Annotated in this window: 107 protein-coding genes, 1 pseudogene, 1 riboswitch and 2 other annotated features (1 of these 111 running past the window's edge); of the genes and pseudogenes, 80 read left to right on the top strand and 28 right to left on the bottom strand. The window is 41.7% G+C overall.

What is annotated here, in order from left to right; translation table 11 throughout:
* The 4 genes from BLW54_RS14915 to BLW54_RS14900 form a co-directional block, all read left to right on the top strand.
* Positions 1-338: the 3' portion of a DinB family protein gene (locus BLW54_RS14915; protein ID WP_035510525.1), read on the top strand. 121 nt of this gene lie to the left of the window's left edge; the window shows 338 of its 459 coding nt (coding positions 122-459); its start codon lies off the left edge, out of view; the stop codon is at positions 336-338.
* Positions 339-732: 394 nt separating this feature from the next.
* The gene (locus BLW54_RS14910; RefSeq protein ID WP_035510526.1) at positions 733-1,185 is read left to right on the top strand and encodes a MarR family winged helix-turn-helix transcriptional regulator; all 453 of its coding nucleotides are present in this window, start codon (positions 733-735) and stop codon (positions 1,183-1,185) included.
* A 31-nt stretch (positions 1,186-1,216) separates the two neighbouring features.
* Entirely contained in the window at positions 1,217-1,735 is a 519-nt protein-coding gene (gene paiA / locus BLW54_RS14905; RefSeq protein ID WP_074735520.1) for a spermidine/spermine N(1)-acetyltransferase, read from the top strand.
* 21 nt (positions 1,736-1,756) lie between these two features.
* A complete protein-coding gene (locus BLW54_RS14900; protein ID WP_035510875.1) occupies positions 1,757-2,395 on the top strand; it encodes an FMN-binding negative transcriptional regulator in 639 nt (212 codons plus the stop codon).
* Positions 2,396-2,471: 76 nt separating this feature from the next.
* On the opposite strand, the gene BLW54_RS14895 is transcribed toward BLW54_RS14900, so the two are convergent.
* Positions 2,472-3,296, bottom strand: a complete 825-nt coding sequence (locus BLW54_RS14895; protein WP_035510530.1) for a carbonic anhydrase — start codon at positions 3,294-3,296, stop codon at positions 2,472-2,474.
* A gap of 1,047 nt (positions 3,297-4,343) precedes the next feature.
* Between BLW54_RS14895 and BLW54_RS14890 the strand changes: the two genes are divergently transcribed.
* Positions 4,344-4,616, top strand: coding sequence for a hypothetical protein (locus BLW54_RS14890; protein WP_035510532.1), 273 nt, complete (start codon positions 4,344-4,346; stop codon positions 4,614-4,616).
* Between the two features lie 590 nt (positions 4,617-5,206).
* Here the strand turns inward: BLW54_RS14890 and ulaA are convergent.
* Genes ulaA through BLW54_RS14875 form a run of 3 tightly spaced genes read right to left on the bottom strand, consistent with a single transcriptional unit; the run spans position 5,207 to position 9,004 of the window.
* Positions 5,207-6,574 (bottom strand): PTS ascorbate transporter subunit IIC, encoded by a 1,368-nt coding sequence (gene ulaA, locus BLW54_RS14885; RefSeq protein ID WP_035510535.1) that lies wholly within the window; start codon positions 6,572-6,574, stop codon positions 5,207-5,209.
* A gap of 29 nt (positions 6,575-6,603) precedes the next feature.
* Positions 6,604-6,870, bottom strand: coding sequence for a PTS sugar transporter subunit IIB (locus tag BLW54_RS14880; protein ID WP_035510537.1), 267 nt, complete (start codon positions 6,868-6,870; stop codon positions 6,604-6,606).
* A gap of 19 nt (positions 6,871-6,889) precedes the next feature.
* Positions 6,890-9,004, bottom strand: coding sequence for a BglG family transcription antiterminator (locus BLW54_RS14875; protein WP_074735517.1), 2,115 nt, complete (start codon positions 9,002-9,004; stop codon positions 6,890-6,892).
* Between the two features lie 422 nt (positions 9,005-9,426).
* On the opposite strand from BLW54_RS14875, the gene BLW54_RS14870 reads away from it, so the two are divergent.
* Positions 9,427-9,765 carry an avidin-fold protein gene (locus tag BLW54_RS14870; protein ID WP_208598925.1) on the top strand — a complete coding sequence of 113 codons (339 nt, stop codon included), beginning with the start codon at positions 9,427-9,429 and terminating at the stop codon, positions 9,763-9,765.
* A 307-nt stretch (positions 9,766-10,072) separates the two neighbouring features.
* Here BLW54_RS14870 and BLW54_RS14865 read toward each other — a convergent pair whose 3' ends face one another.
* Together BLW54_RS14865 and BLW54_RS14860 are read right to left on the bottom strand one after the other, a co-directional pair.
* The gene (locus BLW54_RS14865; protein WP_074735515.1) at positions 10,073-10,726 is read right to left on the bottom strand and encodes a DUF2306 domain-containing protein; all 654 of its coding nucleotides are present in this window, start codon (positions 10,724-10,726) and stop codon (positions 10,073-10,075) included.
* 733 nt (positions 10,727-11,459) lie between these two features.
* Positions 11,460-12,575: a glycerol dehydrogenase gene (locus tag BLW54_RS14860; protein ID WP_074735513.1), complete on the bottom strand. Its 1,116-nt coding sequence runs from the start codon at positions 12,573-12,575 to the stop codon at positions 11,460-11,462.
* A gap of 421 nt (positions 12,576-12,996) precedes the next feature.
* Here BLW54_RS14860 and BLW54_RS21000 point away from each other — a divergent pair, with 421 nt between their 5' ends.
* The 27 genes from BLW54_RS21000 (at position 12,997) to BLW54_RS20995 (ending at position 43,295) form a co-directional block, all read left to right on the top strand.
* Complete coding sequence (locus tag BLW54_RS21000; protein WP_244153525.1) at positions 12,997-13,308, top strand: gamma-type small acid-soluble spore protein; 312 nt, start codon at positions 12,997-12,999, stop codon at positions 13,306-13,308.
* 235 nt (positions 13,309-13,543) lie between these two features.
* Positions 13,544-13,855, top strand: coding sequence for a hypothetical protein (locus tag BLW54_RS14850; protein WP_074735510.1), 312 nt, complete (start codon positions 13,544-13,546; stop codon positions 13,853-13,855).
* 218 nt (positions 13,856-14,073) lie between these two features.
* Positions 14,074-14,763, top strand: a complete 690-nt coding sequence (locus tag BLW54_RS14845) for a FadR/GntR family transcriptional regulator (protein ID WP_074735508.1) — start codon at positions 14,074-14,076, stop codon at positions 14,761-14,763.
* Positions 14,764-14,781: 18 nt separating this feature from the next.
* Positions 14,782-15,717: a 5-dehydro-4-deoxyglucarate dehydratase gene (kdgD, locus tag BLW54_RS14840; RefSeq protein WP_074735505.1), complete on the top strand. Its 936-nt coding sequence runs from the start codon at positions 14,782-14,784 to the stop codon at positions 15,715-15,717.
* Positions 15,718-15,763: 46 nt separating this feature from the next.
* A complete protein-coding gene (gene gucD / locus BLW54_RS14835; protein ID WP_074735502.1) occupies positions 15,764-17,230 on the top strand; it encodes an alpha-ketoglutaric semialdehyde dehydrogenase GucD in 1,467 nt (488 codons plus the stop codon).
* A 93-nt stretch (positions 17,231-17,323) separates the two neighbouring features.
* The gene (locus BLW54_RS14830) at positions 17,324-18,370 is read left to right on the top strand and encodes a tripartite tricarboxylate transporter substrate-binding protein (RefSeq protein ID WP_074735500.1); all 1,047 of its coding nucleotides are present in this window, start codon (positions 17,324-17,326) and stop codon (positions 18,368-18,370) included.
* Between the two features lie 68 nt (positions 18,371-18,438).
* Positions 18,439-18,843: a tripartite tricarboxylate transporter TctB family protein gene (locus BLW54_RS14825; RefSeq protein WP_074735497.1), complete on the top strand. Its 405-nt coding sequence runs from the start codon at positions 18,439-18,441 to the stop codon at positions 18,841-18,843.
* Positions 18,844-18,886: 43 nt separating this feature from the next.
* Entirely contained in the window at positions 18,887-20,362 is a 1,476-nt protein-coding gene (locus BLW54_RS14820) for a tripartite tricarboxylate transporter permease (RefSeq protein WP_074735494.1), read from the top strand.
* Between the two features lie 24 nt (positions 20,363-20,386).
* Positions 20,387-21,736 carry a glucarate dehydratase gene (gene gudD / locus BLW54_RS14815; protein ID WP_074735491.1) on the top strand — a complete coding sequence of 450 codons (1,350 nt, stop codon included), beginning with the start codon at positions 20,387-20,389 and terminating at the stop codon, positions 21,734-21,736.
* A gap of 416 nt (positions 21,737-22,152) precedes the next feature.
* Entirely contained in the window at positions 22,153-23,289 is a 1,137-nt protein-coding gene (locus BLW54_RS14810; RefSeq protein ID WP_035510546.1) for a GntR family transcriptional regulator, read from the top strand.
* Between the two features lie 153 nt (positions 23,290-23,442).
* Positions 23,443-24,597: a family 43 glycosylhydrolase gene (locus BLW54_RS14805; protein ID WP_035510548.1), complete on the top strand. Its 1,155-nt coding sequence runs from the start codon at positions 23,443-23,445 to the stop codon at positions 24,595-24,597.
* Between the two features lie 51 nt (positions 24,598-24,648).
* Complete coding sequence (locus tag BLW54_RS14800; RefSeq protein WP_083391545.1) at positions 24,649-25,704, top strand: arabinan endo-1,5-alpha-L-arabinosidase; 1,056 nt, start codon at positions 24,649-24,651, stop codon at positions 25,702-25,704.
* 216 nt (positions 25,705-25,920) lie between these two features.
* Positions 25,921-26,613, top strand: a complete 693-nt coding sequence (gene araD / locus BLW54_RS14795) for an L-ribulose-5-phosphate 4-epimerase (RefSeq protein ID WP_035510550.1) — start codon at positions 25,921-25,923, stop codon at positions 26,611-26,613.
* Between the two features lie 21 nt (positions 26,614-26,634).
* Positions 26,635-28,335 carry a ribulokinase gene (locus tag BLW54_RS14790; protein ID WP_074735488.1) on the top strand — a complete coding sequence of 567 codons (1,701 nt, stop codon included), beginning with the start codon at positions 26,635-26,637 and terminating at the stop codon, positions 28,333-28,335.
* Positions 28,322-29,797: an L-arabinose isomerase gene (araA, locus tag BLW54_RS14785; RefSeq protein ID WP_035510553.1), complete on the top strand. Its 1,476-nt coding sequence runs from the start codon at positions 28,322-28,324 to the stop codon at positions 29,795-29,797. The genes BLW54_RS14790 and araA overlap by 14 nt, the downstream gene beginning before the upstream one ends.
* A 267-nt stretch (positions 29,798-30,064) precedes the next feature.
* Complete coding sequence (locus tag BLW54_RS14780) at positions 30,065-31,396, top strand: ABC transporter substrate-binding protein (protein ID WP_035510554.1); 1,332 nt, start codon at positions 30,065-30,067, stop codon at positions 31,394-31,396.
* 268 nt (positions 31,397-31,664) lie between these two features.
* Positions 31,665-33,176 carry an arabinosylfuranosidase ArfA gene (arfA, locus tag BLW54_RS14775; RefSeq protein WP_074735485.1) on the top strand — a complete coding sequence of 504 codons (1,512 nt, stop codon included), beginning with the start codon at positions 31,665-31,667 and terminating at the stop codon, positions 33,174-33,176.
* Between the two features lie 109 nt (positions 33,177-33,285).
* On the top strand, positions 33,286-34,167 hold the full coding sequence (locus tag BLW54_RS14770; protein WP_244153528.1) for a carbohydrate ABC transporter permease: 882 nt from the start codon (positions 33,286-33,288) through the stop codon (positions 34,165-34,167).
* Entirely contained in the window at positions 34,168-35,007 is an 840-nt protein-coding gene (locus tag BLW54_RS14765) for a carbohydrate ABC transporter permease (protein WP_074735479.1), read from the top strand.
* Between the two features lie 97 nt (positions 35,008-35,104).
* Positions 35,105-35,743, top strand: a complete 639-nt coding sequence (locus BLW54_RS14760) for a YesL family protein (protein ID WP_035510561.1) — start codon at positions 35,105-35,107, stop codon at positions 35,741-35,743.
* A 220-nt stretch (positions 35,744-35,963) separates the two neighbouring features.
* On the top strand, positions 35,964-37,448 hold the full coding sequence (locus tag BLW54_RS14755) for an alpha-N-arabinofuranosidase (protein WP_074735477.1): 1,485 nt from the start codon (positions 35,964-35,966) through the stop codon (positions 37,446-37,448).
* 62 nt (positions 37,449-37,510) lie between these two features.
* On the top strand, positions 37,511-38,695 hold the full coding sequence (locus BLW54_RS14750) for a sn-glycerol-1-phosphate dehydrogenase (RefSeq protein WP_071414085.1): 1,185 nt from the start codon (positions 37,511-37,513) through the stop codon (positions 38,693-38,695).
* 34 nt (positions 38,696-38,729) lie between these two features.
* Positions 38,730-38,945, top strand: coding sequence for a DUF6171 family protein (locus tag BLW54_RS14745; protein WP_051744196.1), 216 nt, complete (start codon positions 38,730-38,732; stop codon positions 38,943-38,945).
* Positions 38,942-39,997, top strand: coding sequence for an aldose epimerase family protein (locus BLW54_RS14740; protein WP_035510565.1), 1,056 nt, complete (start codon positions 38,942-38,944; stop codon positions 39,995-39,997). The genes BLW54_RS14745 and BLW54_RS14740 overlap by 4 nt, the downstream gene beginning before the upstream one ends.
* Entirely contained in the window at positions 39,994-40,776 is a 783-nt protein-coding gene (locus BLW54_RS14735; RefSeq protein ID WP_074735474.1) for an HAD-IIA family hydrolase, read from the top strand. The genes BLW54_RS14740 and BLW54_RS14735 overlap by 4 nt, the downstream gene beginning before the upstream one ends.
* A 50-nt stretch (positions 40,777-40,826) precedes the next feature.
* Entirely contained in the window at positions 40,827-42,758 is a 1,932-nt protein-coding gene (locus tag BLW54_RS14730) for a glycoside hydrolase family 127 protein (protein ID WP_074735471.1), read from the top strand.
* Between the two features lie 273 nt (positions 42,759-43,031).
* The gene (locus tag BLW54_RS20995) at positions 43,032-43,295 is read left to right on the top strand and encodes a hypothetical protein (RefSeq protein ID WP_244153524.1); all 264 of its coding nucleotides are present in this window, start codon (positions 43,032-43,034) and stop codon (positions 43,293-43,295) included.
* Positions 43,296-43,969: 674 nt separating this feature from the next.
* Here BLW54_RS20995 and BLW54_RS14720 read toward each other — a convergent pair.
* Together BLW54_RS14720 and BLW54_RS14715 are read right to left on the bottom strand one after the other, a co-directional pair.
* Complete coding sequence (locus BLW54_RS14720) at positions 43,970-44,485, bottom strand: hypothetical protein (protein ID WP_074735468.1); 516 nt, start codon at positions 44,483-44,485, stop codon at positions 43,970-43,972.
* On the bottom strand, positions 44,463-44,732 hold the full coding sequence (locus tag BLW54_RS14715) for a hypothetical protein (RefSeq protein ID WP_074735466.1): 270 nt from the start codon (positions 44,730-44,732) through the stop codon (positions 44,463-44,465). Before BLW54_RS14715 ends, BLW54_RS14720 begins: the two co-directional genes overlap by 23 nt.
* 308 nt (positions 44,733-45,040) lie before the next feature.
* On the opposite strand from BLW54_RS14715, the gene BLW54_RS14710 reads away from it, so the two are divergent.
* The 9 genes from BLW54_RS14710 to BLW54_RS14670 all read left to right on the top strand — a co-directional run bounded on the left by BLW54_RS14710 (position 45,041) and on the right by BLW54_RS14670 (position 58,306).
* Positions 45,041-46,852: a sigma-54-dependent Fis family transcriptional regulator gene (locus tag BLW54_RS14710; RefSeq protein ID WP_074735463.1), complete on the top strand. Its 1,812-nt coding sequence runs from the start codon at positions 45,041-45,043 to the stop codon at positions 46,850-46,852.
* Positions 46,853-46,991: 139 nt separating this feature from the next.
* Positions 46,992-48,179 (top strand): iron-containing alcohol dehydrogenase, encoded by a 1,188-nt coding sequence (locus tag BLW54_RS14705; RefSeq protein WP_074735460.1) that lies wholly within the window; start codon positions 46,992-46,994, stop codon positions 48,177-48,179.
* Positions 48,180-48,189: 10 nt separating this feature from the next.
* On the top strand, positions 48,190-49,536 hold the full coding sequence (locus tag BLW54_RS14700) for a GntP family permease (RefSeq protein WP_074735685.1): 1,347 nt from the start codon (positions 48,190-48,192) through the stop codon (positions 49,534-49,536).
* A gap of 24 nt (positions 49,537-49,560) precedes the next feature.
* Positions 49,561-51,021, top strand: coding sequence for a CoA-acylating methylmalonate-semialdehyde dehydrogenase (locus BLW54_RS14695; RefSeq protein ID WP_074735457.1), 1,461 nt, complete (start codon positions 49,561-49,563; stop codon positions 51,019-51,021).
* 429 nt (positions 51,022-51,450) lie between these two features.
* Positions 51,451-51,819, top strand: a complete 369-nt coding sequence (locus tag BLW54_RS14690; protein ID WP_074735455.1) for an ArsR/SmtB family transcription factor — start codon at positions 51,451-51,453, stop codon at positions 51,817-51,819.
* A gap of 24 nt (positions 51,820-51,843) precedes the next feature.
* The gene (locus BLW54_RS14685; protein ID WP_074735452.1) at positions 51,844-54,354 is read left to right on the top strand and encodes a heavy metal translocating P-type ATPase; all 2,511 of its coding nucleotides are present in this window, start codon (positions 51,844-51,846) and stop codon (positions 54,352-54,354) included.
* A gap of 200 nt (positions 54,355-54,554) precedes the next feature.
* Positions 54,555-54,775: a binding site (T-box leader), on the top strand.
* A 30-nt stretch (positions 54,776-54,805) separates the two neighbouring features.
* Positions 54,806-55,030: a binding site (T-box leader), on the top strand.
* A gap of 48 nt (positions 55,031-55,078) precedes the next feature.
* Complete coding sequence (gene thrS / locus BLW54_RS14680; protein WP_074735683.1) at positions 55,079-57,013, top strand: threonine--tRNA ligase; 1,935 nt, start codon at positions 55,079-55,081, stop codon at positions 57,011-57,013.
* A gap of 338 nt (positions 57,014-57,351) precedes the next feature.
* On the top strand, positions 57,352-57,561 hold the full coding sequence (locus tag BLW54_RS14675) for a hypothetical protein (protein WP_167358825.1): 210 nt from the start codon (positions 57,352-57,354) through the stop codon (positions 57,559-57,561).
* A gap of 202 nt (positions 57,562-57,763) precedes the next feature.
* Positions 57,764-58,306: a TetR/AcrR family transcriptional regulator gene (locus BLW54_RS14670; protein WP_035510582.1), complete on the top strand. Its 543-nt coding sequence runs from the start codon at positions 57,764-57,766 to the stop codon at positions 58,304-58,306.
* Between the two features lie 77 nt (positions 58,307-58,383).
* Here the strand turns inward: BLW54_RS14670 and BLW54_RS14665 are convergent, their stop codons facing one another.
* Complete coding sequence (locus BLW54_RS14665; protein ID WP_439330200.1) at positions 58,384-58,791, bottom strand: carboxymuconolactone decarboxylase family protein; 408 nt, start codon at positions 58,789-58,791, stop codon at positions 58,384-58,386.
* A 17-nt stretch (positions 58,792-58,808) separates the two neighbouring features.
* Positions 58,809-60,353 (bottom strand): BCCT family transporter, encoded by a 1,545-nt coding sequence (locus BLW54_RS14660; protein WP_074735444.1) that lies wholly within the window; start codon positions 60,351-60,353, stop codon positions 58,809-58,811.
* Positions 60,354-60,735: 382 nt separating this feature from the next.
* Here BLW54_RS14660 and BLW54_RS14655 point away from each other — a divergent pair, with 382 nt between their 5' ends.
* The 8 genes from BLW54_RS14655 to BLW54_RS14620 all read left to right on the top strand — a co-directional run bounded on the left by BLW54_RS14655 (position 60,736) and on the right by BLW54_RS14620 (position 67,511).
* Entirely contained in the window at positions 60,736-61,626 is an 891-nt protein-coding gene (locus tag BLW54_RS14655) for a beta-keto acid cleavage family enzyme (protein ID WP_074735441.1), read from the top strand.
* 2 nt (positions 61,627-61,628) lie between these two features.
* On the top strand, positions 61,629-62,582 hold the full coding sequence (locus tag BLW54_RS14650; protein WP_074735439.1) for a 3-hydroxyacyl-CoA dehydrogenase NAD-binding domain-containing protein: 954 nt from the start codon (positions 61,629-61,631) through the stop codon (positions 62,580-62,582).
* A 12-nt stretch (positions 62,583-62,594) separates the two neighbouring features.
* Positions 62,595-63,065, top strand: coding sequence for a thioesterase family protein (locus BLW54_RS14645; RefSeq protein WP_074735436.1), 471 nt, complete (start codon positions 62,595-62,597; stop codon positions 63,063-63,065).
* A 316-nt stretch (positions 63,066-63,381) separates the two neighbouring features.
* Entirely contained in the window at positions 63,382-64,329 is a 948-nt protein-coding gene (gene qoxA / locus BLW54_RS14640) for a cytochrome aa3 quinol oxidase subunit II (protein ID WP_074735434.1), read from the top strand.
* 27 nt (positions 64,330-64,356) lie between these two features.
* Positions 64,357-66,300: a cytochrome aa3 quinol oxidase subunit I gene (gene qoxB, locus BLW54_RS14635; protein WP_035510592.1), complete on the top strand. Its 1,944-nt coding sequence runs from the start codon at positions 64,357-64,359 to the stop codon at positions 66,298-66,300.
* Between the two features lies 1 nt (position 66,301).
* Positions 66,302-66,907 carry a cytochrome aa3 quinol oxidase subunit III gene (qoxC, locus tag BLW54_RS14630; protein WP_035510593.1) on the top strand — a complete coding sequence of 202 codons (606 nt, stop codon included), beginning with the start codon at positions 66,302-66,304 and terminating at the stop codon, positions 66,905-66,907.
* A 1-nt stretch (position 66,908) separates the two neighbouring features.
* Positions 66,909-67,283 (top strand): cytochrome aa3 quinol oxidase subunit IV, encoded by a 375-nt coding sequence (gene qoxD, locus BLW54_RS14625; RefSeq protein ID WP_074735431.1) that lies wholly within the window; start codon positions 66,909-66,911, stop codon positions 67,281-67,283.
* Positions 67,284-67,304: 21 nt separating this feature from the next.
* Entirely contained in the window at positions 67,305-67,511 is a 207-nt protein-coding gene (locus BLW54_RS14620) for a cytochrome C oxidase subunit IV family protein (protein ID WP_074735428.1), read from the top strand.
* A gap of 23 nt (positions 67,512-67,534) precedes the next feature.
* On the opposite strand, the gene BLW54_RS14615 is transcribed toward BLW54_RS14620, so the two are convergent.
* Positions 67,535-67,831, bottom strand: coding sequence for a spore morphogenesis/germination protein YwcE (locus tag BLW54_RS14615; protein WP_035510596.1), 297 nt, complete (start codon positions 67,829-67,831; stop codon positions 67,535-67,537).
* A 264-nt stretch (positions 67,832-68,095) separates the two neighbouring features.
* Between BLW54_RS14615 and BLW54_RS14610 the strand changes: the two genes are divergently transcribed.
* The 5 genes from BLW54_RS14610 (at position 68,096) to BLW54_RS14590 (ending at position 73,758) form a co-directional block, all read left to right on the top strand.
* Positions 68,096-68,905 carry a helix-turn-helix domain-containing protein gene (locus BLW54_RS14610; protein WP_035510597.1) on the top strand — a complete coding sequence of 270 codons (810 nt, stop codon included), beginning with the start codon at positions 68,096-68,098 and terminating at the stop codon, positions 68,903-68,905.
* A 209-nt stretch (positions 68,906-69,114) separates the two neighbouring features.
* Positions 69,115-70,110: an ABC transporter substrate-binding protein gene (locus BLW54_RS14605; RefSeq protein WP_035510599.1), complete on the top strand. Its 996-nt coding sequence runs from the start codon at positions 69,115-69,117 to the stop codon at positions 70,108-70,110.
* 15 nt (positions 70,111-70,125) lie between these two features.
* A complete protein-coding gene (locus BLW54_RS14600) occupies positions 70,126-72,150 on the top strand; it encodes an iron ABC transporter permease (RefSeq protein WP_074735425.1) in 2,025 nt (674 codons plus the stop codon).
* Between the two features lie 239 nt (positions 72,151-72,389).
* Complete coding sequence (gene dapF / locus BLW54_RS14595; protein ID WP_074735422.1) at positions 72,390-73,358, top strand: diaminopimelate epimerase; 969 nt, start codon at positions 72,390-72,392, stop codon at positions 73,356-73,358.
* Between the two features lie 4 nt (positions 73,359-73,362).
* Positions 73,363-73,758 (top strand): secondary thiamine-phosphate synthase enzyme YjbQ, encoded by a 396-nt coding sequence (locus BLW54_RS14590; protein ID WP_074735419.1) that lies wholly within the window; start codon positions 73,363-73,365, stop codon positions 73,756-73,758.
* Positions 73,759-73,930: 172 nt separating this feature from the next.
* Here the strand turns inward: BLW54_RS14590 and BLW54_RS14585 are convergent, their stop codons facing one another.
* Positions 73,931-74,692 carry an MBL fold metallo-hydrolase gene (locus BLW54_RS14585; protein WP_074735415.1) on the bottom strand — a complete coding sequence of 254 codons (762 nt, stop codon included), beginning with the start codon at positions 74,690-74,692 and terminating at the stop codon, positions 73,931-73,933.
* Between the two features lie 117 nt (positions 74,693-74,809).
* Between BLW54_RS14585 and BLW54_RS14580 the strand changes: the two genes are divergently transcribed.
* The 6 genes from BLW54_RS14580 to BLW54_RS14555 all read left to right on the top strand — a co-directional run bounded on the left by BLW54_RS14580 (position 74,810) and on the right by BLW54_RS14555 (position 80,074).
* Complete coding sequence (locus BLW54_RS14580; protein ID WP_074735412.1) at positions 74,810-75,229, top strand: Lrp/AsnC family transcriptional regulator; 420 nt, start codon at positions 74,810-74,812, stop codon at positions 75,227-75,229.
* A gap of 295 nt (positions 75,230-75,524) precedes the next feature.
* Entirely contained in the window at positions 75,525-77,174 is a 1,650-nt protein-coding gene (locus BLW54_RS14575) for a catalase (protein WP_074735409.1), read from the top strand.
* A gap of 176 nt (positions 77,175-77,350) precedes the next feature.
* The gene (locus BLW54_RS14570) at positions 77,351-77,833 is read left to right on the top strand and encodes a DUF2975 domain-containing protein (RefSeq protein ID WP_035518913.1); all 483 of its coding nucleotides are present in this window, start codon (positions 77,351-77,353) and stop codon (positions 77,831-77,833) included.
* A 10-nt stretch (positions 77,834-77,843) separates the two neighbouring features.
* Positions 77,844-78,059 (top strand): helix-turn-helix domain-containing protein, encoded by a 216-nt coding sequence (locus tag BLW54_RS14565; RefSeq protein WP_035510611.1) that lies wholly within the window; start codon positions 77,844-77,846, stop codon positions 78,057-78,059.
* 360 nt (positions 78,060-78,419) lie between these two features.
* The gene (locus BLW54_RS14560) at positions 78,420-78,995 is read left to right on the top strand and encodes a copper resistance CopC family protein (RefSeq protein ID WP_035510613.1); all 576 of its coding nucleotides are present in this window, start codon (positions 78,420-78,422) and stop codon (positions 78,993-78,995) included.
* Positions 78,992-80,074 (top strand): CopD family protein, encoded by a 1,083-nt coding sequence (locus tag BLW54_RS14555; protein WP_074735406.1) that lies wholly within the window; start codon positions 78,992-78,994, stop codon positions 80,072-80,074. Before BLW54_RS14560 ends, BLW54_RS14555 begins: the two co-directional genes overlap by 4 nt.
* Positions 80,075-80,183: 109 nt before the next feature.
* Here the strand turns inward: BLW54_RS14555 and BLW54_RS20990 are convergent.
* Positions 80,184-80,591, bottom strand: a pseudogene (locus tag BLW54_RS20990) (GNAT family N-acetyltransferase); the annotation flags it as partial.
* A 439-nt stretch (positions 80,592-81,030) separates the two neighbouring features.
* Between BLW54_RS20990 and BLW54_RS14545 the strand changes: the two are divergent.
* On the top strand, positions 81,031-81,336 hold the full coding sequence (locus tag BLW54_RS14545) for a hypothetical protein (protein ID WP_074735403.1): 306 nt from the start codon (positions 81,031-81,033) through the stop codon (positions 81,334-81,336).
* Positions 81,337-81,368: 32 nt separating this feature from the next.
* On the opposite strand, the gene BLW54_RS14540 is transcribed toward BLW54_RS14545, so the two are convergent.
* The gene (locus BLW54_RS14540; protein WP_074735400.1) at positions 81,369-82,100 is read right to left on the bottom strand and encodes a poly-gamma-glutamate hydrolase family protein; all 732 of its coding nucleotides are present in this window, start codon (positions 82,098-82,100) and stop codon (positions 81,369-81,371) included.
* Between the two features lie 202 nt (positions 82,101-82,302).
* Between BLW54_RS14540 and BLW54_RS20985 the strand changes: the two genes are divergently transcribed.
* On the top strand, positions 82,303-82,407 hold the full coding sequence (locus BLW54_RS20985; protein ID WP_146813494.1) for a putative holin-like toxin: 105 nt from the start codon (positions 82,303-82,305) through the stop codon (positions 82,405-82,407).
* A gap of 235 nt (positions 82,408-82,642) precedes the next feature.
* Here the strand turns inward: BLW54_RS20985 and BLW54_RS14535 are convergent, their stop codons facing one another.
* Positions 82,643-83,890 (bottom strand): YeeE/YedE family protein, encoded by a 1,248-nt coding sequence (locus BLW54_RS14535; RefSeq protein WP_074735398.1) that lies wholly within the window; start codon positions 83,888-83,890, stop codon positions 82,643-82,645.
* Between the two features lie 486 nt (positions 83,891-84,376).
* Between BLW54_RS14535 and BLW54_RS14530 the strand changes: the two genes are divergently transcribed.
* The gene (locus BLW54_RS14530) at positions 84,377-84,613 is read left to right on the top strand and encodes a hypothetical protein (RefSeq protein WP_035510619.1); all 237 of its coding nucleotides are present in this window, start codon (positions 84,377-84,379) and stop codon (positions 84,611-84,613) included.
* A 56-nt stretch (positions 84,614-84,669) separates the two neighbouring features.
* On the opposite strand, the gene BLW54_RS21245 is transcribed toward BLW54_RS14530, so the two are convergent.
* Positions 84,670-85,164 (bottom strand): 3D domain-containing protein, encoded by a 495-nt coding sequence (locus BLW54_RS21245; protein ID WP_074735395.1) that lies wholly within the window; start codon positions 85,162-85,164, stop codon positions 84,670-84,672.
* 441 nt (positions 85,165-85,605) lie between these two features.
* On the opposite strand from BLW54_RS21245, the gene BLW54_RS14520 reads away from it, so the two are divergent.
* Together BLW54_RS14520 and BLW54_RS14515 are read left to right on the top strand one after the other, a co-directional pair.
* Entirely contained in the window at positions 85,606-86,757 is a 1,152-nt protein-coding gene (locus BLW54_RS14520; protein WP_167358824.1) for a zinc ribbon domain-containing protein, read from the top strand.
* A gap of 10 nt (positions 86,758-86,767) precedes the next feature.
* Complete coding sequence (locus BLW54_RS14515; RefSeq protein ID WP_074735389.1) at positions 86,768-87,943, top strand: S1C family serine protease; 1,176 nt, start codon at positions 86,768-86,770, stop codon at positions 87,941-87,943.
* A 142-nt stretch (positions 87,944-88,085) separates the two neighbouring features.
* Here BLW54_RS14515 and BLW54_RS14510 read toward each other — a convergent pair whose 3' ends face one another.
* Positions 88,086-89,552, bottom strand: coding sequence for a flavin monoamine oxidase family protein (locus BLW54_RS14510; protein ID WP_074735387.1), 1,467 nt, complete (start codon positions 89,550-89,552; stop codon positions 88,086-88,088).
* A gap of 121 nt (positions 89,553-89,673) precedes the next feature.
* Between BLW54_RS14510 and BLW54_RS14505 the strand changes: the two genes are divergently transcribed.
* From BLW54_RS14505 to BLW54_RS14490, 4 genes are all read left to right on the top strand, one after another.
* The gene (locus BLW54_RS14505) at positions 89,674-90,336 is read left to right on the top strand and encodes an SIMPL domain-containing protein (RefSeq protein ID WP_074735384.1); all 663 of its coding nucleotides are present in this window, start codon (positions 89,674-89,676) and stop codon (positions 90,334-90,336) included.
* 251 nt (positions 90,337-90,587) lie between these two features.
* The gene (gene zupT, locus BLW54_RS14500; protein ID WP_035510625.1) at positions 90,588-91,394 is read left to right on the top strand and encodes a zinc transporter ZupT; all 807 of its coding nucleotides are present in this window, start codon (positions 90,588-90,590) and stop codon (positions 91,392-91,394) included.
* Positions 91,395-91,746: 352 nt separating this feature from the next.
* Complete coding sequence (locus tag BLW54_RS14495) at positions 91,747-92,109, top strand: PadR family transcriptional regulator (RefSeq protein ID WP_035510628.1); 363 nt, start codon at positions 91,747-91,749, stop codon at positions 92,107-92,109.
* Entirely contained in the window at positions 92,096-93,094 is a 999-nt protein-coding gene (locus BLW54_RS14490) for an HAAS signaling domain-containing protein (RefSeq protein ID WP_074735381.1), read from the top strand. The genes BLW54_RS14495 and BLW54_RS14490 overlap by 14 nt, the downstream gene beginning before the upstream one ends.
* A 314-nt stretch (positions 93,095-93,408) precedes the next feature.
* Here BLW54_RS14490 and BLW54_RS14485 read toward each other — a convergent pair whose 3' ends face one another.
* Genes BLW54_RS14485 through ectA form a run of 3 tightly spaced genes read right to left on the bottom strand, consistent with a single transcriptional unit; the run spans position 93,409 to position 95,606 of the window.
* A complete protein-coding gene (locus tag BLW54_RS14485) occupies positions 93,409-93,804 on the bottom strand; it encodes an ectoine synthase (RefSeq protein ID WP_035510631.1) in 396 nt (131 codons plus the stop codon).
* Positions 93,801-95,090, bottom strand: coding sequence for a diaminobutyrate--2-oxoglutarate transaminase (gene ectB / locus BLW54_RS14480; RefSeq protein WP_074735378.1), 1,290 nt, complete (start codon positions 95,088-95,090; stop codon positions 93,801-93,803). The genes BLW54_RS14485 and ectB overlap by 4 nt, the downstream gene beginning before the upstream one ends.
* Before the next feature lie 15 nt (positions 95,091-95,105).
* Complete coding sequence (gene ectA, locus BLW54_RS14475) at positions 95,106-95,606, bottom strand: diaminobutyrate acetyltransferase (protein WP_035510634.1); 501 nt, start codon at positions 95,604-95,606, stop codon at positions 95,106-95,108.
* Between the two features lie 1,385 nt (positions 95,607-96,991).
* Here ectA and BLW54_RS14470 point away from each other — a divergent pair.
* A complete protein-coding gene (locus tag BLW54_RS14470; protein WP_074735375.1) occupies positions 96,992-97,471 on the top strand; it encodes a DUF4825 domain-containing protein in 480 nt (159 codons plus the stop codon).
* Positions 97,472-97,717: 246 nt separating this feature from the next.
* Here the strand turns inward: BLW54_RS14470 and ppsA are convergent, their stop codons facing one another.
* The 7 genes from ppsA to BLW54_RS14435 all read right to left on the bottom strand — a co-directional run bounded on the left by ppsA (position 97,718) and on the right by BLW54_RS14435 (position 106,908).
* On the bottom strand, positions 97,718-100,339 hold the full coding sequence (ppsA, locus tag BLW54_RS14465; protein ID WP_074735372.1) for a phosphoenolpyruvate synthase: 2,622 nt from the start codon (positions 100,337-100,339) through the stop codon (positions 97,718-97,720).
* Positions 100,340-100,385: 46 nt separating this feature from the next.
* Positions 100,386-101,006 carry a TetR/AcrR family transcriptional regulator gene (locus tag BLW54_RS14460; protein WP_231622426.1) on the bottom strand — a complete coding sequence of 207 codons (621 nt, stop codon included), beginning with the start codon at positions 101,004-101,006 and terminating at the stop codon, positions 100,386-100,388.
* 930 nt (positions 101,007-101,936) lie between these two features.
* A complete protein-coding gene (locus tag BLW54_RS14455) occupies positions 101,937-102,734 on the bottom strand; it encodes an energy-coupling factor transporter transmembrane component T family protein (protein WP_074735369.1) in 798 nt (265 codons plus the stop codon).
* Positions 102,724-104,202: an ABC transporter ATP-binding protein gene (locus BLW54_RS14450; protein ID WP_074735366.1), complete on the bottom strand. Its 1,479-nt coding sequence runs from the start codon at positions 104,200-104,202 to the stop codon at positions 102,724-102,726. Before BLW54_RS14450 ends, BLW54_RS14455 begins: the two co-directional genes overlap by 11 nt.
* 10 nt (positions 104,203-104,212) lie before the next feature.
* On the bottom strand, positions 104,213-104,791 hold the full coding sequence (locus BLW54_RS14445) for an ECF transporter S component (protein WP_035510643.1): 579 nt from the start codon (positions 104,789-104,791) through the stop codon (positions 104,213-104,215).
* Positions 104,792-104,928: 137 nt separating this feature from the next.
* Positions 104,929-105,621 (bottom strand): thiaminase II, encoded by a 693-nt coding sequence (gene tenA / locus BLW54_RS14440; RefSeq protein WP_074735363.1) that lies wholly within the window; start codon positions 105,619-105,621, stop codon positions 104,929-104,931.
* 3 nt (positions 105,622-105,624) lie between these two features.
* Entirely contained in the window at positions 105,625-106,908 is a 1,284-nt protein-coding gene (locus BLW54_RS14435; protein ID WP_074735360.1) for an acetylornithine deacetylase, read from the bottom strand.
* A 101-nt stretch (positions 106,909-107,009) separates the two neighbouring features.
* Positions 107,010-107,117: riboswitch (TPP riboswitch) on the bottom strand.
* Positions 107,118-107,495: 378 nt separating this feature from the next.
* Here BLW54_RS14435 and BLW54_RS14430 point away from each other — a divergent pair.
* The 3 genes from BLW54_RS14430 to BLW54_RS20770 all read left to right on the top strand — a co-directional run bounded on the left by BLW54_RS14430 (position 107,496) and on the right by BLW54_RS20770 (position 109,000).
* Complete coding sequence (locus BLW54_RS14430; protein WP_074735357.1) at positions 107,496-108,185, top strand: YdeJ family lipoprotein; 690 nt, start codon at positions 107,496-107,498, stop codon at positions 108,183-108,185.
* Between the two features lie 174 nt (positions 108,186-108,359).
* Entirely contained in the window at positions 108,360-108,587 is a 228-nt protein-coding gene (locus tag BLW54_RS14425; RefSeq protein WP_074735355.1) for a hypothetical protein, read from the top strand.
* 236 nt (positions 108,588-108,823) lie between these two features.
* On the top strand, positions 108,824-109,000 hold the full coding sequence (locus BLW54_RS20770) for a hypothetical protein (RefSeq protein ID WP_167358823.1): 177 nt from the start codon (positions 108,824-108,826) through the stop codon (positions 108,998-109,000).
* Positions 109,001-109,123: 123 nt separating this feature from the next.
* On the opposite strand, the gene BLW54_RS14420 is transcribed toward BLW54_RS20770, so the two are convergent.
* On the bottom strand, positions 109,124-109,483 hold the full coding sequence (locus BLW54_RS14420) for a hypothetical protein (protein ID WP_074735353.1): 360 nt from the start codon (positions 109,481-109,483) through the stop codon (positions 109,124-109,126).
* A gap of 298 nt (positions 109,484-109,781) precedes the next feature.
* Here BLW54_RS14420 and BLW54_RS14415 point away from each other — a divergent pair, with 298 nt between their 5' ends.
* The 6 genes from BLW54_RS14415 (at position 109,782) to BLW54_RS14385 (ending at position 115,284) form a co-directional block, all read left to right on the top strand.
* Positions 109,782-110,312 carry a GNAT family N-acetyltransferase gene (locus BLW54_RS14415; protein WP_074735350.1) on the top strand — a complete coding sequence of 177 codons (531 nt, stop codon included), beginning with the start codon at positions 109,782-109,784 and terminating at the stop codon, positions 110,310-110,312.
* A gap of 173 nt (positions 110,313-110,485) precedes the next feature.
* Positions 110,486-110,908 (top strand): RDD family protein, encoded by a 423-nt coding sequence (locus tag BLW54_RS14410; protein ID WP_074735347.1) that lies wholly within the window; start codon positions 110,486-110,488, stop codon positions 110,906-110,908.
* 211 nt (positions 110,909-111,119) lie between these two features.
* Positions 111,120-111,470, top strand: a complete 351-nt coding sequence (locus BLW54_RS14405) for a hypothetical protein (RefSeq protein WP_074735344.1) — start codon at positions 111,120-111,122, stop codon at positions 111,468-111,470.
* A gap of 1,186 nt (positions 111,471-112,656) precedes the next feature.
* Positions 112,657-113,034, top strand: a complete 378-nt coding sequence (locus tag BLW54_RS14395; protein ID WP_074735338.1) for a hypothetical protein — start codon at positions 112,657-112,659, stop codon at positions 113,032-113,034.
* A 205-nt stretch (positions 113,035-113,239) separates the two neighbouring features.
* Complete coding sequence (locus BLW54_RS14390) at positions 113,240-113,986, top strand: hypothetical protein (RefSeq protein ID WP_074735335.1); 747 nt, start codon at positions 113,240-113,242, stop codon at positions 113,984-113,986.
* 425 nt (positions 113,987-114,411) lie between these two features.
* Positions 114,412-115,284: a DMT family transporter gene (locus tag BLW54_RS14385; RefSeq protein WP_074735332.1), complete on the top strand. Its 873-nt coding sequence runs from the start codon at positions 114,412-114,414 to the stop codon at positions 115,282-115,284.
* Positions 115,285-115,343 lie beyond the last annotated feature (59 nt).

Here is a 115,343-nt window from a genome sequence, read left to right as displayed (position 1 = left end):
GCTGGAATCTTGGACACATTTACGTTGTGCAAAACTCATTGATGGCTAAGTTTGGTGGAAAACCGATGGAAACGCCGTCCCGCTACCTTAAACTGTTCGCACCAGGAACAAAACCGTCTGATTGGCAGAGTGACGTCCCGTCCCTTGACGAGCTGAAGCAGAAGCTTGAGGAACAGCCGGCGAAACTGAAAGAGACGCTCAACGGACAGTTGGACGATGAAGCAGCAGAAGCCTTCTTATCCTTACCGACGGTTGGAGAAATTCTTAATTTCACGTTGTATCATGAAGGCGTACATACCGGTACGATTAAAGCATTGAAAGCAAATATGGCGGAGTAAAAGGGAGAAGCTGACTAGATGCGTAGTCAGCTTTTTCTTTTTGATGCATGTCTTTAATGTTCAAAATCTACCCTACGATTTTCCCAGTCTTCTCTACCATTCCCTTTTGATAGAGGTTGAGCCATCTTTTCGGCCGTTTTAGAGGACCATATGAATCCCCATTTTTATAGGTAATCCTTCCAAAAAAGGCATCACAGGTGGAGTCCCAAATTCTGATTGTATAGGGAAAGAAACCCTCCAGTAAATCGTAAAATCCCTAATCCTTAAAGGTCAATTTTTATTCTCGGCCTTTCCACCGTTATTTTTTGTTGCAAGTACAACAAAAATGAGGTAAATTTAATATAAGTTACTTTTTGTTGCATTTTCAACGAATTATAGAGCAGAGGAGTTCACTATGAAGGAAATACTTCGTGAAATTGGAATGATAGCAAGGGCATTAGATTCAATAAGTAATATAGAATTCAAAGAATATGATCTCACGAGAGGACAGTATTTGTACCTTGTGCGAATTTATGAAAACCCAGGAATCATTCAAGAAAAGGTAGCGGAGATGATCAAAGTAGATCGGACAACAGCAGCCCGGTCGATAAAAAAACTTGAAATGAATGGTTTTATTGAAAAAAAAGAAGATGAACATAACAAAAAAATAAAGAAACTCTTTCCAACAGAGAAAGGGAAAATGATATACCCTTTCATAAAAAGAGAAAATGATTATTCCAATTCCGTTGCCTTAGAGGGATTTTCAGAAAAAGAAATGGAAACCATTTTTCACCTTCTTCAAAAAGTCAGAAAAAATATAGAAAAAGACTGGGAATTTGTTAAAAAAGGGAACAAGAGGAGGTATTGATGACTATTTAAAGAAAGGAGCAATAAATGTAATGACTATAAAAATTAGGACTTGTACCTTGGAAGATGTACACACTCTTCAAGAAATCAGTTATGAAACATTTAAAGAAACATTTGAGGACCAGAATTCACCAGAAAATATGAGGGCCTATTTGGATAAAGCGTTTAGTTTGAAGCAAGTAGAAAAGGAGTTATTAAATCCTTCTTCGCACTTCTTCTTTGTTTATGTTAATCATGAAATCGCTGGATATTTAAAAGTTAATACCGGTGAAGCTCAGTCTGAAGAAATGGGTAAGGATTTCATTGAAATCGAGAGGATTTATATAATCCGTAACTATCAGAAGCAGGGACTTGGTAAATACCTGTTAAATAAAGGGGAAGAAATTGCTTTGGAACATAATAAAAGGAAGATTTGGCTCGGCGTATGGGAAAAAAATGAACAGGCTATTTCTTTTTACAAGAAAATGGGGTTTGTTCAATCGGGAGCGCATTCCTTTTTTATGGGGGATGAAGAACAAACAGACATCATAATGACAAAAAGACTTCAATAACAAAAGGGGAGGTGGATGATGATGTATATTCCCAAGCATTTTAAAGTAACAGACATCGGTGAAATCCGGGATTTTATTCAGAGGAACTCTTTTGGAACAATCGTAACGGCGAAAGAAGAAAAACCTATAGCTACCCATTTGCCTTTGGAGTTACACAAGCAAGGTGATGAATACTATCTCACCGGACATATGGCTCGTGCGAATCCTCAGTGGAAAACTTTCGAGGATCATCGTGTACTTGTTATGCATCAAGGCCCACATGCTTATATTTCCTCATCTTGGTACAAGTCTGAGAATGTACCTACATGGAATTATCAAGCCGTCCATATATATGGAACGGCTACTCTCATGAGTGAACAGGAATTGCAGGAAGACCTGAAACTACTCCTGAAAAAGTACGAACAACACCGTAAAAAAGCAGCTTTATGGGAAAAGTTTTCTCCACAAACAAAAAAACAAATCAAAGGGATCGTGGGATTAAAAGTAAAAGTGGAAGAAATTCAAGCGGCCTATAAATTAAGTCAAAACCGAAACGAAGAGGACTATGATCACATCATTGATCATTTAAATAAGGAGGGTGATTCACAGTCTCTACGTTTAGCAGAAGCGATGAAAGCTAGAAAAACACACCTATCTACCTTTCCTATGAAGGACGTTTAATCTTATACAAATCCGATGATAAAATTAAAAAATTAAACGGCCTTCATCGTTTGTATCTAAAAAAGGTATAAGGTGATTATTCCTGAACTTCTTTGACAGTACGGTCGTTTAAAGGATGAACAGGTCGATGGTTGTCAGGGAAGATTTGCTGGAATGCTTGAATTTGATCTTTTGACATTTCAATGGGCTGCTTAAAAATAACCCATTTCACATCTTCTGTACAAGGTGGAGTGGTTAACGATCCACTATAATGAAGGGATGTTTGATTTTGAGGGAGTATCGCCTCTAAATCAATTTTTCCCTTTAGTTGTCTTTCTTCGGAAGTTTCCTCATCAGGTAATTCACCCCAAATAGAGGCAAATTCTTCATTTTCTTTTCCTTCCTTTATCATCACTCCAAGGACCGCTATCTCCCCATTCGCGTCTTTATGTACAAGGTGCAGCTCCATATCAAAATGGACTCCATTAAATTGATGCTCGCTAGGAGTATGGAAATGAAATTGAGCGAGCTGATACTTATGACCTTCCACTACCATGTGGTTGCTGTCTGTGGAGGGATTAGCCAGCACCGTATGACCGTTGTTCAGAATGCTGAAAGGGGTTGGTTCATATTGAATGTGAATGTTTTTTATTTGTTCATCGGCTTTTAATTGGGAAAATTCAATATTGATGGGAGACTGCTCACTTCCGTCTGCACAGGTTTTGTTTGCTGGGTCAAGTTCTCCCCAGTGACCAGGTCCTGTTTCTCCTTTATAAGACCATTGATCATCATCTGAGTGTTCAGACTTTTCTGCTTCCCTATGGTTTGTCTGAGAGGTTTCCTTCGTTTTCTCTGAACAAGCGCCTAATAAAAAACTGAAAGATAATACTACACATGTGTACCCAAGCTTTGTTCTCATCATTGGTGATCTCCTCCTCTATTTTATTATCTATCCATTAAAATACAATAAAGAGAAATAGTAACAAAATAGTATTTGTAAGGGTAAGCGTTTACATAATAAAATAAGGAAAATGGACTTCCCTATTTATAAGTCAAACTAACCAATTGGTTCCCCCATGGAAAGGGAAGCTGCTTATTATCAGGGATATACAGAATGATCTTTATAATGATTAGATGAAACGATTCAGGATAAATAGGTTTATTCTATCGTGTGATGTTCGGGTCGAATCGTAGAATAAGAAACTTTATTCTTGATCATTTGATGGAGGATCCGAGATTCTTTGATAGGAGAGACATCCACTTGGCGTATTTCTTAGTCTGTTAGAACAACAGTTTTCCATTATAAGGGGGATTCTTATTGTTAAAAAGGGAGGTGGAAGAGGATTCTGTTTAAAAGGAGGGATTACGGGAAGCAATTCTTTCTTTGGTCTTAATCATAGAATTCCTATGTAAAACGGTTACAAAAAGGAGCAACCATTGTAAAGAAATATAAAAGAAAAGGTTTCATAAGCCTTTCTATTACAGGATTAGTTACTCTTATTATCCACCTCATATGGAGTAGAAAGGTGAGGGTTGTCCTAGATTCCTTATATTCCTAGATTATCGAACCTTTAAGAGAGGAGGATGCTAACAATTGGTCACCTTTTGGCATAAAAAGGAGAGGATCTTAACGGGAGAACTTGCCTTTTAAGGATAGAATGTCACTGTTTATAAATACATAAATTATTGCATAATTATGTAGACATAAATTGGAATATATGCTACAATATGACTTGACTCTTAGGACAAGTATATCCTTTTTTAGAAAAGACTATGAAACGCTTAATAGTTTGAAAATTACAAACTACAGGTGGTGTTTTGTTGTCTTTTTTTTTAAAATAAAAAACCTTCTTTATCTAAAGAAGGTGTGTGTTTCCCATGTCGTGAGTGGCAGCTCACGGACATGTTCATATAAATGGTTGGTTGTACCCTTAGTTTTAGGTAACTAAACAGACAGGGAGGGGAAAAGATGATTACATTTTTGTTAGGTGTGTTTGTGACCCTCACTAACCAGTTGTTTAGCTTTGAAATTGAAGGTATAGCCTCATCATGGTCTCTAATAAAGAGGCTATGGGTACTTGTTGGTTTTGTTTCTGTCGGAGGCATTCTTTGTGTAATTGTGTATGCCACCACTATCATAGCCTTTATTGTCAGTAAACCCTTTTGGGTACTGCTTATGGTACTACTAGTATTGCTGTGTACATTTGTCGTATCTGTATTAGTTGTTTCATTTTCAAATTGACTTTTAGTTTCCCCGCTTAGGCGGGGTTTTTTATTTGCTCTAAATGTAAAATGAACGTGTATTAGACTTTGTACTTAGTACCATTTTACACATAGATATATTACCACATAGGATGAGGATAAACAACGATTTTTTTCAGAATTACAATAATATTTCATAAAGTGAAGGGGAGTGAGATCTCCTTTAAGGAAATCCTGTGGGGGATTCTTTACTCCCTCCCATTCCTGGATATAAGAACTTAATGTTTTCGTAACTTTTCTCTTTTCCCCATTATTGGAGGTTAGAGTTGTTCGTTGTCTTTCAATAATGGAAAGGAGTGTTTCCACTTTTGAGGTTAATGATATTCAAGTGTTATAGGAAATATTCAAGGTTCAAACTATCTTCTGAAGCGAGATGGCTAAATTTCAAGAAATGAACGTTAGTAAGAAACCTTCCTTACTCATAAAAAGGGGAAAGGGGCCATTCTTTTTGTCCAATGGCAGCAGCGGGATGTATAGGAATAGAGGAAATCTTTTCGTTGTCGTTGTGATGTCGAATGAAACCAGAAACATTCCCTGCTTCTATTCAGGCAGGGAATGTTTTTGGTTTTTTTATGCAGCTTCTGTATCTTTTTTATTGTCATTCGCTTTTGTTTTTGCACCAATGGAAAATAGGATGGCCAAGATGAGTATAATAGCGACAAATAGGATGATATTCGATTCGATGATTCTGATCAGGTTACCTAAAACGATTCCAACTAAACCAAAATCAGCATCTCCGAACGTAGTTCCTTGGAACCCTAGGGAGCCTAGAACTGGTAACAACAGGGCTGGTAAGAAGCTAATCATTACTCCATTTGCCATAGAACCAATGATGGCCCCGCGGCGTCCACCTGTTGCGTTTCCGAAGACTCCGGCTGCTGCACCGGTAAAGAAGTGAGGGACCAAGCCGGGAACTATGACTTTCAATCCCAATAAGGGCAAGAATAGCATGCTGATGAGTCCAGCGACGAAGCTGAATAGAAAACCGATGATGACAGCATTTCCGGCAAATGGGAAAATTGCTGGACAATCGAGGGCTGGCTTAGCATTCGGGACAATTTTATCGGCAATCCCTTTGAAGGCTGGTACAATTTCACCAAGCAACATACGGACACCGGCTAAAATGATATAGACCCCGGCAGCAAAGGTAAGCCCTTGCATGAAGGCAAAGACAAGGAAGTTCTGACCATCACTGAGTTCTCCTTCAACGAAGGCTGGTCCAGCGACACCGGCGACGACAAAGAATAGGATGACCATGGTTAATGAGACGGAAACAGAAGTATCTCTGAGAAAACCTAGTGATTTTGGAACTTTGATGTCTTCCGTCGATTTTGATCCTTTTCCGACTGCTTTACCGACTAGAGCGGAAATAAAATAACCGATCGAGCCGAAGTGGCCAATCGCAAAATCGTCGGAACCGGTGACTTTACGTGTGAAAGGTTGAAGCATCGCTGGTGAAAGGACCATCAATGTGCCGAGAATAATCGATCCGAGAAGGATCATGGACGCACCGGAAAAACCTCCAGTGGTTAAGATGACAGCGATTAAACAGGCCATGAACATGGTATGGTGTCCAGTTAAGAAGATATATTTAAAAGGACTGAACCGAGCAAGCAAAATATTGACAATCATACCAAACAACATGATCATCGCTGTCTCTGTACCGAAACTTTCCTGAGCTAGAGCTACAATCGCCTCATTGTTTGGGATGACCCCGTCGACAGCGAAGGCTTCGTTGAACATGCTGCTGAACTGTCCCAGGGACTGGACGAGGACATTCGCCCCGGCTCCGAGAATAACGAAGCCCATCACAGTTTTAAGAGTGCCGGAAACGACATCACCCGAATTTTTGCGTTGCACAAGTAGTCCGATTAAGGCAAATAGACCGACCAGAATCGCAGGGGTACCTAAAATATCCTTCATTATTAAATCAATCATGTGGAACGCTCCTTCGTATTATAGTGGACTTACATATTTTGCTCTAAGGCTTCCCGGAGCTCGTTTTTATCCATCAAGTTCTTAAGTTTCACGACATTTTTATGGCCATCTTCTAGACTTTCGACAATATCCTCTGAACCTAAGAAGAGATCGGCCTGTTCAGTTTTAGCTGTGGTTAAATCGGTGTGGGAGACTTCCGCTTCTTTTCCCATATCCTCTAGCGCTGCTTTTACGTTCATTTCTACGATCATGCTGCTTCCTAATCCATTTCCACATACGACTAATACTTTTTTCATCATTGATTCCTCCTCAAATTTATGAAACTTCGATCGATTGATTGATCAATTCGATCACATTTTTACTATCATTTGCTGCAATCAACTGATTGACATTGTCTTCATTCGATAACATTCCGCTAAGTTGGGCTAATGCTTTTAAATGGGTTTGATTATCGATCGCCGCTAGTACGATGATTAACTGGGCGCGATGTTTTTCTTTTTCGGAAAAATAAACGGGTTCTTTCAATCGTAAGAAGCTCATCCCTAGCTGTTCGACCCCGGTTTCCGGACGTGCATGGGGGATGGCGATTCTTGGTGCGATTACAATATAAGGTCCTAACTCGTTCACGTTATCGATCATAGCCTGAATGTAATGGGGGCGAATCGATTGCTGTTCGACCAAGGGCTGTGCAGCGATTTCGATCGCTTCCTTCCAATTGGACACCTGGTCTTTGAATTGTATCGTTCTTTCGGTCAATAATTCATTGAGCATAGGCTTTCTGAGCTCCTTTGTTCGCGGACTATTTTGGTCCAAAAGGTGAACCAACTCTCTTTTTAGTTCGTCTTTATGATGGATGGTTGCATGTCGTTCGATCACATCCATGAAGTGATCCACCGTATCTTTATCCGTCTGTTTCGAATCAAATAGGCCATTCATTCGTTGTATGACTCTTTCCTTTTCGATGTTTGTCAAGATTGCGGGAACATGGATGACAGGAATATTTTTCGGCTTGATATAATTCGTTGAAAAGATCACATCTGCCTGGTGTTCCTTCCTTTGATATTCCCTCATGGATAGGGTGGTGATGACATTTAAGCCTGCTATCAAATTTTCTAACTGGGTCCGAAGCATGTTGGATGTTCCAATTCCATTTTCACAAACGATGATGGCTCTGAACTTCGTCTTGACCTGTTTCTTCTCCTTCGTCAGCCAGCCTCCGAAGTGTAAGGTGATATAGGCGATTTCTTCATCCGGGATCGTTTTTCCTACATAGAACTCTAAGTGCCTCATCACTCGTTTCGTTAAATAGAAGAGATCTTGATAGGTTTCCTGGATGCTTGGAGCTAGATCGTTAGCAACCTGCACGCCATACTTTAACCGGTAATATGTCGGCTTGACATGAGAAATTAGGTTTTCCTCAAGTCCTTCCTTATCATCGAACACTACACAAGAATACAGCTGAAAATCAGCAATCATTTGTTGAACGACATTTTTCAGTCCTGACCGTTCTCGTTCTGTATAGCGGCTAAAGTCATCGTGCTGGACCTTTGATCCCAACAGATTCATAGTAATGAAGCAAACTTCATCCTCTGGGAAAGCAACCTCCCATAAGTTTTCGAGCTTTTTGGCGATGAGCAGGGAAGCCTGATAAGCCTCCGTCTGCTGTAGTACCTGCTTTTCAGCTGGCTGAACATTAATATATTTCTGTAATTCGATCCGCTTGGTAATCATTAATATTTGTAATGAAAGGATTTCGACCATTTCATCGGTCAGTGTCCATCCTAATTCTTTTTCAGCTTCAAAAAGAAGGTCTCTCACTGAGCGCCGTTGATCGGTTTCCTCTGACCATTGATTGGCTTCCGGCTGAATCATTCTATGAACCTCATTCCGGACATTCTGCCAATTCGGATGCGAGAAAATCGTCGCCAGGATGTCGGAAAGTATGGTTCGTTTTACTTCCTCCGGACCACTCAACCGGTAACCCGAGCCTTTCTGGTAGTACAACTGCAAACCGGCTTCACTAAACTCTTGTTTGATCGTTTTGATTATTTTGGCGATCGTCCCCCGGCTCATACTCGTCAGATCCAAAAAACGCTGCATCGAAGCATCTTGTTCCTCTAATAAAATTTTTGCCTTAATCAGCACCTCGCGTTCCTGCTTCGATAATTGATACTGCCAACCTTCAAAACTCTGATCTTGATCAACCATCAGCTTTGATTTGGTCGCATGAGGCAGAAATAGCCCCTTGCCATGCTTGCTTTCTATCGGTGATAGATGACGGGTTCGTAACCAACTATTAATCTGATCGAGATCATAATAAATCGTACGTTGCGACACATTCATTTTGGCAACCAGATCTTTTGTTGGGATGGGCTCATGCGATTGTTGAATAATGGATAATAAGTGTGCACGTCTTTTATCCAGTGCCATGGGGATCCCCCTTTTTTCTTGCTTCTCCGGAAGGGTATTTGCAAATTTATACTGTTTTTTAATTTTGATGATCATCTTATGAGGTAATTGTAATGCTTTATTGTTGGATTTGAAAGGGGTTTCAGTGTGTAGAGTTTGTATGTTATATTTTTGCAAAATTAAACAGATGGGTTGTTTTTATAAGATTATAGGTCTTTCCCATCTTTGATCTATATCGTTGTGCTCCTTCGAGTGCATCTATCGTTTGAAAGGCTCCTTTTGAACGACAAACGATCCCGGATTATGTATAGAGTTACTAAACAAATGGAAGGGCGTCCTTGACTAAAGGGACAATCCTAAATAAGTGAGAGTCGTCTTTTTTATGTAAATATTTGAAATTATGTGATAATATTTTAATTTATAAGTACAAGGAGGAACTTTAGATGTTGAATTATAATAACCGTCAATTTGTTTCCATAGAGAATACAAAAAGTGGTGAAGTATCTTCCGAAACATATTTCGACTACTATCAAGAGGGAAATGTTTTTTATGGTGATTACTCTGGGGGAGAGATCATTAAAGGGAAAATAGTAGGAATAGTAAATCCTGATGACACTCTAGAATTCCGATATAATCATGTGAACACATCAAATGAAATCAGAGGAGGGACGTGCAATTCTGTTCCCCGCTTAAACGCTGAGGGGAAAATTGAACTGCATGAAAATTGGCAATGGCTGGATAAAAGTCAAACCAAAGGGAGATCGATAGTGAGGGAAGTTTAGACATGATGATTTCATAAAAAGAATATGAAGGAAAAGAACGTCTTGGGGTGAGAGAATTTTCGGGATTAATTCATGTTAGGGTTCCATTCCCATCTAGTGGGCAATTTTCCGATGGGAATAAAAGTGGCTTTTTGTGCGCAGTCGTCCATTTGAGAAGCAATAAAAATATTTAAAATAGCTGGGGAATGATACCCAGCTATTTGTATTAGCCATCCATCTGCAATATTCTACTAAACTTTCTTGGTGAGCTTCGTACGATTATGGAAAGAGATGTATCCAAAGGGGCGATCTCCAATTGAATATTCGGTTAAGAAAACTTTTGATCTAATAGGTCACTTTTTAGCTTAGTTCCCTTTTTCCTTACATACAGTTCCGCAACAAGGAGGTTCGGGACCCAACATAACCATGATATGACCATATAACTGGTTATATAATTTTCCAATCCGTCGATTAGGATGAATATTAGTAGCCATATTCTGAGTGTTACTGCCGCAAAGGTTAATAGGTAGTTTCGAATCATCCACTTACGGTGTAGTTGAATTTGTCGTTGTCTGATCCTATAAAAAGCCATACTACCCGTTGCGAGCCAGAAGATAGATAAGAATCCAAATCCTAAGGTAGCTACTGTTCCACCTGTTGCTTTGAAAGCTAAATAGATTCCAGTAAGTCCACCAAAAAATATACAAATGAAATACAATTTTCCTATTAGCTTATGTCTTTCCAGATTTTTATTTCTTATTTTTCGGGATAAAAGAAAAGGTCCTATCACTAAAGCAAGCAAACTTGAGAAAGCATGAATGTATAACATGGTATACCAAAGTTGGTTTAATACTTCTCCGGATTGAATTTTTGTTATCACAAACCCTGATTTACTAGGGCCCAAAATAAAATATTGCACGAAAGCATACCCAGAAATACTAACGGCAAGGATCGTACTGATTACCCAAAGTATTTTCTTCAAGCCACACACACCTTCCTTTTCCTTATTTCAACCTTCTATTCTGCTTCCAAGCGAATTTCTGAATGAAGAAACATGATAAACCATATAAATAAGCCCTGATGAGTGAATGATAGATCAATTTTTAGTGATTATTCGTGATTTTACCTAATCTTAACTTTGAATAATGAAGAGCCTTAAAAACCACCTTCCATCACTATCCTGAATACCACGAATCCATTTTTGTTCCGTATTGAGAATCTAACTGTAGTTTTTTCTAAACCATTGGGAGGAGCTTGAACATTTTCTTTTAAAGATTTATTCTTCGATTTATCTTTCTAATCTTATTCCAAATTCACCTTCTGGATAAGTGGTTTTTTAATGGTTAGGTGTTGAACTTTTACATACGCTTTCTGCAGTGGTTAGAGAGTTTGCCATGAAGGAAAACGGACGATGAAAAATTCAGTTTTGATTGATGATTCCCCTTTGAGCTGGGACAAATGTAGGTGGAGATAAAGAATGGGAAGATTTTTTATAAAGAACATGGGCCATACTATTAAAATTTTTTGGGGGAGTATATCGTTGCTATAACGAATGAAGTTCAAGAGCGAAGAGAATGAAATGAACTATTGTAAGTGGTTATAAAACAGCACTATTCAAAAAAGCAGAAAGTAGGGAGTGGGCGATGGCTTATAAATGACAATTTGAAGAAGCATATAAATGGATAAAAAGCTGGGGGAAGCCCCCAGCTTTTGTATTAACCATCTATTTGCAACATGCCTTTGAAGCTTTTGGCATATTGATCGGTAGCCATAATCGCATCAGCTACTTCATCTGCTGTAACTGAAAAGGCTTGATGTATGGTTTCTCCTTCGGCTGTAGCAGCTTCAGCTACTTTGAGGATATCTTCTCTTGAAGCATCTTTTAGTTTGATATCTTCTAAAGAAATCGGTAAATCAAGGCTTGTATATAAGGCCATATATTGTTCGATCTCTTCTTGAGGGTGTTCTTCCATCGTTAATTGAACAAGGGTACCAAAAGCTACTTTCTCTCCATGTGTGAGGTGATGGATTTCCCCTTCGAGTGCGGTGAATCCGTTATGAATAGCATGGGCAGCACCTAGTCCACCACTTTCAAATCCAAGGCCGCTGAGAAGGGTGTTCGCTTCAATCACATTTTCTAGAGCAGGGGTTACGACTCGACGTTCGTTCGATTGGTAAGCAAGTAATGCATAATCAAATAATACCTCTTCACATTTTTCAGCTATGGCCTGGGCTGCGAGTGTCGTTTGTCCTCCTGCCATCGTATGGCCGCTATTATTCACTACACTTCTCACCTCTACAAATGTAGCCAGTGCATCGGCAATCCCGGACGCTAAGAAACGAGGGGGTGCTTCTGCAATGATTTTGGAATCTAATAAAACAAGGTCAGGATTCTTGCTATAGAAGCGATAGGATTCAAATACGCCTTCGTCTGAGTAAACAACGGAAAGTGCGCTGGTGGGAGCGTCTGTTGAAGCGGTTGTGGGAACGATTACCGTATACCCTTGCACCTCATCAGAAACGGCTTTTGCCGTATCCAGCGTTTTGCCTCCACCAACACCTATGACGATAGAAGCTTGAGCCTCTTTCGCAATCTCAGCAATCCGATCCATTTCTGTTGGGGATGCTTCGCCTTTGAATACGACATTTTTCGTATTGATGTTGGCTTCTTTTAGGTAAGATACGACATCATCGCCTGCAATCTTCCATACCGTTTCGTCCGCAATGACAACAGCCCTCTCACCCATACCTTCTAAGTGTTGTCCGATCTTTTGAATAGCATTTCTGCCTTGTACATATTTAGCTGGGCTGATGTATACACGTTCCTTCATTCTTAACCCCATCCTTTCTTGATCTATTACAGGGGTTCTTTACCCTTGTAGTCACGATTGTTAAACAAAAATGACAAGAAGAAAGATCATTTCTTTGTCCTTATGTATAGGGAGATGACCACTTCTATTTAGCGCTTAAATGAGACCCCATGTCAAACGCTTTAAAGGCAAGGAGATTGAAATCCCATCGATCTTTCGGATACGTTCGTTTGTCACCATTGTGCTATATATTATCTGCCGGATTCTTTATTCCATACCACCTGGCTGCGTTAAATCTTGGCATTTGAGGGAGATCAAGTTAGCTATTTAACGGTATATAAAAAATAACAATCGTGCACAATACAACAGGCATGAGCTAAATCATGCTGTGTCTACATGTGAAAAGGCGAAAGAATCCCTAAACAACAGGAGGAGATCTCTCATGAACAATAACCAAGGGAACATGAACCAGCAACTGAACAAAATTCAGCAAGAAAGTAAGAAACTTGCGCAACAAGAACAACAAAATGCAGCACAACTTCAACAGCAACAGGGTAGCCAGAAGGCTCAAAATATGGCTCACCTTGAAGCGCAAGCTGCACAGGAGTTAGAAAATATGGCTCAAGGTGCCCAAAACCTTCAAAGCCAAAATAGTCCTAAACAACAAGCCAATTCCGGAACTGAATTTGCTTCTGAGACTGATGTTCAAGAGGTCAAACGCCAGAATCAACAATCTCAAAGAAATAAAAAGTAACCATTTTATGCAATAAAGTAGTGCTTGAATCCGATCCTTATTAATATCAAAGTAGAACACAAAGGAGGCTGCCAGTATAAACAAACTGGCAGCCTTTTGCGATAAGGGGAAACGGTTTTAAACAGCCTGGTTATTGGGTCTAGAGATGAGACTCCCGTGATAGGTGTTTTTTATTAGGCATGCACACATAAAATGTGCGGCCGTTGTAAAAAATAATGACTACGGGAGGGTTACTATGCCTAAGAAAAACCAAAAGTACACGGACTTTGCAAATGTTGAAACACAACGTAATTTTCTAACATCAGAAGAATTCCCAGAGGGTTCTTATGGGAACTCGATAGGGAAGGAAAAAGCTGTCTCGAATAAGGATACACCTTGGCAAGAAGGCCAACAATATTACAGCAACTTTGCTTACGAAAATAGAAATTTACATGCAGGGTTATCTAGACAAGAGGATGGCGCACACCCGACTCATGATGATCAAAACCGTGAATCCGAAGATCCCTATAATGAAGCTCCAAATAAAGCCAACAGTCAAATGGAATAAGTGTATGAGTTTTAAAAGCAAATTGATCTCTTGATTGATTTGCTTTTTTTAATTAACCATTTCTAGAGCTTTCGAAACTTTTATTTTAATTTCTTAAATCAATTTGTCTTACAAATAAATATTCTAAAAATTACGAATTGACATATAAATTCATTTGTCTTACAATTTGATTGACGAACGATAATTAGATAAATTTAGAAGAAAGGAGGTTATTCAAGATGAACGAGTTGCAAAAGGATCTTAATATGAAGACCGTGAAACGTAAAACACTTTCTAATCAAGTGATTGAACAGATTATTGATTTGCTAATGAGTGGCCAACTGAAGGCAGGGGATAAACTTCCCTCAGAAATGAAGTTGATGGATATGTTGAATGTAAGCCGTCCTGTACTTAGAGAAGCTCTCATTTCATTGGAAACCCTAGGAGTAGTCCATCGTAAAACTAGGGAAGGAACTTTTTTCACGGACAGGGTAGGAAGTGAACCTTATCGAATCATGTTAGCGATATCGATGGGCGACATGGAATCTATTATAGAAACTAGGCTATCTCAAGAACTAGGATTGGTTACCTTAGCTGCGGAGAAAATCACGGAGTTAGATTTGAAGCGTTTAGAAGAAAATATCAGAGCAATGGAAGAAGCAGAAGGAGATTATTCAGAGATTGACCGTGAATTTCATAGAATTATTGCCTTTAGCGGAAGCAATCCAATTACAGAGGGGATTATTGACCCGTTGTTAAACATGTACGATAAGACCCTTGAGAACATCCCATTAAAAAATCGTGACAAAGAAAAAACGGTCCAACAACATAGAGAAATATATGAAGCTTTAGAAAACAGAGATCCACTTGCTGCTCACGCAAGCATGCACAGGCATTTAGTTTATGTGAGGGAAAGGCTCAGCTATTAACTAATGAGGAGAGGTTAAATGAATAAAAACAGAAAAGCGCCTACTGGAATATCCGGCTTTCCGGTAGCCCCGTTCAATCATCAAAATGAGCTGGATCAAGAAGCGTTGAAGAAAAATATAGAGTTCCTCTTAGACGAGGGGCTTGAATCTATTTTCATCGCCTGTGGGTCAGGAGAGTTTCATAACTTAAGCAAGAAAGAATATGAAACGATGGTTGAAATTGCAGTAACTATTGTAAATGGTCAAGTCCCTGTTTACACAGGAGTAGGGGGGAACCTCAGTGAAGCATTAGAAAAAGCAAAGATTTCCGAACAAAAAAAGGCGGATGGATACCTGATCCTGCCCCCTTACCTAATAGAAGGGGAGCAAGAAGGTCTATATGAATACTATAAAACGATTGTTCGTAGTACGGATCTTAACGCTATCCTTTACCAAAGAAATAACGCAGTTTTGAAAGCGGATACATTAGAGGGTCTTTTGAATTACGAGCAGGTGGTTGGTCTTAAAGATGGCCACGGAAATATGGAATTAAATATAGAACTTACGCAAAGGTTCGGCAATCGTTTAGGTTGGATTAATGGTATGCCTATGGCAGAAGTGACGATGCCAGCTTATAAACCACTAGGGTTTAATTGTTATTCTTCGGCCATTTCTAATTATATTCCGCATATTTCAAGGATGTTTTTTGATGCTCTGCAATCTGGTGATCAAGATACGGTCAACATGCTATATGAAGATGCTATTCTCCCTATTAATAACATAAGAAGAAAAAGAAAAGGGTACGCTGTCTCCCTGATTAAAGCAGGAATGGAGATCGTGGGATTCCCTGTAGAGAACACTGTCAGGCCCCCTGTGGTGCCAGTAACTAGTGAACATTATCAAGAGCTGAAATTTGTTTTAACGAAAGTGTTGGATAAGTATCCATCCAAAACCGGAATAATCAGTGTAAAATAAGTGAAACTTTTTAGGAGTCTTTTACATTTAATGGAAGGAGTCATATATGACTACAAAAACAAACCAAACGAATCAATTTGTTAATTTTATAAATGGAGAATGGATCGCTGCTGCAAGTAAAGAAAAAATAGTCAATTATAACCCGGCTAACAACGAAGAGGTTGTAGGGGAAGTTGCTAAGTCTTCAGTAGAGGATTTAGATAAAGCGGTTCACTTTGCCAAATCAGCTTCTAAAGGTTGGAAGGATCTCTCAGGAGCAGAAAGAGGACAGTATCTCTATAAAGCAGCAGATATAATGGAACGGCGTTTGGAAGAAATCGCAGAATGTATGACACGAGAAATGGGCAAAACCTATCCTGAAGCAAAAGGGGAAACAGCAAGAGGGGTTGCTATTTTAAGATATTATGCAGGAGAAGGAATGAGAGCAGTTGGCGATGTTATTCCTTCTACAGATAGTGAAGCATTGATGTTTACAACGCGCGTACCACTTGGAGTGGTTGGAGTAATCACTCCTTGGAACTTTCCGGTAGCCATTCCGATATGGAAATCAGCACCTGCTTTAATTTATGGAAACACTATAGTCCTGAAGCCTGCGACGGAGGGAGCTGTGACGTGCGCTAAGGTTATTGAATGCTTTGCGGAAGCAGGTTTACCTAAAGGGGTCATCAATATGGTCACAGGGCCAGGTTCTGTCATAGGGCAAGCTATTGCTGAACACCCGGATGTTCATGGAATCACGTTTACAGGATCCAACCTGGTTGGGAAGCAGATCGGCCATCAGGCATTAGCAAGAGGTGCAAAATATCAATTAGAAATGGGAGGGAAAAACCCTGTTATCGTTACAGAAGATGCCGACCTGGATTTAGCTGTAGAATCTACCATTAGTGGAGGGTTAAAATCTACTGGACAGAAATGTACGGCTACGAGCAGAGTCATCCTTTTAAACGGAATCTATGATAAATTCAAAGAAAGATTACTAGAAAAAGTAAAAGATATAAGCGTTGGAGATGGAATGCAGGAAGGCTCTTGGATGGGCCCTTGTGTAAGTGAGCGGCAGCTGGAAACGGTCCTTCATTATATCGAAAAAGGTAAAGAAGAAAGCGGTAAGCTCCTTGCAGGAGGAAAACGATTAAAAGATGATGACCGTGAAAAGGGTTATTTTGTTGAACCTACCGTTTTTGAAGATGTGAATTCAGAAATGACAATTGCACAAGAAGAAATTTTTGGACCGGTATTAGCCTTAATGAAAGTGGATTCATTAGAAGAAGCTCTTAATCTAGCAAACGACGTGGAGTATGGGTTGAGTGCTTCTATTTTCACAACAAACATCCAACAAATGCTTTCCTTCATTAAAGATATGGATGCAGGACTAGTTAGAATTAATGCTGAAAGTGCTGGTGTAGAACTTCAGGCACCATTTGGAGGAATGAAACAGTCTAGCTCCCATTCCCGTGAGCAGGGACAAGCAGCTAAGGAATTTTTCACCTCTATTAAAACTGTATTTGTTAAATAAATATTGCGTTCCCTGACTCTATTTGAATTATTATAAAACCTTAAAATGTAAGCGTTTAATCTTATGATCCTCATATAAGGGAGTGGTAAATGCGTGAAGAAAATAGTAATAACGACATTTATATTGGTGACTGCTCTTTTACTGTCCGCTTGTGGAAGTGAGTCTAATGCCAGTCAGGATGACGGAAATAATGTTGATTTATCAAGAGTGCGAGTGGTGATTGGTTCCTCATCTACAGGGGGAGACACCTATCAAAATGCTGAAGCCGTAAGCAGGTACTTAGAAGATGAAATGGGCACAAATATGAAAGTAGATGCTATTGGTGCAGTCAAGGCGTTCGATGAACTTTCATCAGCTAAAGACGACGGAAGCACGGTGATGTTCTTCCATGATATGGCTTATTTAGGTGTAGAGTATGGCGCATTTAAAGAAGAGAATAAATTGGAAAATTGGACGATTGGACCTGTAGTAGCGATTAATCCAGGAAACGGCTTTTTAACCAGTGGAGAGGCTCCCTACGATACCCTGGCAGAATCCGCTGAATGGTTAAATGAGAATCCTGAGGAAACCATAACGGTTGCTATTCAAGCTGGTGGTGTTTCCGAGGTTATTTTTGATGGTTACTATCTATGGGCGAAAGAGGAATTCGGAACAGGGGTATCGGACCGAATTAATGTTTATGTGACAGGGTCCCAAGAAGATAAAAACCAAGCATTATGGGATGGAAATGCCGATATTATCCATGGGTCCATTGGAGCCAATGCAGAGTACACAAAGGATGAAGTAGAGGACAAGATCAAAATGAAGTTTTTAGGACTGACGGCTAGTGAGCGTGTGGAGGGATATGATATCCCGACCATGGCAGAACAAGGAATAATGGTGAACGGAAAAGAGTTTACGTTTGATAAAGAATTCTACTTCTTAATGCCGAAAAATGTGGATAAAGAGTTTGCTGACAAATTGGACCAGGCTGTTCAGGAAGTCGTGGGTATGGAGAAGTATCAAGAGGATTTACAAAAGAACTCCTATATAACGAATTATATTCCAGCAAGTGAGTCCACTGAATATTTATTAGAAAAACGTAAAGAAGTCAACAAGATTATTGAAAAAGCACCTGATTTGGATGAAATAGCGCAATAATTTCAAAATAGGGCCGGGAGCGGAAGTGGATCCTGGCCCTTCTCACTAACAATAAAAGAGGTGGGAATATGGAGGATTTACTTACTGTTGAACTTTCATTCAGCGAATATCATCTAATTTTTCCTAGGATAGTCATTACTATCTTATTGATTTTAGGAGCGATCATCGTATTTAGGTACTTTTATAAACGCATGAAACTTGGAAGTTCAAAAAAACGAGATTTCTCTTTTTTTATAGCTACCTATGATAAAACTAAACTTTTCGGTTCGGCAATCCTGCTCTTTCTCTATCCTTTTATGATGGAACGGCTAGGATTTCTGATATCAACAATAGGGTTGATGTTTTTCATGACATTGCTTTTTATAGGAAAGATCAAAAAAACAGCCTTATTTACATCATTGACAAATGCATTAGCTACCACTTTTGTGATTTGGTATGTATTTGGTCAACTGTTCGATATAACTTTGCCATAGAAGGGAGAGAGTTCGTTTGGAGTTGATAGGGGTATTAAGTCCAATGTCTATCTTGCTTTGTTTCCTAGGGGTGTTGATCGGTATCATCTTCGGTTCCATTCCTGGGATGACAGCAACGATGGCCATTGCTATCTTCCTGCCTATTACTTATGCGCTGGATATGATAGATTCAATCGGGTTATTGATTGGTTTATATGTAGGCGGGATCAGTGGCGGTTTAGTTCCAGCTATATTATTAAATATCCCAGGTACACCTTCTTCCCTTTGTACGACATTTGATGGTTATCCTATGACCCAAAATGGACAAGGGGAGAAAGCTCTTAAAGTTGGAATTACAGCTTCACTTATAGGAGGACTTCTGAGTCTTACCATCTTATATTTCTTTGCCCCTCTTTTGGCCTCTGTAGCTATTGATTTTTCATCTGTTGAAAAATTCCTGATTATTATTTTTGCTTTGACCATCATCGCTTCCATATCGAAAGGAAGTCTATTAGTAGGAATATTCAGTGGAATTCTAGGGGTTTTTGTCAGTCTGATCGGCACTTTTGCTGATAACAATGAGATGCGGCTTATTCCTCCGGGTTTGGAAGAACAGCTCGTCTATGGGTTCTCCTTATTGCCCGTTCTCATCGGATTATTTGCTATCGGGCAAATGCTGATAGAAGCTGAAGAGGGAATGAAACCAGCGACCCATCAAAATATTGATTTGAACAAAGGAGAAAAGAGTAGGTTCAAGTTTCGCGTTTTTAAAAATCAAATGGTCAATCTATTCCGATCTTCCGTATTAGGAACATTTATCGGTATTTTACCAGGAGTAGGGGGAAGTGCAGCTTCCATCACTGCATATTCTCAAGCTAAGAGTTTCTCGAAAAAACCAAGTAATTTTGGGAAAGGAGAGCCCGAGGGTCTTATCGCGAGTGAATCAGCTAATAATGGACTTACCGGTGGAGCGCTTATTCCTCTGTTATCCTTAGGTATTCCGGGCGACAGTACCACAGCTATATTGATCGGTGCATTTTTGCTTCAGGGAATTGAGGTAGGACCACTGTTTATTCCTACAAATCCAGATTTGTGGAGCGGGATTGTCTATGCATTGATCATAGCGAATATCGTGATGTTTGCTATGATGTTTTTTTCAATAAGGTACTTTGCCAAGATTGTCTATATTCCAAAGTACATTATATTTCCTATTATTATTGTAATGTGTACGGTAGGTTCTTATGCGATCAACAATGGAGTAATGTTTGATGTGTGGACCCTTCTATTATTTGGTCTTGCAGGTTACATTTTTATGAAAATAGGTATTCAAATTCCGCCATTTTTGATTGGGTTTATTCTAGGAGCTCAATGCGAGAAATACTTTATCGATAGTTTAAAAGGAAATGGAGGAGACCTGACCGTCTTTTTTACAAATGGTCCGGTCGCTCTAGTTTTATGGATTTTAATCATAGGAGCCTTCGTTTATGCAATATTGGATAATCGAAGTGCCAAGAGAAATGATGCAAGAGATGCTTCTTAATAATGAAGTCAGGAGTGATTATAGATGAATTCCATCAAATCTGAAAAGGAAACACCGGTCATCACAGGTGTAGAAGTTTATACGGTAGCCGGACAGGATAGTATGTTGTTAAATTTAAGCGGAGCTCACAGCCCATATTTTACAAGGAACATTGTGATAGTAAAAGATAGCACAGGGGAGATTGGTGTAGGGGAAGTACCTGGTGGAGAAAGCATCAAACAGACCCTTGAGGACTCAAGGGAGTTAATAGAAGGTCAAACTATCGGTAACTATAAAAATATATTAAAAATAGTAAAACAAACTTTCGCCCATCAGGATGCCTCAGGCAGGGGAAATCAAACGTTTGATCTGCGAGTGACCATTCATGCTGTCACAGCATTAGAATCTGCTTTTTTAGACTTATTAGGAAAGTTTCTGAATGTGCCGGCTGCTGCATTGTTAGGGGAAGGAATCCAGAGGGATGAGGTTCCAACTTTAGGCTATTTATTTTATATAGGGAACCGCTTAAAAACGGATCTTCCCTATCGTAAGGAACCGGAAGCAGATAATGAGTGGTTTAGAATTCGCAATGAGCAAGCATTGAATTCAGAAGAAATTGTACGTTTGGCTGAAGCTGCCTATGAGCGTTATGGATTTAACGATTTTAAGCTTAAAGGAGGCGTATTAGAAGGTGACAAGGAAATTGAAGCCGTCACCGCTCTACATGAACGTTTTCCGAATGCAAGAATTACTTTAGATCCTAATGGAGCTTGGTCACTGGAAGAAGCTATTCGCCTATGTAAGGGAAAAAACAATGTTCTTACATATGCGGAAGATCCATGTGGGGAAGATGGAGGGTTTTCCGCAAGAGAAGTCATGGCTGAATTTAAAAAAGCGACAGGACTTCCAACGGCAACCAATATGATTGCGACAGACTGGAGGCAAATGGGGCATGCGATTCAGCTACATTCCGTTGATATTCCGTTAGCGGATCCCCATTTCTGGACGATGAGCGGTTCCGTCCGTGTAGCTCAAATGTGTTCAGAGTGGGGTCTTACATGGGGGTCACATTCCAACAATCACTTTGATGTTTCCTTGGCCATGTTTACTCATGTCGCTGCTGCGGCTCCTGGTGATATCACACCAATTGATACTCACTGGATTTGGCAGGAAGGACAGCACTTAACAAAAAATCCATATAAGATCATCGAAGGAAAAATTAAGCTCCCAGATAAGCCGGGTCTTGGAATTGATATTGACATGAAACAAGTTGAGAAAGCTCATCATTTATATAAGCAAATGAACTTAGGGGCTAGGGATGATGCAAAAGCTATGCAGTATTTGATTCCGAATTGGGCATTTGACCCTAAAAAGCCCTCCTTAGTACGTTCTTAAAATTGCTCATTTTTGAGCGATTTTTTTCTGTAAATATTATCTTTAAGAACTTAAAGTGTTAGCAGAGAGGATAAATCAAAATAATGAATATTAAGAGAAGTATCTGTAAAGTTCGTAGTAGGTTCAACAGCTATAAATCATGTCTTTATTAATAAAACGAATGGAAATAACATTTTATGGATCTGCCTATATTCCTTCATTTGGGTGTCTTGAACCATTAGTCAATGATCCTTATCAATATTTCAAATGCTGCTGCTTTATAAGTGAAAGAACTATCCCATATAAAGTTCCTATCTCTTCGTACAAGTTAGCTGTGGAAAAGACGTTCATCTTTAGCAATTTTTCCAGTTAAGTGAAATTACCTGCTAAAGTATGGTATGCTAACTTATACGAATATGTTGGAACGAGGTGAAGGTATGGAACCGAAATATAGCATCGTCAAAAAATCGATAAAATCCAAAATATTAGATGGTACGTATGAGCCCCATCAAAAAATTCCATCAGAAAGTGAGATGATGCGGCAATTTACTGTAAGCCGCCATACGGTCAGGTTAGCGGTTGGGGAACTTGTCAGCGAAGGGTGGCTCTACCGCGAACAAGGGGCTGGGACTTTTTGTGCTGAACGTACAGAGAAGCAGAGAAAGGAGTCCGGCTCAAGGAAAAATATTGCTATTGTAACGACATACATCTCCGACTATATCTTCCCATCGATCATTCGCGGAGCTGAAGCGTATTTGAGTGACCAAGGCTATCATGTGACATTGTTTAATACAAACAATGACCATGAAAAAGAGAGAATTTATTTAGAAAAGATTATTACTCAAGGATTTGATGGAGCGATTATTGAGCCGACCCAGAGTGCCTTTACAAATCCGAATATCAACTATTATTTGAATCTTGAGCGTCTTGATATTCCATATATTATGATTAATGCCTATTATGATGCGCTGGAACCCGTAAGAGTTGTCGTGGATGATGAACAAGGGGCGTTTTTGCAGACGGAGCATTTGATCGAAAATGGCCATAAGGAGATCCTTGGCTTTTTCAAGACTGATGATATGCAGGGAACACTTAGGATGAAGGGATACTTGAAAGCCCACAGGGAGTATGGAGTCCCGATTAATCCGAAGCATATTGTTAGTTATAATACCACAGAGAAACATACGAAGCCGATGGAAGAATTGAAAGGTTTCTTCAGTCAGCAGGGGGCTCATCCGACAGCAATTGTCTGCTATAACGACGAACTGGCCATGAAGCTTTTGGATGTCATTCGCGATCATCAGCTTCGGGTCCCTGACGATCTATCCATTATTGGATATGATAATTCGTTTTTGGCGGAAATGTCAGAAGTCAAGCTTACCTCCATTGAACATCCAAAATCAGATTTAGGAAAGACGGCTGGCAAGTTAATTTTAAGTATGATTCATCGGAAACATATGAAAAAAGATGTGGGAGAAGAAGTGAAAAGCGTGATTTATTCCCCGGAATTGGTGCTGCGCAGATCGACTAAAAATATCAACGCGACTAGTAAAAGCTTACAAGATGCCACGTAATGGATCGAAAAGAGAGAACTATTCTATCGAATAGTTCTCTCTTTTTTATTTTTGACAATCTTATCAGTATGAGTGCATTCATAAATAACTGAATATTTTAACTTGTATGGATGAGTTGGTGTATGTATAATGATGTCAAAAGGAGGGAGAAACATGAAAGTAAAAACAATACATGACGTGGACGTCCATACTAGTCGGGGAGTTCCGCCTGATTTGCCGAGCAGAGTGAAGGTCGCCATCGCTGAAGAGGTAGAGGCAAATGTCGAGGTCAAATGGAACGATGTGAAAGAACAGGACTTTCAAATACCTGGAAGCTTTAAAGTAGAAGGGACCATTCAAGACAAAGATTACCCCAATCCATTAATTGAACAAAGAGCGGATCCTTATATTTACCTCCATGATGATGGTTTTTACTATTTCACAGCTTCCCATCCGCTTTATGATCGTATTGTCCTGCGCAGAGCAAGTACGATTGAAGGATTACCTGATGCCGAGGAAGTTGTTGTGTGGGAAAAGCATGAGAGCGGCCTGATGTCGGAACATATTTGGGCTCCGGAAATACACTTCATCGATGGCAAATGGTACATCTATTTTGCTGGTGGTGAAAAAGAGGATGTGTGGGCGATTCGCCCGTATGTGTTGGAAAATGATCATGCCAATCCATTAGAAGGTGAGTGGATGGAAAAAGGACAGATCAATACGGAGTTCCAAAGTTTTTCTTTGGATGCAACAACTTTTGAACATAACGGAAAGCGCTTTCTTGTGTGGGCGCAAAAAGTTCAGGAGGATACGATCTCTAACTTGTATATCTCAGAAATGGCGAATCCATGGACCATTAAAGGACCGCAAGTGTTACTGGCTGCTCCTGAGTATGAATGGGAAAAACAGGGGTTTGATGTTAATGAAGGACCGGCAGTGATCGGCCGAAATGGCCGTGTGTTTATCAGTTACTCCGGAAGTGCAACGGATGATCGATATGCAATGGGGCTGCTTGAGGCCGATCAGAACAGTGATCTATTGGATCCCGACTCTTGGACCAAGCATTCGGAACCTGTTTTTGCATCTTGTAAAAAGACAGAAGAGTACGGACCAGGACACAATTCTTTTACAACAGATAAAGATGGCACTGATTTGCTTGTGTATCATGCCCGGCCATACAAAAATATCCAGGGAAATCCGTTGTATGACCACAATCGTCATGCCCGCATTCAGAGGATGTTCTGGAAAAAGGATGGAACACCGTTCTTCGGATACCCGGGTTTTCGTTTAGAAAACAGAAAAGTACGAGCTACTGTTTATGTTAAATAAGCCACGAGTTTTCGTTTCTAACGTGAAAAAAACATATAAAGGAGAGGTTTCATGACATTGAAAAAAAGGTGGAGGAGAGGCTGGGTTATAGCTGCCTTAGGCTTGGCTGCTTTCTTTGTATTTGCCGTGGGAAATGGGGTGGGACTAGCGAAAAGCGATGCGTCTCCCCCCGAAGGAAAAATAGAGATGACGGGGGATATTGGGGATTATGTGCCAGGAGAAATTGATGACCCTGTTCATGATCCATCGATATTTAAGGATGGGGATACGTACTACGTTGTATCAACAGGCGCGTTGAAAACAACGGATGATCCAGGTGGTATTTTTATCCGAAAGTCAGAAGGAACCATTGGAGGCGAATGGGATGCAATTGGTGAAATTCCCGTACCTGAGTGGACAAAAGCCTTCAATGTCGCTCACCTGTGGGCGCCGCATGTTGTGAAAAAAGGCGACACTTTTTACCTTTATTATGTGGCATCTATTTTTGGTACGAATAACTCCGCGATCGGGGCTGCGACAACGAAAACGCCAGGAGATGTAAATTCGTGGAAAGATCTTGGTCCTGTTTTAACATCCGATCCAGGAGAGGTCTATTACAATGCCATTGACCCGATGGTCTTAGAAGATAATGGGAAATGGTGGATGGTATTTGGCTCTCACTTCAGCGGCATTCATATGCAGGAGCTGAAGAATATGACCGAACCGGTCGGGCCTGTCTATTCAATCGCAAGCCGAGCCCAGACTACGGAACATAATTCTATCGAAGGGCCGACTGTGTTCAAAAAAGGGAAATATTATTATTTAGTGACTTCCTGGGATCGCTGTTGTGAGGGTTTAGATAGTACGTACAAGATAGCCATCGGACGATCGGAATCCATTACGGGGCCTTATGTAGACAAAGAAGGTGTACCGCTTTTAGAAGGAGGAGGAACGGTAATCTTAACGAGTGAAGGTAATCAAGTCGGTCCAGGTGGACAGGATTATATCCATGACCGCGGCCGAGACTATTTACTATACCACTATTATGACGGGGATGCGGATGGAATTATTCGTATGCAAGGGAGTAGCTTGACCTGGAAGGACGGCTGGCCGACAGTCCCCCAATAAGTGAAAGGAGAAAGGCAGGAGTGAAAATCCTGTCTTTTTTTAACTCATTAAAACTTATGAAGCCCTCTTTATGTTGACTGAACTGGATTTTAGAGGGTAGTTTAAAAAATTACTTATTTTCTGTCTAATTTATTCTTGAACGTACGTACGAATTAGTATAATATAAAGTCAAACACTTGAAAATATACGTATAAGTTGAAAGGGGAGGAAGCTGAAATGCTGGAGGATTTAAAACAGCAAGTGCTTGAGGCAAACAAGGATCTTCCTAAACATCATCTTGTCACATTTACATGGGGAAATGTAAGCGGTTTTAATCAAGAAAAACAACTTGTGGTGATTAAACCGAGTGGAGTACCTTATGAGGAGCTGGAGCTAGAAGATTTAGTGGTGGTCGACCTACAGGGGAATGTAGTGGAAGGAAAATGGAAGCCATCATCAGACACACCGACACACACGGCCCTATATCGGAAATATCCATATCTAGGCGGCGTTGTACATACCCATTCGCCTTGGGCAACCAGTTGGGCCCAGGCGGGGCGGGACATTCCTTGCCTAGGAACGACGCAGGGAGATTATTTTTACGGGGGGATTCCATGTACGCGAAAACTTACCAGTCAGGAAATCAACACAGATTATGAAGAGCAGACCGGTAACGTAATTATAGAAACATTTGAGAAGAGAGGACTTCAGCCGGGTCAGGTTCCTGGAGTACTTGTCCATAGCCATGCCCCGTTTAATTGGGGACATCACCCGAAAGACGCGTTACACAATGCCGTTGTCTTAGAAGAGGTAGCGAAAATGGCTTTACACACCTATCAAATCAATCCGGATACTCCTGAAATGGATCAAGCTTTATTAGATAAGCACTATTTGCGGAAGCATGGCGTGAATGCGTATTACGGTCAATGATTGAGTGAGGAGGAACGTTGAATGTCAACAAAATATGCGATTGGAGTCGATTATGGTACAGAATCAGGTAGGGTGGTGTTAGTGTCACTGGCTAATGGGGAAGAAGTTGCCGATCACGTGACACCTTATCCGCACGGCGTGATTGATGAGCGGCTGCCAGGAACAACTATTGAACTTGGGCATGAATGGGCACTACAGCATCCGAATGATTATATTGAAGTTCTCGAGCAATCGATTCCTGCTGTGATCAATTCTTCTAGGGTGGACCCTGAGGATATCATTGGTCTTGGGATTGATTTTACAGCCTGTACGATGCTCCCCATCGATGAAAATGGCTTACCGCTATCGTTTAGTGATTCTTGGAAAAACGATCCGCATAGCTGGGTGAAATTATGGAAGCACCATGCGGCACAGGATAAAGCTAATCAACTGAATGTTATGGCTGAACAGCGCGGGGAAGAATTTTTGAATCGGTATGGTGGGAAAATTTCTTCGGAATGGATGATTGCAAAAATCTGGCAGATCCTTGACGAAGCACCCGAAATCTATCAAGCTGCCGATCAATTTGTAGAAGCAACAGACTGGGTCATCTCCCAGATGACGGGTACCCTGCTGAGAAATAGCTGTACAGCTGGTTATAAATCGATATGGCATAAACAAGAGGGTTATCCAAGCAAAGACTTTTTTCAAGCATTGGATCCTCGGTTAGCAGATATAACAGATACGAAGTTAAGAGGGGACGTCGTCTCATTAGGGACTAAGGCTGGTGGCGTAACGAAGGAAATGGCGAAACGGACTGGTTTACTGGAAGGCACTCCTGTAGCCGTAGGAAATGTCGATGCCCATGCTGCAGTTCCTGCTGTTGGAGTGACGTCACCTGGAAAAATGGTCATGGCTATGGGGACATCTATCTGCCATTTACTGCTTGGGGATGAAGAAAAACATGTCGAGGGCATGTGCGGAGTGGTAGAAGACGGGATTATTCCTGGGTTGTACGGATATGAAGCAGGGCAGTCCGCCGTTGGAGATATTTTTGCCTGGTATGTCGATCATGGGATCCCCCCCTCTGTAAAGGACGCTGCTCATGAACGAGGATTAAATGTACATCAATATTTAGAAGAAAAAGCTTCGAATTATAGGCCAGGAGAAACGGGCCTTCTTGCTTTAGATTGGTGGAATGGAAACCGTTCTGTCCTTGTTGACACGGAATTAAGCGGGATCCTCATCGGTGCTACGCTGCAAACGAGACCCGAAGAAATCTATCGGGCACTTATTGAAGCAACTGCATTCGGAACAAGAAAAATCGTCGATGCCTTCCATCATAATGGGGTGCCAGTCGAAGAATTGTATGCGTGCGGCGGACTTCCACAGAAGAACAAATTGCTCCTGCAGATTTATGCGGATGTGACGAACCGAACGATCAAGGTTGCGGATTCTAAGCAAACGCCGGCTCTTGGTGCAGCGATGTTTGGTGCAATCGCGGCCGGCAAAGAGCGAGGTGGATTTGACCATGTCGTTGCTGCTGCCGAACAAATGGCACGGATAAAAGAAGATACGGTTGAGCCGATTCCCGAGCACGTTGAAATCTATGAAGAATTGTACAAGGAATATTCGACCCTTCATGACTATTTCGGTAGAGGAGATAATCAAGTCATGAAACGTTTGAAAGCGCTTAGAAATTCTGCGGATATGGGGAAGGGGAATGTTTATGTTAAAAACTAAGCCTTATGAATTTTGGTTTGTGACAGGAAGTCAGCACTTATACGGGGAGGAAGCATTACGAGAAGTGAAGGCTCACTCCGAGGAAATCGTAGATCAGTTGAATGAATCCCAGCACTTACCGTTTAAACTTGTCTTTAAGTCCGTCTTAACATCATCAGAGGAGATCTATAAAGTGATGGGGGAAGCAAATACGAATGAGCAGTGTGCTGGTCTAGTGACTTGGATGCACACCTTTTCCCCTGCAAAAATGTGGATGGCTGGTTTGAAGGCACTACAGAAGCCTTTGCTTCACCTGCATACTCAATATAACCGGGAAGTGCCCTGGGAATCGATCGATATGGATTTTATGAACTTGAACCAATCGGCGCACGGAGACCGGGAGTTTGGATTTATGGTTTCCCGGCTGAATATTGCTCGGAAAGTGGTTGTTGGCTACTGGCAGGATGAGGATGTCGTCAAAAAATTATCCGGATGGATGAAAACAGCCGTAGCTCATACCGAAGGCAACCACATTCGTGTGGCTCGTTTTGGGGATAACATGCGTCATGTAGCTGTAACCGATGGAGATAAAATAGAAGCCCAAATGAAATTCGGCTGGACGGTTGATTATTATGGTATTGGTGATTTAGTAGCGGAAATTGACACAGTTTCTGAACAGGAAGTCGAAGATTTATATCATACGTATAGGGAATTGTATGAGCTTGAGGATGATAGCGAGGAGGCTCAAGGATCTATAAAAGAACAAGCCCGTATTGAGCTTGGCTTGAAGTCATTCCTATCTTCAAGAAATTACAATGCATTTACGACTAATTTTGAAGACTTGCATGGTATGAAGCAGCTGCCTGGGTTAGCTGTGCAGCGTTTGATGGCGGAAGGTTACGGCTTTGCAGGAGAAGGAGACTGGAAAACAGCAGCGCTATTGAGGATGATGAAGATTATGGCTGACAATAAAGGTACCTCCTTCATGGAAGATTATACGTACCATTTAGAGAAAGGAAAGGAAATGATTTTAGGATCACACATGTTGGAAGTGTGCCCGACGGTTTCCGCCACAAAACCTGCCATGGTGGTCCATCCATTAACAATGGGGGATCGGGAAGACCCAGCCAGACTCGTGTTCGATGGTCGAGGAGGAGAAGGCATCAATGTGTCCCTCGTCGAAATGGGGGGGCGTTATCGGATGATTATCAATGAAGTGAAGGCACATCAGCCGGAAATAAGCACCCCGAACTTGCCTGTAGCCAAGCTCATGTGGGAACCTAAACCATCATTATCTCAGGCCACAGAAGCATGGATTCATGCCGGTGGTGCTCATCACACGGTATTTTCCTTCCAAGTCACCTCGGAACAATTGTGCGACTTCGCCGACATGGCAGGTGTCGAGTGTCTAGTGATTGATGAAGATTTGAATATGAGGCAATTTTGCAATGAATTAAAGTGGAACCAAGCGGTATGGAGTTAAACGGTAGGGATTCGTGGACAGCGGATCCCTTCTTCTCGATGATAGAAAGAAAGATAACGTGGAGAGAATTATCAATTATACGGATGAGTTTTGTTCTTCCTAAGAAAAAACTTATTGACCACTTATAAAGGGAGTGATACTATTTTACATAACCAATCTATCCAATGATTTTTTGTATGCGCTATCATTTTAGTTGTTTTCGTTTTCAAGAGGAAAAAATCAACAGGAACAGTATCATCATTTCACTAACCTGGAGGGGGAAATAAGATGAAGAAAGGCTTGTTAGTTTTAATGTTTTCTCTTATGTCGCTTGTATTGCTCGCATGTGGGGGAGGAGATGAAGCTTCAGGAGAAGCGGAAGAAACAGAGGTAATTGGGGAGGATGTGGAAGGAGCAACGGAACTGACCTTTTGGACATTCGTTGGTCAGCACGTCGACTTATTTCGTGATTCTGCTAAGCGATGGAATGAAGAAAATCCGGATCGCCCCATTAAATTAGTAGCTGAAACTTACCCTTATGATCAAATGCATAACAATTTATTGCTGGCTTTACAATCCGGAAAGGGCGCACCTGACATCGTTGATATTGAGCAGAGTAAATATGCCAACTATATGCAAGGGGAACCACAGCTTGAGCCTCTGAACGAATACGTGGAACCAGTCTTGGAAGACTCCGTCACATCCCGATTCGAAATGTATGCAAAAGATGGAAAGTATTATGGAGCTCCTACCCACGTCGGGGCAACGGTCATGTACTATAATAAAGAAATTATGGATCAAGCAGGTGTGGATATCGATTCAATTAAAACATGGGATGACTTCGTGGAAGCAGGTAAGAAAGTGGGAGAAAACACCGATGCTGTCATGTGGAATGTTGGGACGACTGATTACTTAATGGACTTCTTCCCAATGGTTTCACAGCGAGAGTCCGATTTCTTCAATGAAGAGGGAGAAGTTACGCTTGATAATGAAAAAAATGTGGATACACTCCAGTTCCTTAGCGATGTCCTTTACAAACATAATATTGCGGAATTAACTCCAGGTGGTATGAATCAGACAGAAGAGTTTTATGGTTACATGAATGAAGGAAATGCAGCCGCGGTCTTAGCACCACTTTGGTATATGGGTCGTTTTATTGATAATATGCCTGACTTGGAAGGGAAAATGGCGATTCGTCCGCTTCCTGCTTGGGAAGAAGGTGGAGATCGAACGGCTGGTATGGGAGGAACAGGTACGGCTGTTACAAATCAAGCGGAAGAGGCAGAGCTTGCTAAAGAGTTTTTGGCCTTCACTAAGCTTTCAGAAGAAGGTAATGTGAATTTATGGAAAGTCCTTGGTTTTGACCCTCCTCGATGGGATGTATGGGAAAGCGATGCTGTGAGACAAGACAACGAATATTATGATTACTTCGGGGAAGGCATCTTTGATATGTTACTGGAGGTTAAAGATGAAATTAACGAAATTCAATTAACAGAATATACCCCAGATGTAGCGACAGAATACAATACAAATGTCGCTGAAAATGTATTAAGACAGCAGTCTCAATCGCCCGAGGAAGCATTGAAGGAAGCGGCCGATAAAATAAGAGACATGAAATAAAAGAAAGGAGCGGCAAGGATTATTTTCCTGGCCGCTTTTGTTATGACAAACACCGGCGGAAAATTCAGATTATTCTACAAAATCATTGAAAACTTATTGAAAACGGATGGGAAGTTAGCTATACTTTAAACAATAGCTTATACGTACATATTTAGTTGTTTGATAGGTTGGTAATTAATATGTTCGTATATCAAGGAACTAAGGAAACATTGCAAATGTTGGAAGCGCATACAGAAAGGGTCAAAAATAACAGGAGGAGTGATCATTTATGTCTCATTCTTTGAAAGCGTCGATGATTATTGATAAAAGTTATCAAATTGCTCCCGTAGATGAACGAATCTATGGGTCATTCATTGAACATTTAGGAAGAGCTGTATATGGAGGAATTTATGAACCGGATCATCCCGAAGCTGATGAACAAGGGTTTCGTAAAGATGTGATCAATCTTGTGAAGCAGCTTCAAGTCCCGATCGTCAGGTACCCAGGCGGTAATATGGTATCTGCTTATAATTGGGAGGATGGGGTAGGCCCGAAGGAAGAACGCCCACGTAGGTTGGAGCTCGCGTGGCGAACGATCGAAAACAATCAAGTAGGAACAAATGAATTTGCTGATTGGGCCAAGAAAGTCGATGCGGAAGTGATGATGGCTGTAAACCTGGGTACACGAGGAATTGATGCGGCAAGAAACCTCATTGAATATACGAACCACCCTAAAGGAACTTACTGGAGTGAGCTTCGCAGATCTCATGGGTATGATCAACCGCATAACATCAAAACTTGGTGCCTGGGTAATGAAATGGATGGGCCTTGGCAGGTGGGGCAGAAGACAGCTCAAGAATATGGGAAAATTGCCAAAGAAGCAGGGAAAGCTATGAAACTGGTAGACCCGACTATTGAACTAGTGGCTTGCGGCAGTTCAAACACGGACATGCCGACATTCCCAGAATATGAGGCGACAACGTTAGATATCGCCTATGAAGAGGTGGATTTCATCTCGCTCCACCAATACTATGGCAACCGTACCAACGATCCTGCCAATTACCTAGCGAAAAACCTGGACATGGATCATTTTATCAAAACCGTCACCGCCACCTGTGATTACATTAAAGCGAAACATCGTAGTAAAAAAACCATTAACCTAAGCTTTGATGAGTGGAATGTCTGGTACCATTCCAACGAAGCGGACAAGCAAATTGAGCCCTGGACGGTCGCCCCTCCGCAATTGGAAGATGTGTATAACTTTGAGGATGCCCTTCTTGTAGGGAGTATGCTGATTACCTTTTTACAGCACGCTGATCGGGTGAAAATGGCTTGTATGGCTCAACTCGTTAACGTCATCGCTCCCATTATGACAGAGAATAGTGGACGTTCATGGAAGCAAACCATTTATTATCCATACCTGCACATGTCTATTTATGGCAGGGGAGTGGCATTAAAGCCAATCCTATCTTCTCCAAAGTATGATAGCAAAGATTTCACGGATGTTCCTTATGTAGATAGTGCCGCCGTCTTTAATGAAGAAGAAGAAGAGGTTTCAATCTTTATAGTCAATAAACATTTACATGAGTCCATCGATTTATCTGTTGATCTCCGCAGCTTTGAAGGCTTTCAATTAGTGGAGCATGTAGTGTTAGAGCATGAAAATTTGAAAGCCGTTAACACATCAGCAGAGGAATCAGTGAAACCTCATTCCCATGGAATTTCTGAGTTACAGGATGGATACTTGACTACGCGGCTTTCTAAAACATCATGGAATGTAATTCGCTTAAAGAATTCCTAACGTCCTTGTTTGAAATTAGCTATCTACTTAGGAGGAGGTTCCTATGAATACAATGTCTAATAGCGGTGCAAGAGTGCGTCCGAAGACCAAAAGAGAATCCAGTAAGGTTATGAAGTTCTTAAACTCCAAAAAAGTCGTTCCTTATATTTTTGTTACACCGTTCATCCTTTCTTTTCTGGTCTTGACTCTCTACCCTGCCATTCAGGGAATCATCATGAGTTTCCAAAGTGTTTTACCGGGTCAAGTGGAATTCATTGGGATGCAGAACTATACTAGGGTCCCGAATGGCACCTTTTATAAAGCTTTGACCAATACGACGGTCTATGTCATATTAACGGTGATTATTTTGACCTTTATCCCGATGCTTCTTGCAGTGTTTTTAAATTCAAAAGTTATAAAACTTAAGACTCTATTTCGAGCATCGTTATTTGTGCCAGCGTTAACTTCTACGATTGTCGGGGGGATGATTTTCCGCTTGATGTTTGGGGAGCAGGAAACAGCTGCAGCGAACCAATTTATTAGTTTCCTTGGTTTTGATCCTGTCAATTGGCGATTTACAGCCTGGTCGGGAATGTTGCTAATGGTCTTATTAGCTTCTTGGCGATGGATTGGTGTTAATTTGCTCTACTTTTTAGCCGCCCTGCAAAACGTTCCCGAAGAGCTATACGAAGCAGCTGATATTGACGGCGCTTCCCGTTTCCAAAAGCTATGGTATATCACACTGCCTCAATTGAAACCTATCATCATTTTCGTGAGTACGATTACCATCATTAATGGTTTCAGGATGTTTGAAGAAAGCTTTGTATTTTGGGAAGCCGGTTCACCGGGGAACATTGGCCTGACGGTAGTTGGCTATATTTATCAGCAGGGCATTCAGCAGAATGACATGGGATTCGGTGCCGCAGTTGGAGTTGTTCTCATGCTGATCATTTTCGTAGTCAGCTTCATTTACCTTATTATGACAGGAACCTTTAAAAAGGAGGGGGCATAAATGAAGAATAAAAAAAATAAAGGCCTTGTCTGGTTTGCCAATGGAGCGTTTGCGCTTATTTCTCTAATCGCTTTATTTCCGATCATCAGCTTATTGATTTCGTCCTTTATGCCTTCTTCTGTTTTAATGAGAAGCGGCATCACCTTTAACATTGATACGGAACTATTAGGTCTTGATAATTATGCGTACATCTTCACACAATCTAGTGAATATTGGGCATGGTATGGCAACAGTATGATCATCTCAGCCATTACAATCATTCTGTCCTTGTTCTTCTCATCAATGGTCGGGTATGCATTAGCCATGTACAACTTTAAGGGAGGGAACGTTTTCTTTGTTCTTGTCCTGTTCATTCTGATGGTTCCCTTCGAGATCCTGATGCTCCCGCTTTACCAACTGATGATTGATACGCAACTGATCAATACTTATTTTGCCGTGGTTCTTCCTATGATTGTGGCCCCGGTAGCCGTATTTTTTTTCAGACAATATGCGTTAGGGCTTCCTAAAGAATTAATGGATGCAGCGAGAATCGACGGGGCGACAGAGTATGGGATTTTCTTCAGAATTATGCTTCCTCTCATGGGTCCATCTCTTGCAGCGATGGCGATACTGCAAGGTTTAGCAAGCTGGAACAATTTCTTGTGGCCATTATTAGTGCTCAGATCCAATGATATGTTTACCCTTCCGATTGGTTTAGCTACCTTGCTGACGCCATACGGCAACAATTACGATGTTTTAATTGCCGGATCGGTTATGACCATCATACCGATCATATTATTATTTATTTTCTTCCAACGGTACTTTGTTTCGGGCCTGACTGTCGGGGGAGTAAAAGGATAGCTATCACCGGGCTCTGGATTAGAGTCCGGTTATTTTCTAATTCAAAGGTTTGTGTGATCATAAAGCTGACTGGTACCAAGGGGGCTCTCAATGAATAATGAATAATAATGGCCTGATTTCTAAGCTGAATGGATATTTAAAATGGATGACACGACTAGCGGGGTTAAATGCTCTGTTTCTAATTGGCATGCTTGCTGGGGGCGTATTATTCGGTCTTTTCCCATCCATAGCCGCCACTCTCAGTCTGACAAAGAAATGGTTTAACGGTCATGTCACTGTTCCGCTTTGGCAGACCTATTGGCAGCTGTATAAGCAGGAATGGAAAACCGCTAATCTCATAGGGGTGCTGATATCAATGACCGGCGGAATTCTATATATCAACTATCTCCTCCTGAAATCCATGGATGGCTCGATCTTTTTTCTCGTCCCTTTTGCTTTTATAGCTCTTGTTTTTTTGTACGGGTTGGTGATTCTGTGGGTTTTCCCATTAATGGTTTATTATAAAGGATCCCTCCAGCAGCACATAAAAAACGCTTTTATTCTGGGACTTACTAAAATCCACCTGTCCTTCGGAATGGCAGTGGTATGGTTTGCAGTGGGATATTACTCCTTAAAACTGCCATCATTGATCCCTTTCTTTTCTTTCGCCTTGCTCTTTCTGGGCTGGATGTGGCTTGCTTATCAAGTGCTTGCCAACATCAGAACCAATCCTACCGCTCATAAAAAAGCTGCCTGATCTCTACTATTAAGTAGACAGGCAGTTTTTTTATTCGAAACTTTCTGAATGATTATTGACAAATAGGAATACATTCCTTACTCTAAATATACGTACAAGTTATTGGTGTGGTCCTGTGTGAGGTCGTCATATACGATTAAGTTGAGATGGCTGTGGCTTTTCTACTTCAAGCGTCTTTTAATGGTTCTAAAGATGAAAAATAATCAAAGAGGTGGATGGAATGGGAAATCGAATGGTGATTAATACAGATATTTCCAAAGGGAAAATTAATCGCAATATTTATGGACATTTTGCCGAGCATTTAGGCCGTTGTATATATGAAGGAATTTGGGTGGGGGAAGACTCCCCCATTTCTAATCAGAACGGTATTCGTACAGATGTTTTGGAAGCGCTTCGAAACATTGATATTCCTGTCCTTCGCTGGCCGGGCGGTTGCTTTGCTGATGAATATCACTGGAAAGACGGCGTAGGGCCGCGGGAAGATCGCAAGCGAATGATCAATACGCATTGGGGTGGGATAATCGAAAACAACCACTTTGGTACCCACGAATTCATGAAGCTCTGTGATCTTCTGGGAGCCGAGCCGTATATTTCCGGGAATGTTGGCAGCGGTACAGTCCAGGAAATGTCTGAGTGGGTTGAGTATATGACGTTCGATGGAGAATCTCCGATGGCGGACTGGAGAAAAGAAAACGGCAGAGAGGATCCGTGGAAGGTGACATATTTTGGCATTGGGAATGAAAATTGGGGATGCGGGGGTCATATGAGACCGCAATATTATGCAGACTTATATCGTCGTTATCAAACCTACGTCAGAAATTATGGAGACAATAACCTCTACAAAATAGCCTGCGGACCAAATGTGGACGATTATACATGGACAGAAGTGCTGATGAGAGAAGCTTCCGACTTAATGGACGGGTTAAGTCTCCACCATTATACATACCCAGGGGAATTTTGGAAGAAAAAAGGTTCTGCCACAGACTTTGACCAAAATGAATGGGATATCACAATGTCACGAGCGCTTTATATGGATGAATTAATTACAAAGCATTCCACAATTATGGACCATTATGACCCTGAAAAGCGCGTGGGCTTAGTTGTTGATGAATGGGGAACATGGTTCGATGTTGAGCCTGGGACCAACCCTGGTTTCCTTTATCAGCAAAACACGATCAGAGATGCTTTAGTTGCAGGAGTTTCGTTAAACATTTTCAATCATCATTCTGATCGGGTTCAAATGGCTAATATAGCCCAGACGGTTAATGTTTTACAATCTATGATTCTCACAGAAGGGGATCAAATGATTCTCACCCCGACTTATCATATTTTTGACATGTATAAAGTGCATCAGGATGCAGAGAGCCTGCCTATCGAAGCAGAAACAGAACAGATTGTCCATGGAGATGTGAATCTCCCTAAAATCCAAGCTTCAGCCTCCATGGCTAAGGATGGGACCGTAAACATCAGCGCGTGTAACTTAGATACAGAGGAAGAGGCAATGATTGAGATAGCCCTCCGAGGAAAAAGCTATCATGATGGAACGGGAAGAATTCTCACCTCCGACCATATGAACGATCATAATACCTTTGAAAATCCGGAAAAAGTGAAACCACAGGGCTTTCAAGGTTTCTCTATAGAGGATAATCAATTAAAGGCAACGATACCGGCAATGTCTGTCGTTCTATTATCTCTCAAACCTTAATCCATGGATTCAGTTTATGGGGGGAAGCTTCTTAAACTAAACACATAGATAGGAGGAAAAGAATGAATGATTTACAAGAGATGAAACAATTGGCTTTTGAATTAGAGGAAGATCCTGACAAGGTCCTGCCTTACATAAATATTGATAAAGGGTCGATCGAAGCCTTACCAGAATATCTGAACCACCGGGGCTTCAAACATGTGGCCCTCATTGCTGATCAGCATACATGGAAAGCTGCGGGAAAGAAAATAGCTACTATCCTGGAACAGGGCGGGTATGAGGTGGCACCAGTACAGATAACACCCAATACCAATGGTCAGGTGCTTGCTGATGAACCATCCATCGTTCAAGTACTCGTTGAAACGCCGCCCCGGGTAGATGTACTCCTTGCAATTGGATCCGGAACGATTCATGACATTACCCGTTTCTGCAGCTCCAAAATGGGTGCCCCTTTTATTTCTGTCCCTACAGCTGCCTCAGTGGACGGCTTTACCTCCAAAGGGGCACCCTTGATTTTGCGGGGGTTCAAGCAGACGATCCAAACGGTTTCCCCAATAGCTGTATTTGCCGATATTGATATTCTTAAAGAGGCACCCCTTGAAATGACAGCCGCCGGTTTTGGAGATATGATTGCTAAAATGACCTCTCTGCTAGACTGGAAGATTTCTCATTGGGTAAATGATGAACCCTATAATGAAACGGCGGCAAACTTGACGAGACGTTCTCTTTACAACTGTGTAGATCACGTCAATGAAATTGCCAAAGCTGATGAGGAAGGCATTCGCATCTTAATAAAGGCACTGATTGAGTCAGGACTTGTCATGCTGCTGCTCGACTTTTCAAGGCCAGCATCCGGAGGGGAACATCATCTCTCGCATTATTGGGAAATGGATTTACTGAAAAAAGGCGCGCCGCAAGTCCTGCATGGAGCGAAAGTTGGGGTTGCTACCGCCATCCTGATCCAACTCTATCAATTTTATGCCGAGGATGAGAGTGTATTCGGAGCGCACACCCCTAGAATAGCAGAAGAAATCTCCCGTCTGCCTGACTATGTTGATGTTTTAGATTGGCTGCAATTAACAGGGGGGGCTCAAGTACCCTCCGATTTAGGAATAGACAGTGCGCTCGTTCATGAAAGCCTTAACAAAGCCTTTACGATTCGAGATCGTTGTACAGGTTTGTACTTGATCAATCAGGCAAAAACAGAAGACCTCTCGATTTCATGGAGAAGTGACCATGAGTTGTAGAGCTTGTCCGCCTCATTTATATCGGGAGGATGTAATGGAGCAAATCGAAGATCAGCTCGCTCTAGAGACCGATTTAGTTTCACCCAGTGTTTATGAAAACAGGCTGACAGAGTGTGCTTCATGTACATCGCTTCATGACAAAACCACCTGCATGCATTGTGGCTGTTTTGTCCAATTTAGAGCAAAGTTATCTTATAAACACTGTCCTCATCCTGAGGGCAGTCGTTGGGAAGAAGGAGACGGTTTATGAATAGGAAGACAAAAGAAATCCAAGTACCAGGACAAGAAACTTGGAATTTATTTCAATTGGAAAATGACCAGGGGATGAGTGTCCATTTTCTAAACTTTGGCGGTATAATCACAAATATTTCTGTCCCTGATCGTAAGGGGGATTCTAAAAATGTCGTACTCTGCTATAAAAATTTCGCTGAGTACGTGGAAAATCCAGGGTATCTTGGCGCATTAATTGGACGAGTAGCTGGCCGTATTCAGCGAGCTTCTTTTCAATTAGAAGGAAAAGAGTATCGGGTCGAAGCGAATGAAGGAGAACATCACCTTCACGGCGGAAAAAAAGGCTTTCACCAACAACTTTGGAACGCCTCCCCCTTTGAAGATGATGGGGAAATCGGCGTCACGCTTTCCCACAAAAGTTTTGACGGGGAGGGAGGCTATCCAGGGACTATTGATGTTGCGGTAACTTACACGCTGACCCATGATAATTGCTTGATCATCGACTACTTTGCTGAGACCGATCAGACCACAGTGCTGACATTGACCAACCACTCTTACTTTAATTTGAGTGGACAAGCCGATACGACTGTTCATGACCATACCTTACGTTTAAACAGTTCATGCTTTGCCGAGCTGGATGAGGAGCTCATCCCGACAGGAGAATGGATCAACCTAAATGAGACGCCGTTTAATTTTCGAAAACAGAGATTGCTGGGTTCCAGCCTTTCCTATGAAACAACACAACAAAGGGTTGCGAATGGTGGACTCGATCATTTCTTCCTGCTCGATGGGGAAGAAAAGCCAGACATTCGGCTGGAGGATGAAACGTCAGGACGTACGCTTGAAGTAGAAACAGACCAGCCAGGCGTTGTCGTCTATACCTCTAACAATCTTCCAGAAGGGAAAGCCCTGGTTGAAGGGAAAACAAGGAAGCACTCAGGTATCTGTATCGAAACGCAAAGTTCTCCGGCATCTTTACATGAAGAAGGATTTCCTGAGATCGTTCTTTCCCCTGATGAGCCCTATCACAGACGAACGGTGTTTAAGTTCGGGATAGGAGCAACTCAATGAGCAGGTTTGATGAAACATCAGGATTCCTGATTGATTTAGATGGAACTGTATGGAAAGAGCTGGAGCTGATTGAAGGAGCAGCAGAATCCATCCAGGAACTCCAAAAGGCAGGGAAACGAGTGGCAGCTCTGAGTAATCGGGGGACGCATTCCCGCAGGCAGGTGGCCTCTATTTTACAAGAGAAAGGTGTGAACCTTGCCCCAAAAGATATCATCCTGACATCCCATGTGGCAGCTGAATATTTACGAAAACATCATCCGAATGAAGCTGTTTGGGTGTTAGGGGAAGGAGGGTTGATCGAGGAACTGCAAGAAAGCGGTATTCCATTAGCTTCACTCCCTGAGGATGCTGCTTGGCTTGTGGTTTCCCTTCATACAGGAGTCACCTATCACGATTTGGATCAGGCGTTTCAAGCAGTTATGAATGGTGCAAGAATAATCGCTACGAATAATGATCGTGCCTATCCCAGCTCCCGCGGCTTATCTATAGATGTAGCTGGAATGCTGGGAGCGATTGAAGCAACTACTGGAAAGACCCCAGAGGTCGTGGTGGGGAAACCATCTGTTCACATGTTTGAATGTGCTATGGATCGTCTTCAAATGACGGTAGAAAAAACCATGATCGTCGGTGATAGTCTTGATTCTGACATCGCGATGGGGAAATATGGCATTAAAACAGCGCTCGTTCTGTCTGGAAATACCACCATAGAGATGATTTCCGATGTGGAGAGGCCTCCGGATTATGTCTTCCATTCCCTTAAAGATTTAGCAGGTACATGAAGGAAGGATTGTATATCTTAGAAATCCATTAAAGGAGACTTGTGATTTACATGGAAAAAGTGTGGGAGAGTCATGTGAAAATCACCGACAGATTCTGGAAAAAACGATTAGACATCGTCAAAAATCAAATGATCCCTTATCAATGGGAGGCTTTAAATGATCGATTGCCTGATACAGAGCCCAGTCATGCGATTGAAAACTTTCGGATAGCTGCAGGGGAATCAGAAGGAGAATTCTATGGCATGGTTTTTCAAGACAGTGATGTCGCCAAATGGTTGGAGGCTGTCGCTTTTCTGCTGGAAAATGAACCAGATGCTAAGTGGGAAACGACAGCGGATGAAGTCATTAACCTTCTGGAGAAAGCGCAAGGGGCAGATGGTTACTTAAATACCTATTATACGGTCAAAGAACCTGATCAGCGCTGGACGAATTTACGTGACCATCACGAATTGTATTGTGCCGGTCATTTGATTGAGGCGGCGGTTGCTTATTATAGAGCGACGGGAAAAGATAAATTCCTCCATATTATGATCAGATACGCCGATTATATCGAGGAGACCTTCGGACCTGAAAACCATAAAAGGAAGGGATATCCGGGACATCAGGAGATCGAACTTGCGCTGGTGAAACTGTATGAAGTCACTAACAACCATAAATATTTGAAATTAAGCGAGTTCTTTATTGAAGAACGAGGCAAGCGGCCTCATTATTTCGATTTGGAAAAACAAGCAAGAAAGGAAGAAAAGCCTTATTGGTTCACAGGGGGATATAGGTATAGTCAATCCCACCTGCCTGTTCGAGAACAGGAAACAGCCACAGGTCATGCGGTTCGGGCGGTGTATATGTATTCAGCGATGGCTGATTTAGCTGCTTACACCAATGATCCCTCGCTAAAAGAAACATGTGAAAAACTATGGAATAATGTGACCAACAAGCAGATGTATTTGACCGCAGGGATAGGTTCTATGGAATATGGAGAAGCTTTTTCTTTTGATTACGATCTTCCCAATGATTTATCTTATACGGAAACGTGTGCTTCCATTGGTTTGATTTTCTGGGCTAAGCGAATGCTTGACCTGGAGGCTCACCATAAATATGCGGACGTAATGGAACGGGCATTATACAATGGGGCGATCAGCGGTATGGATTTAGACGGGCGGACATTCTTTTACGTCAACCCCCTTGAAGTGGTCCCGAAGGAAGTGGAAAGTCGTGATGAAAAGAAACATGTACCGCCTGTTAGGCAGAAATGGTATGGGTGTGCCTGCTGCCCGCCGAACCTGGCACGTCTAATTGCATCGATCTCCCACTATATTTACACAAAAAGGGAAGAAGAAATTTTTGTCCATTTATATATGAGCAATGAAAATAACATGGAAGTCGGCGGTCACCAAGTGGAAATTAAACAGAAGACCAACTATCCTTGGGATGGGGAAGTCACTATTAAGCTTTCACCTGAAGTTGATACCTCTTTTACGCTGGCTCTTCGGATCCCCGGATGGGCGACAAAAGCTGACGTAAAAATAAATGGGGAGATCATGGACTTCCAACCGATCATGAAAAATGGATATGCTCGCCTCTCCCGTACGTGGAAGCAAGGCGATACAGTCGAACTGAATTTAGATATGGAGATTCAAAGGGTTCGTTCCCATCCTTCAGTAAGGCATAGCTTGGGGAAAGTGGCGATTCAAAGAGGACCGATCGTGTATTGCTTGGAAGAAGTTGATCATGGTAAGGAGCTCCACTCGATTTACCTCCCTAAAGATGCTGATCTTAAATTTGAGTATGAAGAGGATCTGCTGGGCGGTGTCGTTACGCTCTTTGGGGAAGCTGAAAGGGTGGAAGGGAGTGTGTGGAAGGATGCATTATACAGTACAAGTGATCAGGAAGTAAAGCCGATTCATTTAAAAGCTATTCCCTATTATGCTTGGTGTAATAGGGAGCCGGGCGGGATGGTTGTTTGGATCAATGAAAAGCTTTAGAGATTTTAAAGAATGAAGATTTAAATAGGTTATGAATCGAGACGCAACTCTTGCTAGAAGTGCGTCTTTTCTTATTTAAAAAAGTTGAGTACAAAGCAAATCTTTTGAAATAATTGGAATGGTGGCCTGGACTGTTTAATTCTTCTTGCTGCATTTACATAGTCATTTAGTAAATAAAGTGAAAAGGTGGATAGCTTATTAGAATGTTCTTTTTGAGTTCTATCATTTAGGATCCTTTGTAAAATAGACGTATGAACAAAATAGGGGGGGCTGATGAGAATACAAAACAGGATGCCAAAAACGAATGCCAAAACACACCTTCATCTTATTGAAAATAGATGGGTTCCAATGAAGGAGCCAAAAAGTTTGAGCGCCGCTATGATATTCTCCATTCCTTTCATGATCTTAAATGGACGGATGACCATAGGTGCGATCCATATTTTTTCGTCTATTTCCTTTAATGAATTTGGTCTGCCTTCTCATTCAATATCCATCACCCTTCATTCAAAAAACATGGATCGGACTTACGATATTTGATGGTTATGTACAAACGGAAGAAAAACTATCTAAAGCCAGGTATATCATCATTTCCATTTTAAGCCCTATCACTCTAGGTTTTTCAGGCATTCTAACCCTCACCCTGAAAGCTTTAATAGTAATAAATTCGCTAGCATCTTCGTTGGTTTACTTATTCTCATTCTATTAGTCATTCAAGTGCCAAGAAAAGCTGTTTAAAAAATAATGGACTCCAAACCTATTGGAAATGTGACCAAAGCGATAAGCATGTAGAGAGTATAAGATTTTAAATAGATAAGGAATGGAAAAAAATCTGATCATGATTGGAGTGGTTTATGGCTCAGTAAGGATGATCTTAAAATCTTTCTCCAATCCTTTTATTCAACTATAAAGGAAGATTGAAAATAAAAACCCCGAATAAGGACAACATTCCATTATTCGGGGATCACTCACTTTGGGAAAGCCGAAAGTTTCATTTTTAAAGAAAGGATTGTAGGGGGGAGGTTGTAAGAATAAAAATCCATGACCATCCAAATGCTCCCATGAAATCCTCTTCCATAAAAAGTGGATATAAGACTATTCTTATAGGAAAAGTCCGGGTGGCTAAAGACTTTAGTGTCCAGGAAGAGACGCCTAAAAGGGTATCTTTTTTATATCGAGCTCCTGATTAGACCCGTTCCTGTCTATTCCTCTGGTTAAACACCTCCGCCTCCACCTAAAAGTCCTCCATTTTCAGGGGGAGCAGGGAGTGTGAAAGAAGGCGGAGTGGTATTGTTCTCACATCTATTTGGATTTACATCACAAACATGACCAAAGCGATCCTGAATGACTGGGCGTGTGACGGTAATAGTCGTGCGCAAAACGATTTTAACCCAAACACCTTCAACCAATTCCACACCTGCAAGGTCAAAAATCTCAATACCAGGTTGTGTGAAGATACCCTCTACTTCAAGCGGCGTTTCCTGGACCGTATCCTCAGGACAAGCTCCAGGGAAATCCGTATGACCTTGGAATTGAATAGGGAAGTTTAGTGGAGTACCGACTGGTATCCCAGCAATGTTAAGAGTGAGCGTTGCTGGGATTAGACCCATATTGACGACTTTATCTTTAATGACTCTTACATTCTGGGTAATGGCGTCAAGGTCAGGTTCCACGCTGACGCTAATAAGGCCATCTATTGCGCCTATATCACCAAAAGCAGTGAGTGGCAATGTCACTTCTCCTACTTTTTGTACGGTTTTTTGAACCAACCAATGAATTCACGACTACACAATCATTGGTTAATTTTGCTGGTTTTGGACCTGGTGCTTTCGCGTTACATTGACAAGTGGAATCACATACTTTCGGTTCTTCTGGACAATGTTCCGGTTCTGGTTTACATTCCTTTTGGCGTTTTTTAGGTTTGATTGGTAATTTTCCTGGAACTTCGATCTTTCTCCCACAATTACGATTTTTCATCTTTAGAATCATCCTTTTCTTGAAATTTTGGAAACTCAATCTTTTGTGATATCCTATTGCCCTTTAAAAAACTTTGTGTGGGCGAAAGTGGGGATTAAAAATCCTTGCCTCATCGCCCATTGTATCCGCTGAATATCAAAGATTTGGAATGGATGTCTTCTCTATAAGAATGGGTGCTGAAGACAAGGGGGAAACATTAATTAAACACCAAAGGCGCTGATCTCATGTGAACCTTATTTGTGTGAAGTCCCTTTGTTTGTAATAATTAAAAATAAATGTCTACAAATGTAGAGGGAGAAGAGGTTTACATGGGGAAGAATTTTATAAATCAACCGAATCAACAGGCCGGAAAAGATAATCCTTTACGTATGGAAAATTGGATGATTCAGCCGCCTGCTCATATTTCAGTCTATATGACTGTGAGAGAAGCAGCGGAAATGATGGTTGAGCTGGATACAGACGTTTTGCCTGTTCTTGGGGATGATTCTCAACCAGCAGGGATTGCGACGTGGCCTATACTCGGGAAAGAATTGATGAACAGACCAGGAAAGGGATTGAAAGACACAAAGGTAGGAGATCTAAATCACCTTGTAAATGTAAACGATTCTTTATTAGATCTAGTGGAGACGAAATGTTCCTATTTTAATGTGGTGAATGACCAGAATCAGTTCATGGGAATCCTATCAAAAAACGAAATATTGAAAGGGTTTACAAGTTATTTTGAAAAGATAAATGAAAAAGAACATTCAGCTGAGATTCTTCCTGTCATTTTGGAAAGTGCCTATGAAGGGATAGCCGTTGTAGACGAAAATGGGATACTAAGGGAATTTAATCATTCCTATAGCCGCTTCACTGGTATTTCTCAAGACCATGCGTTAGGGCGTCATGTAGAAGACGTGATTGATAATACAAGATTACCTGAAACATTAAAAACAGGGATGCCAGAAAGAGGGGTTATTCAGTATATTCAAGGACAGCCGATGATTGTTCATCGTATTCCAATATGGAAAGAGGGTAAAGTGGTGGGGGCTATTGGGATGCTGATTTTTGAAGGGGTTACAGAGGTATATCGAATTTATGAAAGACTACAGGGAACCCAACGGGAACTAGAGAGCTCTCAAAAAACAACAGAGCAAAAACAAACAAAGACTTATAAAATGACCCTCGACCAAATTATAGGGGATAGTGAAAGGAACGCGGACCGTAAACGGTTGGCACGGAAGGTAGCCAAAACGAGTGCCACCGTTTTAATTACAGGCGAGAGTGGAACGGGAAAGGAATTGTTTGCAAGAGGCATTCATCACTTGAGCTCCTTTTCATCAGGCCCTTTTGTACCTTTGAATTGCGGAGCTATTCCTGAGCAGTTATTTGAATCGGAAATGTTTGGTTACGAGGAAGGAGCCTTTACTGGGGCTCGTAAAGGAGGAAAGCCAGGCAAATTTGAATTAGCACAAAACGGAACCTTATTTTTAGATGAAATTGGGGAAATGCCGTTAATGATGCAGGCAAAATTGCTGAGGGTCCTTCAGGAAAAACAAGTAGAACGTGTAGGAGGCACGCATGTCTATAACATCAATACTAGAATCATAGCAGCCACCAATCGAAATCTTAAAGAATTAGTAGAGGAAGGAGAGTTTCGGGAAGATCTCTACTATCGCTTAAATATCCTCGAAATACCTATTCCACCACTGCGGGACCGACCAGATGATGTTCCACCTCTTGTCTCCTATTATTTAAAAGCGTTGTGCAAGAAATATGAGGTTTCTCGAAAAGGTTTGACATCGGAGGCTATGGCTATATTTATGAATTATGAGTGGCCGGGGAATATTAGAGAATTAATCAATACATTGGAAAAATTGGTCGTTATGGTGGATGAAGATATGATCGACACGAATCACCTTCCAGAGGAATTTATAAGAGAAGAACGCCGTAAAAGTCCAATGGAAGAGTCTTCATACTCCCTTTTTCATCAAGTGAAAAATGAAAAGATGGAAAGAGAAAGGGACCTTATAGAAAAAACGCTGAAGCAAACCGATGGGAATAAAACTAAAGCTGCTCAACAACTAGGGATTCATCGAACAACTTTGTATCAAAAGCTGAAAAAGTATCGGTTAGAATGAACAAGTGTAGATGTATATATACAAAAGTGTAGGGGTGAATCTACAAATGAGGGTGAAAAAGGCTGGCAGGAAAGTCCGTTTAACTTGGCATAAATCTTGCATATGGATAAGTGAATATGAAAAAAGGGGTGTGAGTTAAATGGAAAGCTATGTATTTCGAATGCCGTCTACGGTAAATTATGGCCGTCATGCCTTTGAAAGAATAGGAAAAGAAGCGGCTGAGCGGGGTAACAAAGCTCTTGTTGTCAGCGATCATGTGATGGACAGCCTTGGGCACGTTCGTAAAGCAAAGGAATATTTAAACCATGAAGGAGTTGAAAGCGCTTTATATTTAGGGGTGGAATCTGAGCCTACCGATACCTATGTCGCAGAGGCTATGAAAATATTTAAAAATGAAAGCTGTGATATAGTGATCTCCCTTGGTGGAGGGAGCTGCATCGATACAGCAAAAGCTGTTTCTGTTTTAGCCGTAAATGGTGGTTATATTGGAGAGTACATGGGCGGAAGAAAAATCGCCAGTAAAAATGTTCCGCATATAGCCATCCCAACAACAGCTGGGACTGGCTCAGAAGCTACAGATGTAACGATCATTACCAACACTACGAATGATGTGAAGATGATGATCAAACAGCCGGCATTTATGCCTGATGCGGCTATTGTTGATCCATTGTTGACCGTAACATCACCCAAGAATGTAACGGCAGCAACTGGGATTGACGCTTTAAGCCATGCTATTGAAGCTTATATTTCTAGAAGAGCCCATCCTATGACTGATGATATGGCCCGGTCTGCTATGAAATTGATTGTCGGTCATATCAAAACGGCGTATGAAGATGGTGAGAATATCGATGCAAGAGAAGCGATGTCTCTAGGAGCCATGCAGGCGGGAGTCGCTTTCTCCAATTCCTCCGTTTGTCTTGTCCATGGGATGTCGCGTCCAATTGGTGCATTATTTCATGTTCCTCATGGGTACTCTAATGCTATGTTGTTACCCGCTGTATTAGAGTTCAGTAAAACGTATGCCATTGAACGTTTAGCCGATTTAGGCAGAATTTTTGATTCCCGTTCAGAAACATGGCCGGATAACCAAGCGGCCGACTTAGCCGTAAATGCTGTGAAAGACTTATGTTTGGAGTTGAATATCCCGAATTTAAAAGAATGGGGAATCGAAGAGGAGTCATTTGACAGCGCTATCAGAAAAATGGCAACCGATGCATTAGAAAGCGGCAGCCCTTCCAATAATCCACGAGTTCCGGATCAGCTGGAAATCGAAGAGCTCTACAGGGTTTGCTATAACTACGAATACTTAGAAAGTAAGTTGGGGTAGAGCCGTGAATATCATTGGTGTCGTCGGGTTAGTATTATCCCTTGTTCTATTAATCTATCTTACGATGAAGGGGATTAATATCATTATTGCTGCCCTTCTAAGTTCTGTTTTGGTTGCAGTCACCGGTGGCTTAAATCTAGCAACCGCTCTAAAAGAAGACTACATGAGCGGTTTTACGGATTATTTCTCTTCCTGGTTTCTAGTCTTTCTATTAGGAGCTATCTTCGGGAAGGTGATGCAAGAGACAAAATCAGCAGAAAGTATTGCTCAATGGATTAAACATACGTTCGGGACAAAAAGAGCGGTATTTGCTGTTGTAGCAGCTGCCGCTATTATGACCTATGGTGGGGTCAGTTTATTTGTTGTAGGTTTTGCCGTATATCCAATTGCCGTCTCATTATTTCGGGCTGCCAACTTACCCCATCGGTTTATACCAGCAGCCCTCGTTTTCGGTTCGATCTCATTTACGATGACAGCCCCCGGTTCGCCAGAAATTCAAAATATTATTCCGACAGAATATTTTGGAACAACTCCAACAGCTGGTGGTTTTATTGGTTTTCTATGTGCATTTTTTGTCATGGTTGCCGGAGGTTTTTGGTTAGGCAGATTAGTAAGGAAAGCTAAGGAAGACGGAGAATTCTTTATGCTGCCCCAAGAAATGGCTTCGGCCAAAAATGAATCTGCTTCGGCCGTGGAAGCAGGTGAGCTCCAGGAAAAGGAGCAGACAGAAATAAAGCAATTGCCGGCGATTCTTATTTCGATCTTACCGCTGGCTTTAGTTATCGTCCTTTTAAACATATTGGGTCAGTTCATGAATCCTACTACCGCTTTATTGATTGCACTAGCGGCAGGGATCGCTTTTGCTTCCATAACGATGTCTAAGTTTTTGTCTGATTTTTGGGGTTCTCTTGCTATTGGCACCCAAAATGCTTTAGTAGCTTTAGCGAATACCTGTGCTGTTGTGGGGTTTGGCAGTGTAGCAGCACAAGTTTCAGCTTTTGACAATCTAGTCGATTCTCTAGTTAACATGCCTGGTCCACCTTTATTAAGCCTAGCATTAGGCGTAACAATCGTATGTGGGATTACTGGTTCTGCTTCTGGTGGATTAGGAATTGCCCTGCCTATCCTAAGTCCGATTTATTTAAGTCAAGGACTTGATCCTGGGGGGATGCATAGAATTTCGGCTCTTGCCTCTGGGGGAATTGATTCATTGCCCCATAATGGCTATGTGGTGACTACCATACGTGCGATTTGCGGGGAATCACATAAACGAGCCTACAAACCTATTTTTATATTAAGTGTTTTGGTTCCATTGATAGCGATGTTCTTAGCCGTAATCTTGTATTCTATTTTTTAATGATCATGAAGGAGGAAATTAGTGATGACACAAATAAACGAAGGTACGTTGCAAAATTATATTGGCGGCGAATGGGTGGATGCAAAATCTAGCGATATAGAGCCCGTTTATAACCCTGCCACAGGAGAAGTGATTGCCCATGTTCCCATTTCGTCTCAAGAAGATGTAGAGGAGGCTGTGAAAACAGCAAACGAAGCTTTTCAAGAGTGGAAAGAGGTTCCCGTGCCTAAGCGGGCAAGGATTCTGTTTAAATTTCAGCAGTTGCTTGTCGATCATTGGGATGAGTTAGCTGAAATTGTAACGATTGAAAATGGAAAGAGCTTTAAGGAAGCTTATGGAGAGGTGCAGCGTGGAATTGAAAACGTAGAATTTGCTTCTGGCGCTCCTACTTTAATGATGGGAGAACAGCTTCCTTCTATTGCCGCAGGATTGGATTCAGGGGTATATCGATATCCCATCGGAGTCATAGGGGGGATTACACCGTTTAACTTCCCTATGATGGTTCCGGCTTGGATGTTCCCTATGGCCATCGTAACGGGAAACACCTTTGTATTAAAACCTTCTGAGCGCACACCGTTATTGGCAAACCGTTTGGCTGAGCTTCTTGAAGAGGCCGGGCTGCCTAAGGGAGTCTTTAATATTGTCCACGGGGCACACGATGTCGTGAATGGACTGTTAGACCATAAAGAAGTAGCAGCCATCTCTTTTGTTGGTTCACAACCAGTAGCGGAGTATGTATATAAACGAGGAACTGAAAATTTAAAAAGGGTACAAGCCTTGGCAGGAGCCAAAAACCATTCGATTGTCTTGAAGGATGCAAACATCGAGAATGCCGCGACACAAATATTGAATGCAGCTTTCGGATCGGCGGGAGAGCGCTGCATGGCCGCTTCAGTAGTAGCGGTAGAAGAGGATGTAGCCGACGAGTTCATTGATATGCTTAAGGGTAAGGCAGACGACATACGTATCGGTAATGGATTAGAAGAAGGAGTTTTTCTTGGGCCTGTGATACGAGAAAATCACAAAGAACGCACGCTTAACTATATCGAAACAGGTGAAAAAGAAGGAGCCGTTCTTATCCGGGATGGTAGGAAGGATGAAAATGTAGAGGGCAATGGTTATTTTGTAGGGCCCACCATTTTTGATGGGGTGACGACGGAAATGAAGATCTGGCAGGATGAAATCTTTGCCCCTGTCCTGTCAATCGCCCGTGTCAAAGACTTACAGGAAGCTGTAACATTGACCAACCAATCACGTTTTGCCAACGGTGCCTGTATTTTTACTAAAGATGGAGGTAAAGTACGTCAATTCCGTGAAACCATTGATGCCGGTATGTTAGGGGTTAACATTGGGGTCCCAGCTCCGATGGCCTTCTTCCCATTCTCAGGATGGAAAGATTCTTTCTATGGCGACCTTCATGCAAATGGTAAAGATGGACTGGAATTCTACACCCGCAAAAAAGTTTTGACATCCCGCTGGGTATAAGGGTTTTATCTAGCTGTTCAATCAGGGGTTGTTTGACCCGATTGAACAGCTAGTTTAATCCCATTCCCCTTATGCGTGACGACCTGGGCATTTTTCTTTAAGGAAAGGCATCTATCATCGAGGATAAGAAAATGACTATTTAAATAGAAGAAATCCATCATCAAGTAGATAATAGGGCTTCTATGTCATTGTTTCTGAACTTTTCTTAATATCCAAGACAGTAGGGATTAGTAGGGATTTGAGGGGATGAGGCATCAAAAACCTTCTATATTATAAGGAAGAAATGAATAGAATGAAAAAAGAGACTTCCGTTATGGAGTCTCTTTTTTCATTCTAACGCCTATTTGAATGTTTTTTGTTGACGGACAGGGAGGAGCATCATACACTATAAATAAATATCCAAACGATTATTAGAATGAGGTGGATGGAATGAGTAATAAGGTCACAAAAAATGCCAAGGATACATGTGATACGTTTTGTTACGATGAAGCGCTTGTACAACGGGTGCAGCCAGAGATAGAAAAGGTGGAGGGTGTAGAGCTTATTTTTAAAGCCTTGGCTGATGCTACACGGATGAAGATTGCCTATGCCTTAACTTTAGAAAAGGAACTTTGTGTCTGTGATGTGGCGAATATTATCGGATCTACCACGGCTACAGCTTCCCATCACTTAAGATTATTACGAAACATGAAATTAGCGAAGTACCGCAAGGAGGGGAAGCTTGTGTTTTATTCCTTAGCTGATGAGCATGTTCAACAATTGGTTTCGGTTGCATTATTACACTCCAAGGAAGCTTAATAATGCCTGAAAGGAGGCGATTAAATGAATAGTGATAAAGTGGTTCAATCAAGCTGTTGTGCTAGCAATCAGGAGTCGGGAGGTCACGGTTGCGCTGGCGGAGATATCCATAGGTCCACACAGGAAAGAGAGAAAGAAGAAAAGGTTTCTACCTGTTGCCATGAAGAATTACCAAAAAGTTCATCGTGCTGTAGTGTAAAGGATGGGAACAACAACCTTCTGAATGGTAAAGAAGATAAAAAGGGGGTTGTCGAGTACAACATTCATGGGATGGATTGTCCTTCCTGTGCAGCCACTCTTGAAAAAAGCCTCCGAAAAATGAAAGGAATCCAATCGGTTCAGGTCCATTATGGAACGGGGAAAATGGTGGTGGGTGCGGGAGACCCCACGATTTACAATCAGGTTCCGAAGCAAGTACAGAAATTGGGATTTGAAGCTGAATTCATACACTCACCTAAAATGGAAACCTATAAAATCGAAGGCATGGACTGTGGCTCTTGTGCCATGACCATTGAAAAGCACCTGGGAAGAAACCCAAAGGTGCATGAGGTCCGAGTGAACTTTTCCACAGGAAAAATGCATGTGGATCATACGACGAGTGAAAAGGAAATTGTCAAAGAAGTACAAAGGGCGGGTTTTGAGGCAGCCTTAGATTCATTCGAATACCAAAAGAATGAAGCATCAAGTAAGAAAAAGAGAGAGGGAGCATCTACAACTCAAGTTTCCGGAATATTTCTGGCCCTTGGTTTTGCGGGATCTTTTTCAAACGTCCCGATGGAGTTCCTTACGGCTTTCTATGCCGTGGCTATGGTTATCGGGGGATTTAAGCCAGCAAAGAGCGCCTTCTATGCCGTAAAAAGTGGATCCCTGGATATGAATGTTCTTATGGTATCAGCCGCCATCGGTGCTGCTCTTATCGGTGAATGGTTGGAAGGAGCTACGGTTGTTTGGCTTTTCGCTTTAGGAAATACCCTTCAGAATAAATCGATTGCGCGTACGAGAGAATCTATCAGAAGCCTAATGAATCTCACACCTCCAGAAGCGACCATTAAATCTGGGAATCACCTGATCCGGAAAGCTGTAGAAGAAGTGACTGTCGGTGATGTCATCCTTGTCAAACCAGGTGAGAAAATTCCGCTGGATGGAGAAGTCCTGACAGGCACTTCGAGTATTAATCAGGCTCCGATTACTGGAGAATCCCTCCCTGTAGATAAACAACTAGGGGACATTGTGTATGCTGGAACCGTAAATGAAAGCGGATCCTTAGAAATAAAGGTAACCAAATTAGTGAAGGATACAACGATAGCTAAGATCATTCACTTGGTGGAAGAGGCTCAAGAGAAGAAAGCCCCTACTCAAGCGTTTATCGATCGTTTTGCCAGGGTCTACACTCCAATTGTGTTTGGTTTAGCCCTTTCCGTGATGATCATTCCGCCGTTGTTTGGTTCGGGTACTTGGGGAGAGTGGTTTTATAAGGGGCTTGCATTACTCGTAGTGGCTTGTCCGTGTGCTCTAGTTATCTCTACTCCTGTAGCTATCGTATCGGCGATTGGAAATGCGGCTAAGAATGGAGTTTTAATCAAAGGCGGTACATTCTTAGAAAAAGCGGGTGTGATTCAAGCGATGGCCTTTGATAAAACAGGGACTTTAACAGAGGGTCAACCAAAAGTGTCGGAAGTAATCCCCTTAAACAACAATAGGGAAGAATTGATCTCGATTGCTCGAACCATTGAAGCCTATTCTACCCATCCAATCGCTCAAGCTATTACCACATATGCAGAAGAACGGAAGATTTCTGGAAAGGAAGGGAACGCATTTAAAGCGATTGCAGGAAAAGGAGCACAAGCGAACATAGATGGGATGGACTACTTTGCCGGGAATCCAAAGTTGTTTAAAGAAATGAATGTTTCCCTAAATGAAATCGAAGAACGTATGGATTCTTTACAAAGAAATGGAAACACACTTGTATTGGTTGGTACGCACACTGAAGTTATCGGGGTCATTGGTGTTGCGGATACGATTCGTGACATGACCGTTGAGTCTATTCAAACCCTCAAAAAAGTAGGGATGTCAGAAATGGTCATGCTAACAGGGGATAATGAAGGGACGGCAAAAAAAATAGCTGGCGAAACAGGTGTCGATCGATACTTTGCTGAATTATTACCCGAAGATAAGGTGACAGCAATCAAGAAACTACAACAAGAAGGAAAACATGTAGCCATGGTTGGAGACGGGATCAATGATGCACCGGCATTAGCCACAGCTGATCTTGGAATCGCCATGGGAGGTGCAGGAACAGATACAGCAATGGAAACAGCTGACATTGTTCTCATGGCTGATAATTTAGAGAAGTTGCCACATACGATTCGCTTAAGCCGTAAAGCTATGAATATCATTAAGCAGAATGTTTGGTTCTCCTTGTTTACAAAACTAGCAGCGCTTGTTCTAATTTTTCCAGGGTTCTTAACCTTATGGATGGCTGTTTTGAGTGATACGGGGGCAGCCTTATTGGTGATTCTTAACAGTATGAGTTAAGACAAAAATAGGGAGCGTTTTAATTAGGAAAGGTACTATTGCTCGTTACCAAAAATGTTCCGTTCATTTCTAAGAAATAAGGGAATAGTCACAAAGATACGGGAGGATATGAGTTCTTTTCAAGAGCATTTCTAGAGTGAAAATTTAGAATTTTTATTGACTACAATTGGTAAATAGGATATATTGTAATAAATTTTATAAATGATGCGAAGAAAAGGACAAGAGTTATTATGACGGTTTTTAGAGAGGGAAGGAATGGTGGGAACTTCCTAACGCAGCATAATAGCTTACCACCTTGGAGCTGTATGGATGAAAATAAGTAGTCCACACCGTAGTGCTACGATACAGCAAACCAAAGCCATTCCTTTAGCAAGGGGATGGGAACTTGGGTGGAACCACGGGTAAAACACTCGTCCCTTATTTTAGGGACGGGTGTTTTTTAATTAAATAAGAGAAAGTGAAGAAAAGGACAAGAGTTATTATGAACGGTTTCCAGAGAGGGAGGGAAGGTGTAATCCTCCCAACGCAGCATAATAGCTTACCACCTTGGAGCTGTATGGATGAAAGAAAAAGTAGTTCATACCGTAATGCTACGTTACAGTAAACCAAAGCCATTCCTTTGGCAAGGGAATGGGAACTTGGGTGGAACCGCGGGTAAAACATACTCGTCCCTTATTAAAGAGGGATGAGTATGTTTTTTTATATTATAAAAGGATGTGAGTTTATGAATAATGAAAAAATATTGATTTCATTTCCAGATGGTAGTCAAAAGTTCTTTCCAAAAGAAAGTACGTTGGAGGATATGGCTCAATTTATAAGTCCCAGTCTTAAGAAAAAATCGGTCGTTGGAAAAGTAAATGGAAAGGTATTTGACATGAAAAGACCTATCGACTCAGATTGCGAAATTGAATTACTCCCCCTTAATTCTCCTGAAGGAATAGAGGTGATGAGACATACAGCTACTCACATTTTGGCGCAGGCAGTAAAACGGCTTTTCGGTAAGGTGAATTTAGGGATAGGGCCTATTATTGAAAGTGGTTTTTATTATGATGTTGACACTGATCAGAATATTACAAAGGGTGATTTAGTAACAATTGAAAAGGAAATGAATCGTATTGTAGCTGAAAACTTGCCGATCCAAAGGGAAGTAGTCTCACAAGATGAAGCTGAAAAAATTTTTTCTAAAGATCCTTTAAAGCTAGAACTTTTAAGGAAGATTCCCGCCGAAGAGGAGGTCACTATATACAAACAAGGAGAATTTATAGATTTATGCCGGGGGCCTCACCTTCCATCGACTCATTTAGTTAAAGCATTCGCTTTAACTAATGTCTCTGGAGCCTATTGGCAAGGAAATAGTGATAACAAAATGCTCCAAAGAATTTATGGAGTAGCTTTTTCCTCCAAGAAAGAATTAGATCAATATTTTTATTTACTCGAAGAAGCTAAAAAAAGAGATCACCGACGATTAGGAAAGCAGCTGGATCTGTTTATGTTTTCGGACGAAGCTCCAGGAATGCCTTTTTATCTAGCGAATGGGCAGATCATCAGAAATGAATTGGAAACATTTCTAAGAAATTTACAAGATTCTTTTAATTATCGAGAAGTGAAGACTCCATTGATGATGAATCAAAGATTATGGGAGAAATCTGGTCACTGGAATCATTATAAAGATAATATGTATTTTTCTGAAGTGGACCATCAACATTTCGCACTCAAACCAATGAACTGTCCAGGTCATATGCTTATATTTAAGGATAAATTGCGCTCTTATAGAGATCTCCCTATTCGTATGGCTGAGTTCGGCCAAGTTCATCGTCACGAATTCAGTGGATCTTTAAACGGATTATTGAGAGTCCGCTCCTTTTGTCAGGATGATGCCCATATATTTGTTGCACCAACCCAGATAGAAGAAGAGATTACTTCAGTCTTACGGTTGATCGATGATGTGTATCGGACATTTGGGTTTCATTACGAGGTCGAATTATCTACGCGTCCTGAAAAATCTATGGGAGCCATAAGTTTGTGGAATCAGGCCGAAGGTGCTCTAAAAGAGGTGTTAAAAAAACTTGGTTATGATTTTAGAATAAATGAAGGAGATGGCGCTTTTTACGGTCCTAAGATTGATATCCATATAAAAGATGCTCTAAACAGGAGTCATCAATGTGCGACCGTACAGCTGGATTTTCAAATGCCCGAAAAATTTGATTTGGAATATATTAATGAACAAAATGAAAAGGTTCGACCTGTCGTTATTCACCGGGCTGTTTTCGGATCTATAGATCGCTTTTTAGGAATTCTCATTGAGCATTTCGGAGGAGCATTCCCTACTTGGTTAGCTCCTGTTCAAGTAAAAGTACTTCCCGTATCCAATGATGCCCATAAGGGTTATACAGAAGAAGTCACTAACCGATTAAAACAAGAAGGAATACGCGTAGAACATGATGATAGAGAGGAAAAGTTAGGATATAAAATTAGAGAAGCACAAATGAATAAAATCCCTTTTATTCTTGTATTAGGGGATAAAGAAGTTCGAGAGGGAAATGTAAATGTGAGATCCTATGGGGAAAAGAAAACAAGGGAAATGACATTAGAGGCATTTATTTTAAGTATAAAACATTCCATAGAAAATAAAGAAATAAGGGATACAGAGTATTCTTGAACTTTATTTCACTTGAGTCAAATGGGAGCTGATTTAGCTAGTTCTCATTTTTCTATGTCATCATCTATAATGAAGAAGAAGGGATTTTAACGGAAAGTCGTATTTTTCGGATAGTCAATAAAATGGTTTTAGTTGGTCAACGAAGAGGTGAATTATAGAATTTTCTGTGAAGGGAAACAGGAGGCAACTAACATTACTGCGGTGTGATACAACTTTAGAAAGTGTAAAAGAAACTCCATTCTAAGATTGAATTTATAGCTGGATTTTATATATTATTTAAATGGAGGAATCATCTAGGAACTCCAATGAAATAAAAAGTGAATGTAGGTAAGGAGATAATGATGTTTGTAGGTCGTGTTTTGTTTTTATTAGGGATGGCTTTTGTTATAGGCAGCATTGTTGTGCTTGGAATGGTCCCTTTTTCGAATGGTGGAGGAGGCTATATTCCTCCTTTGTTTGCTCTATTAAATGGTTTTTTGGCCATGGGAGTAGGAGAATTAGTGATAAATGAAAATCAGAGGAGAAACATGGACAAGTCGAGAAGCTAAGGGGAAACATGTTTGAAATTCCTGGAATTGAATACCCATTGTTTTTCCTCCTTTGGCTGATTTTTTAATCATTTTGACAGGGCCATAAAAAGGTCAATGGCTGATAATTGTTCGATGGCGATAAGAGGATGAACGATCAAATTGAAAACTCTTGCAATTACTGATACCATTATGAGAAATTGAACGTAAATGAGGGAAGCACATGCCACGAGTATCTAAACGGCAAAAGATTTTGGAAGCGGCGGCTTTAATTGTGAAAGAGCAGGGAAGTGATGCTTTAACATTGGATGCTGCTGCAAAACGAGCGGAAGTGAGCAAAGGCGGGCTTTTGTATCACTTTTCAACAAAGGAAGCTCTCGTTGAAGGGCTTGTTCAGTATATGAATGATATTTATCGCGAGAATGTGGAAGATTTAGTGGAAAAGGATGAAGAAGAAACAGGGAAATGGGCCCGTTCTTTTATTAATGTCATGCATGACAAGAGTGCAGAAAACCGGACGATCAGTGCAGGCATGCTGGCAGCTCAAGGGATCAACCCGAAATTATTAAAACCGCTTCAGGATACATACGCTGATTGGCAAAACCATATTGAGCATGACGGGCTTGATCAAGTGGATGCGACGATTCTTCGTCTGGCGGTGGATGGATTGTGGTTGTCCGAGATTTTCGGCCTTGGCACACTCCCGCCAACGTTGAGAGAACAAGTCCTTGAACGTTTAAAGGAACAATCTTATAAATCCAAATAAAAAAACACCAGTTCCAATCGGGGACTGGTGTTTTTTTATGATTTTTCAGCTTCCTTGGGGATACGCCTTTGTCCTAATTAAGCAAATGCTTTCTCTTTAGTTTTACGTTCCTGGAAAACGCGCTGAGCTTGAGTTAAGGCATTGATGACCGATGGAAACCCTACATAAGGAATGAGCTGAATCATGGCCTCGATGATTTCTTTTTCTGAAAGGCCTGCATTTAACGCGGTATTGATATGCAGTTCGAGCTGCGGTAGACTTCCGGCCCCCTGGGTGACTAGGCTTGAGAGGACAGTCAGGGCACGGGATTGTTGACTAAGGTGATCCCGGTTGTATATATCACCGTAGGCAAACTCGATAATATATTTGCCGAGGTCTGGAGCGATATCTTCTAGTGCTTTCATCAATTCAAAATGGTTCGTTCCTTTTTCTTCGTCTGTGTAGGATTTGAGAACTTCTAATCCTTTTTCGTAGCGTGTTTTCATGATGTTGTTTTCCTCCTCTAGGATGCTTTCTTCTCTTCTTTCTCTTTTTTCTCTCGATCTTCATTGACCATCTTAATGAATGACCATCCAAGGATTGGCAGGATGATCAGCAGTGGGAAACCGCCGACGATACTGATGGTCTGCAGGGTTGTCAGTCCACCCATGTTCATGAATATCATAGGCAGGACCGAAAGGGCGAGTGCCCAGAACAGACGGTTCCATTTCAATGGCTCTCCTTCGACGTGTTTTTGGACCACTGATGCGATGACATAAGAACCGGAGTCATAGGTCGTTGATAAGAAGATAGTCGCAAGTAAAACGAACACGATAATCGCCATAGCGGATAGCGGCAATTCCGTTAATGTTCCGATGATCGCTGCCGGCGCCCCGTGGTTATTCAATGTTTCAATGACAGGGTATTGACCGCTCAATTCCAAGTACATGGAATAGTTTCCAAGAATACCGAAGAATAGGATTGTCCCTAAGCTTCCGAAAACGATTGTCCCGAAAACGACTTGGCGGATCGTGCGTCCTTTCGAGATACGGGCGATGAATAGGCCGACAAACGGAGCGTATACAATCCACCAGGCCCAGTAGAAGACGGTCCATCCTTCAGGAAAGCCCGTCCGTGTGAAGGAAGCCAGATCATTGAACGGCTCCGACCACAAGCTCATGAGGAAGAAGTTGTCCATCATGCGGCCGATCGCTGTTCCGGTGGATTCTGTAATGAATGTTGTTGGTCCGACGGCAAAAATAAAGATCAATAAGATGAACGCCAGCCATAAATTGATGTCACTTAATACACGGATTCCTTTTTGCAAACCGGAATAGGCACTGAATCCAAATATTAAGGTACAGAAAAGCAGGATAACAGATTTCGTCGTCATCGTGTCCGGGATACCGATCAGGTTATTGAGTCCAGCCGAAATGATCGGTGCGGAAAGCGCAAGGCCTGTTCCACCGCCGCCAAGCAGTCCGAACATAAACAGAATATCGATGAGACGGCCGATCCAGGTATCGGTATATTTTCCTAACACAGGACGACAGGCTTCACTAATTTTAAATACATCCGTTTTCTTCACAAAGAACATATAGCCGATTGGCAGGGCAGGAATGGCGAACATCGCCCAGGCAATCGGTCCCCAGTGGAAGAAGCCATAAGTGGACGCCCACTGGATCGCTTCCTTTGACCCTGGCTCGACGCCAAATGGTGGTCCTTCATAATAGTAGGCCCACTCTATGACTCCCCAATAAAGAATACCGGTACCAATTCCACTCGTGAACAGCATCGCTGCCCAAGAACCAGTCTTGAATTCATGTTTCGTATCGGGATCGCCAAGTTTGATATCGCCGTAGCGGCTTACCCCGACAAACAACAGGAATAAAAGCATAATTAAACCGACGGATAGAAATAGGAAACCTAATTTTTGGGTAACGATTTCGTTGGCCGCTAAAACGACCTCTTTGCCTTGTTCAGGAAAAACGATGAGAGGCAGGGCTACAAATAATAATAAAGCTAAAGCTCCTCCGAACGTTTTCCAATCAATGAGTTCTTTCTTCATGGAAATTCCTCCTTTATTAAAATCCGATAAAGTCTGTTGTCGTTTGCACCATTTAAAACTGTACAATCCAGACGGTTTTGTTTCAAAAAGAAGATAAGGGCGCAAATGGAAGAATAAGAAGCAATGTTCAAGGAAATATAGGTTGGAAGCTTCTTTTTCCCTTATTTTCGTATGATTTATGTTTTCATTTCTGTTCGTCCAGTTTATAAAGAAAAAATTGTATAAAATGATCCGGGTAATTTCGAGGTGTGACGGGATTTCAGTAGATGTGAGGAAATCCTGCCTTAAAAATTATCGGAAAAAGCATTTGAAACTAAACAGTCCAGATGGTATAGTTTGAACTGGTTGATCAAATAAGCAAATTCAAAGGAGGACCTTTGGAATGAAAAATAAAGTATTGCTAACGTCTGCCGTCACAGGAGCGGGAGATACAATGAAGAAAAATCCACATGTACCTGTCACCCCGAAAGAAATTGCGGAATCCGCGATCGAATCGGCGAAGGCGGGAGCGACAGTCGCCCACGTTCACGCACGGGATCCGGAAACAGGCGGCATCAGCCACAACCTGGAGCATTACCGGGAAATTGTGGATCGTATTCGTGAATCCGAAACGGATGTCATCATTAATATTACGTCCGGAGGCGGTGGTGATTTTATCCCGAGTCTTCAAACACCTGCTGCAGGAGGCGATGGTACGGATATGCAAACACCAGCCGAACGTCATGAGCCTGTGGGCGAGTTGCTTCCTGAGATGTGTACACTCGATTGTGGAAGCACAAACTTCGGTAACATGATTTATTTGAGCCCAACGGACTGGCTGCGAGACCAGGCGAAAATGATTAAGGAAAGTGGCGTGAAGCCTGAATTGGAATGTTTTGATACAGGTCATATCCGTTTCGCCAATCAATTGGTCGAAGAAGGGTTGATTGAGGGCTTCCCGATGTTCCAGTTCTGTCTTGGTATTCCTTGGGGAGCTGCCGCTGATGCGGAAACAATGATGTATATGAAGAACCGTATTCCGAAAAATGCTCACTGGTCAGCGTTCGGTATCGGACGTATGCAAATGCCGATGGCTTCCCAGGCGGCGATGCTTGGAGGAAACGTACGGGTAGGCTTGGAAGATAACATCTACTTGTCTAAAGGGGTCGTCGCGAAAAACGAACAGCTCGTAGATAAAGCAGTGACGATGCTTGGTGGATTGGATTTGGAACCCATGACTCCACAAGAAGCGCGTGAATATCTCAACCTAAGAAATCCACATGGAGGGAAATAATCATGACAGTACAGAAGGTTGCCGTAGTCGGCACAGGTGTAATCGGAAACGGATGGATTGCTCGTGCTCTTGCCCAAGGGTATGATGTTGTAGCCACAGATCCAGCAGATGGAGCAGAAGAGCGCATGCGTCGTGCCGTGGATCAGGCATGGCCCTATGTTGAAGCGCTTGGATTAGCAGAAGGGGCGTCCAAAGATCGTTTAACATTTGAAAAAGATATGGCAGAAGCCGTTATGGACGCAGATTTCATTCAGGAAAACGTGCCGGAAGTGGAAGAGTTAAAACAGACGGTCTTAAAGAATATCGATCAGCACGCAAAAGCGGAGGCGTTGATTGGATCCAGTACGTCTGGAATTATGCCTTCTGAACTGCAGGCAGACTTGCAGCATCCTGAGCGTTTCGTTGTTGCCCACCCGTTCCATCCAGTGTATATTCTGCCATTGGTGGAAGTCGTGCCAGGAAAACAGACAACGACAGCGAATGTAGATAAAGCGAAGGATTTTTATGAAAGCATGAACATGAGTGTCTTGCTTGTTCGTCATGAAATTGAAGGTCACATTGCTGACCGTTTAATTGAAGCCATTTGGAGAGAGTCATTGCACATTGTTAATGATGGTATTGCTACGACTGAAGAAGTCGACAAAGCATTCACCCACGGGGCTGGTCTGCGTTATGCCCAGTATGGACCTTTCCTTACGTTCCATTTGGCCGGTGGAGAGGGTGGTATGCGCCACATGCTTAAACAATTCGGTCCAGCTTTGAAAAAGCCGTGGACGAAGCTTGAAGCTCCAGAACTTACGGATGAGCTTTATGACAAAGTCGTGTCTGGGTGTGAAGAGCAGGCAAATGGAATGACGATGTCTGAACTTGACCAGAATCGTAATGAATTCTTAATCCGTCTTTATGACCTCGTTCAAGAATACTGGCCACAAGAACGTGAACAAACAAAAGCGTAAAGGGGAATTTTTATGGAATTATCCTTTTCTTACAAACAGACGGTTCCTTCTGAATGGGTCGATTATAATGGCCATATGAATGATGCGGAATACAATCGTGCTTTCAGTTTGGCAACAGATGCGTTTATCGATCATATCGGACTTGATGAACAAGGGCGTGAACATTATCAGTACACCATTTTCACACTTGAAACGCATACATGTTATTTGAAAGAAATGCATGAAGGGAAGGAATTTGAGGTGACAGCTCGTGTGTTGGATTATGACGTGAAGCGGATCCATCTCTTCCTGACGATGTCCAACGCAGATGGTGATGTAGTTGCTACGCTCGAGGAAATGCTGATGGGGATCGACCAGAACGAAGGACGTCCCGCCCCATTTCCTAATGAAACAGCTGAGAAAATAGCTGTTGAATATCAAGCAGTGGCAGATCAAGAAAGACCAAAGCAACTAGGAAGAACCATCGGCATCCGCCGAAAATAACTGTTTGGTATAATATGTAAGACCTGGTCACCCAGGAACTGGGTGACCAGGTCTTTACGTTTTTTTACAATTCATTTTATTATTCGATATAGAAATCGTTAGTCAGGGTGCAATATTTTTATTAATTTGTTAGTATTTTCCTTGAAAGCGTCTATCATGTGGCGGATTTATTAAAAGTTCGTGAACGATATATGACAAAGTTGTGAACTTGTATTTGCATTTGTTCAAAATCTGATATAATCATTCAAGTCCTGATCACGTAGTATGCAAGTTTCATACTTAATTAAATGAATGATTGATAGGAGGGTTAAGAGTAATGAAAGCTAAACATCTCCGAAATAGATGGTTAGGATTGCTTCCACTTGGCTTAATTCTTTTCTTAAGCGGGTGCGGGCAATTAGAAATGACTGTGCTTGATCCGAAAGGGCCGGTCGCTGAAAGTCAATATGACCTGATTGTTTATTCGCTCTGGTTCATGCTGGGGATCATTGTTGTTGTATTTGTTCTATTTGCCTACATGATCATCAAATACCGCGAGAACCGTCCGGGGCGTAAAGAAAGTGACTATGATCCTAACTTGCATGGGAATACGGCCATTGAGGTTGTTTGGACGGTCATTCCGTTCATCATTGTTATTCTTTTATCGATTCCAACCGTAACCACATTGTTTGATTTGGAAAAACCGCCGGAGCCTGGTGCAGGGGAAGAGGCGAAGGATCCACTTGTGGTTTATGCGACCTCAGCGGATTGGAAATGGTTCTTCAGTTATCCGGAACAGGATATTGAAACCGTCAACTACTTACACATACCGACAGATCGTCCAATTGAGTTCCGTTTAACTTCTGCTGATTCGATGTCAGCCCTTTGGATTCCGGCGCTGGGCGGTCAAAAGTACAACATGGCAGGTATGATGACGAAATTGTATCTTCAAGCTGATGAAGCAGGAACATACGATGGTCGTAACTCCAACTTCAACGGAGAAGGTTTTGCTGAACAAACCTTCAAAGTCCATGCAGAAAGTGAAGAAGACTTCCAAACATGGGTCGAAGAAACTCAGAATGAGGCTCCCCAGCTGACAGCAGAACGTTATGATGAGCTGTTACAGCCGGGAATAACGGACAAAGAAGCCTTTTCGAACACACACTTGGAATACGTTCAGCACCATACAAAAGAAGATGCGGGCTACGTTGTTGAACGCTACCGTGAACAATTTAAAGATCAACTTCATTTATACGAAATTGATAAGCAAGAGAGTTTTCAATAGAACGTAAAAAAGAAAGCAGGTGAAGACATGCACATTACAGATATTTTAGTCACCGGTGAACCTATTATTTATGGCGCTATGGTATCGATGGCCTTAGTAGGAATCGCCCTCCTTTTCCTTTTGACATATTTCAAAAAGTGGGGATGGCTTTGGCGCGAATGGTTGACAACCGTTGACCATAAAAAAATCGGTGTCATGTATATCCTAAGTGCCCTCCTTATGTTATTCCGTGGCGGCGTGGACGCCATGATGATGCGGGTTCAGTTAGCATTTCCTGATTTAGGATTCCTGAATTCGCAACACTATAATGAAATTTTCACGACGCACGGTACGATTATGATCATTTTCATGGCGATGCCGTTTCTTATTGGTTTAATGAACATCATCGTACCATTGCAAATTGGTGCGCGTGACTTTGCGTTTCCCTACTTAAACGCCTTAAGTTTCTGGTCATTCTTCTTTGGAATGGCGCTCTTTAATATTTCTTTCGTTATCGGAGGCTCTCCAGAGGCCGGATGGACCAGTTATACACCATTATCTGGAGCTGCGATGAGCCCTGGGCCAGGACAGAACTTTTACTTGATGGGACTGCAGCTGTCAGGGATTGGTACGTTAGCGACAGGGATTAACTTAATGGTCACGATTTTAAAAATGCGAGCTCCAGGAATGAAGCTTTTCCATATGCCGATCTTCACATGGTCGACATTGGTGACTTGTTTCATCATCGTCTTCGCATTCCCGATTTTGACAGTGGCCCTTGCTTTACTTACGATTGACCGTATTTTCGGTGCCCAGTTCTTTACATTAACTGGGGAAGGGCTGCCGATGATGTGGGCGAACCTCTTCTGGATGTGGGGCCACCCGGAAGTGTATATCGTTATCCTGCCAGCGTTTGGTATCTTCTCAGAAATCATTGCAACGTTTGCAAAGAAACGCTTGTTTGGGTACCATGCGATGGTATGGTCCATGATCATCATTGCATTGCTTAGTTTCTTAGTATGGGTGCACCACTTCTTTACGATGGGCGCCGGTGCTTTCGTCAACTCCGTGTTCTCCATTTCGACGATGTTGATCGCCGTACCGACCGGAGTGAAGATATTCAACTGGCTGGCGACTTTATATAAATCGAAAATCGAGTTCACTGTACCGATGTTATGGTCCTTGGCATTCATCCCGAGTTTCATTCTTGGTGGGGTCACAGGGGTCATGCTCGGTATGGCGGCTGCGGACTATCAGTTCCACAACTCGTACTTCCTGATCGCGCACTTCCACTATGTGCTGATCGCTGGTACTGTATTCGCTTGTTTCGCTGGTCTTGTGTTCTGGTATCCGAAAATGTTCGGTCATAAGATGAATGAGCGCTTAGGTAAGTGGGCTTTCTGGTTGTTCTTCTTTGGCTTCCATGTCTGCTTCTTCCCGCAGTACTTCCTTGGTCTTGATGGAATGCCGCGCCGTTTGTTCATCACAAACGTTGTCGAGTGGCTGCCGTTGAACGTCATTTCTACGGTAGGGGCGTTTGGTATGGGACTTGGTTTCATCGTATTCGTCTACAACGTGTACTACAGCTTCCGTTACAGTGAGCGTGAAACCACAGGAGACTCCTGGAATGGCAATGGACGGACACTGGAGTGGGCGACGACGACTCCAGTCCCTTACTACAATTTTGCTACCGTGCCGTATGTAGATGAAATCGACCCATATGTCCGTATGAAAGAAGAAGGCAAGACGACCTATGAAGAATCTAAAGTGAAACCGATCCACATGCCGAGCTACACGGGACAGCCATTCATTATGATGGCCTTCCTTGGACTCGCGAGTTTCGGACTTGTCTTCGAATGGATGTATGTCGCGGTCTTTGGACTGCTCGGAGGAATCATTATGATGATCCGTCGTTCTTTCGATTACGACGATGGTTATTATGTACCGGTCGATGAAATTAAACGCACTGAGAAAAAAGCGAGGGGGTTATGATATGGCTGCAGAAGAACTGAAAACAGGGCCATTAGAATATCGCACCCAAGAAGGCCAGATGGGCATCATGGGCTTTTGGATCTTCCTAGGAGCCGAGGTCGTCCTCTTCTCTACCTTGTTTGCGACCTATGCCGTATTGTTCGGGCGTACAGCTGATGCACCGCTGCCTAGTGAGTTATTTGAGCCGGGCATCGTCCTTGTCATGACTTTCTTGCTCCTAACCAGTAGTTTCACTTGTGGGCTTGCAATTCACGAAATGCGTCGAGGCTCCGTGAAAGGCTTGACGATATGGATGGCCATTACCTTAGCTTTAGGTTTAGGCTTCCTTGGTTTTGAAATCTTTGAATTTGTTCACTATGCTCACGAAGGGGCTACCATTCAGTCCAGTGCGTTCTGGTCAAGTTTCTTTATCCTTGCCGGAACCCACGGTTTACACGTTACCCTGGGAATTGGCTGGGCGATTCTGCTGTTGATTCAAATTAAACAGCGTGGACTGACAAACGTCACAAGCCGTAAATTCTTTATTATCAGCTTATATTGGCACTTCCTTGATGTCATTTGGATCTTTATTTTCACAAGTGTCTATCTGATAGGGATGGTGATTTAATATGGCACATTCAAATAAACGCGTCCCGATGAATCATGTCATTGGATTTATCTTGTCATTAGCCATGACATTAGTTGCTGCATGGGCGGCTATTGGATCTGACTTGCCTGTCAGATGGGTCATTATCGGCATTATGATCCTGGCTTTATTGCAGGCGGGTGTACAATTGTTTATGTTCATGCACGTGACAGAAGCCGAGAGTGGAAATGGACATGTTCCATGGAACATGATGTTCCACGGCTTTGCGTTAGCGGGAATTATTGTTGCGGGTTCCCTTTTCACGATGTCTTTTGGTTTCGACCACAACCATGGTGGAGATGGCGGCGAACAACAGCATGAACAGCAACACGAGCAACAAGACCACAGCGGTCATTAAAGACAAACGGGGGTTATGAGGATGGAACAGAAACGAAACATGCCTATAGAGGCCGGCTGGCCATGGAAAGACTTAATCGGATTTATCCTTTGCATCGCACTGACGGCGTTTTCCTTGGGCGGTGTGCTGTATTCCACTTATGACCCTAAGTTTGTGCTTATGATTATTACTGGACTTAGTTTCGTACAAGCCATGATCCAGTTGTACAAACTGCAGCCGAAACAATAAAAAAAGAAACGCTTCTTTCCCGATTAGGAAAGGAGCGTTTCTTTTTCTTTGTTTAAGCTGTCTTGATATGCAGGGCTTGATTTCACTGTAGAGACAATAAACATCACCCAGGCGACATGTGCGCCGATCAAACCAAGATAGAACATGGACCATGTGGCTGAGAAGACACCAGGATCTGAATACATCATCACTTGGAAAAAGTAAAGCCACATGCCGATGAGCAGAATCGATTGAACGACAGCAAATGCCGGTTTTCGGGATTGTAAGAATAAGAATGGAGCAACCGTAGCCAATAATAGGAACATGACAATAGCACCCATGAAAATCATCTCCTTTAGATGTTTCAGTGTAAACGTTTTCTTTGATTCTATTGTAACAAAAAATTCTCACTTTGGACACAAAATGTTCATAATTAGGCTCACAATTTTAGGGTTACCGTTTTTCTGAATGGTTAAACGTCCAACAAACTTCTCGATGAATGGGAGGCGTTTAAAGGTGAACACGAAAAAATTCATTTCTATAGACACCACACTCTGATTTTTATCGATTATAGTTTGAGACCATCAAACAGGAGTTGGGGAAGTATGGATATGAATGGAATTCGTGAGAAACAACTGTTTAAAGATAAAAAAGAGCTCGACAAGCATGTGCGCAGTTTTTTGTATAAACGAAAAGCCGCCTTGTCTGATGGAACACTGGAAGTACTCACGTATATTTGGAGACACGCGGTAAAATTCCCCGGTGTAGCCTTTCCGAAAAGAGGGACCATTGTTAAAAGTACTGGATTGAGTGAAAGTACGATCGTCCGGGCGCTACGGTGTTTAGTGAACGAAGGGTTGATTAGAAAAGAAACCACTAAGAAGCCAAATGGACGCCAAGGTGGCAACCTGCTTATTTTTCTCCCGCAAAAGGATCTTTTTTTACCCTCTGATGACACCCCTAGTGACATCCTTCCTAACATCCCTCAGAAATTAGAAACCCCTTGCGAGGACAAGCCTCACTCCCTTAAATCAGCAGCTGAAACAAAGAAAAAACAGGGGGAAACTTCTTTTAGTAAAGTTGTACCTTTTGATCATTCGTACCTTCCATCGTTCATTCCATCCTCATTTATAGAGACGTGTCAGCCCTTTATTGCTGCGGAAGAGGTTCTGCCTGCATGGAGAACGGTGCAAAGTGCATACAAACAATGGAAGATGCAAAGTCCAGTAGAAGACTATATAGTTGAGATTAACAAGACCTTTAAACAGGCGGTGTTCGCTTATAAAAAAGGGATCATCCGTACAGAATTACTCCGGTACTTTTACGGTGGATTGATGGAAGTATTTAAACAGATCGTACGCAAGGAGGGCTTTGCGTCTGGGGAAGGTCTTATTTTTTATGACTGGCTGCAATAGTAACCATCCAGTCTATGAAGGGCTGAATCTCTTTCAATGTGTGTAATTGAGAAACTTTATCATTGACAGAAAATTGAGTCTGAGGTAGGATAGTGGTTGTGATAATGAGAATCTTTATCAGTTGTTGAGTTTTTCTAAATAAGGGTATGAAGATGGAAACTGCTGACAAGGGTTCTACATAAACGAAATGTTATGAGAGGATGTTATACATGAAGAAATTTTGGCTTTTTGCGCTTCTGTTGGGACTTGTCGTCCTTACGGCGTGCAGTGGAGGATCTGAGGAAGGTTCTGAGAATGAAGAGAAGGAAAGTCAGGAGGAAGCGTCACGTTCCGTAACGATTGAAGATGCCAATGGGGAGCAGACCATTGAAGGGACGCCAGAGAAAGTAGTGGTTCTTGAGTGGTCTTATGCAGAAAATATGCAGGCTCTAGGCATGGAGCCGGTTGGAGTGGCTGGCCTTGATCAGTATAGCAATTGGGTAAATGTTGGTATACCGTTCGGGGAAGAGGTGGAAGACGTCGGAACGCGTCAGGAACCGAATCTTGAGGCGATTTCACGTTTGAACCCTGATTTGATTATCGGTGTTGATTTTCGTCATGAAGCGATTCAAGAAGACCTTGAGCGGATTGCCCCAACCGTGATGTTTTCTCCTTATTCGGAAGAGGCGGCCAAGGATCAGTTTGCCAATATGGAGAAAGAATTTAATACGATGGCGAAAATCTTTGATAAAGAAGATAAAGCGGAACAAGTGCTGTCTGACATGGAAGATACGTTTGCTGAACAACAAAAGCGCCTGGAGGAAGCCGGGAAAGACGGGATGAACTATGTGATCACCCAAGCGTTCACACTGCAGGATACCCCAACATTACGTCTGTTTACAGACAATTCCATGGTGGCTCAAATTATGAACCGTATGGGAATGAAGAATGATTATGAGTCTGAGAAGCTGGAAGTTTACGGGTATACCGAAACAACCGTAGAAGCGCTGCAGAATTATCAAGATTCCAACCTTTTCTATATCGTTCAGGAAGAGGATAACATTTTCAAAGAGCAGCTGGCAGGAAATCCAGTATGGGAGAACCTGGCATTCGTCCAGGAGGACCGTACGTATCAAATGCCTGGGGATGCGTGGACATTTGGAGGCCCATTGTCAGCAGAAGTGTTGGCGGAACAAGTGGTCAACGCAGCTCTCCAAGAAAATTAAAAGTGAGTGGATGATATGAATTCAACACTTAAGAACACAATGATTGCGGTTCTCACCTTTGGAGGTGGGACCGCCTTATTGTGTCTTTTAACATTTATACATATTAACCAAGGAAATGTGCAAATTCCACTTGGGACGGTTGTGGAAGCGATTGTTAACCCTCAGGACACGCTGCAGCATCACACGGTCCGGACGCTGAGGATGCCTCGGGCAGTCATGGGCATTATCGCTGGTGGAGCACTGGCGGTATCCGGGGTGATTTTACAAACGGTCACGAAGAACCCGCTGTCTTCAGCTAGTACCCTTGGGATTCACTCAGGGACATACTTTGCTGTCGTTGTGACCACCATTTTCCTTCCTGCCGCTATGATCGGAAATGGGATTTTAACGGCTTTTCTGGGTGGGATTCTTACGTTTCTGTTCGTATACGTATTGTCCGGAGGCTCAGATGCTACTCCTGTCCGGATGGTGCTTGCCGGAATGATCGTAACCTTCCTGTTCTCTGCACTGACTTCAGTCCTGCAGATCTTTTATGAAAATGAAACCCAGGGGCTATTTCTATGGGGATCAGGGACGTTGATCCAAAATGACTGGGGCGGGGTTAATTTTTCGCTTCCGGTTATTGCCATCGGTATCCTTGTAACCCTCATGTTCTCAAGCAAATTGGACACGCTCACGCTTGGGGATGATGTGGCGACAGCGCTCGGACAAAATGTACGCACGGTCAAAGTGGTGACGATTATCGCAGCGGTTCTTTTGACAAGTGTGACGGTCAGTATCGTTGGGCCGATCGGTTTCGTTGGTCTTGTGGCTCCGCACTTAATCAAATTAATTGGCTATCGCTCACATTTGTTGTTGATTCTAGGATCTTTTCTCTGGGGCGGAAATGTTCTTCTGCTCGCAGATGTTCTTGCAAGAGTCATCGATCCATCCTTCAATGAGCTGCCTGTTGGGGCAATTACCGCCCTTGTCGGATCCCCGTGGTTGATCTGGCTTGTGATGCGGATGAAGAGAAGCAACAGTCAAGATGGTGGTGCGCTTCTTGCTGGAAAGCATTCAGCTACGTTATCGATGAAAAAGTTGCTCCCTGTTTTAATCCTCATGATTACTGTCACATTGCTCGTCAGTCTCGCTTCAGGAAATTATGGGTTTGAGCCGCTTGTCACTTTCAATGCTTTCTTTGGAGAAGTCAACGACTTCATCCGTGGCTTGATCATCGATTTGAGACTGCCGCGTGCCCTTGTTGCTTTGTTTAGCGGGGCTGTACTCGCTGTCAGTGGGCTGATTTTTCAAGGGGTGCTTCGAAACCCGCTGGCCGATCCATCTGTGATCGGGATCACCTCTGGAGCCGGTGTGGGAGCCTTAATGACGATGTACTGGTTCAGTGTCTCGGCCATTTGGATTCCTGTCGGGGCGATGGCTGGTGCCTTGATTTTCTTCCTTATTGTCATGGCACTCGGAGCCAAAGCTGAATTCCAGCCAACCGTGTTAGCCCTGCTTGGAATCGGGATGTCAGCATTCGGTTCAGCCTTGATTCAAATCATGGTCGTTCAGTCGGACCTAGGTGTCGCATCCGCGTTGACATGGCTATCAGGGACGACTTATGCAAAAGGATGGAGCGAACTTCTCCAGTACTTGATTTGGCCTGTGCTGCTCTTTATTCCGCTCCTTGCCTTCTATATTAAGACACTGGATGTATTATCCCTCGGAGATGATACGGCGAAAGGCCTTGGCCTTCGTGTAGTGAGTGTAAGGTTTCAAATGGCCTTGATTGCCACATTGCTTGCTGCCTGTAGTGTGGCAGCGGTCGGCTCGATCGGTTTTGTCGGTCTTATTGCTCCCCACCTTGCAAGACTGCTTGTTGGCAATGTGAACCAGAAGCTTTTGCCTGTCACTATGTTGATTGGAGGGGCGCTCCTCGTGGTGGCTGATTTGTTCAGTCGGACATTGCTTGCACCGAATGAAATTCCATCAGGGATTCTTGTTGCTTTGATTGGTGCTCCTTACTTTCTATGGTTGATGAAAAAGCGTGCGGCCTAGTTTTGAAAAGGCTGGACCTTGAGACCATTTGGTTCAAGAGTAGTGTTTAAGATTGGTTGGGGAAGACTCCCTTTTCTGCGGGGGAACTGGCAAGACTCGCTCCTTCTCCCGCGGGAATCTCTCCGTTTCTTAACCTACCCATTTATGAGAAGTCGGCGGACCGGATGGTCACACGCTTCTTTTTTTTCGCGTATGTATGCTATGATGGTGAAAAACGACCGCCAAGGGAGAGTTAGGATATGAAGATACCTTTTATTAAATGCCATGGATCGGGGAACGATTTCATATTAGTAGATGAGATCGAAAACGATTTTAGTTTCACAGAAAAAGAACGAGAAGAGCTGTCCTTGTTGCTTTGTGATCGTGAAGAAGGGATAGGCTCTGATGGCATTTTGTTTGTCATGCCGAGTGAAAAAGCGGAAGGCCGGATGCGGATGTTCAATTCGGACGGGACGGAAGCGGAAATGTGCGGCAATGGCCTGCGCTGTGTCGCCCGCCATATGATTGAGAAACTTGGAAAAAGCGAAATTGCCATTGAAACGGAAAAAGCGGTTCTTCCCGTCAGCCAGGTGGACGAAATTTTTCCTGATATTGACACCTTCTCAGTGATGATAGAACCGGTTTCTTTCGACCCGGTCTCCTTGCCGATGAATGTGGATTCCGAAAAAGCTGTGGATGTTGAGATTCCACCTTTGACTGAGAAACGCACCTTTACGGCCTTGAGTGTGCCGAATCCGCACATTGTTAGTATCGTTGATACCGTGGACCAGGATGAACTTTCAGCAGTGGGGAGGAAAGCGAACGATCTGCCTGAGGTTTTTCCTAATGGGGTGAATGTGAGTTATGTCCAGATTCTTGAGCGCAATAAAATTTTCGTAAGGACATATGAACGAGGCGTTGGTCTCACGAATGCCTGCGGAACAGCGATGAGTGCGTCTTCTCTCGTGTCGACCATCCTTGGACCGAATGATCTTGATACTCCAATTGTGGTTGTTAATAAAGGTGGTCTTGTTAACTGTGTTGTTGAAAAAGAAGAAGGATGTTTCTCCATTCAACTACGTGGGAATGGTACCAATGTCTATCAGGCGGTCGTGAATGTCGACTTAAAAGCCCGGATATATACCGTGTCTGAGCAAACTTTTTTTGAAGAAGAGAATAAAACCTATGAAAAATTAGAAGCATTTGCCGCTTCAGAAATCGGAGGGTGATAGGATGTTGAAAACCTTTCATATTCAGACGGATCATCATGATCAAATGATTGATGTCACGAACCAAGTCCAGCACTGGGTTGAGGAGCAAGGCGTGAAAGATGGGGTCATCGTCGTTCAATCGATGCACACGACCGCGGGACTGACCGTCAATGAAAATGCCGATCCCGATGTGAAAACAGACATGCTCCGCCGTTTCCGCGAAGTGTATCCATGGGATCACCCTGAGGATCGTCATGCGGAAGGAAATACGGCTGCCCACATGAAGACAAGCACGGTCGGACATGCACAAACTCTTTTGGTAGAAGACGGGCGCCTGGTTCTCGGTACATGGCAGGGACTCTACTTTTGTGAGTTCGATGGACCGCGTAGTCGTAAATTTGTGGCGAAGCTGCTTTAAAAGGAGAGAGAAAAGCAGGACGAAGGATAGACTTCGTCCTGCTTTTTTTATGTGGGATCGCTTATTTTTTGTTGATCAGTTTTTCTATGTTACCCCTAACGGCTCTTACAAAAGATGAGAGGAGTTTTGAATAATGGACGGATCTAAAACCTTTCATTGATCGAACCCATGTTTAAAAAGAATAAACATCTCCGTCATCAGGAACGTAAATGTGTGAATGGATTCCTTCTTCATAAAGAAAGTCGTTTAGTTCTTTTCTTGATAATGTCCAGTGATTAACCGCTTCCATATGAACGACGATCATTTTAGCGTGGGGAGCGGCTTTAGATACAGCATGGATATCCTCTTTTCCCATGACGAGCGAGCCCCCTTGGTGGAATTGATTGTCCCCGCCATTGACAACAATGATATCTGGCTGGTGGTCGTCGATTACTTTTTGAACGGGCTCATACCATACCGTATCTCCAGCCACGTATAACGTCTGTTCCTCAGGATGTTTGAAGACAATCCCACATACTTGACCGGCAATTTTTACTATTTCCCCTCTGCCATGCTGTCCGTCTGTTTTGATGAGTTGTATACCTTGGAAAACGCTATGTTCTGTCAAAACTTCAACATTTTGAAAACCCGCTTTTTTCACTTCTTGACCATCGTCTTCATTCTGTACAAATAGTTTTATTTCCTTTGGCAATACCTCTTTGGCTGCCTCATCAAAATGGTCCAGATGCAGGTGGGTCACAATGACCGCATCTACGTCTTTGATCACATCATCCACAGATATCGGCAAATCTACTAATGGGTTTTTCTGATCTTGTCTTGCTGAATCTGGGAAGGGAGGATAGGTTCCTTTCTCCGCAAGCATTGGATCTATTAAAAATATCCTTCCTGCATATTCTACCTGAAGGGTTGCATTTCGAATATGTTTTATTTTCATAAATCCCACTCCTTTCATATTTTCTACCTCTATTTTATACTTAGATAAAGATTGAAGGACATAGATAAAATCAAGTCTTTTCGTGTTTTTACTTTAAGAATGAAAGGATTTAATCAAATGTTGGATTCCACAGATTTAAAGATCCTGGATCAATTATCCAAAAACAGTCGCATTACAATGAAGGAACTAGGTGATTACGTACATTTGACTGGACAAGCAGCTGCAGCCCGGGTAGTTAAATTGGAAGACCAAGGAATCATTGAAGGATATACCATTAACGTCAATCAAGTGAAGATGGGGTATCTGGTTCATGCGTTTATCACGATTTTTACCAAAAATACGAACCATCAACCTTATCTGGAATTTGTTAAAGGAGAAAAGGAATGGGTGATAAATAATTATAAAATTAGTGGAAATGGTTGTTATCTTCTTGAGTGTCAATTTCCCTCTCATGAACGATTGGATGATTTTTTGGTAGAATTAAATCAATGGGCCAATTATCAATTGTCGATCGTCATCCATCCACATAAGGTATGAGAAAAGTCAGCCAGTGGCTGGGCTTTTTTTATTGTCTGGGAAATGATGAAAAAGTTAATGGGGAACCCCTATCCGTGTGGAGATTTATCCAGCCTCACTGCCTTCTCCTCTAAGTTGCCGGATCTTTTGTTGCTTGGCAACACGTTTAACCTTTCTTTGACCATCTCCCTTTTGTAAGACCTTCATTCAGGACATTGCATGTGGAATGAGTTACAAAAAATAGGTAGTATTTGTATAATTTTTCTGATGAGAGTTAAGCTAAAGCCGATTCATTCTGTGTGAGGAGGTTATTAGATTGGCGAAAGACAAAGATAAGAAGCATTCCAATCAGCAGGACGTAGAACGGGAGACCTTGACGACGAGACAGGGACGCCCTGTGACGGATAACCAAAATATCCGTACGATTGGTAATCGTGGTCCGGCTACGCTTGAGAATTATCACTTTATTGAAAAGATCTCTCATTTTGATCGTGAAGAAGTGCCGGAACGGATTGTGCATGCCAGAGGATCTGGAGCATTTGGCTACTTTGAAACGTACGGAAAAGTAGGAGACGAACCGGTAGAGAAATACACCCGGGCGAAAGTGTTTTCTGGAGCAGGGAAGAAAACACCGCTAATGGTCCGTTTCTCAACGGTGGCAGGGGCAAAGGACGCACCGGAAACAGACCGCGATCCGCGCGGCTTCGCGGTTAAAATGTATACCGAAGATGGCAACTGGGATTTAGTCGGCAACAACTTAAAGATTTTCTTTATCCGTGATGCAATGAAATTTCCGGATATGATTCATGCCTTTAAAGCAGATCCGGCATCTAATGTGAAAAATCCGGAGCGGATGTTTGACTTCGTTTCCCGCACGCCGGAAGCGACTCATATGATCACCTTTTTGTTCTCCCCATGGGGGATCCCGGCAACCTACCGTCATATGCAAGGGTCTGGAGTGAACACTTACAAATGGGTGAACGACAAAGGCGAAGCGGTGCTTGTGAAGTATCACTGGGAGCCAAAACAGGGCATCCGTAATTTAACTCAAGAAGAGGCAGACATGATTCAGTCCAAAAACGTAAGTCATGCCACCCAGGACCTCTATGAAGCGATTGAGCGTGGAGAGTATCCGGAATGGGAACTGTTTGTTCAGATCATGGATGATGATTACCATCCGGAACTGGATTTTGATCCTCTTGATGATACGAAACTTTGGCCTGAGGACCAGTTCCCCTGGCACCCGGTTGGGCGTATGGTCCTTGACCGTAATCCAGAAGACTTTCACGCGGAGATCGAACAAGCGGCTTTCGGGACAGGTGTTCTTGTTGATGGCATGGATTTTTCTGACGATAAAATGTTGCAGGGACGGACGTTCTCCTATTCCGATACGCAGCGTTACCGTGTAGGAGCGAACTATTTGAAGTTGCCGGTAAACGCTCCAAAAACGGGTGTTCGCACAAATCAGCAGCGCGGGCAGATGGATACCCGTGATCCAAGAGAATCAGGAGAAAACCCACATATTAACTACGAACCTTCCATGAAGGGTGGCTTTCAAGAGGCTGATGGAGCGAAAACACCGCCTCATGAGCCTACCTATCATGCGGCGGCCATGAGTGAACCTATTGATCGTCCGAACAACTACGGTCAAGCTGGTCATACGTACCGCAGCTTTGAGGATTGGGAGCGTGATGAATTAATCAAAAACCTCTCCAATGCTCTGGCCGTTTGTGACCAACGCATCCAGGATGCCATGATTGAACATTTCACACAAGCAGACGAAGAGTACGGACGCCGGGTGAAGGAAGGCCTTGAAGCGAAAATGAAGGAAATGAAGATAATGGCGGGAGATCGTGAAGTTCCCGGCCGTGAAGCAGGAAAGTCTAAATATGGCCAAGGGTCGTTGGCTCAGAATGAAGCAGCCGAAGATGCTGTGAAGAAAAGTCATGAAGCAGATCCATATTAATGGCACACATAAGGAGGAAGACTGCCGGCAAAGGAAACGAGCTGGCGGTCTTTTTTTTTATGGTCATTAAAAGTAATAACAATAATTTTGTTTTGTTAATTAATATAAATTTATTGAAAAACGATAAATGAGGGGCTATAATAAAATGGACCAAATGAAATGAGGTGCTATCATTTATGAAACATGGAACAACACTCTTTTTGAAAGTGGCTGTCATTCTTCTCGGGTTGCCTATTCTTGCGTTATGCCTATTCTTCGTACCCGGCATGGCCGATTATGCAGCTGAAATATTCACTGATTTCCCTTTAATTGAGGCGCTTGTCTTGATTTATGTGTATGGGACGACAATTCCTTTTTACTTTGCCTTGTATCAGGCGTATCAACTGTTGAGCTTTATCGACAAAAATAAAGCCTTCTCTGATTTATCTGTAAAAGCGCTGAAAAGGATCAAACATTGTGCGCTCATCATAAGCATTCTTTATGTTATATTTATGCCACTTATCTATATTCTAGCGGAGGTGGACGACGCACCTGGTCTGATTTTGATCGGAATGTTCATTATTTTTGCTTCCACAGTCATTGCCGTCTTTGCGGCTGTTCTCCAAAGGCTTTTACAAGAGGCTATCCACATAAAATCAGAAAATGATCTGACGGTCTGAGGTGAGTACAATGGCAATAGTGATAAATATTGATGTGATGCTGGCGAAAAGGAAAATGAGTGTAACCGAGCTCTCAGAGAGGGTCGGGATTACGATGGCGAACCTTTCGATATTGAAAAATGGCAAGGCCAAAGCCGTTCGTTTCTCAACTTTGGAAGCGATTTGTCAAGCACTGGAATGCCAGCCTGGTGACATTCTGGAATATCAAAGGGATGAGGAAGAATAGGTATAGGGGATCGCCTGGGAATAAAGTTTCCCATAAGTTTTTATGTCTGGAAATTGTAACTTTACCCTCTCTTGTCATTTAATCTTCGGCCAGCTTCCTATGGAAGTATAAGCCCAAAAAATATGGTAAGAAGAAGGTTGAAAATCGCCTATACGAACAGCATTTGGGAGAAGATAGAAAATCTGTAAGAAAGCGTCCATAGAAGTGGGTACGGTTGATTGGTGGCGAGGTTGTGTTCACGAAATTGTCCATCTTTTATTCTAGTTTTTCAAGACCTGTTCTGTTATAAATAGAGGGGGATAATGATCCACTGCCTAATGACTAAGGCTTGTGAAATAGATGGAAAGAGGAGAATGAATAATGAAACATATAGCGATGCTTTTTGTACTCTTTGCGTTCCTCTTGCCGGTGACGGTAGAAGCGCATACCCATTTGAAAAGTTCGACTCCTGAAGGGGGAGGGACGGTGACTTCAGATACCCCAGTTGTCACATTAACCTTTGACTCCCCTGTACAAGAGCCAAACGCTTTGACGGTGAGTGATCAACAGGGAGAAGAATTCACGATTGAAACGTTCACTCATTCCCCTGAGAATGTCCTTGAATTCGAGGTGCCTGAAGAAGCGGAAAATGGTGAAATCGAGGTCTTCTACAGCATTATAGGTCAAGACGGGCATGTCATGGAGAATACGTTGACATTTAATTATGAGGGTGGTGACAAGGCGGATTCTTCTGAAGAAGAGGAAAAAGCATCTGAAGACTCTTCCGCTAACGAGGGAGAGGAAGCAGAGTCAACACCTGAATCATCGGAAGAAGAACAAAATGAAGCGACAGAGAATCAGGAAAGTGACGGAACTTCATGGTTGTTGCCGGTAATTGCGATTGGTCTACTCCTAACAGCTGGTTTAGTATTCTTAGGAGTAAGGAAGAAATCATGATTTACGCTTTGACAAATGGAGGGCTATACCTTTGCCTTTCCATCTTGCTTGGGGCAGGAATTCTAGCGCTTGTCCCTGAAGAGAGAAAGGTGAAGCTTGCCATCCCGGGAAAAGCTTGGTTTCTCTTTACTCTAGGTATCCCTGTCTTCGCTATGGTGCCGGTTATCGAACTGGCAACATCGCTACAGGCGTATAGGGAAGGGGGCTGGCTGTCCAGTCTTACTTATGTACTGACAAATATTGAAGGAGGAAGGGCCTGGGTTCTTCTCCTTCTTTTAGCTTTGCTCCATATGTTAATTATAAACGCCATTCATAGAAAAAGGGTTGCTTTTGCACTGAGTTTGCTTGTAGTGATCGCCATGATTGTCTTACAAAGTTTAATTGGGCACTCAGCGAGTATGAACTCTGTTCAAGGTGCCGTGTTTCACACGATTCATTTCCTTACGGTCGGGTGTTGGTCAGGTATTTTGCTAGTTGCGAGCTTTTTCGTTACAGAAGAGGGAAACTGGTCGAACTTTGTGGGCTGGTTTACGAAAGTAGCTGTTGGCTGTATGGTATGGATTGCGCTAACAGGGATCTCGATGAGTTTGACGCTGACGGAAAACCTTATCTCCTCATGGATGTTTCCATATGGCCAGGCATTACTAATTAAACATCTTTTATTTATTATTTTGTTGTTATTTGCATTTATTAATGGCTTCCTAATGAAGAAACTAGTTGAGAACCGGCCTTCTTTTTCACCCAAGCGTTGGTGGAAAGCGGAAAGCCTGCTTGTGTTATTTGTTTATACTGCCACCGGATATATGACGGAACAGGAACCTCCTCGGGATATCTCTCAAATGATGAGCGAGCATGAACCATCCTTTCTTTTTCGCAGCTTTACTGTGATGGATGGGTATGGTCCCCTCGTCTTTGCCCCGAATATGCTGAGTTTCCTTTTCTTCATAATCGCGGGGGCGTTCCTATACTTGGCATGGCTCATGGTCAAACGTAATACGGTCGCGGCTGCTCTGATTGTCAGTCTGATGATCGTATGCAGTTTGTACCTTAGCTTTATGAGCAGTGTAGAGCTGCAATAAAAATCGAACGCTTGAGTTTGTAACTCAAGCGTTCGATTTTTATAAATTAATTTCAGATAAAAGCTCTCGATCGTTCAATAGAGAGCCATTTCTATAATCTAATTCAATTTTACATTCCTTTATTTTTCCGCCAATCTTCTCGTGTCAATTTCATATTTATAGAATCTATCCATTCGCCCTCAAACTCTAACTCACTTTCATCTATACTTTCTACAACAAACCCAACCTTTTCATAAACATGCTTAGCTCTTGGATTAAAATCATAAACACTCAAAGTTAAATGATTTAGTTTAGTGTTTTTAAAGACATAATCAATCATCCGTTGGGTTGCTTCCGTTCCTAAACCACGTTCTCTTCCTCTTGGTCCAATAAGTATTCTAAAATTCATGCTGTTATTTTTCTCGTCATAGGAATTAATGACAACTTCTCCCACTAAGATGTCTTGGGATTGATCCACAATAGCAAGATCTAAGCGATCTGTTTGTTCATTTCTTGTATTGTACCAATGATAGACGGCATCCCTATCAAAATCTGGAGCACTTCCTGTCCGTTTTCATACTTCGGAATCCTTTAAACATTCCTCCATATAAGGAAGGTCATCGCATTTAAAAGGTCTTAGAATCATTTTCTCCCCCACTATAAGTGGTTTCTGACCCAAATTCGCCATTGCTTTACCCTCCATTATAAACATTTAACATTATGGTTACTTCTATAGGAATAGACACTAATCCTTTATATCCCATTCAATTACCTCATTTGTAATTAATATTGATCAATAATTAAAGGAGCATCCGTTTTACATTCCAAAGAAAAGAGGGAGATAAAGGAAAACGAGAGAAAAGGACGAATTTAAAAAGGTGGGGGATTCTTTTTATTTAGAGTCTTAGGTAGCTAGGGTTCACATCTGATTCGTGGAGCATTAGAACATATTAAAAAAATAGAACGAGGTGCTTTGCATGTTTAGTTTGCTGAATATCGGCAGTCTTGTCCTTGGGTTAATTGCCTGGATACTTCCTCTCATTCATTTGCTTGGTGATCACAGACGATCCGCTTTGAAATGGGGCATTTTGAGTCTAAGTGCTTGTGCGGTGTCCTTGTGTCTTCAACTTTTCTATACGTATCACCTAGTCTCGATAGAGGATTGGTCGGCCCTTATGGATACAACAGGTGCAGTGGCGTCTGTGGCAGCGGTTCTTCTCATCGTTACGCTCCTATTAAACGCTATGAGCTTGATGGTGAGTAAAAAGAGCGCAGCCAATTAAGATCATTGATTTAGTGAAAAGGAGCGGCAGAGTCACTGATATTCCCTCATTGCCGCTTGGATCGCTTTTATATAAGCATGGAAGGCTTCGGTTTCGTTAGAAGCATCGTTTCTTGATTGAAAACGGATATCCCCGTTTTTAAAAAAGGCTTTTCTCTGTGCCCGCGTAATTTCAATTTGTACCCCTTGTTTTGTTTTCGTTTTATTGACGTAATTGGCGGGGTGGTCACCATCGAGATGTTCAGGGGCTTCTTCGACTGAAAAACCTTTTTTCTCTAAATGTTTTTTTACTAGCGCCTTGAGCTCTTTGTCCAAACCGCCGATGAATGTTTCACGTTCTTCCCCCGATGTCCCATGAATGGAAATGTGATGCCTAGCTTTTGCGACCATTTCCAAAGCCTGTGGTTCATCAAAGTGAGTGGATGTAATATGCAGGTTGCTGAAGTTATTTGAGGTTAACCTTCCTTTGAAAGAATAGTAAGGATAAGAAGCTCCAGCAATGGCTTCTGCTAAAGTGGAAGTGGTTTCTTCGATTCCACCGCCATGGATCGCGCTGACAAGCCAGCGATCATCGCCGTACGTGCTTTTGACAACCTCCCAATCTTCTCCTTCTTCATAAACCTCTGTTAATTCATTAAAGGAGCAAAACCGATCGTCTTGACACGCGTTAAGGGAAGCCTCTTCACTGTTTTTATTGTTGAAAAACCATAGAGCTGCCGTGGTTGTTAAAAAAATGACTGCCGCTAATAAAAATTTTATGTACATAGGGCGACTCCTTTCTTCTATGGGGATCTTATCAATCCTTTCTTCATGGTAACACTAAAATGCTTGAACGATTATTTCCATTCTAATTGACAATAGTCCAAAAAGACTGTCTATTTCAAGTGGAAGACATGCTATAATTTAAAATGGATCGTGCTTTTGCCAATTGAATAGGGTGTCGGCTAACCCCAGAGTAAAGGGGGTGATGCCTCTGAGTATGTATGAATCGTTGATGGTGATGATCGCATTCAGTTCGTTCATCGTGTCCGTTCTCGGCTTAGTTGTCGCGATTTTACGCATAAAAAAATAGACTCCCTATTCTGACGTGAATGCGGGTGAGTCTATTTTACAGGCTGCGCCCTTTGGCAGAAGCGCTTATCCGGGAGGACCGCAGTGCCAGCTGTGGTCCTTTTCTTATGTGTATCCTTTATCTGCCTTTATCATACCACATTTTTTTGAAAATAGCTAAAACAGTGACAGTAATTTTACATAGAAAAAGCTGTCGAGGTTATCTCGACAGCCTGATTTCTATGAGTATTTTCAAATTAGCAGATGGAATCGTTCGGATTCGGGTTTTTCATGCCGAACAGCGGACGCAGGAACAAGGCAAGATAGGTTCCGATGAGCGCCATGATCATCCATACCCAGCCGTGCAGACTGAAGGAAGCGATACCGCCGAAATAAGCACCAATGTTGCAGCCGAATGCAAGACGTGCGCCGTAACCCATCAAAATTCCTCCAATGATGGAAGCCGTTGCTACGCCTGGTTTAATTTTTCCTGGTTTGAAGTTGCCCTGGAAGCTTGCCGCAATGAAGGCACCAAGAATGATTCCGAAGTTCATGACACTTGTAGAATCTGCGAGTACGGTTTGGTTCAGTGGAGCCGCGTCGTCCGCCCAGTATGTCCAGCTTGCTACATCAACACCGAACATTTGGATGAACTTGGATCCCCACAGGGCGAAGGCTGATGTGATGCCCCAAGGATTTCCGCGAACGGCGAGTGTGATCGCGTTCAATACGGCTAAAAGTACAGCCGCAAGTAACAATGGCCAAGCCCCGCGCCACAATTTTTTAAGACCTGTGGTCGTTTTAAGTGGTGCCATTTTCGGTGGATTCTTTTTCTTGGCGATTTTAACGGTGATGCCGTAAATGCCGAGGAAAATGGCCAATTGCAAGATCCAGCCGCCGAAGTATCCAAACCCTGTGGATTCCGCAAGAGAAATCGCAGGCAGGGAAGGGGTCTCGCGCCAGAACCCGATATGGTAGGCTCCAAGCACAGAACCTCCGATGAATCCGAGCAATGTCAGGATCATGGATGATTTTCCGCCCCCAACGGTGTACAGCGTCCCTGAAGCACAGCCAGAACCAAGCTGCATGCCGATCCCGAAAAGAAAGGAACCGAAAACAACGCTCACACCGACAGGGAAGACATAGCCTGCAGGGGCTGTGCCTGTAAAGCTGAAACCAGTGGCCAAAATAATGGCAAACAAGGTTGTGGCAACAGCGAGCATCAACATGTGCGCCTGAAGTCCCTGCACATTTCCGACGGAAATCAGTCGTCGGAAGGCACTAGTGAAGCCGAATCTTGCGTGCAGAAGCACGAGCCCGAAGGCAAGTCCGATTAAGAATAGAACCCCTTGGGTAAAAGTAGTGACCGAAATAATTGTTATAAATAAAAGCAGAGAAACGATCGCGCCGATCCAGACCAATGGTTTCTGAACTGGATCTAAAGGAGCGATGACAGTAGAACGATTCTTTTCTTGAACCGTTTCGGTGACAGTCTGCTGTTGCATGTTATTCCTCCTAATTCCTATTTGTTTACTTTGATTTTAGAACTTTGGATATTATAACGGAGACTCGTCTATTTGTAAATCTTTATGCATACAATGGTTGTACAAAGAGAATAACCCTCAGCCTTTCGTAGAAGGAACACGATTCAAAGAGGACAAGTGGTTCATTTAAAGGCTAGACAGGATGATCGATCACATTTATTGGAGGGATGTCTTATACCTGTCGTTCGCTCATATGTCACTCGCTGGTTTTTCTTTGTTTGTGCCAAAGCAAACCGGAGAACTTCCCGGCGTACATCCGGCGTACCTCCCCCTACATAAAGGCTGATCCGAAAGCGACGCTCTTTAGGCGTGGCTTTTTTGTTGCGGTTTAACGAATGGGAGGGGATTTAGTTAAGAGCTAGAAGATGTATGAGAAAGAATTTTAAGATTAAACTATAAAGAACCTGGGTATTTAAGTAGTAACTACATAGCTGGAGGAGTGTTCATATGGCGAAGAAAAAAGAATGGCACGTTATTTTTTTACTGGACAGCAAACGTGTGGTGACTCATGATCTTGAATTAAGTGAAGAGATGGATGAACGTGAAACTTCCGAATTTATTATCAAACAGCTGGACCGTGGAACATGGTGGTTTTTAGAAGATGGTGTGGCGCTTCATACCCGTGGTGTGGAAAGCTTTTACTTAGATAAATGCGCGCGCCGGACAAGATTCAGCCGAGACTAATAAAAAGCGGCTTCCTTATTATATAGGGAGCCGCTTTTAAAATATAAGAAAAAGGATTAATTCAGAATTTCTACTTCAATCTGCTGGCGCCCGTAGTCAAGGGCGTCTTCTTGCTGGGCTATAAAAATATCGATCCGATGCCCTTCAATATCTCCGCCAATATCCCCTGCGACGGCAATACCATAGCCGGGAACACGGACTTTAGAGCCTAATGGGATGATATTTGGGTCGACGGCAATCACTTTTTGGTCCGGATGGGCACGAAGGTCAATGCCCGTGTAAGTAACACCACTGCATCCTTCACACCAAGCCGTGTAAGCAGTTGCTTCGACAGCTACTGTTCGTTCGACATCCGTTTTGGAAGCATCCGCTAGTTTCGCTTGCTTCTCTTTTTCAGGGAAACGGTCGGTTTCCTTCGTTTTCTTATCTATAGACATTGATTTCGTCTCTATATTTTGAACCGGCTTGTCCCCTTCATCGGCGGACACCGGGAGAGTGAAGTTGATCAACAAAATAGGCAAAAGTAGAAGGGATAATAAGTGTTTATTCATAGGAGAGTCCCCTTTCAAAATTTTCACTCTGCCTATTTTAACAAGGGGGTGTCCCTATAACAAAGACAAAATACCTACAAAACGATTACATTCCTGTGACGAAAGAACCTGGAGCAATCTGAAAAAGAGCCGCTCCTCATCTGCGGCTCTAATAGCTTAACGGGACGTTCCTTTACGTTTACGTCCACAGCATGGTTTTGAGGGCTTTCTCTTTTGCTGATTTTCATTCGCGCGATTGGCCATCAATACCCTCCTCTCAAATGTGAGTGATACCATTTTATGCAGGACGAGAAAAACGGGCCGTGCGCTTTACCTGTATAGCCATGATTTTTTTAAAAAAAGGACCTATGACGTTTACGAAATCGGGAAAAGGCGTGCTATAATAAATAAGGATGGATGAGTTGTTAAAATGATGAAGTGAGAGAAAGGGAGGACGGGACTTTGATCAAATGTCCTCATTGTAACCATGAATTGAATGATGGCGCCCGCTTTTGTTCTCAATGTGGAAAAAACCTTGAACGTGCGTCTGAATCAAATAATAAGGCAAGACGATCGTGGTTGCCAATCATTACACCTGTAATCCTTTTGGTTGTAATGGGGGTAGCCCTTTATTTTGTCTACGATTATCAAAAAGATATCAATCATGAAGTAGCAGCAATGAAAAAAGAAGCCGAAGAAGTGGCGCTCAAAGGGGAGTACAGGGAAGCGGAAAAGTTGCTGGTTGGGGCGATCAACCACCGTCCGGAAGTGGAAGCGCTCCAGAACGAACTGAATCATGTACAGGAAGCACTCAGCTGGGAAAATGAGCTCGAGGCTGTGGGTCAGTTGATTGAAGACGGTTCACTCGAAGAAGCGAATAAGGAACTGTCAGCCATTCAGGAAGCTTTAAGGAAGGAAAACAGTCGTCTCTTAGTGACACTCGTACCTAAAATGAATGAATTGGATTCCAAGCTCACTTTGAAGGAAGTCAATCAGGAACTTTCCAAAATCACTGATGTTGATGAGCTGGCGGCAAAGCTTGATACATTGTCCCATCTCAATTTGGAAGAAGCCTCAAAGGTAAGAGAAAAGATTTACGAGAAAATCATCAACCAGTCAACGAAGAAAGCGGAAGCAGCTGCAGGAGAAAAACGATATACAGAAGCCATCGCCACTATTGATCAAGGGCTGCAGTACGTCTCGAACGATAAAAAATTAATCCAGCTGAAAGAGAGGATCCAGCAGGAAAAGGAAGCCTTTGAGCAAGCGGAGCAGCAAAGGCTGGAAAGTGCGATGCAGCAGGCGGCAAAGGATGAACTGCGTAACGAAACCCAGGCCCTTGAAGTAGTGGATCTATCCATAACGAAAGATGAGTTCGGAGACTACAAAGTGAGCGGTGAGCTAAAGAGTGTTGCCACCCAGATCATCAGTAAAGTAACTGTAAAATACGACATCCTTAATAAAGACGGGAAGGCTGTTCGTTCCGAAGCAGTGAAAGTTTTTCCGAATTACTTAAATCCAAAAGATCTAGGAAACTTTGAAAAGATGCACTATGAATTAGAAGAAGGAGAATACTCTGTCGAAATTAGCGAGATGGAGTGGTTAGTTGAATAGGGGGATGAAGATGAAACGCTCTTGGATAATCAGCCTTCTCGCCACTCTTCTTATCCTTGGTGGCGGAATTGCGGGCGTTTTCTATGTAATACATGCTGTGGAAGAAGATATGCAAGTTTCTGCTGTTCTGGCGCAGCCTCCTGCGGATGATGAAGAAGCGGGAGAAGTACCGAAAGGGACCCAGGAGATTATTTTTGAATCTCAAAAACTTGTCGTCCAGATTGAACTTGAAGATGGAACCGTGGGCTCGGGGTTTTTGTACAATGATAAAGGTGACATCATGACCAATGCTCACGTTGTAGCCAATACAGAAAGTGTGAATGTCAAAACCTCTGACGGGAAAAAGATGCCCGGGGATGTTATCGGGCTCAGTCGTGACGTTGATGTCGCCGTTGTCCGCGTCCCAGGAATGAAAGGGAAGGCCCCCCTTCCAGTCAGGGAGGAAGATACAGCTGAACTATTGGATGAAGTCCTGGCACTTGGGAGTCCATTAGGGCTGCAAAATACAGTCACGCGCGGAGAAATTAGCGGTCTTGACCGTACATTAGATATCGAGCCTTTTCATTATAAAAACCTTTACCAGATATCAGCTCCAATCTCTCCTGGAAACAGCGGCGGCCCGCTGTTGGATAGAAAAACAGGAGAAGTGATCGGCATCAACTCCGCGAAGATGGATGAGGAAACAATCGGCTTCAGCATCCCCGTTGCTGATGTCCTGCCGATGGTCAGACGGTGGAGTGATTCACCGATGCGCTCCCTTCCAGAATTTCCTGAGCTAACCGACCAGGTGACATCTCCTGTCACAGGGACAGATGCTGAACAAGCGAGCTATATGGTGCAGTATTTTTACGATAGCATTAATCAGGGTGACTTCGTTACTGCTTATTCGTTATTGAGCAGCAGCTGGCAGGAGGACATTTCATTTGAAAAGTTCCGCTCTGGCTATAACAATACACTGAGTGTGCAAGTAGATAACTTAGTCGCAGATCCTAAAGAGGACCAGGTTGAAGTTACTGCGTTTTTATCTGCTGAAGAGACGATTGATGGAGAAGTTCAAAAGAAGAAGTATAAGGTCGTGTATCCTGTCAAAAAGGAAAACCAGTCGGTGAAAATTTGGAATGGGACTGGAGAAGAATTGAGCACGAACGAAGAAGAGGAAGCAAAAGAAGAAGAAACAGAAGACTAAAGTAAAAAAAGCATGTGCCTTTTTCATATGGCACGTGCTTTTTTTAAGTGGGAGATTTGGATGATGGGCACGTGATCCTGAAATCCAGAAAGCTGAATACCCGGTACGAAGAAGGAAGAGATCCAAAGGGCACTTTCTCTTGTTACCTTTGGTTCATCTCTATGGCTGCGCGGATGCCAGATTCCACAGCTCCTTCAATCCAGCCATGGTACACCGAGGTATGCTCCCCGGCAAAATGGATTCTCCCTTCCGGCTGAGGGATCACTTCTTCGAGATCCCGACTTTGACCAGGGGTGAATAAAGTAAAGCATCCCGCAGAAAAGGGATTTTGGCTCCAATTATACACAACGCTTTGCAAGTACTCTTCATAAACGATCGATCCGTAGGCACGAGCAAGATCTTCAAGCACTTGTTTGGTGGCTTCTTTATGGCTTAGGCTGTTGAATAAAAGGGCATTTTGCCCCCATGTATAGCTTGCCAAGAGGATACCTGGCCCTGACAAGCCCTGATGGTGACTAGCTTGATACGCGAAACGGGTAGGGAAATCAGTAACAATGTGGCCAAATGGATACTTCTCCCAAAAGCGTGATTTAAATTCGATTCCAATTTTGACGGCTGGTACATTGATGACTTCTCTAATTGCCTGCCATTTTCTCTGAGAGAGACAGCCATAGGGACGAATGTCGATGAACTGACTTGCACTGAAAGGGATGGTTGTGAGCAGAAGATCCGCGGACCAGCATGTTTGTTTTTTAAATCGTTGGTCTTCAGCATAGGCGGTCACCCGGTTATGGTGATGGATGATTTTGATGACTTTTTGATCAAAATATATGTTATCAATTAACTGCGGAAGGAACGCCTGGGGCAGTCGATCGTTCCCACCCTGGATTTCGATGAATTGGGTATCCCCTTTGAAAATGGGGAAGGTGATATCGATTAATATATCCAGAAAAGAAAACTCAGGGAACCCTTCGATGCCAAGCACCACTTTGATCATTCGAACGGCATTACTGGAAAGGGAAGGACCAAAAGGGTTTTCGCGCAGATATTCTCCCATGGAGTAGTCGGAAAATTCCTTTGCTAAGCGATCTTTTTCGGCATCTGTACTGTTCTCATAAATATCCAGAAAAGGTTGGACAGCAGACAGAAAAAGTTCGCTGGCCGTTTTCCCCTGTTCGTGTGGGGCAAGGTCGAATTTTAAAAGATCAGGATTTTGTTCATAGGCTTGTCTGTAAACTTGCTGCCCATTGATCATCAGTAGATCATTCGGATTCGTGTTCGTAAAGGGATTCGTCGAGAGCCCGAACTTTTCAATGTAGGTCTGCACAAGTGTATGATTGGTGGGAATTCTCATGGCACCTGCATCTATGTAATTCCCGTTGCTAAAAGGCTCCCTGATCGTATGAATTCTTCCTCCAACCCTATCATTGGCTTCAAGGAGGATCACTTCATGCCCTGCTTGTTTTAAGAGCGAAGCGGAGACAAGTCCGGCTATTCCTGCCCCTAAAATAAGGACACGTTTTTTCCTTCCTTGGGTCCTCAGCCCATTTGTGATGATCGTTTTATAAACACTTGTATCTTTTCTTCGATCCTTTCGTCTCTCCACCATTGACACCCCCTTTTACTATCTATTCAATAAATGGAAATAAAAGTATAGGATTTTTTTTCCTTTCGTGGTTGTGACATAATCTCTTTCCTTTTTACATGTATTAAAATGGGAGGGGTGCGTCATGTATTATCAACCAGTAAGGCAGGCAAGAGAAGGGGAGTCACGGCTCCTCAAAGTAAACGGGACCGGTAAAGTTCATGTTTGCCCGGATGTAGTGAATGTGAACATTGGGGCGGTCACACAAGACATGAACCTGGAAAAAGCCCAACAGGAAAATGCCCAGATCATGGAACAGGTACGGACACAGTTGATGGCGGCGGGTGTTCCTGAAGACCACATTCAAACGGCCGATTATTTCATTTTTCCGGAATATGATTATGTGGATGGCCAACAGGTTTTCAGAGGCTATCAAGTGACTCATACGTTTAATGTCACGATAGAGGACGTCAGTCAAACAGGCTATATTATCGATACAGCGGTCGCAAATGGAGCAAACCGCATATCAAACTTTGAGTTTACGGTGAAAGACCCGTATCAAAATTATCAGGATGCTTTAAAAGTGGCGCTCCGGAATGCAGGGGCCAATGCTCAGACCATTGCTAGTACATTAGGATTAAACCTTGATCCCACCCCAGTGAAAATCAAGGAAATCGACTCCCCTCCTGCTGTTCCTATGCAAAGTTACCAAAAAAGTGAGGGGCTTGGAGCAACAGCTACACCGATCGAACCGGGGACGTTAGAAACAGTGGCCCGGGTAGAAGCTCATTTTCAATATTTTTCTTGACGATTGAAGAAGAACCACGGTCCGATAAGGATGGTGGTTTATTTTTATGAACCTTTCCATGGGTTTCTTTTTATTTCAAAAAGGATAGATTATGCACAGGACGAAATAAATATGAATATAAAAGTTTCAAAGAAATGGTGTCATTTTTTAAATGGGCACATAAAATATAACTAAAACTAAAAAAGTTGCACTAAGGAAAAACTTTCGTTACAATGGGAATAAGAAAATGTTCGAATTGAAGGAGAGGTACAATGGAAAACTTGTTGTTAGCATTTGGTCTTACTCTCCTTGCTGGTTTAGCCACGGGGGTAGGGAGTCTGATCGCATTTTTTGCCAAGACGACAAACACGAAATTCCTATCGGTTGCCCTCGGCTTTTCTGCAGGAGTCATGATTTATGTTTCCATGGTTGAAATCTTTTTTAAAGCACAAGATTCACTTGTTTCGGCAATGGGGAACGAAGCAGGACAGTGGACGACGGTCGGTGCCTTTTTCGGAGGAATGCTTGTTATTGCATTGATTGATAAATTCATACCTAAGGCAGGGAATCCACACGAAGTGAAAAAAGTGGAAGACATGTCGAAGAGTCAAACAGCCGTTAAGGACCCAGATTTATTGAAAATGGGAACGTTCACAGCGCTTGCGATTGCGATTCATAACTTTCCAGAAGGGATCGCAACCTTTACCGCAGCTTTGAATGACCCTGGGTTGGGGATTGCTATCGCGGCTGCCATTGCGATTCATAACATACCAGAGGGTATTGCCGTCTCCGTACCCGTGTACTATGCGACAGGAGACAAGAAAAAGGCGTTTAACCTTTCATTCTTAAGTGGTTTGGCTGAACCGGTCGGCGCGATTCTTGCTTACCTTATTTTCATGCCATTCTTGAATGACTTGATGTTCGGCATTCTATTTGCCGGGGTAGCGGGTATCATGGTATTCATTTCTTTAGATGAATTGCTTCCTGCTTCAAGAAGGTATGGAGAAGCTCACCTGTCGATTTATGGTGTTGTCGCGGGGATGGCTGTCATGGCTTTAAGTCTCTTGTTATTTATATAAAGATGATGTTCCATTCGTGTTGATATCCAAAACAATAAAGGAACGCCCTCCTGTATGGGATGTACGTGGGTTTCCAGGGAGAAATATACGCAATACGAATGAGCAGACCAAATCGAGATAGGATTTGGTCTCTTTTTTTGTGTGATTTTCACCCTTCATCCGCAATAGGGAGCAAAAATCCATTAGGAGTTTTTATTTGTCTTTAAAACGGAGTCTTTAACAAAGCGCTGTCAGCATTCCTTTTATGAGATTACAATATAACAGGTTTGTCGAAAACTTTTTCCTATTTTTTATAATATATGCTTCACAATAGTGTGCGTCATACACTATAATAAGTTCAGGGGTTGATAACATGAACGATGCAACAGAATATATGGATAAGTTAATGCAAGAATTGCGGCGCGGGACGATTACAATTGGAGTACTGAGTCAACTTTCAAAACCGCAATATGGATACTCACTTGTTACTATGCTTGCTGAAAGAGGCATTCATGTAGAGCCAGGGACAATGTATCCACTCTTAAGAAGATTAGAAAAACAAGGGTTACTCGTTAGTGAATGGGACACGAATGAAACAAGACCCCGTAAATATTATTTATTAAGTGATACAGGAAAAGAAGTGTATGAACTACTGGTAAATGAATGGAAGACTATAGCCCAGCGTTTGAATAACATTATTGAAGTTAAAGGAGAGGGAACAGATGGAGATGATTGATCGTTATATTTATGCGGTCACACAAAAGCTGCCACACTCCCAAAGGAAGGATATTGCAGCAGAACTCCGCGGCCTTATTGAGGATATGCTGGAGGAACGAGTTCAAGGCGGGAACATTACGGATAAAGAAGTAGAAGAAGTTTTACTGGAGTTAGGAAATCCAAGTCATTTGGCACAGAAATATAGGGGAACAAAAAATTATCTTATTGGTCCCGAATTTTATTATTCCTATATTTTGGTATTAAAAATTGCTTTAATTTCGACCGCTTCTGTCATTTTTGGTGTATTCATCATTCAGACAATTATCGATCCAGTTTCTATTCTTCAACATTTTATAGAGTGTATTGTTTCACTTGTTACCGCTCTTCCTTCAGCTTTTGGGTGGACCACATTCGGATTTGCGATCGCAGACTATTATGGAGGGCTTAATCCAAAAGTTTTAAAAACAGGAAATGAGTGGCATCCATCAAAATTAGCTCCTATTCCAGATAAGAATAGACAAATCAAACAATATGAACCCATTATTAATATTTCAGTTTATACTTTATTGATAGCCATATTTGCTTTTTCTAATAACTATTTTGGTATCTGGATTTTCCATGAGGGATTCTCTGGTGTAGTTCCTTTTTTAAATTTAGAACAATATCATTCTTATCTATTCCTTATCCTTATTTTTGGCTTTGGGATCATAAAAGAATGTCTGAAGCTCGTATACGGAAAATGGACAATTATGCTAGTCACTTATATGGCGCTAGTTAATCTTATCTCATTAATAGCCGTATTGATTATGGTTAATGGACCTGCATTTTGGAATCCAAATTTTATGTTTGAGTTAACACAAGCTGATTTACTTACTAAAGGCAGTGAGGCATATAAAACGATACGAATTATTTGGGAGCAATCTACGTTATGGATTCTTGTTCTTCTAGCAATCGGATTAGTTTGGGATGTCGTCTATGGGTTAATAAAGGTAACGAAAAAGTAACGGGAAACGAGATTTTTTAAATAAAATAGAAACGGTTTCCTACAGTTTTGCTCTTTATCCTTCTTAGCTTCTTTTTTTGTTTGGCGTACAATACATTATTGTGGGAAGGTTGACGTGGATTTAAATTTCTTTTGTTGAACATAAGATCCCCTTTCTTTCATAGGTTTCCGAACTAAAAGATTCGTTATGAAACGAAGAGCTACAACATCAAAACTCACTAATCCATTCCCTGTTTTTGTGAATTAAATCGTGTTAATTAAACAAAAAAGCCTGGTACTCTCAAATTTGAGAGTACCAGGCTTTTTTATCGTTCTTTACTTACTGCTTTCTTCAGGAAGTTTATAAACGCCTTCTTCGTCGTGGATTTCATTTCCTACAAGGGCTGGGTTGAACACACAAACGACTCTGAAGTCTGTTTTCGCACGGAGGTAGTGTTTTTCATGGCCATCCAGACAATACATCGTCCCTGGTTTGATTTGATATTTCTTACCGTCCTCCACCGTTTCAATTTCCGCCTCACCTTCGATGCAGTACACCGCTTCGATATGGTTTTTATACCATATGTAGGTTTCTGTTCCGGCATAAAGAACGGTATCATGGAGGCTGAAACCCACGTTATCGTCTTTCAACAAAAAACGGCGGCTCGCCCAGTTATCATCTTTTACCTCGCGTTCTGTTCCTAGCAGATCTTCTAATTTAATGACATTCATACTTTTGCTTCCTCCTTGCCTAAGACGGCTTTAATACTTTCTTCAATGATATCTAACCCTTTTTCAATACCTTCTTCATCAATGATCAGCGGTGGCAGGATCTTCAAAACTTCATCGTCTGGACCGGACGTCTCAATGATAAGACCTCTTTCGAAGGCTGCTTGAGCCAGTTGCCCGGATAATCCTTCCTTTTCACTCGAAATTCCTAGCATGAGCCCACGACCTTGGACTTTCCCCTGTAGTTCAGGATATTCTTCTACAAATTGATTCAGACGTTTTTTGAAAAGCTCACTTTTATTCAGAATAGAATCGCTGAATTCATTGGTTTTCCAGTGGTTCAATGCTTCAGCTGCTGTCACAAAGGCCAGGTTGTTGCCGCGGAATGTTCCGTTATGCTCACCAGGTCCCCAAATATCATATTCTGGCTTGATCAATGTGATCGCCATCGGAAGCCCGCTTCCGCTGATCGACTTGGACAAGCAAATCACATCTGGAGAAATGCCTGCTTGTTCAAAGCTGAAGAATGTACCTGTACGGCCGCATCCTGCTTGGACATCATCGACAATCAACAGGATGTCGCGGCGGCGGCAGAGTTCTTCCACTCTTTTCAGCCATTCGAAACTCGCGGCATTGATTCCGCCTTCTCCTTGTACGGTTTCTAAGATGACAGCTGCAGGCAGGTCGACGCCACTGCCATCATCATCGATCATCTTTTCCAGATAAGTCAGGGAATCGAAATGATCCATATAGTCATCGAAAGGCATCACCATGCTGTATGGGAGCGGAATGCCGGCACCATGACGCTTGAAGGCATTTCCTGTTACAGATAAAGCACCGATCGTCATGCCATGGAAAGCATTCGTGAACGTCACCACTTTTTCACGGTTCGTCACTTTTCTGGCAATTTTAAGCGCGCTTTCAACGGTATTGGTTCCTGTAGGGCCAGGAAACATAATTTTATAATCCATATCTCTAGGCTTTAAAATGACCTCATTGAACTGTTGCAAAAATTCTGCTCGGGGATTTGTGGCCATATCCAGACTATGCAAGAGTCCGTCACGTTGAATATATTCGGTCAATTTTTGCTGCATGGCATCATCGTTATGGCCGTAGTTCAATGCCCCAGCACCTGCGAAGAAGTCGATGTACTCATTTCCATTCTTATCCCATAATTGATATCCTTTTGCCTTATCAAAAATGGTAGGGAAGCTTCGGCTGTAGCTGCGCACCTCTGATTCATAATTTTCGAATACATTCAAGTCTGTTTTCGGATTAGAAATAGTCATAAAAATGAGGTCCTCCTATTTTTTTAGTGGTCCAATTCTGAATGTGTTTTCTTGTTCATGTTCTTCTCCTGGAAAGTCCTCTTCTTTAAAGCAGACACTAATGGAGCAGGGTACCTTTTTCTTTTCAGCCAATCCTTTGAACAATTTCTGCGAAGGTTGATTAGAGGGTGAAACCGTGGCCTCAATAAAATTCACTTCATGACGATCCAAAATATGATCAATCATTCTTGTTGCGAGTCCATTTCCCCGTTCTGTTTCAGCGACGGCAACTTGCCAGATAAATAATGTATCAGGAGAAGAGGGGTGAATGAAGCCTGAAATAAATCCCACTGTCTCTTCTCCGTCTTTCACCACCACTGAGGTTTCACTGAAAAATTCACACCAAAGAAGGTAACTGTAGGATGAATTCAAATCCAAGATCGGGATATTCTCGATCAACTCATACACTGACGCCCCATCTGATTTTTCTGGTGCAGAAAATTGATAGTGTTTGACATCTTCCGTAGTTGTTTGAATTTAAACCACCTCTGGGATTTTATTTTTCTGAATGTTCTGCCAAGTGTTCAATTAGACATTAATAAAGCCTTACCATAAAGTCAAAGTCGCTTAACTACGGTTTTTCAAGCAAAGATGTGCTCAGACGTACTGAATAGTAAATTTCAAGGCGAATTCTTCAGCAAAGTTCCGAATAATCCTTCATTCTCTATTTTTTAAAAGGCCGCTGTCTAAAACCCTTATTCTATGAAGGGTTTAGATATTTGGAATTATTTTGCGAAATTTTATGAAATAATTAAATCGGCTTATATGCCTCCGGGGACGTTTTTCACCGTATTTGCGAAAGTATAGAAAAATAGTTTCAAAGCAAAAAAGAGGTGTCTTTTTCAATCCATCACGGGCTTCTATCCCGCTGCAGAGACGGCTTTGCTTTCAGTTGGGAGCCAGGAGCGATTACTTAATAAGAGGGAGGATCTTTTTGAAAAAGTCTTCTGAAAATATACCAAAATGAAACGGAACTATTTTGTTGCCGTAATTATGATGAGGGGGAGACGATCCACAAATGAATAGGAAAAGGCTGTCAAAATGATAGGGATTAGTGGGGTGAATCAGATATAACTCAAACTCTAACAGGTGTAACAGAAGGTGGACCTTTTTTGATAAAGGAGGGGAACCTATTTCACTTGAGAATACTAGTGTGATATTTATATAACCACTGAATGGAAGGGTAATCAGAAGGCCAAGAAAGAGAAAAAGAGACGTATTTAATGATTAAATGAACCAGCATTAATAAGTTGTTGGTTAAATGAAAGATATTCTCTTGGTATAAGTTACTATACTATAGTAAAGACACTTATTTAATAGCATTTTCTTGATAGGGAGATGGTTGTGATATCCTTGAACTGCAAGTTTTCTTCTCGAAAACGATTCAATAGAATAGAGGGATATCGTGAATACAAAAATATCAAAGGTTTATGAATGAATTGCTAAATTAACCAAACCTTTACATGATTTACATCACACTTTATATCCAGACTACTTTGCGGAATATAACTACGAGGCAATGAAGAACTGTTTAATAGAAAAATGAAGCAAGAGAATGTTCTTTTTCTTGTTATAGAATTTTTGAAAAAAAGGTCTTCTATCTCGAGTTCAAGTCTTTCGACTATTGGGAGGCGATGGCTTAAAAGTGCCCTTATTACATCATCATAGAGGTGATCACGAATATAAACTTTTAAACTCACTGGCGGATCGATAAGATTGGTGGGGGAAAAAGTTAATAAAGGTTGTTTTCAGTATTCGTTTTATATTAGTCAATCTAACGTTCTTAAAAGAGAGGAGGGGGCAATAGCTTCTATTGGGCTAAAGAAACAGGATAATCCAATAAGATATTGGGGGGATTAAGGATGACAAATACAATGAGAAGGCTCTTCTTTTCGCTACTGGTTTTATTTTTACTGAATGGGTGTTATTCAACGAATGCTAATGAAGATCTATTTGATTTTAAAGGTTCGTTCATCGGAGATAATAGTGCGGTAGGAAACATAGTTAAGCATTTACCAAATGGGGAGCATCTGAAGGGGTTTGAACTTAAAACTAAAGAAGAACCGTATGGAATAATTTTAAATTATGAAGGCATAGAAGCAGAAGAAATAGAAAAGAAGTATAAGGAAACAGCCATTTATAATGCTACATTTATATTTGCGTTAGTTCAAAATGCAGAATGGGTTACATTTAAATTTGAAGATCAGGTCTACCAATTAACTAAAGAAAATTTGCAACATTCATATGGTGCAGATTTAAGTGATTATTCGAGTGAAGATGACCTGAAAAAACGAATACAAAAATATTTAGAGGATGAAAATAAAGGAAGCGAGATATTGTAACAAGGGGTGGATTTAATCTAGTTTATAATAACTGGATTGTTACCTTTAAGATTGGTGAAGAAGGTTTTATGAAGAATGAATCAAACCCTGTCCTAAATTTGGGACAGGGTTAAACTTTGTCATTCACAAATATACTACCTTCATCAAAAATTCTCATTGGAGCCTTTAGTAATGTTTAAACCAAGATGTAGTTCCATTCTGATTTTACACTCGACAAAAATTATAGACTTTTCTCATTAACTCCGTTCAATCTAATATTTCAACATATCCTTCTGTGCCATTGATCCGAATTCTTTGCCCATCATTGATTTCTTGCGTAGCATTTTCAACCCCAACGACGGCTGGAAGTCCGTATTCCCGCGCAATAACGGCACCATGGGTCATCAAGCCACCGACCTCTGTAACTAAACCTTTTAACGATACGAACAACGGGGTCCAGCTAGGATCGGTGAAAGTTGTTACCAGGATATCGCCTTCTTCGATATCAGCATCCTCCATTTTCAATAGGACTCGGGCTCTTCCTTCAATAGTGCCAGATGAAACCGGGATTCCCGCCAATGCCCCTTCTGGAACGTTTTCCGTGTTGTATTCGCCGAAAATAACCTCCCCTTCAGATGTCATTAAACGTGGAGGTGCTAATGTTTCATAATAGTCGTAAGCTTTCTTTCTTTCGGTAATTATCTCGTAATCAAGCTGTTGGGTGCGGACGACCTCTCTGAATTCTTCAAAGGATAGATAATAGACATCTTCCTTTGATTTGATGATTCCCTTTTCAACAAGCTTGGCAGCCTCATTCATTAATGCTTTTTTATAGATAAACATACGGCAGATCCAATCATATTTTGGATATTCCCGGTAACCGATATGATTACGCAGAACGCTGATCATTTTCTTTGTCTTTTTGACCTTTTTCTTTCCGTTGGGCAGCTTTTCCAAACGTCTTAAGAGATCGTGCTCCTTTGCTTCTGCCTCTAGACGCCCCTCTTCAAATTTCGTTATCCGTGCATTTGGCTCGAAGTTTTTGATGTTGCTCAGAATAATAGGGACAAGTAAAGAAGGCTTTTCCCACCAACGGGTTTTTGTGATGTCAATTTCACCTGAACAGCGCATGCCGTATTTATCAAGATAGTTCTGCATCGCATTCAGGACAGCCGTTCCGCCTTCCAGCTTCGGCAGCTCTTTAAAAATGTCTCCGTCCTCCGCTTTTTCAAAATATGCGATCACTTCCGGATATTGCCGCGCGACATCGGATACATCAAGGAGTGCAAGCCCCATTTCAGACGTCACATTGTTAGGGACCGATTGGGATAAGGTATCGGCTACGTTCTTTTCGCCCAGCCATTTTTCAATGTTCTTATTGATCCGGTGCGCAGTGACCATCGCAGTTGTGATGACGCCTAGACTCCGTGGGTCAAACATAACTCTTTTTAATTCTTTTTGACCCTCTATTATCCATGCAAATAATTCCTCCCCTGATTTGTTTTCGATTTCGCGCTGAACCGTTTTTATCGAATCCGCACTTTTATCAATAAGCTGTTTGACAAGCGAAGGGTCATTCTTCTGGTAAATCCTCAGTGCATGAACAGGCAGTGACCAGGAAAGTTCTTCGGAACCTAATGTGAACATCCGCTTTCCTTTAGGGAGGGATTTGATAAGGTTTTCCCGTTTTAGCAAATTGGACAGGGCGTTATACATCAAGGGATCGTTCTTTCCCATGGTTTTGAGGCTGATTTTCCGTCCGATTGGTGATGCGAGATCATGCGTTAAATCGATAAACAGTCTTCCACCGGCAGTGATCACTTCGTAATTCATAAACTCGAAAAAGGACATGCCGAGTGGATAGATGGGTTCTGTCATCATCTGCTGGTGTCCTGCTGACAAATAAACCCTTAGTTGGCCATCATTCTTCTCAGGAAGTGGGAATAGCGTAGTGATCGGACGACTCTGAACAATGTAGATTATATCGTCAGCCAGGCACCATTCGATATCCTGCGGAGATCCGAAGTAGTTCTCGATCTCCCTGGCCATCCGCTCCAAACTTATGATCTGATTATCCGTCAGGGTTTGTTTATTCTGTCGGTCATAGCCAAGTTCACATTCTTCTGTACCGCCGTTTTTCAAGGCGTAAATAGCCGTTTTTTTAGAAGAAATTGTTTTTTCTAGAAGTTCGCCATCCCGCACCTTATAGTTATCGGCGGTCACGATTCCGGAGACAAGTGCCTCTCCCAAGCCAAAGCTTGCATCAATGGACACCACCTTTCGGTTGGACGTGACTGGATCGGCCGTAAACAAAATTCCAGAGGCTTGCGGAAAAACCATCCGCTGGATAACCACAGACAAATAGACTTTGCGATGATCGAAGCCGTTTTGGATACGATAGGTCACGGCCCGATCTGTAAAAAGGGAGGCCCAGCAATTGCGGACATGTTCCAGGATGGCCTCTTTCCCAATGATGTTCAAATACGTGTCCTGCTGCCCGGCAAAGGAGGCATTCGGCAGATCTTCAGCCGTCGCACTCGAACGGACCGCATAAGCCTCTTCTTCCCCAAGCTTTGTGTAACAACCGACAATCTCTTCCACAATTTCTTTCGGGATTTTTGCATTTTCGATCACACTTCGGATTTTCCTGCTTATCTCCGTGATTCGCTCTCTATCCTCCAGCATTAATGTAGAAAGCTGATCGAGCAAATCAGCGATTTCCGTGTTTTGGTTGATGACTTTTTTATAAGCTTTCGTCGTGACACAGAAGCCTTCTGGAACCTGGATACCATCAAATTGTGCCAATTCTCCCAAGTTCAATCCTTTACCACCGACCAGAAGCAGATCGCCTTTCTCGATCTTTTGAAAATTGAGTACATAGTTACTCATAAGTCAGTCCTCCTCTCATTTCCTTAGGGCTATCCATCTTTTTTTCCTATCGTTCAATTCCATGTCGAATCATATCTAAAAAACGATTTCTTTCCTCAAGAAGGCGCTGGTTATAGCTCGTATCAAATTCAACGTGTTCGTTTAGATCTGATACTATTTTCTTTTCGAAATGCTTCATCGTCATCATGATCAGTTCGAAAGCCTGTTCACGATTCACCCCATCTCTCAGCGGAACTTTTTCAAATAATTGTTTTAGGAACTGATCCCTGGCTGCTAATTGTTCTCCGTATTTTTCCTTAATTTCTGTACTTACCTCAGGAGGAGGGGCAGTGAAAGCTTCCATTGTCACTTTGTATGCATGGGGGTTTTTTTGAAAATGCTCGAGTTTTATGAGGCTGATTTTTTCCTTCGCCTCAAAGAAATCGACACATTCTGAAAGCTCTGTTAAGGAAAGTTTTGCTTTTAGCGTTTCGAAGCAATAGTCAAGGACGGATAGATATAATGCTTTTTTGCTCTTAAAGTGATGAAAAACCAGGGGTTTCGATATTCCTGCAGCTTCTGCCAGCATCCCAGTCGAGGTCTTTTCATACCCATGCCGGGCGAAGATAACAAGAAAAGCTTCTAGAATCTTTTCTTTATCGTAAAGCTGTAAAGGCAAATGGATCACTCCTTCCTTATTTACTGATCAATTGGTTAGTAAGATTATAGTTTATGCTGACCGACCAGTCAATATAACTAGGTTTTAATTGGATGTGCTCCTGTCACTCCCTTTCAAAAACCTAACGTTTTAATAATCGGGCTAACGAGAGGGAGATTTGTTAATCTCTAGGGGAGACGAATCCAGAAGATCGGGGTCTTATTCTTTATGTAGGGTCATCTTTTTTTGTGGTGAAACATTGATAAAAATTAAAATTAAATTATACATTGAAAGCCGTGTTTCCAGCCTCATTATTAACCAATTTTTTAAGGAGGCTAATCGTCGCAAGACTAAAACTGAAAAAGAAGAGGGTAGGGTAAAGGAAGGATAGGGGTTTATATTAGGAATGATCAGAGGAGTACGCAATTTGGAAGTTCGGTTGGTAAAGCTGAGTTAATATCTACTTCATGTCTTTCAAAGAGAGGATTATCAAACAAATGGAGGTGTGTTTAAATGGGAGCTGCATTAGGAATAGTCATTTTCTTTGTCCTGATTGGAGTGGTCCGTGCTCTTCTTGGAATGCCTTCTTCACATAGGAAGTCTGATCACTACAATGATCGAGATTACTCATAAAGGGATGCTAAAGAGTTAAATAAGGGAGAAATCCATCGGGTCTTATCAACGAACACTGGGGATTCACTTTTCTGATTTTTTACAGATTTAATAATTGACCTTAACACTTTTCCAAAGGGTTCGTTAAATGAATGGTCCTTGTGCTTATTTTCGAGATCATTGCACTTACAGCATGACATTCTACATGTCAACGGTTAAAAACTTCACCTAACAAAAGCCCTTCTTTATTAAAGGGAAGGGCTTTTGTTAGGTGTATGGAATAGATTGAAGTCGAGTCTAAAAGGTCTTTGGAAATAAAAAAGACTCCTTTAAAAACAAACCCCAATCTTACAAACGGACGTCGGTAATAGGGAAGTAAGGATATTGGACAGCCATATAATAAGATAGAGTAAAGACCGCTATCAGATAAAAGACAAAGACGAGATCCACTTTTGAAAAATTGATCTGATAATAATACGTTCGGTTTCCTGAATTGGAAAATCTCTTGGCTTCCATAGCCACCGCAATCCGAAAGGCTTTTCTTATACTTTGAGAGAGCAAAGGAATCGAGTAAGACTTCAACTTATTATAAAGACCTCGGATGCCTTTGCCACTTTGAACCCCTCTTACTTTCAGGGCATAATGCAAGGTCTGCATTTCTTCAATCATTAATGGAATCAATCGTATGGCAGCCATGAAACTGTACGCATATTTCGGTTTTAACTTCAATTGCTGCATGAAGGAATAAAACAGATAGACCGGCCTTGTTGTCAAAGCAAACACAACCCCGATAATCGCAAATATGATTCCGCGGAACCCTAAATGTAAACCGCGAAAGAAACTCTCTTCTGTGATATGAATCAGTCCCCACTTAAACCAGGTGACATCCCCTTTTCCGAAGAAAATCATCGAAGTAGAGGATGTGAGAAAGATTAAAAGAAAAGGGAGAAAAATAATCATCAGCCGTTTCCAAGGATGGCCTGTAAAAAAAAGATAGAGAATAAGTGTCCCAAACATATAGTTTATAAGAATATTGGTGTTGTGAATCATAATTAAATGAATAAATAATAAGAATACAAAACCCAATTTCAAACTCGGATTAATTTTGTGAAGCCAGGTTTCTTGATAAGAAAAATCAATGGACATAGCTGATCTCTCCTGTTACATGGTTGTTGCTTTCTAGATACTCGCCCGTCGAAGAATCATTGGCGAGTTTTCCGTCATGAATGGACCAGACTTTTGTTGAGAAATATTCGACAATATTCCTATCATGGGTTACCATAATGATGGTCTTCCCCTGTCTCCTCAACTGCTCCAGCTGTTCTAAAATCGCAAATGTGTTTTTGGCATCCTGTCCAAAGGTCGGTTCATCCAATAAAATGATGGACTGTTCTTTAATGATGGATGCAGCTACGCTCAATCTCCGCTTCTGTCCTATAGATAATTGATAAGGATGGATGTGCGTATGATTTTCCAGATGATAGGTTTTCAGCAATTGGTTGACGCGAGGACTTATTTGTTCCTCCGTCCAATGATCAAGGCGCAGACTGTAGGCAGCTTCCTCGTAAACCGAATTGGTCACAAACTGAAATTCAGGATTTTGAAAGACAAAAGCCACATGATCAGCAAAATTTTTGATGCTTTTGTAGTCCTGACCGAGAAAATGACAGGTGCCTTTTGTTTTTAGCAAATTCATCATCGCGAGTAATAGGGTGCTTTTTCCAGCGCCGTTTTCCCCTATGATGGTTACCCAATCCCCTGGATAAGCATTAGCCTGTGGGATATGGAGCTTTACAGATTTCCCTCTGTACACGGAAAAATCCGACAAATGAACAGAAGGATTGATTGATACGGGAGAGGGGGAAGGGGAAGGAGGCTTTGAGTTGAGGTAGTCTCTCCACACTCCTGGGTACCAGATTCCATGTTCGAGCAGCACTTGTTTATAGCTGGCAAAAACCTCATCCTTTGAGCCATCAGCGATGATTACTCCCTGTTCATCTAACAAAACGACGCGATCGACAAAATCAACGACCTCTTCAATTTTATGTTCAACGATCACCACCGTTTTATCTTCTCCCACTTGTTTAATCGTCTCCCAAACTTGCTTTGTCCCCTCTGAGTCTAGCATGGCTGTCGGCTCATCTAAAAACAGCACCTCTGGTTCGAGGGCAAGTACGGAGGCAATAGCCAGCCGCTGTTTCATTCCTCCAGATAATGTTTGTATTTTGGTATGAGGGTTTTTAAATGCCAACCCGACTTGATGTAAATAATGGTGGATATACCTGTTCATTTCTTCCTTTGGAATCTGAAGGTTTTCGAGAACAAACGCGATTTCTTCATCTACAAAAGGCATGCAAAATTGAGAATCAGGGTCTTGGAATAAATACCCCCAGGAATCTGGAATGTTGATTTCGTCTGTTTTCATCGGCACTTCCACGGCATGTGGAATCAGTCCTGTGAGCACTTGCAAAAGAGTCGATTTTCCAGATCCAGATGGTCCAAGAATCAACACCTTCTCTCCTTTTTTTAAAGAAAGCGAAAAATCCTTAAACAGCAAGGAATCCACTCCCGGAAATTTCAACCGCATATTTTTTACATTCGCTACTGTAGACATATCATCACTCCTAGCCTAGTGCCTTGTAATCTTCTTGAGAGGCTGGGCGCACAAGATTGGTCACCCCAGTTTTTTCTAATGCTTTTACAAGGAGGTGAGCAAAGATACCTGAAATAAGAATCCCCCCGGCAATTCTTGTCCCGAACAGAATCAGCAGGTTCCAAAGAGCCAAATCCCCGATATAGCCGTAATAGAAATCAATTCCAAGGGAAGCCAGAGCTGAGGCGACTCCCGCTAAAGAAGCAACGATCATATCAAATCGTTGATAACGAAAGGCAGCAAAAATAAGTTCAGCAGCAAGCCCCTGGCCTAATCCGAAAATTAGGGTAGCGACTCCCCACTCACCGCCAAATATAAATTCTCCTTGAGCAGCCGCGACCTCTGCCAATAACGCGACCCCTGGTTTTCGGATAATTAAATAGGCGACCACGGCAGCAATGAACCACATCCCGTAAATCAGCTGCTCAACATGGAGCCCCAATGTGGAGATCACTCCATACAACGGGCCCCATAATTTATAAATGATTCCAAATATCAACGCGATGATGATCGTCACAAGAATGTCTGTTAATTTTAATCCTTTTTCCATTTTAATCGATCTCCTTTTGTGATTTTATAAAACTAATGACCTGGGGTCATCCCTCATCTCAACCTTTTCGTCCCTAAGTGATCCGCTCTCGGAAAGATCCCCCTAGGGTTTAAAAATAGTCGGGTTTATCGGTCCTATTAAACTTTGGTGTTTAAAAAGTGCGGTCCTTCCATCCACATTTTCTGTTTATAAGCCATTTCCCAAAAGAGGTATTCAAATTTACTCGTATGAAGGAAGATTTCTTCTAAGTGAACTTTTTCCCGTTCTGGTTTATTGTCAGCAAGCCGATTCATTAAGTCTTTCATGTTTTCTGCCAGCTCCGTAAATTCATCAGAGGCATACATCTTAATCCAATCCCCATAGAATTCGTGTTCACTGGCTCCATTTTTTTCAGCTAATTCCAAACCTATAACATTGTAGCTCCATGTACAGGCAAGGACACAGGCGACAACTTCAGCTTCTGCTCCCTGTTGCGCTTTATTCAGCATGTAGCTTGTATAAGCAAGAAGCGTTGCCGAGGGTTTTGCATGTTCCAGTTCTTCTTTTGAGATGCCTAAGCGCCCGGCATATTTTCGATGGAGCTCCATTTCTTCTGTCAACGTAGAATGAAGCATCTCTGCAAAAAAGGTCATCGTTTCTAGACTTTGAGCCTTTCCGCTTCCTAACGCAAACACTCGGCAGTAATCGACCAAATATAAGTAATCCTGTTCCATGAAAAATTTAAACTTCTCTAGATCCAGACTTCCATCACCAATTCCCTTCACAAATGGGTGTTCAAGATATTCATCCCAAATCGGTTTTGCCCGGTCATAAAGACGATCTGTAAACATTGCTTATCCTCCTCTTTTTGGTTGTTGAAACCATTCATATAAGAAAGCGACCATTGTTTTTGTGAACTGCAGCAACTGATTTCTTTCCAGGGATTCATTTACTGCATGGGCCTGGGCAAGTTTGCCCGGGCCATAAAGGACTGTCGGAATGCCTGCTTCGGCCAGCCAGCCGCCATCGGTCACCGTTGGGGACATGGAATAGTCGACCGTCGTTTGGTGGATCAACTGATGGGCTTGGGCCAGTGATTGTACACCGGGATGGTTATGATCAACAGAAAACGCGGGGAATATTTCTCCCTTTTCTTCAATCATGGATGTCCCGCCCCAAGAAAATTGGGGGAGATGATTCTTTAGCCACGGGTCTGCCTTTGCTGTCTGAAACAGGTGTTCTTCAATCTCTTGAATGACATCCTCGTAATGTTCTTCTGGATAATAATGAACCGTGATCCATAGCGAGCAGCGATCAGCAACGAAAGCCGGATGCCGGCCCCCCTCGATCACGGCCGGATTGATCGTCATGGACCCTGGCGGAAAACCAGGGCTTGATTTTATAACGGCCCAATGGCGTTCTAATTCTTGTAAGGCACTGATTATCTTCATCATCTTCTCGATCGCGCTGGCTCCATAAACCCCGCCACCAGCATGAATCATAGAGCGTCGATTGGCATCATGAAACGTTGTTGGACTCTCCACGGTAATCCATCCTGTGATGACACCTCCTTGCCCTTGAATCTGACAATCACTTGTATCTACTACTAAAGCTAAATCAGCCATATACCCTTTTTCCCCACATGACTTGGTTCCTGCTTCACCTACTTCCTCTCCTACAACGGATTGAAAGTGAATATTTCCAGCTGGTTCTATCCCTGCTTTATGTAAGAGCTTTAAAGCAAACAAAGCACCAGCCATGCCACCTTTCATATCCGCAACCCCGCGGCCGTAAATGTTTTCTTTGGTAACGGTACAATCAAAAGGAGGGTATTCCCACTTCTCACTTTCCTCCATAGCCGCTACATCCACATGCCCGTTGATGATCAAACTTTTGGATTGATCGGGATGTTGCCCCTGTTTTGTTCCTACAACTACGGGATCTCCTGGGTACAGGTCCCATGTGTCAATTGTGAAATCCATAGCTTGTAACGTGTCAGCTACATAGGCTTGGGCTTCCGAGGTATTTCTCGCTGGAGGACTCAGGGTGGGGAAGGCTACCAGATCCGACAACAATTTAAGAAGCTCATTTTCTCTTTCTTCCACTTCATGCAAGAGAAGAGACAATCGTTCATCCATCGAAAAACTCTCCTTTCCATAACAAATTTCCATAACAAAAAAGCCCGCCCCTATAGAGAAGGAGCGAGCTGTCAGTTCAAGGTCTATAAAAAAACAAAGTGATTCCACCCGCTTCACTTCCCTACGCTAGTATGATCTAGATCAGGTAATAAGGGTCAAAGCTATCATTGCTTTTCTCAGCCAAATTCATGACTCCCCTAGTGAAGGATCGCTATTTAATTGTTGTGTTTAATTAGAACATAACAAACTTAAAATAACAAGCACCTTTTGTGGGGATAGTTCAAATGTCCTTATTTTGTTTTTATAGAAAAAAAGATTCACCGTACTTTTCACATATCCAGGAAGCATATCCCAAAGCACGAGATCTCAGTCATTCAAATTATTTTCCAAAATTTAGCAGGGTTTTGAGAGGGTTAAAGAGAAGAGGTTTAAGCAGGAGTTCACTGCCTATTACCTAGAGCGGCGTTCGGAAATACAGGCTAGGCTGCAGCGAACTACCTAAATGGTCTACTATTAGATGATTATTTTTAGCATTCATTGTATGCTACTAAACTATTTAGATCCTAAAAAAGGGAGTAGGTTAACAAATGAATAACATAAGAAATTTTTTTACTTGTCATGTTCTTTTCCTCTTGCTCATTTTATTGCTCGTTGGGTGTACAAGCAGTGCTAATGATGAATCAGATAGAGAAACTCCCGAGAGTAATGACGGTCTAGATTCTGAAGAAGAAAGTGTCGAATCAGAAGAAAGCAACAAAATTAATGATGAAGGAGGTCAGTTGGAGTCAACAACAGATTTAGATGAATCAGGAGATGGAGATTCTAAAGAAACTTCTTCAGGAGAAACAACAGATGAGAAGTCCAATCATACAGGTGGAAGTGGAGAAGATGATTTATTATCCAATTATTCACCTGAGGAAATAGAATATGCTCGAGTTTGGCTGCAGCTTGGAGAGATAAAGCAAGTGGATGAATTAAATGTAAAACATATCCCAGAGGGTACTCCACTTCATCCTGATGATCATACTAGTGCCAGTTATCCTGAAGATGTGGTTCAACTAGCCGGTAGTCGATTAGTAGCTGGTTCAATAACATACAGTAGTAATGGGGACGGAACAATTAATGTATATAATGTTCCCGTACGCTGGGATGGAAAGTACCCTGCGGGTGAAAGATTTTCCAAAGATATTATTGAAAATACAGACTTAGTGCAGGTTGATCCGGGGAATGATGAGGATATTATAGCATTAATCAACGTCCTAAATATTCATGAATAAATGAATGAGCTCCAAGCCACCATCTACTTTTCTAGGTACCTTAACGTTAAGTCATAAAATCGGGGACGAAAGCTGAAGATCGTTTTAACGGTCTTCAGCTTTTTATTTAAATTGGCAGGGTTGAAACTATGCTGGACTCTAATCGTAATAGATGAGGGGAAGGGGTGGGAAGATATGAAGAAGTATTTAATTTTTATAGGGAGCTTTATTTTACTTTACTTAGTTTATCAAATGGCATCAGGTATCCTCTTAACTATGAATGACACTCCAGTCTTTTCTTCTTCTGGAGGTTTTTCAGCTCAAGAATTGAGTTTTGGAAATAGAACCTTTGATTTGTTGGTCATCGTATTAATCGCCAACCTTACCTATTTTTTAACAATTATTATAAGAACAAAACGTTAGGTTTTGTTTAAGAGGGCAATGAATGGGCGGCATAATGTGGGAAAGGGGTGATTTTAACAAATTTTTTTATTCAGTGACAGGACGATTATCTCGAAGCTGAGTCTTTAAGTATAGGGCAGTATTCTTGAAGACTCAGTTTCGAGATAATGAACTATTTGAAACAGTTTATCAGGGTAATCGTATGTATAGATAAACCTTGTTGTAATTATGCGAAGTAATTAGGAAAGGGGGATGTTATGGATTATGCTTTATTGTTTGGTGTTTTATTAACCTTATTCCCTTTAGTAACAATAAAAAAGGTAAAAGAAGAGACCACTTTTCAAAGAGTTGTGCACATAGGTTGCTTATTGATCGGAATTATTTTATTAGCTGGCTTTGCGATTCAATTCGATACTTTTATAGGTAAATACTAAATGGTTAATTACCATATTCAATTGTAAAGAAGGGGGCAAATCTGGAATAATGTGATTTGTACTCTTTTTGGATCTTCTTGAAAAATATCCGATTCTATTCAAAAGCGATGTATGCTGCATATCCTACGTTCTGCTATATCGTATATGTGCAACTAGCGCAACCAAAGCACTCACTAGCGTAAAATAAAATCCATAACTCGTTATTTCCATCCCTGCTCCCAAGTTCATCCCCGCACCTGGTACCAATGGGACATAAAATATCCACTGCAGGATAACGAATAGAGGAATCAAGACAGTCAAGAATCGCACCACATGTTGCCGTTGTATTGTCAAAAACAGAGAAAGGGTGAGGACGGTGGTTAGCCCGACGAAAAAACCGGACCAATGTTGCAAACCATTCCATGACCAAAACTCTATTGAAAACCATTCCATAAAAAGCCCAATCAAAACGCCTGCCAGGCTTGCGATATATAATATTCTCATAATCTCCTCCTAGTTATATTTGGTGTAAAGAATATCCCTATCCTAACATATTTTAAGTATCCAAACTTTATATGAAGGGGTAAATCATGAACAATGGTTTGTTCAATTGGCTTAAAAGTGCGATTCAAATGAATAACAATCTAATGAACACGAGAATATATAAGGAAATATTAAATAAGAGGAGTGATGGAGATTTCTCTACAGTAGATGTACATTTCAAAAAATACCTTGAAATCAAGTCTTAAGCAATCTGGGGGCAATACTGAAAATAAATCATAATTATTAAGGGGTGATTCTTATGATCGAGTTAAAATTTTTTGAACGTGCACACTTTCAACAGCTTATTAATTGGATTGAAACCCCTAAGTTTTTACTACAATGGGGAGGTCCAAAGTTTAGTTTCCCATTAGATGAGGCACAACTTGAAAGTTATCTTAAGAATGCGAATGATAAGGACTCCGAGGTTTTAATTTACAGTGTGGTCGAAAAAGAAACAGATAGTATAATAGGACATATTTCATTGGGTAAGATTGATCGAACAAATAAGTCAGCAAGAGTAGGGAAAGTATTAGTTGGTGATAAAAGTGTAAGAGGAAATGGTATTGGGCAACAAATAATGACAGAAATTCTTAAGATAGCATTTGATGAACTAGGTTTACATAGAGTTAGTCTTGGTGTATTTGATTTCAACTCTTCTGCAATTGCTTGTTATGAAAAAGCAGGATTTAAAAAAGAGGGATTACTAAGGGATTCAAGAAGAATTGGTAACGAATACTGGAGTTTATGGGAAATGAGTGTCTTAGATAATGAATGGGATAATATGCAATAAGCAAAAAAAACAAAAATAAATTCCAATCTATCTTGCAATCGAGACTTCCAGTAACGGTGGCGATTGTTCAATAGGGGGATACTATAACTTTATTGATAGAACGTTTGAGCAGAGATAGGGGGTCGTTTCTGGTTGTGTAATGTTTTGAACAAAGGTTCAGAAGGGGTGATGAAATGGGGTTTGATTTAGATAGAGCAGGTTTTGGAATGAGGTTGTTTGCTGGTGTGTTAGATACATTAGTTATTGTTATTCCAATCGGAGTTTTTGTTTATCTTTATACAGGTACACCGTCACTAAATTGGACACAAGGTGTCACTTGGAACGTCTTGTATATCGTTTATTCCATCATCCTTCCTGTAATCTGGGGAGGCTACAACGTAGGAAAAAGGTTAGTAAACATAAGGATAAATAAAGCTAATGGTAAGGAATTAAATATAGCGGATATGTTTTTTAGAGAATTCATCGGCAAGTTTCTAATAGGGTATTTAACTGTTGGTTTATCCACGCTGGTGAGTGCGTTAATGATTGTATTTCGCAAAGATAAAAAAGCAATTCACGATTTTGTAGCTGGAACTTTTGTTTCAAATGAAGTATGAATTTTTCCTGAGTTTATCTTGAAATCAAGTCTTTCGCTAATGGGGGCGATTCTAGAACAAGGGGATCGTCTCCTTTATTGATGTTTAGGGTAGGTTTTTTGAAGACTCAGTTTCGGGATAACGGGGGTTAATTCCCTTATAAAAAGTCGTGTTCTTTTTGTGAAACTTAGAAAGCCGCCATTACGTAGAGGTAGAAAGTAGGAGGGGTTCCATGTATGGTGTTACATATTTTTACGCTTTGGCAGCGATTGGATTAATTTTTTTAATTCCATATTTGAGCATAAGAGATTTTAAGAGGGGTCGGAAAATCTCTTCGATTTTCACATCTATTGCAATGCTTGTGATTTTGCTATTTGTCGCTTTAGGTGAAGTATTAAAAACATTTCTGGCGGAAGCATCCATGGTGTATTATAATCAGATTTTCTTTCTTGGGGTAGTTGTAATTATCGTTGTTCCACTAATATTGTTAATATTTTTCACTGTGAAAAAGAGTATCAAAAGTGGGAGGATCCGAAGGAATATAAATACGAGTGGCTATACAAAGTTAGATACCTTTTGTTAGGGGTCGTTGGCGCGCTTTTCGTCGGTGCTTCGTATCGATTCTATCAAATATCCACCTTTCTTTTTTAACCTTTAAAGAGTGATAGTAGTCGGGAAAACTTGTTTCTTACTTATCTTGGGAGTATATGATAGATAGCTTTTTACTCGTAAGAAATGTTAGTAAATATTAGTGGGAGGTTCAAAGGTTCAACTTATGAAGCATTTAATAGGGTTGTATGTTGTTATGGCAATAATGGTATTTGTTACTTTAACAAGCGAATTTATATTTAAAAGTGATTATTCAGCTATTGCAAGTTGGTTTATAATAATGTTATTTCTTCTTGGTACCATATTTTTTGTAAATGCAAGATATTTTTTATCCGAAAAATAAAGAGCTGTATTAATTAAAGTTATTCATAGATATTTTGAATTCGAGTCTTACAGAATCGGGGGCAAACCTGAAACAACGAGGAGCGAATAATATGATTAAGTCTTTAAAATGGCAACTTATCATATCACTATTAGTTGCTATCGGTTTTGTATATAATTCTTTTTCTTATATTGTGTTTATTGGTGATGAAAGGTTTTTGTTCAATCAAATACTCTTCTACTTTATTATGATTTTATCGGTTTTTAATGCAGGGTTGTTGACACAAAAATACATACAGTCACGAAAAAAGAAATAATCTTTTTCAATAAATAAGGACGATTGTTTAATAGAAATGAAAGTTTGTACAGGAGAGTGTCTCGAAATCAAATCTTAATGAAACTGGGGCGATTATTCAAAGTTAATAAATGGACTTTTTACTAAATAGGTGGTGCTTATTATTTCAAAGAAGTCTCTTTCAATTATATCGGGAATTTTGTTCGTATTAACTGTCTTTCCTTTGTTAGCTGGTTTAACTCGATGGGGTAATGGAATATTTACATCTGTTTTAAATATAAGTATTTTTTTACCTTTGATTTTGGGTGTGTTGGGATTAGTATTTGGTTTATTTGGAATCAGAGGAAGCGTAAAAGTGAGCCTTGTTATAGTGAATATTATTGGGATATGTCTTTCATCCTTTTTGTTATTTGTGGCGATATTTGGTTTTCAACAACCGTAAACTAAAAGGTCCTAAAGTGAAAAATAAGATCGATCTCGATTTCGAGTCTTCCTGTAATGGGGGCAATAACGCAACAAAATAAAATAAGCAAGGAGGAGTTTCTTGAAAAGAAAGACAGTGGCTCAGATATTAATTTTTATTATCGGTGGTTTACTATTTACTTTTTCTATTGATTTGCCTGTATTAGGTTTTAAGAAATTAGAGTTTATAGAGGAAACTTCAACTCATCAAGTAATTAATTACAATTGGTATGGGAAGGAAATAAGTGAGCAGCCTTTTAAAGGTGATCCTAAAGAAGCGCTTAACCTATTTCAAAAGCAAGATAGAATTCAAAAAAATCAAGTGTCTATAGTTGTTTTTTCACTTATGACTCTGGCGTTATGGTGGAGCCGGGAGAAAAAGCGTTATATATATGGAAGTGCCTTCGTACTTTTTATCCTAGTTATTATAGATATTATGTTGGTAAACAAGTTTAGTTAGAGGAAGATGTATAGGAAACTTTTTTTTAACTAATGAGATAAAAATTTTAAAGGTCATCTCAAAACCGAGTATTCAACTATCGAGGGCACTTCATTAACATCCTCAATTTGTGCGTCGATCAAGCCAATGTACATAAGTATGCAGCAGAGAGAATTTAAGTTTAATGTTGCGTCAGTAAAAAAGTAAAAGTTTTAGGAGATTTTTGATGAATAGGAAGAAGATTTTTTTAATATGTGGAGCATTACTTTTTATAAGTTCAGTTCCCTTAGGTCCAAAAATGTTAGTTGAGCTTATACATGCTTCTCTAATGGAAAGTCGATACAAACTTACCTCTTATAACAATGATTATCCCTCTAGGGAGCCGTATTTTGAATACGCAAACCATTCATTTAAGATCGATGAAGAATTAAAGAATAAAGACACCTTTGTTGACCCTTGGGAACATAGAACAGCAATAGGTAATCTAGCTTTAATAGTTGATGGAGAGGTAAAGGATTTGCTGGAAAAATACCCAGTGAGGGTTGAACAAAGTGGATTAAGTCGATATTGGGGAGACATAGCCTTCATAAAAATGGAGGATATTAAAAAGAATAAAAAATCATTAGTAGTGGTTTTGAAAAAAACACGAGAGATACAAAAAGAATTGCCGAATGGGGACATTACTGGTGGGGCTTCATCTAATGAATTAGAGTACACTACATATACTTTCGATCCGGATGGCAGTATTAATAGGGATGATTTTCGACTAACTCAAAGGAATGCATTGCAAACTAAAATACTAAACGCAGGTGTGGTTGCACCTCATAAATTAGGGTTCTATACAAATGCATGGCAGGGCTATCCTACGATATTTTTTCCTTTCATATATCCATTACTACCAATGATTCTAGGGTTTATTATTATCCTGGTAACTTTAGTTAAGTTAAAGCGTGAAAAATACCAAGGTAGATAAAATAACTTAAATAAAAAATGTTATCTCAACGTGAAATGTATATTTATCTTGAATTCAAGCCTTAAACAATCGGGGACGATTATCCAATATGGGGTCTCGCAAAACATTTCTCGTGGAAAGACATAATCTTCCATGAAAATAGGGATTTTACAATCCTAAAATATAATTTTACACAAACTTTTAATGTCATAGTTTTTGAAAAGTAGGAAGGTATGATAATTTATGTTAAATTAAAGCTTTATATTAGAATACGTTATCTATTCTAGCCCCTTATTTGTAAATAAAGGGCTTAGCGTGAGTAATGTGACGAAAAGTTGGTACCCCCTACTAAAATAAGTTCATGATAACCAAACAATATGATGTACGAAACGTACTCCAAAGTTTAAAATAGAGCCGTTAGTATAGTTATAGAGAAGGTGACAGGTATGTTAAAGGCTTATATATGGCTGACATTTTGTGTAATCGTATGGGGGAGTAACTTTGTATTTGGAAAGATATTAGTCCAGGATTTCTCCCCTGCAGCGTTAACGATGTTGAGACTTTTATTTATTGTACTTTTGTTAATTGGATTATCCTCCTATAAAAACCCCATAAAACGTGTGAATAAAGCAGATGCCGTTACGATTGCATTTCTGGGAATTATAGGTGTGTTTATCAATCAATGGTCCTTCTTTGAAGGGTTACAAACAGCAGATACAACCATATCTGCTTTAATTCTAGCCACTACTCCTATTTTAACTGGATTTCTAGCCGCAACTTTTCTAAAGGAAAAACTTACAATTCGTATTTTGGTAGGATCAATCATTGCCATCATAGGTATCTATTTTGTTGTAACGAAAGGTAATTTGTCGTCTTTACATGTAGAAAAGGGGTTGCTATGGATCGTTGTAACGATGATCACTTTTGCCATTATGATCATTCTGACGCGAGTACTATCCAAAAGAATAGATCCTCTTACCATTACTTTATATTCGAATATAATTGGGTTTATCGTGTCTATTCCATTTGCTTTTACCCTGGATAACCCCTTACGAATAAGTTCTAACCTTTCTGATTGGGCCTTTCTGGCGGGGACTGCCATCATTGTTCACGGAATTGCAACCCTTATATGGAATAATAATATTCGCCACATTGACGCATCCAAGGCTTCGATCTTATCGAACTTAGAACCTTTTGTAGCTATGGTTGTGGGGTTACTATTACTATACAAGCCGATCACAGGTCCAGAAATAATAGGGTCGCTCTTTATTGTGGGAGGCGTTTTGGATTGTCAACACAAAACTAGACAAATTTGTTAAGGTGCTTCTTCTTAAACTCTATAGGGCTCGAATAGCCTAAACTTCCGTGAATACGGATA

Origin of the sequence: Halobacillus karajensis (genome assembly GCF_900108515.1) — a bacterium.
GTDB lineage: Bacteria > Bacillota > Bacilli > Bacillales > Halobacillaceae > Halobacillus > Halobacillus karajensis.
This window is presented reverse-complemented; position numbering and strand designations above follow the sequence as displayed.

What these genes read in the sequence shown, in the direction of transcription:
- BLW54_RS14430 (WP_074735357.1), top strand. Translation starts at nt 107,496, where the DNA reads ATGAATAACATAAGAAATTTTTTTACTTGTCATGTTCTTTTCCTCTTG.
- qoxA (WP_074735434.1), top strand. Translation starts at nt 63,382, where the DNA reads ATGAAAGCTAAACATCTCCGAAATAGATGGTTAGGATTGCTTCCACTT.
- BLW54_RS14545 (WP_074735403.1), top strand. Translation starts at nt 81,031, where the DNA reads ATGTTTAGTTTGCTGAATATCGGCAGTCTTGTCCTTGGGTTAATTGCC.
- BLW54_RS14590 (WP_074735419.1), top strand. Translation starts at nt 73,363, where the DNA reads ATGTTGAAAACCTTTCATATTCAGACGGATCATCATGATCAAATGATT.
- kdgD (WP_074735505.1), top strand. Translation starts at nt 14,782, where the DNA reads ATGAATAAAAACAGAAAAGCGCCTACTGGAATATCCGGCTTTCCGGTA.
- BLW54_RS14485 (WP_035510631.1), bottom strand. Translation starts at nt 93,804, where the DNA reads ATGAATGTCATTAAATTAGAAGATCTGCTAGGAACAGAACGCGAGGTA.
- BLW54_RS14730 (WP_074735471.1), top strand. Translation starts at nt 40,827, where the DNA reads ATGGAAAAAGTGTGGGAGAGTCATGTGAAAATCACCGACAGATTCTGG.
- BLW54_RS21245 (WP_074735395.1), bottom strand. Translation starts at nt 85,164, where the DNA reads ATGAATAAACACTTATTATCCCTTCTACTTTTGCCTATTTTGTTGATC.
- BLW54_RS14610 (WP_035510597.1), top strand. Translation starts at nt 68,096, where the DNA reads ATGGATATGAATGGAATTCGTGAGAAACAACTGTTTAAAGATAAAAAA.
- BLW54_RS14900 (WP_035510875.1), top strand. Translation starts at nt 1,757, where the DNA reads ATGTATATTCCCAAGCATTTTAAAGTAACAGACATCGGTGAAATCCGG.
- BLW54_RS14420 (WP_074735353.1), bottom strand. Translation starts at nt 109,483, where the DNA reads ATGAGAATATTATATATCGCAAGCCTGGCAGGCGTTTTGATTGGGCTT.
- BLW54_RS14735 (WP_074735474.1), top strand. Translation starts at nt 39,994, where the DNA reads ATGAGCAGGTTTGATGAAACATCAGGATTCCTGATTGATTTAGATGGA.
- BLW54_RS14750 (WP_071414085.1), top strand. Translation starts at nt 37,511, where the DNA reads ATGAATGATTTACAAGAGATGAAACAATTGGCTTTTGAATTAGAGGAA.
- BLW54_RS14800 (WP_083391545.1), top strand. Translation starts at nt 24,649, where the DNA reads ATGACATTGAAAAAAAGGTGGAGGAGAGGCTGGGTTATAGCTGCCTTA.
- ppsA (WP_074735372.1), bottom strand. Translation starts at nt 100,339, where the DNA reads ATGAGTAACTATGTACTCAATTTTCAAAAGATCGAGAAAGGCGATCTG.
- BLW54_RS14895 (WP_035510530.1), bottom strand. Translation starts at nt 3,296, where the DNA reads ATGATGAGAACAAAGCTTGGGTACACATGTGTAGTATTATCTTTCAGT.
- BLW54_RS14570 (WP_035518913.1), top strand. Translation starts at nt 77,351, where the DNA reads ATGAAACATGGAACAACACTCTTTTTGAAAGTGGCTGTCATTCTTCTC.
- BLW54_RS14670 (WP_035510582.1), top strand. Translation starts at nt 57,764, where the DNA reads ATGCCACGAGTATCTAAACGGCAAAAGATTTTGGAAGCGGCGGCTTTA.
- BLW54_RS14605 (WP_035510599.1), top strand. Translation starts at nt 69,115, where the DNA reads ATGAAGAAATTTTGGCTTTTTGCGCTTCTGTTGGGACTTGTCGTCCTT.
- thrS (WP_074735683.1), top strand. Translation starts at nt 55,079, where the DNA reads ATGAATAATGAAAAAATATTGATTTCATTTCCAGATGGTAGTCAAAAG.
- BLW54_RS14515 (WP_074735389.1), top strand. Translation starts at nt 86,768, where the DNA reads ATGAAACGCTCTTGGATAATCAGCCTTCTCGCCACTCTTCTTATCCTT.
- BLW54_RS14910 (WP_035510526.1), top strand. Translation starts at nt 733, where the DNA reads ATGAAGGAAATACTTCGTGAAATTGGAATGATAGCAAGGGCATTAGAT.
- BLW54_RS14665 (WP_439330200.1), bottom strand. Translation starts at nt 58,791, where the DNA reads ATGAAAACACGCTACGAAAAAGGATTAGAAGTTCTCAAATCCTACACA.
- BLW54_RS14555 (WP_074735406.1), top strand. Translation starts at nt 78,992, where the DNA reads ATGATTTACGCTTTGACAAATGGAGGGCTATACCTTTGCCTTTCCATC.
- BLW54_RS14850 (WP_074735510.1), top strand. Translation starts at nt 13,544, where the DNA reads ATGCCTAAGAAAAACCAAAAGTACACGGACTTTGCAAATGTTGAAACA.
- BLW54_RS14435 (WP_074735360.1), bottom strand. Translation starts at nt 106,908, where the DNA reads ATGGATGAACGATTGTCTCTTCTCTTGCATGAAGTGGAAGAAAGAGAA.
- BLW54_RS14660 (WP_074735444.1), bottom strand. Translation starts at nt 60,353, where the DNA reads ATGAAGAAAGAACTCATTGATTGGAAAACGTTCGGAGGAGCTTTAGCT.
- BLW54_RS14695 (WP_074735457.1), top strand. Translation starts at nt 49,561, where the DNA reads ATGACACAAATAAACGAAGGTACGTTGCAAAATTATATTGGCGGCGAA.
- BLW54_RS21000 (WP_244153525.1), top strand. Translation starts at nt 12,997, where the DNA reads ATGAACAATAACCAAGGGAACATGAACCAGCAACTGAACAAAATTCAG.
- BLW54_RS14875 (WP_074735517.1), bottom strand. Translation starts at nt 9,004, where the DNA reads ATGGCACTGGATAAAAGACGTGCACACTTATTATCCATTATTCAACAA.
- BLW54_RS14510 (WP_074735387.1), bottom strand. Translation starts at nt 89,552, where the DNA reads ATGGTGGAGAGACGAAAGGATCGAAGAAAAGATACAAGTGTTTATAAA.
- BLW54_RS14600 (WP_074735425.1), top strand. Translation starts at nt 70,126, where the DNA reads ATGAATTCAACACTTAAGAACACAATGATTGCGGTTCTCACCTTTGGA.
- BLW54_RS14540 (WP_074735400.1), bottom strand. Translation starts at nt 82,100, where the DNA reads ATGTACATAAAATTTTTATTAGCGGCAGTCATTTTTTTAACAACCACG.
- BLW54_RS14790 (WP_074735488.1), top strand. Translation starts at nt 26,635, where the DNA reads ATGTCAACAAAATATGCGATTGGAGTCGATTATGGTACAGAATCAGGT.
- araA (WP_035510553.1), top strand. Translation starts at nt 28,322, where the DNA reads ATGTTAAAAACTAAGCCTTATGAATTTTGGTTTGTGACAGGAAGTCAG.
- BLW54_RS20985 (WP_146813494.1), top strand. Translation starts at nt 82,303, where the DNA reads ATGCCTCTGAGTATGTATGAATCGTTGATGGTGATGATCGCATTCAGT.
- BLW54_RS14755 (WP_074735477.1), top strand. Translation starts at nt 35,964, where the DNA reads ATGGGAAATCGAATGGTGATTAATACAGATATTTCCAAAGGGAAAATT.
- BLW54_RS14825 (WP_074735497.1), top strand. Translation starts at nt 18,439, where the DNA reads ATGGAGGATTTACTTACTGTTGAACTTTCATTCAGCGAATATCATCTA.
- ulaA (WP_035510535.1), bottom strand. Translation starts at nt 6,574, where the DNA reads ATGATTGATTTAATAATGAAGGATATTTTAGGTACCCCTGCGATTCTG.
- BLW54_RS14585 (WP_074735415.1), bottom strand. Translation starts at nt 74,692, where the DNA reads ATGAAAATAAAACATATTCGAAATGCAACCCTTCAGGTAGAATATGCA.
- BLW54_RS14740 (WP_035510565.1), top strand. Translation starts at nt 38,942, where the DNA reads ATGAATAGGAAGACAAAAGAAATCCAAGTACCAGGACAAGAAACTTGG.
- BLW54_RS14455 (WP_074735369.1), bottom strand. Translation starts at nt 102,734, where the DNA reads ATGTCCATTGATTTTTCTTATCAAGAAACCTGGCTTCACAAAATTAAT.
- BLW54_RS14445 (WP_035510643.1), bottom strand. Translation starts at nt 104,791, where the DNA reads ATGGAAAAAGGATTAAAATTAACAGACATTCTTGTGACGATCATCATC.
- BLW54_RS14415 (WP_074735350.1), top strand. Translation starts at nt 109,782, where the DNA reads ATGATCGAGTTAAAATTTTTTGAACGTGCACACTTTCAACAGCTTATT.
- BLW54_RS14495 (WP_035510628.1), top strand. Translation starts at nt 91,747, where the DNA reads ATGAACGATGCAACAGAATATATGGATAAGTTAATGCAAGAATTGCGG.
- BLW54_RS20770 (WP_167358823.1), top strand. Translation starts at nt 108,824, where the DNA reads ATGGATTATGCTTTATTGTTTGGTGTTTTATTAACCTTATTCCCTTTA.
- BLW54_RS14620 (WP_074735428.1), top strand. Translation starts at nt 67,305, where the DNA reads ATGGAACAGAAACGAAACATGCCTATAGAGGCCGGCTGGCCATGGAAA.
- BLW54_RS14845 (WP_074735508.1), top strand. Translation starts at nt 14,074, where the DNA reads ATGAACGAGTTGCAAAAGGATCTTAATATGAAGACCGTGAAACGTAAA.
- qoxD (WP_074735431.1), top strand. Translation starts at nt 66,909, where the DNA reads ATGGCACATTCAAATAAACGCGTCCCGATGAATCATGTCATTGGATTT.
- BLW54_RS14685 (WP_074735452.1), top strand. Translation starts at nt 51,844, where the DNA reads ATGAATAGTGATAAAGTGGTTCAATCAAGCTGTTGTGCTAGCAATCAG.
- BLW54_RS14810 (WP_035510546.1), top strand. Translation starts at nt 22,153, where the DNA reads ATGGAACCGAAATATAGCATCGTCAAAAAATCGATAAAATCCAAAATA.
- BLW54_RS14385 (WP_074735332.1), top strand. Translation starts at nt 114,412, where the DNA reads ATGTTAAAGGCTTATATATGGCTGACATTTTGTGTAATCGTATGGGGG.
- BLW54_RS14760 (WP_035510561.1), top strand. Translation starts at nt 35,105, where the DNA reads ATGAATAATAATGGCCTGATTTCTAAGCTGAATGGATATTTAAAATGG.
- tenA (WP_074735363.1), bottom strand. Translation starts at nt 105,621, where the DNA reads ATGTTTACAGATCGTCTTTATGACCGGGCAAAACCGATTTGGGATGAA.
- BLW54_RS14615 (WP_035510596.1), bottom strand. Translation starts at nt 67,831, where the DNA reads ATGGGTGCTATTGTCATGTTCCTATTATTGGCTACGGTTGCTCCATTC.
- ectB (WP_074735378.1), bottom strand. Translation starts at nt 95,090, where the DNA reads ATGACTATTTCTAATCCGAAAACAGACTTGAATGTATTCGAAAATTAT.
- qoxC (WP_035510593.1), top strand. Translation starts at nt 66,302, where the DNA reads ATGGCTGCAGAAGAACTGAAAACAGGGCCATTAGAATATCGCACCCAA.
- BLW54_RS14645 (WP_074735436.1), top strand. Translation starts at nt 62,595, where the DNA reads ATGGAATTATCCTTTTCTTACAAACAGACGGTTCCTTCTGAATGGGTC.
- BLW54_RS14410 (WP_074735347.1), top strand. Translation starts at nt 110,486, where the DNA reads ATGGGGTTTGATTTAGATAGAGCAGGTTTTGGAATGAGGTTGTTTGCT.
- BLW54_RS14770 (WP_244153528.1), top strand. Translation starts at nt 33,286, where the DNA reads ATGAAGTTCTTAAACTCCAAAAAAGTCGTTCCTTATATTTTTGTTACA.
- qoxB (WP_035510592.1), top strand. Translation starts at nt 64,357, where the DNA reads ATGCACATTACAGATATTTTAGTCACCGGTGAACCTATTATTTATGGC.
- BLW54_RS14715 (WP_074735466.1), bottom strand. Translation starts at nt 44,732, where the DNA reads ATGAAAAATCGTAATTGTGGGAGAAAGATCGAAGTTCCAGGAAAATTA.
- BLW54_RS14675 (WP_167358825.1), top strand. Translation starts at nt 57,352, where the DNA reads ATGATGTTTGTAGGTCGTGTTTTGTTTTTATTAGGGATGGCTTTTGTT.
- araD (WP_035510550.1), top strand. Translation starts at nt 25,921, where the DNA reads ATGCTGGAGGATTTAAAACAGCAAGTGCTTGAGGCAAACAAGGATCTT.
- BLW54_RS14655 (WP_074735441.1), top strand. Translation starts at nt 60,736, where the DNA reads ATGAAAAATAAAGTATTGCTAACGTCTGCCGTCACAGGAGCGGGAGAT.
- BLW54_RS14450 (WP_074735366.1), bottom strand. Translation starts at nt 104,202, where the DNA reads ATGTCTACAGTAGCGAATGTAAAAAATATGCGGTTGAAATTTCCGGGA.
- BLW54_RS14870 (WP_208598925.1), top strand. Translation starts at nt 9,427, where the DNA reads ATGTTGAATTATAATAACCGTCAATTTGTTTCCATAGAGAATACAAAA.
- paiA (WP_074735520.1), top strand. Translation starts at nt 1,217, where the DNA reads ATGACTATAAAAATTAGGACTTGTACCTTGGAAGATGTACACACTCTT.
- BLW54_RS14765 (WP_074735479.1), top strand. Translation starts at nt 34,168, where the DNA reads ATGAAGAATAAAAAAAATAAAGGCCTTGTCTGGTTTGCCAATGGAGCG.
- dapF (WP_074735422.1), top strand. Translation starts at nt 72,390, where the DNA reads ATGAAGATACCTTTTATTAAATGCCATGGATCGGGGAACGATTTCATA.
- BLW54_RS14580 (WP_074735412.1), top strand. Translation starts at nt 74,810, where the DNA reads ATGTTGGATTCCACAGATTTAAAGATCCTGGATCAATTATCCAAAAAC.
- gudD (WP_074735491.1), top strand. Translation starts at nt 20,387, where the DNA reads ATGAATTCCATCAAATCTGAAAAGGAAACACCGGTCATCACAGGTGTA.
- BLW54_RS14565 (WP_035510611.1), top strand. Translation starts at nt 77,844, where the DNA reads ATGGCAATAGTGATAAATATTGATGTGATGCTGGCGAAAAGGAAAATG.
- BLW54_RS14820 (WP_074735494.1), top strand. Translation starts at nt 18,887, where the DNA reads ATGTCTATCTTGCTTTGTTTCCTAGGGGTGTTGATCGGTATCATCTTC.
- BLW54_RS14470 (WP_074735375.1), top strand. Translation starts at nt 96,992, where the DNA reads ATGACAAATACAATGAGAAGGCTCTTCTTTTCGCTACTGGTTTTATTT.
- BLW54_RS14780 (WP_035510554.1), top strand. Translation starts at nt 30,065, where the DNA reads ATGAAGAAAGGCTTGTTAGTTTTAATGTTTTCTCTTATGTCGCTTGTA.
- BLW54_RS14805 (WP_035510548.1), top strand. Translation starts at nt 23,443, where the DNA reads ATGAAAGTAAAAACAATACATGACGTGGACGTCCATACTAGTCGGGGA.
- BLW54_RS14690 (WP_074735455.1), top strand. Translation starts at nt 51,451, where the DNA reads ATGAGTAATAAGGTCACAAAAAATGCCAAGGATACATGTGATACGTTT.
- BLW54_RS14860 (WP_074735513.1), bottom strand. Translation starts at nt 12,575, where the DNA reads ATGAAGGAACGTGTATACATCAGCCCAGCTAAATATGTACAAGGCAGA.
- gucD (WP_074735502.1), top strand. Translation starts at nt 15,764, where the DNA reads ATGACTACAAAAACAAACCAAACGAATCAATTTGTTAATTTTATAAAT.
- BLW54_RS14705 (WP_074735460.1), top strand. Translation starts at nt 46,992, where the DNA reads ATGGAAAGCTATGTATTTCGAATGCCGTCTACGGTAAATTATGGCCGT.
- BLW54_RS14890 (WP_035510532.1), top strand. Translation starts at nt 4,344, where the DNA reads ATGATTACATTTTTGTTAGGTGTGTTTGTGACCCTCACTAACCAGTTG.
- BLW54_RS14405 (WP_074735344.1), top strand. Translation starts at nt 111,120, where the DNA reads ATGTATGGTGTTACATATTTTTACGCTTTGGCAGCGATTGGATTAATT.
- BLW54_RS14745 (WP_051744196.1), top strand. Translation starts at nt 38,730, where the DNA reads ATGGAGCAAATCGAAGATCAGCTCGCTCTAGAGACCGATTTAGTTTCA.
- BLW54_RS14650 (WP_074735439.1), top strand. Translation starts at nt 61,629, where the DNA reads ATGACAGTACAGAAGGTTGCCGTAGTCGGCACAGGTGTAATCGGAAAC.
- BLW54_RS14390 (WP_074735335.1), top strand. Translation starts at nt 113,240, where the DNA reads ATGAATAGGAAGAAGATTTTTTTAATATGTGGAGCATTACTTTTTATA.
- BLW54_RS20995 (WP_244153524.1), top strand. Translation starts at nt 43,032, where the DNA reads ATGAGAATACAAAACAGGATGCCAAAAACGAATGCCAAAACACACCTT.
- BLW54_RS14425 (WP_074735355.1), top strand. Translation starts at nt 108,360, where the DNA reads ATGAAGAAGTATTTAATTTTTATAGGGAGCTTTATTTTACTTTACTTA.
- BLW54_RS14880 (WP_035510537.1), bottom strand. Translation starts at nt 6,870, where the DNA reads ATGAAAAAAGTATTAGTCGTATGTGGAAATGGATTAGGAAGCAGCATG.
- zupT (WP_035510625.1), top strand. Translation starts at nt 90,588, where the DNA reads ATGGAAAACTTGTTGTTAGCATTTGGTCTTACTCTCCTTGCTGGTTTA.
- BLW54_RS14710 (WP_074735463.1), top strand. Translation starts at nt 45,041, where the DNA reads ATGGGGAAGAATTTTATAAATCAACCGAATCAACAGGCCGGAAAAGAT.
- BLW54_RS14530 (WP_035510619.1), top strand. Translation starts at nt 84,377, where the DNA reads ATGGCGAAGAAAAAAGAATGGCACGTTATTTTTTTACTGGACAGCAAA.
- BLW54_RS14560 (WP_035510613.1), top strand. Translation starts at nt 78,420, where the DNA reads ATGAAACATATAGCGATGCTTTTTGTACTCTTTGCGTTCCTCTTGCCG.
- BLW54_RS14505 (WP_074735384.1), top strand. Translation starts at nt 89,674, where the DNA reads ATGTATTATCAACCAGTAAGGCAGGCAAGAGAAGGGGAGTCACGGCTC.
- BLW54_RS14490 (WP_074735381.1), top strand. Translation starts at nt 92,096, where the DNA reads ATGGAGATGATTGATCGTTATATTTATGCGGTCACACAAAAGCTGCCA.
- arfA (WP_074735485.1), top strand. Translation starts at nt 31,665, where the DNA reads ATGTCTCATTCTTTGAAAGCGTCGATGATTATTGATAAAAGTTATCAA.
- BLW54_RS14535 (WP_074735398.1), bottom strand. Translation starts at nt 83,890, where the DNA reads ATGCAACAGCAGACTGTCACCGAAACGGTTCAAGAAAAGAATCGTTCT.